The organism is Cyclobacterium roseum (genome assembly GCF_010119225.1).
Lineage (GTDB): Bacteria > Bacteroidota > Bacteroidia > Cytophagales > Cyclobacteriaceae > Cyclobacterium > Cyclobacterium roseum.
The window spans coordinates 519,043-634,385 of sequence record NZ_WNKF01000001.1 but is presented as its reverse complement, the minus strand read 5'-3'; the positions used below and the strand labels follow the sequence as shown (position 1 = coordinate 634,385).

Annotated in this window: 100 protein-coding genes and 3 tRNA genes (1 of these 103 running past the window's edge); 45 read left to right on the top strand and 58 right to left on the bottom strand. The window is 44.7% G+C overall.

Features of this window, described 5'->3' with window-relative positions; genetic code table 11:
- A protein-coding gene (locus GJQ68_RS23285; protein ID WP_162415709.1) for a malectin domain-containing carbohydrate-binding protein crosses the window boundary here: on the top strand, positions 1–674 show its end. 7,429 nt of this gene lie to the left of the window's left edge; 674 of the gene's 8,103 nt are visible here — the last part of the coding sequence; its start codon lies off the left edge, out of view; it ends in the stop codon at positions 672–674.
- A gap of 335 nt (positions 675–1,009) precedes the next feature.
- On the opposite strand, the gene GJQ68_RS02580 is transcribed toward GJQ68_RS23285, so the two are convergent.
- Together GJQ68_RS02580 and GJQ68_RS02575 are read right to left on the bottom strand one after the other, a co-directional pair.
- Positions 1,010–1,081: transfer RNA gene (locus GJQ68_RS02580), tRNA-Glu, on the bottom strand.
- A 31-nt stretch (positions 1,082–1,112) separates the two neighbouring features.
- Positions 1,113–1,184, bottom strand: a tRNA-Glu gene (locus tag GJQ68_RS02575).
- Between the two features lie 224 nt (positions 1,185–1,408).
- Between GJQ68_RS02575 and GJQ68_RS02570 the strand changes: the two genes are divergently transcribed.
- The 4 genes from GJQ68_RS02570 (at position 1,409) to GJQ68_RS02555 (ending at position 4,532) form a co-directional block, all read left to right on the top strand.
- Positions 1,409–2,044: a peroxiredoxin gene (locus GJQ68_RS02570; RefSeq protein WP_162339442.1), complete on the top strand. Its 636-nt coding sequence runs from the start codon at positions 1,409–1,411 to the stop codon at positions 2,042–2,044.
- A gap of 200 nt (positions 2,045–2,244) precedes the next feature.
- Positions 2,245–3,318, top strand: a complete 1,074-nt coding sequence (locus GJQ68_RS02565) for a 3-oxoacyl-ACP synthase III family protein (RefSeq protein ID WP_162415708.1) — start codon at positions 2,245–2,247, stop codon at positions 3,316–3,318.
- A 15-nt stretch (positions 3,319–3,333) separates the two neighbouring features.
- The gene (locus GJQ68_RS02560; protein WP_162415707.1) at positions 3,334–4,164 is read left to right on the top strand and encodes an amidohydrolase family protein; all 831 of its coding nucleotides are present in this window, start codon (positions 3,334–3,336) and stop codon (positions 4,162–4,164) included.
- An 11-nt stretch (positions 4,165–4,175) separates the two neighbouring features.
- Positions 4,176–4,532, top strand: a complete 357-nt coding sequence (locus GJQ68_RS02555; protein ID WP_162415706.1) for an L-rhamnose mutarotase — start codon at positions 4,176–4,178, stop codon at positions 4,530–4,532.
- Between the two features lie 72 nt (positions 4,533–4,604).
- On the opposite strand, the gene GJQ68_RS02550 is transcribed toward GJQ68_RS02555, so the two are convergent.
- The 3 genes from GJQ68_RS02550 to GJQ68_RS02540 are packed head-to-tail and all read right to left on the bottom strand — an operon-like array spanning position 4,605 to position 7,409.
- The gene (locus tag GJQ68_RS02550; RefSeq protein WP_162415705.1) at positions 4,605–5,972 is read right to left on the bottom strand and encodes an NAD(P)(+) transhydrogenase (Re/Si-specific) subunit beta; all 1,368 of its coding nucleotides are present in this window, start codon (positions 5,970–5,972) and stop codon (positions 4,605–4,607) included.
- Between the two features lie 5 nt (positions 5,973–5,977).
- On the bottom strand, positions 5,978–6,295 hold the full coding sequence (locus GJQ68_RS02545; RefSeq protein WP_162339447.1) for an NAD(P) transhydrogenase subunit alpha: 318 nt from the start codon (positions 6,293–6,295) through the stop codon (positions 5,978–5,980).
- Between the two features lies 1 nt (position 6,296).
- Positions 6,297–7,409 carry a Re/Si-specific NAD(P)(+) transhydrogenase subunit alpha gene (locus tag GJQ68_RS02540; protein WP_162415704.1) on the bottom strand — a complete coding sequence of 371 codons (1,113 nt, stop codon included), beginning with the start codon at positions 7,407–7,409 and terminating at the stop codon, positions 6,297–6,299.
- Between the two features lie 502 nt (positions 7,410–7,911).
- Between GJQ68_RS02540 and GJQ68_RS02535 the strand changes: the two genes are divergently transcribed.
- The 6 genes from GJQ68_RS02535 (at position 7,912) to GJQ68_RS02510 (ending at position 19,168) form a co-directional block, all read left to right on the top strand.
- On the top strand, positions 7,912–9,291 hold the full coding sequence (locus GJQ68_RS02535) for an AGE family epimerase/isomerase (protein ID WP_162415703.1): 1,380 nt from the start codon (positions 7,912–7,914) through the stop codon (positions 9,289–9,291).
- A 280-nt stretch (positions 9,292–9,571) separates the two neighbouring features.
- On the top strand, positions 9,572–12,856 hold the full coding sequence (locus GJQ68_RS02530) for a HEAT repeat domain-containing protein (protein WP_235941014.1): 3,285 nt from the start codon (positions 9,572–9,574) through the stop codon (positions 12,854–12,856).
- 127 nt (positions 12,857–12,983) lie between these two features.
- Positions 12,984–16,352, top strand: coding sequence for a HEAT repeat domain-containing protein (locus tag GJQ68_RS02525; RefSeq protein ID WP_235941013.1), 3,369 nt, complete (start codon positions 12,984–12,986; stop codon positions 16,350–16,352).
- A gap of 18 nt (positions 16,353–16,370) precedes the next feature.
- The gene (locus GJQ68_RS02520; RefSeq protein WP_162415700.1) at positions 16,371–16,763 is read left to right on the top strand and encodes a hypothetical protein; all 393 of its coding nucleotides are present in this window, start codon (positions 16,371–16,373) and stop codon (positions 16,761–16,763) included.
- 73 nt (positions 16,764–16,836) lie between these two features.
- On the top strand, positions 16,837–17,697 hold the full coding sequence (locus GJQ68_RS02515; protein WP_235941012.1) for an HAEPLYID family protein: 861 nt from the start codon (positions 16,837–16,839) through the stop codon (positions 17,695–17,697).
- Positions 17,698–17,845: 148 nt separating this feature from the next.
- On the top strand, positions 17,846–19,168 hold the full coding sequence (locus tag GJQ68_RS02510) for a hypothetical protein (protein WP_162415699.1): 1,323 nt from the start codon (positions 17,846–17,848) through the stop codon (positions 19,166–19,168).
- Positions 19,169–19,208: 40 nt separating this feature from the next.
- Here GJQ68_RS02510 and GJQ68_RS02505 read toward each other — a convergent pair whose 3' ends face one another.
- Genes GJQ68_RS02505 through moaD form a run of 5 tightly spaced genes read right to left on the bottom strand, consistent with a single transcriptional unit; the run spans position 19,209 to position 23,274 of the window.
- Positions 19,209–20,354, bottom strand: a complete 1,146-nt coding sequence (locus GJQ68_RS02505) for an XdhC family protein (protein WP_162415698.1) — start codon at positions 20,352–20,354, stop codon at positions 19,209–19,211.
- 4 nt (positions 20,355–20,358) lie between these two features.
- The gene (locus GJQ68_RS02500; RefSeq protein WP_162415697.1) at positions 20,359–21,555 is read right to left on the bottom strand and encodes a molybdopterin molybdotransferase MoeA; all 1,197 of its coding nucleotides are present in this window, start codon (positions 21,553–21,555) and stop codon (positions 20,359–20,361) included.
- Between the two features lie 41 nt (positions 21,556–21,596).
- Positions 21,597–22,586 carry a GTP 3',8-cyclase MoaA gene (gene moaA, locus GJQ68_RS02495; RefSeq protein WP_162415696.1) on the bottom strand — a complete coding sequence of 330 codons (990 nt, stop codon included), beginning with the start codon at positions 22,584–22,586 and terminating at the stop codon, positions 21,597–21,599.
- 33 nt (positions 22,587–22,619) lie between these two features.
- Positions 22,620–23,033 (bottom strand): molybdenum cofactor biosynthesis protein MoaE, encoded by a 414-nt coding sequence (locus tag GJQ68_RS02490; RefSeq protein ID WP_162415695.1) that lies wholly within the window; start codon positions 23,031–23,033, stop codon positions 22,620–22,622.
- 1 nt (position 23,034) lies between these two features.
- Positions 23,035–23,274 carry a molybdopterin converting factor subunit 1 gene (gene moaD / locus GJQ68_RS02485; protein ID WP_162415694.1) on the bottom strand — a complete coding sequence of 80 codons (240 nt, stop codon included), beginning with the start codon at positions 23,272–23,274 and terminating at the stop codon, positions 23,035–23,037.
- A 416-nt stretch (positions 23,275–23,690) separates the two neighbouring features.
- On the opposite strand from moaD, the gene GJQ68_RS02480 reads away from it, so the two are divergent.
- From GJQ68_RS02480 to GJQ68_RS02400, 17 genes are all read left to right on the top strand, one after another.
- Positions 23,691–24,284, top strand: a complete 594-nt coding sequence (locus GJQ68_RS02480) for an RNA polymerase sigma factor (RefSeq protein WP_162415693.1) — start codon at positions 23,691–23,693, stop codon at positions 24,282–24,284.
- Between the two features lie 129 nt (positions 24,285–24,413).
- A complete protein-coding gene (locus GJQ68_RS02475) occupies positions 24,414–25,439 on the top strand; it encodes a FecR family protein (RefSeq protein WP_162415692.1) in 1,026 nt (341 codons plus the stop codon).
- 47 nt (positions 25,440–25,486) lie between these two features.
- On the top strand, positions 25,487–28,951 hold the full coding sequence (locus GJQ68_RS02470; protein ID WP_162415691.1) for a SusC/RagA family TonB-linked outer membrane protein: 3,465 nt from the start codon (positions 25,487–25,489) through the stop codon (positions 28,949–28,951).
- Between the two features lie 42 nt (positions 28,952–28,993).
- Positions 28,994–30,526 (top strand): SusD/RagB family nutrient-binding outer membrane lipoprotein, encoded by a 1,533-nt coding sequence (locus GJQ68_RS02465; RefSeq protein ID WP_162415690.1) that lies wholly within the window; start codon positions 28,994–28,996, stop codon positions 30,524–30,526.
- A 62-nt stretch (positions 30,527–30,588) separates the two neighbouring features.
- Complete coding sequence (locus GJQ68_RS02460; RefSeq protein WP_162415689.1) at positions 30,589–31,362, top strand: HpcH/HpaI aldolase family protein; 774 nt, start codon at positions 30,589–30,591, stop codon at positions 31,360–31,362.
- Positions 31,362–32,792 (top strand): GntP family permease, encoded by a 1,431-nt coding sequence (locus GJQ68_RS02455; RefSeq protein WP_162415793.1) that lies wholly within the window; start codon positions 31,362–31,364, stop codon positions 32,790–32,792. Before GJQ68_RS02460 ends, GJQ68_RS02455 begins: the two co-directional genes overlap by 1 nt.
- Positions 32,793–32,819: 27 nt before the next feature.
- Complete coding sequence (locus tag GJQ68_RS02450; protein WP_162415688.1) at positions 32,820–33,980, top strand: mannonate dehydratase; 1,161 nt, start codon at positions 32,820–32,822, stop codon at positions 33,978–33,980.
- 55 nt (positions 33,981–34,035) lie between these two features.
- Positions 34,036–34,911 carry a 2-hydroxy-3-oxopropionate reductase gene (locus GJQ68_RS02445; protein WP_162415792.1) on the top strand — a complete coding sequence of 292 codons (876 nt, stop codon included), beginning with the start codon at positions 34,036–34,038 and terminating at the stop codon, positions 34,909–34,911.
- A 27-nt stretch (positions 34,912–34,938) separates the two neighbouring features.
- On the top strand, positions 34,939–36,252 hold the full coding sequence (locus GJQ68_RS02440; protein ID WP_162415687.1) for an enolase C-terminal domain-like protein: 1,314 nt from the start codon (positions 34,939–34,941) through the stop codon (positions 36,250–36,252).
- Between the two features lie 43 nt (positions 36,253–36,295).
- Positions 36,296–37,243: an RraA family protein gene (locus tag GJQ68_RS02435; RefSeq protein ID WP_162415686.1), complete on the top strand. Its 948-nt coding sequence runs from the start codon at positions 36,296–36,298 to the stop codon at positions 37,241–37,243.
- 80 nt (positions 37,244–37,323) lie between these two features.
- On the top strand, positions 37,324–38,601 hold the full coding sequence (locus GJQ68_RS02430; RefSeq protein WP_162415685.1) for a mandelate racemase/muconate lactonizing enzyme family protein: 1,278 nt from the start codon (positions 37,324–37,326) through the stop codon (positions 38,599–38,601).
- Between the two features lie 133 nt (positions 38,602–38,734).
- A complete protein-coding gene (locus GJQ68_RS02425) occupies positions 38,735–39,670 on the top strand; it encodes an RraA family protein (protein WP_162415684.1) in 936 nt (311 codons plus the stop codon).
- 205 nt (positions 39,671–39,875) lie between these two features.
- Positions 39,876–41,024 (top strand): YncE family protein, encoded by a 1,149-nt coding sequence (locus GJQ68_RS02420; RefSeq protein ID WP_235941011.1) that lies wholly within the window; start codon positions 39,876–39,878, stop codon positions 41,022–41,024.
- Positions 41,025–41,078: 54 nt separating this feature from the next.
- Complete coding sequence (locus GJQ68_RS02415) at positions 41,079–42,965, top strand: aldolase/citrate lyase/malate synthase family protein (protein ID WP_162415683.1); 1,887 nt, start codon at positions 41,079–41,081, stop codon at positions 42,963–42,965.
- Positions 42,966–42,980: 15 nt separating this feature from the next.
- Positions 42,981–44,699: an L-lactate permease gene (locus GJQ68_RS02410; RefSeq protein WP_235941010.1), complete on the top strand. Its 1,719-nt coding sequence runs from the start codon at positions 42,981–42,983 to the stop codon at positions 44,697–44,699.
- Between the two features lie 149 nt (positions 44,700–44,848).
- On the top strand, positions 44,849–45,463 hold the full coding sequence (locus GJQ68_RS02405; protein WP_162415682.1) for a hypothetical protein: 615 nt from the start codon (positions 44,849–44,851) through the stop codon (positions 45,461–45,463).
- Complete coding sequence (locus GJQ68_RS02400) at positions 45,460–46,170, top strand: DUF3307 domain-containing protein (protein WP_162415681.1); 711 nt, start codon at positions 45,460–45,462, stop codon at positions 46,168–46,170. The genes GJQ68_RS02405 and GJQ68_RS02400 overlap by 4 nt, the downstream gene beginning before the upstream one ends.
- A gap of 106 nt (positions 46,171–46,276) precedes the next feature.
- Here the strand turns inward: GJQ68_RS02400 and GJQ68_RS02395 are convergent, their stop codons facing one another.
- The 5 genes from GJQ68_RS02395 to GJQ68_RS02375 form a co-directional block, all read right to left on the bottom strand.
- Complete coding sequence (locus tag GJQ68_RS02395) at positions 46,277–48,769, bottom strand: zinc-dependent metalloprotease (protein ID WP_235941009.1); 2,493 nt, start codon at positions 48,767–48,769, stop codon at positions 46,277–46,279.
- A gap of 292 nt (positions 48,770–49,061) precedes the next feature.
- Positions 49,062–50,231: an FAD-dependent oxidoreductase gene (locus GJQ68_RS02390; protein ID WP_162415680.1), complete on the bottom strand. Its 1,170-nt coding sequence runs from the start codon at positions 50,229–50,231 to the stop codon at positions 49,062–49,064.
- Positions 50,232–50,459: 228 nt separating this feature from the next.
- Positions 50,460–51,320: a 5-oxoprolinase subunit C family protein gene (locus tag GJQ68_RS02385; RefSeq protein ID WP_162415679.1), complete on the bottom strand. Its 861-nt coding sequence runs from the start codon at positions 51,318–51,320 to the stop codon at positions 50,460–50,462.
- A complete protein-coding gene (locus tag GJQ68_RS02380) occupies positions 51,313–52,035 on the bottom strand; it encodes a 5-oxoprolinase subunit B family protein (protein WP_162415678.1) in 723 nt (240 codons plus the stop codon). Before GJQ68_RS02380 ends, GJQ68_RS02385 begins: the two co-directional genes overlap by 8 nt.
- The gene (locus GJQ68_RS02375; protein WP_162415677.1) at positions 52,032–52,763 is read right to left on the bottom strand and encodes a LamB/YcsF family protein; all 732 of its coding nucleotides are present in this window, start codon (positions 52,761–52,763) and stop codon (positions 52,032–52,034) included. Before GJQ68_RS02375 ends, GJQ68_RS02380 begins: the two co-directional genes overlap by 4 nt.
- A gap of 139 nt (positions 52,764–52,902) precedes the next feature.
- On the opposite strand from GJQ68_RS02375, the gene GJQ68_RS02370 reads away from it, so the two are divergent.
- Entirely contained in the window at positions 52,903–53,463 is a 561-nt protein-coding gene (locus GJQ68_RS02370; protein WP_162415676.1) for a DUF4136 domain-containing protein, read from the top strand.
- 15 nt (positions 53,464–53,478) lie between these two features.
- Here GJQ68_RS02370 and GJQ68_RS02365 read toward each other — a convergent pair whose 3' ends face one another.
- Positions 53,479–54,066 (bottom strand): Maf family nucleotide pyrophosphatase, encoded by a 588-nt coding sequence (locus tag GJQ68_RS02365; RefSeq protein ID WP_162415675.1) that lies wholly within the window; start codon positions 54,064–54,066, stop codon positions 53,479–53,481.
- A 247-nt stretch (positions 54,067–54,313) separates the two neighbouring features.
- Between GJQ68_RS02365 and GJQ68_RS02360 the strand changes: the two genes are divergently transcribed.
- Complete coding sequence (locus tag GJQ68_RS02360) at positions 54,314–55,564, top strand: aminotransferase class I/II-fold pyridoxal phosphate-dependent enzyme (RefSeq protein ID WP_162415674.1); 1,251 nt, start codon at positions 54,314–54,316, stop codon at positions 55,562–55,564.
- Positions 55,565–55,659: 95 nt separating this feature from the next.
- Positions 55,660–55,833, top strand: a complete 174-nt coding sequence (locus tag GJQ68_RS02355; protein ID WP_202927860.1) for a histone H1 — start codon at positions 55,660–55,662, stop codon at positions 55,831–55,833.
- Between the two features lie 58 nt (positions 55,834–55,891).
- Here GJQ68_RS02355 and dapA read toward each other — a convergent pair whose 3' ends face one another.
- The 10 genes from dapA to GJQ68_RS02305 all read right to left on the bottom strand — a co-directional run bounded on the left by dapA (position 55,892) and on the right by GJQ68_RS02305 (position 65,349).
- Positions 55,892–56,785, bottom strand: a complete 894-nt coding sequence (gene dapA, locus GJQ68_RS02350; RefSeq protein WP_162415673.1) for a 4-hydroxy-tetrahydrodipicolinate synthase — start codon at positions 56,783–56,785, stop codon at positions 55,892–55,894.
- Between the two features lie 4 nt (positions 56,786–56,789).
- On the bottom strand, positions 56,790–57,284 hold the full coding sequence (locus GJQ68_RS02345) for a DUF6913 domain-containing protein (protein ID WP_162415672.1): 495 nt from the start codon (positions 57,282–57,284) through the stop codon (positions 56,790–56,792).
- 17 nt (positions 57,285–57,301) lie between these two features.
- Positions 57,302–59,770 carry an NAD-dependent DNA ligase LigA gene (gene ligA / locus GJQ68_RS02340; protein ID WP_162415671.1) on the bottom strand — a complete coding sequence of 823 codons (2,469 nt, stop codon included), beginning with the start codon at positions 59,768–59,770 and terminating at the stop codon, positions 57,302–57,304.
- Positions 59,771–59,874: 104 nt separating this feature from the next.
- The gene (xseB, locus tag GJQ68_RS02335) at positions 59,875–60,090 is read right to left on the bottom strand and encodes an exodeoxyribonuclease VII small subunit (RefSeq protein ID WP_162415670.1); all 216 of its coding nucleotides are present in this window, start codon (positions 60,088–60,090) and stop codon (positions 59,875–59,877) included.
- Positions 60,083–61,396, bottom strand: a complete 1,314-nt coding sequence (gene xseA / locus GJQ68_RS02330) for an exodeoxyribonuclease VII large subunit (RefSeq protein ID WP_162415669.1) — start codon at positions 61,394–61,396, stop codon at positions 60,083–60,085. Before xseA ends, xseB begins: the two co-directional genes overlap by 8 nt.
- Before the next feature lie 122 nt (positions 61,397–61,518).
- Positions 61,519–61,968: a Spy/CpxP family protein refolding chaperone gene (locus GJQ68_RS02325; RefSeq protein WP_162415668.1), complete on the bottom strand. Its 450-nt coding sequence runs from the start codon at positions 61,966–61,968 to the stop codon at positions 61,519–61,521.
- Between the two features lie 125 nt (positions 61,969–62,093).
- The gene (locus GJQ68_RS02320) at positions 62,094–62,468 is read right to left on the bottom strand and encodes a hypothetical protein (RefSeq protein ID WP_162339488.1); all 375 of its coding nucleotides are present in this window, start codon (positions 62,466–62,468) and stop codon (positions 62,094–62,096) included.
- A 33-nt stretch (positions 62,469–62,501) separates the two neighbouring features.
- Positions 62,502–63,050, bottom strand: coding sequence for an RNA polymerase sigma factor (locus tag GJQ68_RS02315; RefSeq protein WP_162415667.1), 549 nt, complete (start codon positions 63,048–63,050; stop codon positions 62,502–62,504).
- A gap of 123 nt (positions 63,051–63,173) precedes the next feature.
- On the bottom strand, positions 63,174–64,127 hold the full coding sequence (fmt, locus tag GJQ68_RS02310; protein ID WP_162415666.1) for a methionyl-tRNA formyltransferase: 954 nt from the start codon (positions 64,125–64,127) through the stop codon (positions 63,174–63,176).
- A 7-nt stretch (positions 64,128–64,134) separates the two neighbouring features.
- Positions 64,135–65,349, bottom strand: a complete 1,215-nt coding sequence (locus GJQ68_RS02305) for an exo-beta-N-acetylmuramidase NamZ family protein (protein WP_162415665.1) — start codon at positions 65,347–65,349, stop codon at positions 64,135–64,137.
- A 38-nt stretch (positions 65,350–65,387) separates the two neighbouring features.
- Here GJQ68_RS02305 and GJQ68_RS02300 point away from each other — a divergent pair, with 38 nt between their 5' ends.
- A complete protein-coding gene (locus GJQ68_RS02300; protein ID WP_162415664.1) occupies positions 65,388–66,608 on the top strand; it encodes an ABC transporter permease in 1,221 nt (406 codons plus the stop codon).
- Here the strand turns inward: GJQ68_RS02300 and GJQ68_RS02295 are convergent.
- The 11 genes from GJQ68_RS02295 to GJQ68_RS02245 all read right to left on the bottom strand — a co-directional run bounded on the left by GJQ68_RS02295 (position 66,595) and on the right by GJQ68_RS02245 (position 77,945).
- Entirely contained in the window at positions 66,595–67,341 is a 747-nt protein-coding gene (locus GJQ68_RS02295) for a polyprenol monophosphomannose synthase (protein WP_162415663.1), read from the bottom strand. The two genes, GJQ68_RS02300 and GJQ68_RS02295, sit on opposite strands and share 14 nt — an antisense overlap.
- Before the next feature lie 117 nt (positions 67,342–67,458).
- The gene (locus GJQ68_RS02290) at positions 67,459–68,280 is read right to left on the bottom strand and encodes a tetratricopeptide repeat protein (protein WP_162415662.1); all 822 of its coding nucleotides are present in this window, start codon (positions 68,278–68,280) and stop codon (positions 67,459–67,461) included.
- A 236-nt stretch (positions 68,281–68,516) separates the two neighbouring features.
- Complete coding sequence (gene hisB / locus GJQ68_RS02285) at positions 68,517–69,617, bottom strand: bifunctional histidinol-phosphatase/imidazoleglycerol-phosphate dehydratase HisB (protein WP_162415661.1); 1,101 nt, start codon at positions 69,615–69,617, stop codon at positions 68,517–68,519.
- 4 nt (positions 69,618–69,621) lie between these two features.
- Positions 69,622–70,704: a histidinol-phosphate transaminase gene (gene hisC / locus GJQ68_RS02280; protein ID WP_162415660.1), complete on the bottom strand. Its 1,083-nt coding sequence runs from the start codon at positions 70,702–70,704 to the stop codon at positions 69,622–69,624.
- 1 nt (position 70,705) lies between these two features.
- Entirely contained in the window at positions 70,706–71,998 is a 1,293-nt protein-coding gene (gene hisD / locus GJQ68_RS02275) for a histidinol dehydrogenase (RefSeq protein ID WP_162415659.1), read from the bottom strand.
- 92 nt (positions 71,999–72,090) lie between these two features.
- Positions 72,091–72,951, bottom strand: coding sequence for an ATP phosphoribosyltransferase (gene hisG / locus GJQ68_RS02270; protein ID WP_162415658.1), 861 nt, complete (start codon positions 72,949–72,951; stop codon positions 72,091–72,093).
- Positions 72,952–73,270: 319 nt separating this feature from the next.
- Positions 73,271–74,515 (bottom strand): Rossmann-fold NAD(P)-binding domain-containing protein, encoded by a 1,245-nt coding sequence (locus GJQ68_RS02265; RefSeq protein ID WP_162415657.1) that lies wholly within the window; start codon positions 74,513–74,515, stop codon positions 73,271–73,273.
- A 281-nt stretch (positions 74,516–74,796) separates the two neighbouring features.
- Positions 74,797–75,816, bottom strand: coding sequence for an ACR3 family arsenite efflux transporter (gene arsB, locus GJQ68_RS02260; protein ID WP_202927859.1), 1,020 nt, complete (start codon positions 75,814–75,816; stop codon positions 74,797–74,799).
- 76 nt (positions 75,817–75,892) lie between these two features.
- Positions 75,893–76,660, bottom strand: coding sequence for an arsenate reductase/protein-tyrosine-phosphatase family protein (locus tag GJQ68_RS02255; protein ID WP_162415656.1), 768 nt, complete (start codon positions 76,658–76,660; stop codon positions 75,893–75,895).
- Between the two features lie 21 nt (positions 76,661–76,681).
- Positions 76,682–77,566: an arsenite methyltransferase gene (locus GJQ68_RS02250; protein ID WP_162415655.1), complete on the bottom strand. Its 885-nt coding sequence runs from the start codon at positions 77,564–77,566 to the stop codon at positions 76,682–76,684.
- 43 nt (positions 77,567–77,609) lie between these two features.
- Positions 77,610–77,945, bottom strand: coding sequence for an ArsR/SmtB family transcription factor (locus tag GJQ68_RS02245; protein WP_162339502.1), 336 nt, complete (start codon positions 77,943–77,945; stop codon positions 77,610–77,612).
- 495 nt (positions 77,946–78,440) lie between these two features.
- Here GJQ68_RS02245 and GJQ68_RS02240 point away from each other — a divergent pair, with 495 nt between their 5' ends.
- On the top strand, positions 78,441–79,454 hold the full coding sequence (locus tag GJQ68_RS02240) for an endonuclease/exonuclease/phosphatase family protein (protein ID WP_202927858.1): 1,014 nt from the start codon (positions 78,441–78,443) through the stop codon (positions 79,452–79,454).
- A 515-nt stretch (positions 79,455–79,969) separates the two neighbouring features.
- On the top strand, positions 79,970–80,449 hold the full coding sequence (locus GJQ68_RS02235) for a hemerythrin domain-containing protein (RefSeq protein WP_162415654.1): 480 nt from the start codon (positions 79,970–79,972) through the stop codon (positions 80,447–80,449).
- Positions 80,450–80,576: 127 nt separating this feature from the next.
- Here the strand turns inward: GJQ68_RS02235 and GJQ68_RS02230 are convergent, their stop codons facing one another.
- From GJQ68_RS02230 to GJQ68_RS02220, 3 genes are all read right to left on the bottom strand, one after another.
- Complete coding sequence (locus GJQ68_RS02230) at positions 80,577–81,497, bottom strand: hypothetical protein (RefSeq protein ID WP_162415653.1); 921 nt, start codon at positions 81,495–81,497, stop codon at positions 80,577–80,579.
- Positions 81,498–81,649: 152 nt separating this feature from the next.
- Positions 81,650–82,336 (bottom strand): potassium channel family protein, encoded by a 687-nt coding sequence (locus GJQ68_RS02225; protein ID WP_162415652.1) that lies wholly within the window; start codon positions 82,334–82,336, stop codon positions 81,650–81,652.
- 102 nt (positions 82,337–82,438) lie between these two features.
- Positions 82,439–84,181, bottom strand: coding sequence for a TrkH family potassium uptake protein (locus GJQ68_RS02220; protein ID WP_162415651.1), 1,743 nt, complete (start codon positions 84,179–84,181; stop codon positions 82,439–82,441).
- A 392-nt stretch (positions 84,182–84,573) separates the two neighbouring features.
- Between GJQ68_RS02220 and GJQ68_RS02215 the strand changes: the two genes are divergently transcribed.
- Positions 84,574–85,419, top strand: coding sequence for a bacteriorhodopsin (locus GJQ68_RS02215; protein ID WP_162415650.1), 846 nt, complete (start codon positions 84,574–84,576; stop codon positions 85,417–85,419).
- 59 nt (positions 85,420–85,478) lie between these two features.
- Here GJQ68_RS02215 and GJQ68_RS02210 read toward each other — a convergent pair whose 3' ends face one another.
- The 11 genes from GJQ68_RS02210 to argS all read right to left on the bottom strand — a co-directional run bounded on the left by GJQ68_RS02210 (position 85,479) and on the right by argS (position 97,377).
- A complete protein-coding gene (locus GJQ68_RS02210) occupies positions 85,479–86,102 on the bottom strand; it encodes an HmuY family protein (protein ID WP_162415649.1) in 624 nt (207 codons plus the stop codon).
- 12 nt (positions 86,103–86,114) lie between these two features.
- Positions 86,115–88,430 (bottom strand): TonB-dependent receptor plug domain-containing protein, encoded by a 2,316-nt coding sequence (locus GJQ68_RS02205; RefSeq protein ID WP_162415648.1) that lies wholly within the window; start codon positions 88,428–88,430, stop codon positions 86,115–86,117.
- 45 nt (positions 88,431–88,475) lie between these two features.
- Positions 88,476–89,522, bottom strand: a complete 1,047-nt coding sequence (locus GJQ68_RS02200; RefSeq protein WP_162415647.1) for a hemin-degrading factor — start codon at positions 89,520–89,522, stop codon at positions 88,476–88,478.
- Between the two features lie 2 nt (positions 89,523–89,524).
- The gene (locus tag GJQ68_RS02195; RefSeq protein WP_162415646.1) at positions 89,525–90,334 is read right to left on the bottom strand and encodes a heme ABC transporter ATP-binding protein; all 810 of its coding nucleotides are present in this window, start codon (positions 90,332–90,334) and stop codon (positions 89,525–89,527) included.
- Position 90,335: 1 nt separating this feature from the next.
- Positions 90,336–91,397: a FecCD family ABC transporter permease gene (locus GJQ68_RS02190; protein WP_162415645.1), complete on the bottom strand. Its 1,062-nt coding sequence runs from the start codon at positions 91,395–91,397 to the stop codon at positions 90,336–90,338.
- Positions 91,398–91,399: 2 nt separating this feature from the next.
- On the bottom strand, positions 91,400–92,251 hold the full coding sequence (locus tag GJQ68_RS02185) for a heme/hemin ABC transporter substrate-binding protein (RefSeq protein ID WP_162339514.1): 852 nt from the start codon (positions 92,249–92,251) through the stop codon (positions 91,400–91,402).
- A 425-nt stretch (positions 92,252–92,676) separates the two neighbouring features.
- Positions 92,677–93,033, bottom strand: coding sequence for a translation initiation factor (locus GJQ68_RS02180; RefSeq protein ID WP_162415644.1), 357 nt, complete (start codon positions 93,031–93,033; stop codon positions 92,677–92,679).
- A gap of 9 nt (positions 93,034–93,042) precedes the next feature.
- Positions 93,043–93,894, bottom strand: coding sequence for a universal stress protein (locus GJQ68_RS02175; RefSeq protein WP_162415643.1), 852 nt, complete (start codon positions 93,892–93,894; stop codon positions 93,043–93,045).
- A gap of 80 nt (positions 93,895–93,974) precedes the next feature.
- Positions 93,975–94,880 carry a 1,4-dihydroxy-2-naphthoate polyprenyltransferase gene (locus tag GJQ68_RS02170; protein WP_162415642.1) on the bottom strand — a complete coding sequence of 302 codons (906 nt, stop codon included), beginning with the start codon at positions 94,878–94,880 and terminating at the stop codon, positions 93,975–93,977.
- 98 nt (positions 94,881–94,978) lie between these two features.
- Complete coding sequence (locus GJQ68_RS02165) at positions 94,979–95,584, bottom strand: glutathione peroxidase (RefSeq protein WP_235941008.1); 606 nt, start codon at positions 95,582–95,584, stop codon at positions 94,979–94,981.
- A 2-nt stretch (positions 95,585–95,586) separates the two neighbouring features.
- A complete protein-coding gene (gene argS, locus GJQ68_RS02160; RefSeq protein ID WP_162415641.1) occupies positions 95,587–97,377 on the bottom strand; it encodes an arginine--tRNA ligase in 1,791 nt (596 codons plus the stop codon).
- A gap of 571 nt (positions 97,378–97,948) precedes the next feature.
- On the opposite strand from argS, the gene GJQ68_RS02155 reads away from it, so the two are divergent.
- A complete protein-coding gene (locus GJQ68_RS02155; RefSeq protein WP_162415640.1) occupies positions 97,949–98,281 on the top strand; it encodes a hypothetical protein in 333 nt (110 codons plus the stop codon).
- 90 nt (positions 98,282–98,371) lie between these two features.
- On the opposite strand, the gene GJQ68_RS02150 is transcribed toward GJQ68_RS02155, so the two are convergent.
- The 7 genes from GJQ68_RS02150 to surE form a co-directional block, all read right to left on the bottom strand.
- Positions 98,372–99,307, bottom strand: a complete 936-nt coding sequence (locus GJQ68_RS02150) for a DUF6807 family protein (protein WP_235941007.1) — start codon at positions 99,305–99,307, stop codon at positions 98,372–98,374.
- 120 nt (positions 99,308–99,427) lie between these two features.
- Entirely contained in the window at positions 99,428–100,396 is a 969-nt protein-coding gene (locus GJQ68_RS02145; protein WP_162415639.1) for a transketolase family protein, read from the bottom strand.
- Positions 100,397–100,432: 36 nt separating this feature from the next.
- Positions 100,433–101,284, bottom strand: a complete 852-nt coding sequence (locus tag GJQ68_RS02140; protein WP_162415638.1) for a transketolase — start codon at positions 101,282–101,284, stop codon at positions 100,433–100,435.
- Positions 101,285–101,294: 10 nt separating this feature from the next.
- On the bottom strand, positions 101,295–101,744 hold the full coding sequence (gene bcp, locus GJQ68_RS02135) for a thioredoxin-dependent thiol peroxidase (RefSeq protein ID WP_162415637.1): 450 nt from the start codon (positions 101,742–101,744) through the stop codon (positions 101,295–101,297).
- A 54-nt stretch (positions 101,745–101,798) separates the two neighbouring features.
- A complete protein-coding gene (locus tag GJQ68_RS02130; protein ID WP_162415636.1) occupies positions 101,799–103,667 on the bottom strand; it encodes a M23 family metallopeptidase in 1,869 nt (622 codons plus the stop codon).
- Entirely contained in the window at positions 103,654–104,265 is a 612-nt protein-coding gene (locus GJQ68_RS02125; protein ID WP_162415635.1) for a fumarylacetoacetate hydrolase family protein, read from the bottom strand. The genes GJQ68_RS02130 and GJQ68_RS02125 overlap by 14 nt, the downstream gene beginning before the upstream one ends.
- A gap of 155 nt (positions 104,266–104,420) precedes the next feature.
- A complete protein-coding gene (gene surE / locus GJQ68_RS02120; protein ID WP_162415634.1) occupies positions 104,421–105,167 on the bottom strand; it encodes a 5'/3'-nucleotidase SurE in 747 nt (248 codons plus the stop codon).
- A 75-nt stretch (positions 105,168–105,242) separates the two neighbouring features.
- On the opposite strand from surE, the gene GJQ68_RS02115 reads away from it, so the two are divergent.
- From GJQ68_RS02115 to GJQ68_RS02080, 9 genes are all read left to right on the top strand, one after another.
- A complete protein-coding gene (locus GJQ68_RS02115; protein ID WP_162415633.1) occupies positions 105,243–106,136 on the top strand; it encodes a diacylglycerol/lipid kinase family protein in 894 nt (297 codons plus the stop codon).
- 117 nt (positions 106,137–106,253) lie between these two features.
- Positions 106,254–106,342, top strand: a tRNA-Ser gene (locus GJQ68_RS02110).
- Positions 106,343–106,791: 449 nt separating this feature from the next.
- Entirely contained in the window at positions 106,792–106,878 is an 87-nt protein-coding gene (locus tag GJQ68_RS23635; RefSeq protein ID WP_394351267.1) for a multicopper oxidase domain-containing protein, read from the top strand.
- Between the two features lie 27 nt (positions 106,879–106,905).
- On the top strand, positions 106,906–107,145 hold the full coding sequence (locus GJQ68_RS23280; protein ID WP_235941006.1) for a hypothetical protein: 240 nt from the start codon (positions 106,906–106,908) through the stop codon (positions 107,143–107,145).
- Positions 107,146–107,154: 9 nt separating this feature from the next.
- On the top strand, positions 107,155–108,486 hold the full coding sequence (locus GJQ68_RS02100; RefSeq protein ID WP_162415632.1) for an APC family permease: 1,332 nt from the start codon (positions 107,155–107,157) through the stop codon (positions 108,484–108,486).
- Between the two features lie 791 nt (positions 108,487–109,277).
- Positions 109,278–109,892 carry a hypothetical protein gene (locus GJQ68_RS02095; RefSeq protein WP_162415631.1) on the top strand — a complete coding sequence of 205 codons (615 nt, stop codon included), beginning with the start codon at positions 109,278–109,280 and terminating at the stop codon, positions 109,890–109,892.
- Positions 109,893–110,775: 883 nt separating this feature from the next.
- Entirely contained in the window at positions 110,776–113,214 is a 2,439-nt protein-coding gene (locus tag GJQ68_RS02090; protein WP_162415630.1) for a zinc-dependent metalloprotease, read from the top strand.
- Between the two features lie 207 nt (positions 113,215–113,421).
- Positions 113,422–114,324 (top strand): helix-turn-helix domain-containing protein, encoded by a 903-nt coding sequence (locus tag GJQ68_RS02085; RefSeq protein ID WP_162415629.1) that lies wholly within the window; start codon positions 113,422–113,424, stop codon positions 114,322–114,324.
- Positions 114,325–114,415: 91 nt separating this feature from the next.
- Positions 114,416–115,195: an SDR family NAD(P)-dependent oxidoreductase gene (locus GJQ68_RS02080; RefSeq protein WP_162415628.1), complete on the top strand. Its 780-nt coding sequence runs from the start codon at positions 114,416–114,418 to the stop codon at positions 115,193–115,195.
- Positions 115,196–115,343: the final 148 nt, after the last annotated feature.

The following is a 115,343-nucleotide window of genomic DNA, read 5'->3' as shown; positions in this document are numbered from 1 at the left end:
ATATAGAGCTTTTCCAAACAGAGCGGTTTAGTCAAAATCTAAGCTACGACATACCGGTTGAAAACGGGACTTACAGAGTACGCACTTATCATAATGAATTATGGTATGGATTGGCAGGTCCTGAGGCTGGTCCAGGTAAACGTGTGTTTGATATCCTAATTGAAGGGCAGATGGTGAAAGATGATTTTGATATTTTCGTTGAAAGTAACAACATGCCTACGGAGCTGGTATTCGAAAATATAGAAGTTTCGGATGGTGTTTTAAATCTGAATTTCACGGCTTCAAAAAATAATGCCAATATCTCGGGTATCGTTATAGAGCGGGTTGACGCCAAAGAGCCTATTCAAGGTAGCTCATCGAGACTGATCGTTCATACCGATTCCGATAAGGAGATGGAGTCGTATTACCCCGAATCGTCCAGCTTGCCTACGGTAAAGCTGTATCCAAATCCAGCAAGTTCTGAGGCATTTGTTAGCATGGAAGGTGGTATTCCGCTGGACTGGATCGGAATTTATACCTTAAGCGGACAGCAAGTAATGTTGTTGAATGTACGGGATACTAATCAACCGGAATATGCACTGCCGGTAGGCCGATTGGAGCAGGGAGTTTATCTGATTCGCTTGATTTCCAGAGGCGGCGAAACGGTACAGGTAAGGTTGATTGTAAACCGGTAGTACGTTTTTGCCAAAATAACTTGGGATTACGGACTTCAAAAACTGACCACCCCCCAGCCCCCTCCTGTTTTCAGGAGGGGGAGTATGGGAACGTTTGGGATTACGGATTTTGAAAACCTTGCCGTTCATCAGCCCGATTAAAGGAGCAAAATTTCAGCATGAAATTGAAGCCCCCCTGTGTGTCCTCCTCCTGTAAAAAAACGGCATTGGTAGATTTTACTTTTATAGAAAGCAAAAAAAAACCTGGTCAAGAGACCAGGTTTTTTTATTCACTTTAACCACTAACAACCACAAATAACATTCACCTGTCTAGGACAGACAAACCCTATTTGTTGTAGTCCGTACGGGAATCGAACCCGTGTTTCATCCGTGAAAGGGATGCGTCCTAACCCCTAGACGAACGGACCCTTTTAAAGAAAAGAACCATTAATAAATTTGTAGTCCGTACGGGAATCGAACCCGTGTTTCATCCGTGAAAGGGATGCGTCCTAACCCCTAGACGAACGGACCATTTTATCAAAGATTTAGCTCTTTCCTAAAAGGTGTTGCAAATATAGGGCCTTTCAATAATAAACCAAAACCCACCAAAAAATTATTCGGTGAAGAACGGTCAATCCTTTGAAAATTAGCGATTAAATTTGAATTACTTTAAAAAAGGTACGATTCAATAAACTTTTTTTCACCAACTACCGTTTCCCTACTAAATCTATAGAATAATTTAAATTTATATAATTATGTCATTACGATTAGGAGATATTGCACCGGATTTTACCGCAGATTCCTCGGTTGGTAAAATCAATTTTCACGAGTACCTGGGCGATAGCTGGGGGATTCTTTTTTCCCATCCTGCTGACTACACGCCGGTTTGTACTACTGAACTTGGTGCAGCAGCCAAGTTAAAAGATGAATTTGACAAAAGGAATGTCAAAATGCTGGCATTAAGTGTAGATGGGGTCGAAAGTCATAAATCCTGGATAAATGACATCAATGAAACCCAGCATACAACCGTCAATTTCCCCATCATTGCCGACGAAGACAAGAAGGTATCCGAACTGTACGACATGATCCACCCAAATTCCAACGAGAATTTTACGGTACGTTCGGTTTTTATTATCGGGAATGATAAGAAAATTAAATTGATCATCACGTATCCTGCCAGCACGGGTAGAAATTTTGACGAATTGCTTCGGGTGATAGACTCGTTACAGCTTACAGCCAATTACAGTGTGGCCACTCCCGCCAACTGGAAGCATGGAGAGGATGTGGTCATTGCTCCGGCCATCAAAAATGAAGACATTCCAGCCAAATTTCCTAAAGGACACAAGGAAATCAAACCCTATCTGAGGACTACTCCTCAACCGAACCTCTAAACAGGCAAAAAAGGATGATCAATATCATCCTTTTTTTGTTTTCCCCCTATACGAAAGGATAATGCCATTTTTTGAAGTCCTTGCGCCATCATCGTATTAATGATATCAAATCAGTTTTAAATTTCTATCTCTGCTACGGGAAAAATTATTACTTTAGAACTTTTATTTTCCAACTGAATTGTTCACTGATACAATAGCACATGATTAGTAGTATTATCAAAGGGTCCGGAAGTTATTTGCCTGCTATTACCGTTCTGAATGAAGATTTTTTGTCTCGGGAGTTTTACGATACCAATGGAGAACGGCTGGTAAAACCGAATCCTGACATAGTAGCCACCCTTCAGAAAATAACGGAAATCAGCGAGAGAAGGTATCTCGAAGATCATCTGATGACTTCCGATATGGGCTACCTCGCAGCGAAAAGGGCGCTTGAAACCTCCTCTATTGATGGTGAATCGCTGGATTACATCATTGTGGCTCATAATTTTGGAGATATTCGAAGCGATAATATCCGTATCGATACCTGCCCGACCATTGCGGCCAGGGTCAAGCACAAGCTTGGTATCGCCAACCCCTACACGGTTGCTTACGATTTACCGTTTGGTTGTCCCGGATGGCTGCAGGGGATGATTCAAGCCAATTATTACCTTCAATCGGGAGATGCCAAACGGGTCATGGTAATTGGTGCCGAAAATCTTTCCCGAATATCCGACCCGCACGATATGGATAGCATGATTTTTTCGGATGGTGCGGGTGCGGTGATCCTTGAGGCTTCTGAAACCCCGCAAAAGACAGGGATTCTATCTCATTTAACCCGTTCAGATACCCTCGATCATGCCCATTTGCTCAGTATGGGGCCCTCTTATAATCGAGATTTTCCGGACAACACCTTGTTCCTAAAAATGAATGGGAGAAAACTGTACGAGTACGCAATCAAAACCGTTCCTCCTACATTAAAGGCATGTATCGATCGCTCAGGAGTTCCGCTGGAAAAGATCAAAAAAGTATTGATTCATCAGGCCAACGCCAAAATGGACCACAACATTCTGGAGCGTTTATTTAAGTTGTACCAACAGACAGAAATACCTGCGGACCTGATGCCAATGAGTATTCAGAAATTTGGAAACAATTCGGTGGCGACGGTGCCCATCTTGTACGATTTGGTGGCCAAAGGTGAAATGGAAAACCATCGGTTTGTTTCCGGAGAATATGCATTATTTGCTTCGGTAGGAGCCGGTATGAATATTAATGCGATGGTATATCGCCACCCCTAATTAAACGTGTAAGCTATGGAAAAAATCGATTCCCATCAGCATTTCTGGCACTACGAACCCATGCGGTACCCCTGGATAGGGGAGGATTTGGAGTCGTTAGCTAACGATTTTCTTCCCGATCAGTTGCATTCCCTTATGCAGGCAAATCAGGTAGTCGGCACCGTTGCAGTCCAGGCTGCAGCTGACGAAGCGGAAAACCAGTTTCTACTAGATCTGGCAGAAAAATCCCCCTTTATCTTAGGCGTGGTTGGTTGGATCGATTTGACTTCTGACCATTTGACAGATCGATTACATGCCTATCAGCCCTTTTCCAAATTGAAAGGCTTTCGGCACCTGCTGCAGGACGAGACCGATCCGAATTTTATCTTAAAACCAGCTTTTCAGCGGGGATTGGCAAAAATCTTTGAAGCTGGGTACAGTTACGACCTGCTGGTATTTCCGCATCAGCTGGACGGGGTCCTCCAAACGGTAAAAAATTTTTCGAAGGGAAGGTTTGTATTGGATCACCTGGCGAAGCCCTCCATTCAGAAGCAAGAACTAAGCAGCTGGAAAGATAAGATCATGGAACTCGGCCGGTATCCCCAGGTATCCTGCAAAGTTTCCGGCATGGTGACGGAAGCGGATTGGCAGAACTGGGAGAAATCCGACTTCTATCCCTATTTGGATGTAGTAATGGAAGCGTTTGGGGAGGACCGAATACTGTTCGGGTCCGACTGGCCGGTTTGTACGCTAGCTGCTTCCTATGGAGAGGTTTGCGGAATTTTGGAATCCTATTTACAGGGGAAACCGGAAAGCCTTCAACATAACGTTTGGTATGAAAATGCCCGGCGGTTTTACAGACTTTAACACAGAATCACATGAGACGCTATTGTTTGGCATTAGACCTGGAGGATAACCCCGAAACCATTGCCCGGTACAAGGCAAGTCATCAAGCGGTACCTCCGGTCATTGAGGAAAGTATTCGGGGCGCAGGTATACAAATCATGGAGATCTATCTGACCGGAAACCGGCTATTTATGATAATGGAGGTAGCGGATGATTTTTCCTTTGAAAAGAAAGCCCGTATGGATGCGGCAAATAAGAATGTAAAGGAATGGGAGGCAAAAATGGGAAGCCTTCAAAAATCCCTCCCCTGGGCCGCTCCGGGTGAGAAATGGGTCCTTATGGAACAGATTTTTTCGCTAGGAGAATCCCAATCCTCGAATGGGAAATAGCATCGAAACCAATTTGGCTTCACAGCAAAGAAAAAAGCCGCCCGGAAAAAAGGGCGGCTTTTTTAATGAATATTACATGTTTTTCACTTCGCTAACCAGCCCATTAAGGACCTTTTTTGCATCACCGAAAAGCATTCTGGTTTTCGGGTCGAAAAAGAGGGCATTCTGGATACCCGCATAGCCGGAACTCATGCTTCGCTTAATAACAATGACATTGGTTGCTCTGTTTACTTCCAGAATAGGCATGCCATAAATGGGACTGGAAGGATCGTCATTGGCTGCCGGGTTCACCACATCATTCGCTCCGATAACCATGACCACGTCCGTATTGGGCAGCTGTTCGTTCATGTCTTCCATTTCGATCAACTTGTCATAAGAAACATCCGATTCAGCGAGCAATACGTTCATATGCCCGGGCATCCGTCCAGCTACAGGGTGAATCCCATAGGTAACTTCTACGCCTTTCTCTTCCAGGATTTTTTCCAAATCATGCACCGCATGTTGCGCCTGAGCGACAGCCAACCCATAGCCAGGCACAACTACTACGCGTTTGGCATAGGCCAGTAGGATGGCACTGTCATAGGTATTGATCTCCTTGGCTACCTGATCTCCGTCTGCCCCAGCTGCGCTTACCCCGGAAGCGGATCCGAAGGAAGTAAAGAGAATGTTACTCACGGAACGATTCATAGCCTTCGCCATCAATAAGGTCAGCAGCAAACCGGCCGATCCAACCAGAATACCTCCCATCAGCATCACTTTGTTGTCGTACAATAAACCAGTAGTAGCGGCGGTCACCCCCGTTAGGGAGTTGAGCAAAGAAATCACCACCGGCATGTCCGCACCCCCAATCGGGTAGACGAATAGCAACCCATAAATTAAAGCCAACAAGACAAGGCCGTACACCAGCAAGGGCTGGGCTTCCCCTGCGTTCAGAACATAAACCGCCAGGGCGATGGAAAATCCAAGGACAATGAACGCGAGTATCTTGTTGACCCGAATGTCTTTGATCACTCCCTGAAGTTTTCCCATAGCAATCATGGAGCCGGAAAAAGACACGGAACCGATGATAAGGCTGGCCATCAACACGGCTCCTTTTCCCGTGTCACTGACAGGTAGGTCGCCGTACTCTACCAGTCCAATCAAAGCTGCGGCGGCGCCTCCCATGCCGTTGAAGAAAGAGACCAATTGGGGCATTGCTGTCATTTGCACGGTTTTGGCGGAATACAAACCACCTACCGTACCCAAAGCGATGGCAATAAGAATTAGCGCAATATTATTCAGACCAGGGGTAAGAAACGAGGCCACGATAGCCAAAATCATTCCTGCCAATGCAATGCTGTTGCCTTTTCTGGCTGACTCGGGATGACTCATCAGCTTTATTCCCAGAATAAAAAGCACCACCGCTACCAGATAGCATATATCGATTAGTTGTAAAATCATAATTATTATTTTTTACCGGGTTTCTTTTTAAACATTTCTAACATGCGATTGGTGACGGCAAAGCCTCCGACCACATTCAGCGTGGCAAGCAACACCGCTAAAAATCCCAGCACCAATCCCAGGTAGTTAGCAGGGTCGGTTTTTCCCAGGACGATAATGGATCCCACGATTACCACTCCGGAGAGGGCATTTGACCCGGACATCAGAGGGGTGTGTAACACCGTAGGAACTTTGGAAATCACCTCTATTCCGACAAATATGGCTAGAATGAATATGTAAAACTCTTGTTGATTAACAGAAATATAGTCTATGATCGCTTCCATTTTATTTTAATAAAGGTTCATAAATAACTTCACCATCGTGTGTGATGCAGGTTCCTTTGATAATCTCGTCTTCAAAGTTGAGGTTTATTTGGTCTTCTTTCAGCAACAACTTCAGTAAATTTTGCACGTTTTTGCTGTACATTTTGCTGGCATCTTCTGGCATGGTGGACGGCAAAGCCGAATTTCCTATGATGGTGACACCACTTAAGGTGACGGTTTTGTTGTTTTCCGTTCCTTCACAATTACCGCCATTGACAGCCGCCAGATCTACCACTACGGCACCAGCTCTCATCTTTTCCAACATGGTTTTCGTGATTAAAACAGGAGCTTTTTTGCCGGGGATCAGTGCAGTGGTAATGACCACATCTGATTTAACAATGGATTTTTCCAGCATTTCGGACTGCTTCTGTTTGTATTCTTCGGATTGCTCCACGGCATATCCACCGGCTCCTTTGTCCTCTACGGCTCCCGGAACCTCTACAAATTTGCCTCCGAGGCTCTCTACCTGCTCTTTTACAGAGGGTCGCGTATCAAAGGCTTCGACCACTGCCCCTAACCTTTTGGCTGTAGCGATGGCCTGAAGACCGGCCACACCAGCTCCGATGACCAGCACTTTGGCAGGAGCGATGGTTCCGGCTGCGGTCATCAGCATGGGGAAAAACCGGGGTAAATTGGCAGCAGCCAACAAAACGGCCTTGTAGCCCGAAACGGTACTCATGGAAGACAATACATCCATGCTTTGCGCCCGGGTAATTCGCGGAATGGAATCCATACTAAAGAGTGTTACTCCCGTTTCTGCCAATGTTTTCATCAGGTCCCTGGCTACTAGCGGCTGGTAGACTCCAATAAGGTACTTTCCTTTGGATAATTTTTTTTGATCTTCCGGTTCAAGCGGGTTGATTTGGAAAATCATTTCAGCGGCATCCAGCACTTCTGCTCTGGATTTTACGTTGGCACCTGCGTCCTTGAAAACCTCATCCGAAAGAAAGGAAGATGCTCCTGCTCCTTTTTCAATCAGGACCTGATTGCCCGATCCCGTGAGTACCTTCACTGCCTCCGGATGCAGGGAAATTCTGGTTTCCGGTGACGGTTCTTTTAAAATTCCTAAAATCATATTGGTGGTTAATTGATTACTTCAAAACAATTCCAATTCCAGCGGTTGCAAGTGGTTGTGGTTAGGCTGGCCATTTAACGTTGGCAGTGCAAAAAAAGCACTTTTTTAGAGATTTTACAGTAAAGTCTTTTAAAAGTTTACTAAAATAAAGTGCAAAACCATTTTTTTATTTAAATTTCAAAACATAATCGAAAATATAGTTAAATAGTTTTCTGATTGTAGTTAGAACATGGGATTGATTACATTGACACAACAAACATAATATAGAGCTATGCGAATGACACGTTTATTTTTGCCAATTCTACTTACAGTTCCTTCGCTGGTATTTTCCCAGAGTAATGCCAGTGAAGAAAGCCTGCCCTTTTTTGATTATTGGCCTGTAATTTTATTGCCCATTTTCGTTATTGTATTGTACCGGCTCTGGAAACGGCGTCGAAACAAATGAGCCGTTAGAAACCGGCCGCCGTGCTGCGAAAAGACCCGTAACCTATAACCCCAAATAATGATCCAACTAGCTCCAATCCTGGTAGCACTCCTTTTGCTCTCTCCTTTCAGTGCTTCCGCTCAAGAGGCTGTTCGTCAGACGATCGCTGACGAGATGGCCTATTCCATAAAGCAGGAAATGATTAATCATTGGTATCCCAAGGCCTATGACACCGAGTTTGGAGGCTATTTGAGTAGTTTTGAATATGATTTTTCGCTCTCTGAAAATCAGCATAAAATGATCGTCTCCCAGGCAAGGCATCTCTGGACCTTATCAAAAATCAGGGATAGGTTTCCTGAAGTGAGGCATTACGAGGCAGGAGCAAAAATGGGCTTTGAATTTCTTCGGGACAAATTTTGGGATGCTGAATACGGAGGGTTCCACACCCTGTTGACACGGGAAGGGGCTTTGCCCGAAGGCAGTGCCGGTGAGAAGACAGCCTATGGCAACGCTTTTGGTATCTATGGGTTGGCAGCCCATTACAAGGGGACTGGAGATCCGGAAGCTTTGAGTCTGGCAAAGAAAGCCTTTTATTGGTTGGAAGACCACAGTTATGATCCGGTGCATGGGGGGTATTTTCAAAACCTTTCCCGAGATGGTGCGCCCCTTGTGCGCTCAGCAGAAACCCCTTCTACCTCCACCATTGGGTATAAAGACCAAAATAGTTCCATTCATTTATTGGAGGCATTTACCGAATTGTATCAGGTTTGGGATGATCCACTGGTGAAAAAACGTACCGAAGCACTTTTAAAGTTGATTAGGGATACCATTGTCCAGGAGCAAGGCTACTTGCAGCTTTTTCTGGAAGCAGATTGGACTCCGGTAAGTTTCCGGGATCAAGGTAGGGAGGCCATCGAAAAGCACCATGCCATCGACCACGTTTCCTATGGCCACGATGTGGAGACAGCCTACCTGATGATGGAGGCTTCTCATGTTTTGGGTTTGGAAAATGATTATAAAACCTGGGAAATCGGAAAGAAAATGGTAGACCATGCCCTGACCTTTGGTTGGGACGAGGCCAGGGGTGGCTTTTTTGATGGGGGATATTATTTCCCCGGACGGGAAACTCCCGAAACGGTTAAGGATACGAAAAACTGGTGGGCGCAGGCTGAAGGACTGAATACCTTACTCATCATGGCGGATTTGTATCCGGATGATCCGCATCATTATTTTGAAAAATTCAGGAAACAATGGGATTACATACAGAAATACCTGATAGATCACGAATATGGAGAATGGTATTCGGGCGGACTGGACAAACAGCCCGATCTGAAATCGGGAAAAAAGGGTCATATCTGGAAAACAGCCTATCATAATTTCCGATCGCTGAATAATTGCGAATTGAAATTACGGGATCCATCGCATTTGAGCCTTACCATTAAAAAGAGCGATAACTAAAAAAAAGATGTGAAAGCTACGTTTATAAAATATTAGTTTTTCACTCTTTAACTTTTTCCTATATTGACGGGCAAATTTTAATCCAAAATTTGGCTTCCCAGGTAATGGAAGAAAAGCAAATTACACACTAATTTAGATGGTATCCATAAACCTAAAACCTGCTATTACTTCGAACGTTTTGCCTTTTGCAATCATCTTCGGGTTAACTTTTTTTTATTCCTGCAATCCACCCCAGGAAGAATTAAGAATCAAACGTATTACCAGTGAATCAGCTACCCAAATGGCGGCTGAACTTGAGAACCTGGTCCAACCCGAATTGGAGGAAGGGCTGGAGATTTCTCTTTGGGCATCGGATTCCTTGGTGTTTGATCCCATTTCCATTGATTTTGATGATGAGGGAGCGTTGTATTACAGCCGCACGAACCGCCAAAAAAGCTCCGAGTTTGATATCCGGGGACACCAGGACTGGGAAATCCGATCCATTGGGCTCCAATCGATTGAAGATAAAAGGACATTTCTCAGAGCGGAACTTTCGGAGCAGAATAGTGATAAGAACGAGTGGCTGAGGGATGTCAATGGCGATGGAATCCGTGATTGGCGGGACATGACCGTAGAAAAAGAGCATATTTACCGGCTAGAGGACACAGACGGAGACGGCTTGGCCGACCAATACCAATTGGTTTTTGAGGGATTAAATGAAGAGGTAACGGATGTAGCTGGTGCGGTCATGAAATACGGAGACGACCTTTTTGTAGGAGCAGGACCGGATATGTGGCGCATGCAGCTAGACGAACGAACGGGTCTGGTCGAAGAAAAAGAATCCATCGCTCACGGTTTTGGAGTGCATATTGGTTTTGGTGGACATGGGATGTCAGGAGCAGAAATAGGTCCTGATGGCAGGGTTTATTGGGGAATAGGAGATATTGGATTTAACGGAGTGGATCAGGATGGAAACCAGCACAAGTATCCCAATCGGGGAGTCATCGCCCGATCCAATCCGGATGGCAGTGATTTTGAAATTTTTGCCATGGGGGTACGGAACACCCACGAGTTTGTTTTTGATGATTATGGCAATCTGATCAGCGTGGACAATGATGGGGACCACCGCGGAGAAAGTGAGCGGCTTGTCTATCTGGTCGACGGCTCGGATACCGGTTGGAGGATAAACTGGCAGTTTGGAAAATACCGGGATCCCAAAAATAACTCCTATAAGGTTTGGATGGACGAAGGGATGTACTTGCCCAGACATGAGGAGCAGGCCGCTTATTTCATTCCACCCATAACCAATTACGTCAACGGCCCTACTGGTATGGTATATAACCCAGGTACCGCTCTGGGAGACAAGTGGAAAAACACGTTCTTCGTAGCGGAATTTGTCGGTAATCCGGCTCGTTCCGGTATTCATGCCTTTAAGCTGGAACCCGAAGGTGCAGGATTTGCCCTGCAAGAGACCCAAAAAATAATGGGAGGGATATTGGCTACTGGTATGGATTTCGGTCCGGATGGTGCTTTGTATTTCTCCGACTGGATTGATGGTTGGGGCACAAAGGATTATGGTAGGGTTTGGAAACTAGACGATGTGTCGGGGAAAAATGATCCGGTAAGAAAAGAAACGGAAAACCTGATGCGGGCTGATTTCAAAGCCAAGGACCTCTCGGAATTAGAATCTTTATTGGGTCATGCAGACAAACGCATCCGGCAAAAGGCACAATTTGAACTGATCACCCGGGGAGATAGCGGGTGGGAGGTATTTGAAAACCAACTGGATCAGGAGGCTAATCAACTGGCACGAGTCCATGCCATATGGGGAATTGCCCAGATGGGTAGGGCAGGAGATAAGGAACGCGCGGGCGAACTCCTGATGAATCATCTTAATGATGGTGATTCGGAAATCAGGGCTCAGGCCGCTCGCTGGATAGGGGATATGCGCTTTGAAGATGCGGGAGATGCCTTGATTCCCTTGCTTAAAGACAGCTATCCGCGGGCTCGTTTCTTTGCCGCCGAAGCCCTGGGAAGGATTCGTCACCATGCCGCCGTACAACCACTCATCAGCATGCTTGAAGTAAATAATGACGAAGATGTTTATTTACGGCATGCCGGAAGTCTGGCTTTGGCTAGAATTGGAGATCAGGAAGCAGTTCAGAACTTGCACAATCACTCCTCCCGAGCAGTTCGGATTGCCGCAGTAGTCGCCCTCAGGAGAATGCAGTCGCCTTCCATTGAGGTGTTTTTAGAAGATGAAGAGGAATACATTGTAGCGGAAGCAGCCCGCGCCATCAACGATGATTTTTCCATTGAGGAAGCCTTGCCTTCCCTTGGGAATGTTTTACAACGAACGGACCTCAGTTCCGAGCCACTCATTCGAAGGGCTATTAATGCCAACCTAAGAGTCGGCTCTGAATCGGCCCTAAGTAATCTCCTGAACTATATTACCAGGGAAGAGGCACCTGAGGAGATGCGAAAGGAGGCCATAGATGCCCTTGCTACCTGGGCATCTCCATCCCTATTGGATCGGGTGGATGGCAGGTATCGGGGAGAAATGAGTAGGGATTTGTCCCATTTGAAGGCTCAGGCATCCGATGTGATACAGGAAATGCTAACTCACCGATACGGCAGCCTTCGTTTGGCGGCCGTTCAGGCAGCTGGCAGATTAGCCTTAACCGAAGCTGCCGATCTTTTGTTTGCAACCCTTCAAAATGACGGTAACGAAGAAGTACGGGAAGCTGCATTGCGGGCATTGGCTGTTTTGGAATGGGATGGAATGGATCGCGCGCTGGAGCGTGCCACTCAGGATCCGGCAAAAATCGTCCGGATAGCGGGGCTGGATTTAATGGGGCAGATGGAATTCGATGGAAAATTGCTGGCGGGTTTATTGAAGGAGGTGATTGATAATCAGGAAATTGAAGAAAAACAAGCGGCCCTGCTCACCTTGGCTGATGTGGAAGAAGCACACGCGATACCTGTAATGGAAGATTTACTTGATAGATGGGAAAATGGAAACCTACATCCGGGACTGGTTTTAGAACTGGAAGAAGGGCTGGAAACACTTGGTAATGAGCGGTTATTGGAAAAATTTGCAACGATTCAGTCTTCATTGAGTACGGACGAATTATTGGCCTCTTACGCAGGCAGCTTGTACGGGGGAGATGAGCGTGCGGGAGGAAGAATCTTTTTTCAACACCAAAATGCGCAATGTATGCGTTGTCATGCATATAACGATTATGGCGGTATGGCAGGTCCCCGTTTGAATGGAATAGCGAAGGTGCTGAATAGGGAAGAACTGTTGGAGGCCTTGATCAACCCGGGTAAGCGAGTGGCTCCCGGATACGGGGTAGTCACACTTAAGTTAGGTGAGGGCGAAACGGTTTCCGGAATTTTGGTCTCTGAGGATGAAGAAGTGGTCAACCTTAAAATCGGAAATGATCCTGAAAAATCGGTACCTAAAAGTGAAATTGAGGAACGGACAGATGCGATGTCCTCCATGCCAGATATGAAAGGATTGCTATCAAAGCGTGAAATTCGCGATTTGGTCAGTTTTTTGGTCACCCTGACCGATGAATGGTAAGTGGGGGTACCCGATCGGATTTAATAAATGAACGGAGTAACAAGAAGGGAATAAAATTGGTTATTATCACATGTTAAAGAAAATTCAGTTGTCAAATAGACCCAGCCGTATTATAAACGTATTTTTTTTGATTACACTTACGGTGTTAATTTTTCGCTGTTCGGAAAAAACGCAAAAGCCGGCACCTATTGAATTGACTCCGGAGGAAGTAAATAAACAAGCAGAGGCGGTATTGAATTTGGTGAAGCCCGAAACACACGCTGACTTGAATTTAGATATTTGGGCTGTTGATTCACTGGTAGCGGATCCCATTTCCATGCAGATGGATGATTTAGGCCGCGTATATTACACTAAGACCAATCGAAGAAAAATTTCCGAATTTGATATCCGTAGCCACCAGGACTGGGAGATCTCTTCGATCAAAATGCAGCATGTAGAGGATAGAAGGGACTTTCTTCACAGGGAGTTGGCCCCCGAAAACAGTGCCGAAAACGAATGGTTGCCGGATATTAATCAAGATGGCTCACACGATTGGAAAGACCTGACAGTAGAGAAAGAAAACGTTTTTCTATTGGAGGACACGAATGCTGATGGAAGAGCCGATCGGTCGCAATTGATAGTAAGTGATTTTAATGAGGAAACCTCAGATGTAGCGGGTGCGGTTTTGTACCATGATGGGGAACTATTCGTGGGGGTTGCTCCGGATCTGTGGAAGTTGCGTGATAGCAATGGAGATGGCTTCATGGACGAGAAGGAATCTTTGGCGCATGGTTTTGGTGTTCACATAGGTTTTGGCGGACATAATATGTCTGGGTTAAAAATGGGTCCGGAAGGAAAGATTTACTGGGGTATCGGAGATATCGGGTTTAATGGGGTGGATAAGGAAGGGAATGAGCATGTTTACCCCAATTGCGGGGTAATTGCAAGGGCAAATCCGGATGGAACGGATTTTGAAATTTTTGCTTATGGTGTACGAAACACCCATGAGTTTGACTTTGACGAATACGGAAACCTGATCAGTGTAGACAATGATGGGGATCACCGGGGAGAGCGGGAACGAATCGTTTATCTGGTAGAGGGCTCGGATACGGGATGGCGGATCAACTGGCAATTCGGAAAATATCGGGATCCCAAGAACAATTCTTACAAGGTATGGATGGATGAGGACATGCATTTACCTCGATCCGAAGAGCAGGCTGCTTATTTTATTCCTACCATCGCCAATTACATCAATGGTCCAACCGGAATGGTTTATAATCCGGGCACAGCATTAGGGCAACAGTGGAAAAATAAGTTTTTCGTAGCAGAATTTGCTGGAAATCCCGCCAGGTCTGGTATTCATGCATTCGACCTGAAACCTAAGGGGGCAGGATTTGAAATGGGTGAAACGGAGCAGTTGGTAGGAGGGATTTTGGCCACCGGAATGGATTTTGGTCCGGATGGTTCCTTGTACTTTTCGGATTGGATTGATGGTTGGGTAAATAAGGGGTATGGCAGAATTTGGAAGTTAACCGACCAGACCGCTTCCGAAGATCCCATGAAACGGACCGCATCCTTTCTGGCAGCGGATTATACCGAATTGGAATTGGAAAAATTAGCTGAGTTGTTAGCATATGAAGACCAGCGCGTGCGTCAAAAGGCGCAATTTGAACTGGCCAAGCGCGGGGAATCCGGTTTACAGGTATTTCAGGAGAGGTTGACGAACGGCACTGATCAGCTGGCTCGGGTTCATTCCATTTGGGGGATTTCACAGTTTGCCCGAAAAGATGCTGAAAGGGGAGCCATGCTGTTGCCTTTTCTATCGGATACTGATTATGAAATCCGGGCCCAGGCAGCCAAATGGTTGGGAGATGTGCGGTATGCTCCGGCAGGAGAGAGCCTCGTTCCGCTATTAATGGACGAGCATCCCCGGGTTCGTTTTTTTGCAGCGGAAGCGATTGGTAGAATTGGATACGAAGCGGGCAAAGAAGCATTGGTCAACTTATTAGCTGAAAATGATGATGAAGATGTGTACATCCGGCATGCTGCCAGTCTGGCACTGTCCAGGGTGTCTAATCCTGGCTTTTTGATTTCCCTTGCTGACCATCCTTCCGATGCCATCCGTTTAGGAGCCGTACTGGCACTTCGGAGGCTTCGGCACGAAGGAATTAGCGAATTTTTGATGGATGAGAGTGAATACATAGTGGCCGAAGTGGCCCGGGCTATAAACGATGATTTCTCAATTCCAGCGGCAATACCCGCTCTTGGCAGGCTGCTGGTAAATGGAAATTTTGATTCAGAACCCTTGCTTAGAAGAGCCATCAATGCCAATCTCCGATGGGGTACCGATGAAGCACTTTCTAATCTGCTTAGGTATATCAATCGGGCTGATGCGCCGGAATCCATGCGAACGGAAGCGATTGCGACCGTAAGTACCTGGGCCTCCCCGTCCGTGTTGGATCGGGTAGATGGCTGGTACAGGGGAGAGGTGCAGAGAAGTGTAGCCGATCTCAAAGCCACAAGCGCCCAAACATTGATGGAAGTGGCGATCAGTGATTCTCCGACTATCCGGGAGGCAGCCGTGCAGGCATTGGGGAGCCTGGCGATCGGCCAGTCCTCCGAAATTCTGATACAGCGCCTATCGGCTGATCCGGTGGCAGCGGTGCGGGAGGCCAGTCTAAGAGCCTTGGCCAAAATGGAACAGGCACCTATTGATCAGGCCATTGAGCAAGCGTTGTCGGATCAGGAAAAAAGGGTGCGGGTCGCAGGCCTGGATTTAATTGCGCAGCTGGATATAGAAGATGAAACCAAGGCCAGCTTGCTGGAAGAAGTAATTCAAAAAAGAACGGTAGACGAACAACAAGCAGCTGTTTCTACTCTTACGAAATTGAATGAAAATGTGTCCCTGCCGGTTTTGGGAAGATTGCTTGACCAATTGGAAAACGGAACCCTCCCGCCTTCTATAGAATTGGAGTTTTTTGAAGCCATGGAAAATATGGAGGCAGGTACCTTGCTTAGTCGTTATGAAAAAATTAAATCCGAAATGTCGGAAGACGATCTGTTGGCCAGTTATAGCGGCAGTATGTATGGGGGAGATGTATCCAAAGGGAGACGAATATTTTTCCAACATGCCTCAGGTCAGTGCATTAAATGCCATGCTTACGACGACTTTGGTGGAAATGCAGGCCCTAAACTAAACGGTATCGGGAAAAAATTAAATAGAAAGCAACTGTTGGAAGCATTAATCGCACCCAGTGAAAGGTTGGCACCAGGCTTTGGTGTGGTTACCCTTACCTTGGAAACCGAAAAAACCCTGGCCGGTATCAAGGTGGATGAAGATGATTCCAGTATTACTGTAAAAATGGGAAACCAGCCGGATACCCTAATCCAAAAATCAGCTATTGTAGAAAGAAGGGACGCACCATCCAGTATGCCCGATATGAAAGAATTCCTGACACGAAGGGAAATCAGAGATTTAGTGAGTTTTCTGGCAACATTAGAAGAACCATTTAATTAATTTTGCATCTTTGCGCCCATGATCCGTCACCTTCGCAATACTGGTTTTTTGAAAGGCTTGTGGGCTTTTATGGCGGTGTACATGCTAAACTGTAGCGTGGATATCGCTGATGAGAGGGGGGATCATATCCCTGAAGATCTTACTATAAACGACCAGGAAAGTTTCATCGAATTGGTTGTGGAGTTGGGCTTTGGAATGGAGGATGCCATTCCGGAGAAAGAAGATGCAGATGGGGATCAGGAAACGTCTCAGAAAAAAGGCATTTCAACCGATCTGATGTTTTTTATTGATTGCCCCTATAATAGAGTAGGACGTTTTGCAGTGGATACTACTGATTTTTTACCAAGTACCCTTGGATGGGTTTCAGCTGGTTTTTTTGCCATTTCTACTCCTCCGCCGGATATTTCATAAACATCCGCTTTAATTGATTTATAGCTCCGCATCTCCTGCAGGGCCTGTTTTTTTATGTCTAATTTTATTACCAATGATGAATCAAATAATCAGGATCGGTATTATACTGATTGGAATTAATTACCAAGTACAAGCACAAACAGAAATAGAGGTCTCCAACGAATTATTAGATAGTATTTACATCTCTGATGTCGAAGAACGAAAAACTCCTACCAAAGTGTTGCATGCAGAACCCTTATACATTGATCTCATTCGGGATCTGGGTGCAAGAAAAGGGGAAAAGGAATGGAATGTTGGCCTGGGACTTACTGATAAGGAACGATATGACGAATACCTGGCCTTGGTGGAATACGAATGGGCTCCCATGGATAGATTAGGGCTGGAGGTGGAATTGCCGTTTTCTTTTTATTATCCCATAAACGGAAACGGAGCGGCTCCCGGAAATAAACTTAACAGTCTGAAACTGGCAGGACAATATACCTTCTTTGTCTCGGAGAAACACAAGACCTCTCTTGCCCTCGGATATATTCATGAATTCGAGATGAATCAATTCTCCAACTACAGGGAGGAGCGTATCTTTTCAGGTAATGCCTATAATCCCTTTTTTATTGCTGCCAAAAGGTGGGGATTCAATTACCATACACTCATTTACACCGGTCCGTTTATGCAGAATCATTACGGAGTTTCCGGATTGGAAGTAACCTGGCAAGTCAATACCAATTTCCATTACATGATTAGCGGAACCCGAAATTTTATCGGTATCGAATTCAATAAGGAAATCACAAGTGAAGATTTTGACATGATCATAAGGCCTCAGATGAGGCTGGGTATTGCAGAAAACCTGTTGATTGGGATTGTTACGGGGATTCCTGTAAGCAGAGAAAATGAACGGTTTAGTTCCTTTTTAAGGATAATTTACGAACCGGGTCATTGAGGCCCGGATCGTAAATTTCCACTTATATAATTTTTATTTTAAAGCTAGAATGAGTTAGATTCAATTTGCCTGAGAAATGTACCTTTGTATAGCTTCTTTGGGAATCCATTGATAAAACCTGTTTTTAAACGATAATCCATTATAGAATATGCCCAGATTTCCTGTCCGTATTTATTTTATTATCTTCTTTATTTTTCCGGTCAGCCTCTTCGCTCAGCAAAAAGAACGATCTGAATTGAAATATTCTTTAAATGAGGATGGGAGTCAGTACGTAAAATTGACATTCTTGAATCAAATTTGGGTACGCAATACCTGGAATAACCCTGGAACCACCGTGGATGGTTACCTGGAAGATCAAACCTTCGATATAGGCCTTCGCAGGACCCGAGTCCAGTTATTTGGTCAATTGACGGACAAAGTGTTTTTCTATACTCAATTTGGAACCAATAATTTAACCTATTTGGGAGAAAGAAAACAAGGTTTGTTTTTTCACGATGCGCTGGGAGAAATAGCCCTTTGGGATGAAAAGTTATCCATCGGTACCGGACTTACGGGTTGGAATGGGGTATCCAGGTATTCTTCTCCTTCTGTGGGCTCGATCTTATCATTGGATGCCCCCTTGTACCAGCAAACCACCAATGATGTCACCGACCAGTTTCTGAGAAAATACTCCATTTATGCCAAAGGAAAAATAAATCGCCTGGACTACCGCATGGCACTGAGCAAACCCATGGCGGTAAGTCAGTCTTCCGTTCAGGGAAACAGCCCTGGATTGGAGGCAACTTTTGCCGGATCACCTGCCGGGATGCAGGTACACGGATATTATATGTATCAGTTTTTGGATCAGGAGTCCAATACCACCCCCTATAATGCGGGTTCCTACTTGGGAAAAAAGCATGTCTTTAATATTGGAGCGGGGTTTCTTTACCAAAAAAAGGCCATGTGGTACCTGGAACAAGTAAACGGACCGACTGTCTATACGGACCTGGCCTTGCTGTCGGTCGATGTGTTTTATGATAAACCGCTCAATCCTAGCGAAAATACAGCCCTTACCCTTTATGGGGCTTTTCATTCCAATGACTATGGTAAGAATTACGTTCGAAATCTGGGTGTCATGAATCCTACCAATGGAACCACCGCCCAGGCTGGTTTTAATGGCCCAGGAAATGCGTTTCCTATGATGGGCACTGGAAATAGTTTTTACGGACAAGCAGGTTATTTGATGAAAAAAGATCTTTTAGGCACTTGGGGGACGCTTCAGCCCTTCATCACCAGCCAGATTTCGAAATTTGATTTGCTGCAAGACCGGGTAATCACCTATGAATATGGGTTCAATTGGTTGATCAATGCAAATCAGACAAAACTATCCCTAAACTACCAGAGTCGACCTGTCTTTCTGGATTCTCAGGAAGGCGTATTCTCATCCGATAGGAAAGGAATGCTGGTTTTTCAATTTCAGATTTCCATTTAAGGGAATAAGCATTGTCTTGATTAAAAAGGAGTTATGGGGTTTAAGCATTTTCGTTTTCATCGATATGGATAGGCCCCTGCCGGTCTCTTAAATGAGTAGGGTGTTTAGCAGCAAGTACCGTCATGATTTCCGAGATTACCGATAGAGCGATTTCTTCCGGGCTCTCAGCCCCAATGTTGAGCCCCATGGGTCCATAAATGTGCTTAACTTGGGCTTCGTCCAGTTGAATTCCCGCTGTTTCAAGGTTTTCAATCAATTTCTCCAGCTTTTTCTTGGGTCCCAAGACCCCCAAATAAGGAAAGGTATAGGGAAAAAGCCCTTTCATGATTTCCAAATCATAGTTGAAGTTATGGGTCATCAAAACCACGGCCGTTCGCTGATCGGGTGTTAATTGCGCAAGGACCTCCTGAGGTGTTCCGACCAGGTATTGGGAAACCATTGGAAAGCGGACGGGGTTTACATACTCCGATCTGCCATCCGCTAAGACCATTTCCCATCCCATCACATCTGCCAAACGGGTCAATGGGATAACATCGTTTCCGGCACCGATTAGCATCAATTTAATCGGAGCTGGAACAAATTCTATAAATGCTTGTAAAGGCGATTGAACGTCAATGGGTGTAATGATCGAGTGCTTTTTTCGCAAAACTTCTTTCGCCTTGTCCCTGGCAAAGGATTGTAAGGAATCGCTGAGCGGATCAGCACCGGAATTTTGAGCATTAATGGTCTCACTTAACAGCAAACAGGTACCTGTCTGAACAGACCGTTTTTCCCGGGTATTAAAAATGGTAATGATTACCTTTTCTTCTCTGTCTTCCAGGCAGCGTTTCAAAAGGGCAATCGGGTTGTTTTCCACTTCCGGTAGAATGGGTTCAATGAGAATGTGAATGATACCATTGCATCCGAGCCCAACTCCGAATTTGGCATCGTCATCATCCGTTGTATCGTAGGTGACCAACATGGACTTCTCACTGAAAATGACCATTTGAGCCTTTTTTAGGGCATCTCCTTCCAGGCAGCCTCCAGAAATGGCACCGGTTAGTTGCCCGTTTTCGGTAACCAGCATCCTGGCTCCCGGTCGTCTGTAAGACGAACCGTCCACTTTTACGACCGTGGCCAGGGCAGATGCTTCTCCGTTTTGGACCGCCACTTCATGAGCAGCTACTATGGATTTAATTTCTTTCATTTTTCTAGAAACCGTCCTTATGAAAATAATTTAATGGAAAGACATCGTTTTTTTTGAATGTTTCCTTGTCAGCTGGCAAACTTAAAAAAGCATCTGCCTCCGAAAGGTGTACCCAATCCCCGGATCCAGAGTTTTTTATCGGGTAAGCCATGATGGTGCCATCCCGGATTTCAGTTCTCACCAACAGGTGATAGGTTACCGGTTTTTTAAAAATCACCTCCTCCGCTAATATCCCGGAGGCCTGGGGCTCTTGCCTTCTTAACTGTTTTGACAGCCAGGGTTTAAAATAGTTGTGAAAACACACCAACGAGGAGCTGGGATTACCGGGAAATCCAAAAACGAAATTTTCATTTTTCCTTCCAAATAAAAAGGGCTTCCCTGGTTTCTGCTTAACTCCATGAATCAGAATTTCCAGTCCAAGTTCGTTTAATACTTCGGGAAGAAAATCAAATTTGCCCTTGGAAACGGCTCCGGAAAAAAGCAGAATGGCATGGCTTTCCAACGCTTTCTCGATTGCGCTGCGGAGTGCTTCCTTGTGATCCGGTAGGTGAGCTGTTTGCGCCGCTATGCCCAGGTTTTGTAATGCGGCCGCTAGCATGTACACGTTTGAAGTGCGGATTTGGTGGGGTAGGGGCTGCTGATCCACTTCCACCAGTTCATCACCAGTGGCGCATATAAGCACCTTTGGCGGCCTGACGACCGTTACTTTTTCCTGCCCAAGAGAGGCCAGCACACTCAAAATTCCAGGATGGATCCAGGAATCTTTTCGTAAAATCAGGTCGCCTTTCTTTGCATCGGTACCCTGGAGGTGGACGTTTTTGAATTTCTCAAATTCCAATTCATTTACTACAGCCATACCCTGGTTGATTTGGACCATTTCGTAGGGCACTACACAGTCTGTATTTTTCGGTAAGACCGCGCCGGTCATCACTTCCAGACAATTTTCGGAATTTTTCAGCGTCATCTGTTCCTGACCGGCTGCCTGAATCCCTTCAATTTCGAATTGCTTTTTTGTTTGTAGCACTGCGGACTGAATGGCAATCCCATCCATGGTAACCCGATGAAACGGCGGTGCATCCCGATCTGCATATACATCTGATGCAAGGGTGTGGTTCAGACTTTTTTGGAAGGGAATGAACTCCTCCGGTAAGGATAAGGGATTACTGAAAAGAATTTCTCTGGCTTGGGTTACACTAATCATGGGTAGTAGGTTATTGCGATAAGAAGCCCCTATGGGAGACCTTACCCGCCTAAGAAGGACATCGATTTTTTGGGGATTTTCTGACTTTGTGCTTCGGCCTCAAAGCCATCTTTTTCTTTTTTGGCTACCGCCTGAACTATTTCATCCATAAGGGCCATATCGCTCGCCCCACTTCTTAAGACATCCCTAAGATTGGTTACCGGGGGACCATACAGACAAGTTCTCAGTTCTCCGGTGGCCGAAAGCCGGATTCGGTTGCAGGTACCACAAAATGTTCTGCTATAAGCCGGAATGATCCCAAAGGTGCCTAGAAAGCCGGGGATCTGGTAATTGACAGAGGTACTGTTTTTTTCATCCAACACCTTCCGCATAGTTGGGAAAAATTTGTTGATGTATTCCAGGAGAGCGATATGGTTCCATCGAGGTGGGACAAACTTCCCGGTACCGTTAAAGGGCATTTCTTCCAGAAAACGTACGGACAAGGGGTAGCTTTCCGTTAATTTGACAAATGGAATAATATCTTCCGTGTTTTTATTACCATCGACCACGCAATTCAGCTTGACTATAAACCCCTGATCCATCAGGTTCAGAATGCATTGGTATACCTCTTCAAACCGGTCCCTTCGGGTGATCTCAAAAAAGCGTTGCTTATCGAGAGAATCAAGCGATATATTGATCTTCCGGATGCCCAGCGTTGCCAGGTCCTGAATTTGGGTATTCGTGATCGATCCGTTACTGGTAAGGGTAATTTCTTCAAGTTCAGGTTGTTGGGAAAGTTGGGTTAAAAAACCCATTATTCCTTTTCTAACGAAAGGTTCACCTCCTGTAATTCTGATTTTTTTTACCCCCAATTGAATAAATAACGAAGCCAGGTAATCGAGTTCTTCGTAGGAAAGCAGTTCTGTCCGGTTAACGAAATCCATACCTTCTTCTGGCATACAGTAATAACACCTGAAGTTGCATCGGTCTGTAACGGATAGCCTCAGGTAATCCAATTTTCTGCCGTACCGATCTATCAATTCTTTCTGCATGCTACTCTATTTTCCTTTTAGTCATAACGCATCCTATGGGTGTGCGTTTACCCAAACCGTCTGGTCGGCAAAATATTCCTTTTTCCAGATAGGAACCTTGTTTTTTAACTCATCTATCAAAAACCGGCTAGCCTCGAACGCATCTTTTCGATGGGCTGTTGCCGTACCGATGACGACAACCGGCTCGCCAATTTGTTTGCTTCCCAAGGCATGCACCATCAAGAGTTTTTTAATGGGCCATTTCTCCATGGCAGCAGCAGCCAATTTTTCCATTTCCCGCAGGGCCATGGGCTTATAGCCTTCAAACTCCAATTTCACAACAGCTTTTCCCTGAGCATGGTTTCTTACATTTCCGATAAACAGGTTTATGCCGCCAGCCGCGGGGTCTTGTAACCAGGAATAGACTTCGTTGAGATTGATTTGGTCGACAAGTGTTATTTTCTTCATATCAACCGCCGCTAACAGGTGGAATTAAAGCAATTTCCTGATTTCCGGAGACAGGGGTTTCATCGTCAGCATATTCCTGATCCACAGCAATGGCGAAACTGTTTAAATTCCCCATTTCCGGGTATTGATTTAATATCCATCGCTTTAGCTCCAATACGTTGGCAATTTTTGAATCTACTGGTAAGGATAGCACCTGCTGCCCCATCAGCTCCTTTGATATTCCGAATAAAAGCACTTCCATAGTTGCTTGAGATTTATGGCATGATGAGTCTAAATTTACGCAAACCGTTTCGATTAAGCACGAAAATAGATCGCTTATTGAAGGAAAATGGTAATTACACCAGTAGTTGGAGCTTTTGGATGAAACCACCGGCCCTATTCCCGATTTCATTTTAATATGGTATTAGTGTGTTAATTCAAAATAATATTATAATAGTGATTGATTATTATTTATTATGATTTATAAAAGGGGGTTATTTATTAAAAAATATAATTTTTATTTTTCACTTTCATTAAAAAATATTCAATATCAGCGAAGCTTTCGATAAAACAATTTAGTTAGAAATTTTATTTTATAAAAAATATAAAATAAAATAAAAAATTGTGATTTTATGTAAAAATACATTACTTGTATGTATGTAATGCTAAAAAATACCGATGTCAACTGAAAACAAATACTCGGTTCCCGAACTCGTAGGCTTTTTAAGGCAAGGAGACACCAGTGCATTCCAACAATTATACCAAAGGTTTGCCGCCAAAATTTTCAGAACCTGTAAAAAAATGTATTTGTGCCACGAAGATGCAGAAGAAGTGGTCCAGGAAGTTTTCTTAAAGGTTTGGGAAAAAAGGGAGCGGTTGGATGATTCGCTTTCCTTTAATGCCTATCTGCTCACCATCATGCGTTCTTCCATTTTTATCCGATCAAGAAAACAGGCCTTGGACCTTGCTTACAAGCAATATCAGTTAAATTTCAGTGCCCAAGTAACCCGTAATACCGAAGAAGAAATGGAATATCAGGAATTGAAATTGTTTTCAGAAAAAGCCATCGCATCGCTTCCGAAAGGGCAACAGGAAGTATTTAAACTCAAATTCGCCGAACACCTATCTGCGGAAGAAATAGCGCTTAGGCTGCATTTATCCAAACGAACAGTGGAGAACCAGCTTTACAAGGCAACAAAACGGTTAAAACAAGAATTTCAATCCAGTGAACTGATTCCTTCCGATTTATTCTTTCTGTTGTTGATTTTTTAAAGATTTGATAGTTTAGATTAATAATTCTTTAGGAATTACGTATTGCATTAAAATATATGGAAATAATTTCGGTTACATAAGTAAATATCCTTATTAAAGCATATATACCGTATAACCTACCAGGTGTGTATGAAAGGTTTTACTAAAAAATGGAACGATTTCCAGGAAGGCAAATTGTCAAGAAGTGGTGCGAAGGCATTTTTAGAATACCTGCATAGTCCTGATGGTAAAAAAGCGTATCAGCAATTACTGGAATCAATTTGGGAGACTGAAATCGACCCGGGCAGAACGGATGCTTATTTACCTTCCATACCGCAATATCCAAAGGAGGAGGAAGATCAAAAAAAAACGAATAGACAGGTTCGTGATTTTCCCGGAAATTCACCCCGTATCTATCGTTGGATTCGATATGCGGCCGCTGTGCTGATCGTTTTACTTATGTTCCGGGAATGGGGTTACCTGCCGCCCTATGAGGGAGAACCAATCGCTACGGAGTTGGATTCGGAATTGAACTGGATTACGAAATCGAATCCCAAGGGCGTAAAATCAAAAATCTTGTTACCGGACAGCTCCCGCGTTTTTTTAAATGCCAGTAGCGAAATCAATTATCCCCGAAATTTTACAAAAAACCGTCAGGTGAAATTAAAAGGAGAGGCCTTTTTTGAGGTAGAAAAGAGCGGAGAAAGGCCCTTTACAGTTCAGGCATCCCACGCAACCACCACCGTTTTGGGTACTTCTTTTAATGTAACGACCCATTCACCGGAATCCATAGAAATAGCCTTAGCCACTGGGAAACTACGAGTGAGAAATGAGCGAACCGGTATTAACATGCAACTGGCTCCGGGCGAAGGGAGTGTGGTTCCTTCTGGAAGTCAACCCATGCAAAAAATGGACATAGACCCGAGAAAAATTTCCTTGTGGAAGGAAGGAATTCTGCATTTTGATAAAGAGCCATTTCAATCGATACTTATAAAACTAGAAAACTGGTATGATGTCGAAATAGCGGTAAATGGAAATTTCCCTAACGACCGATGTTCCGGCACCTTCCGGAAAAACGCCTACCTGACTGATGTGCTAAACGTGTTGGGCCACTCCATGCGATTTGATTTTGAATTGACTGGAAAGAATGTGTCCATCTATCCATCCCCGAGTTGAATTGCTTGTGTCTTTTACGTAGAATTTAAACCAATACCCAAAATCCCATGAAGCATGTTTTATTAAAACCCATTAAAGATCTAAAAGTCAGGATGCTGGCTTTAGGAATGTTAAGCCTTCTGGTATTTCATACCGGTTATGCCTTTGACAGTGTCAAAAGTATTGAAGATGTGGTCATTAAGTTAGATATCAGGCAGGGGAGTCTGCAAGATATTCTTCAACACATTGAAAGTAAAACCGATTTTCGGTTTTTTTATCGCGATAGCGGCCTTGAAGATTCCGAAATCCTGCATTTGAGTCAAGTTAAGGGAAGCGTTGCAGATATATTGAGGGAGCTGGCTCAGGAAAAGAACCTTCATTTCAAACAGGTGAATAACGCCATCAGTGTGAGGGTTTTAAGCGAAAAGATCAATGTTGATCATCTGGAGGAAATTCGAATAGAGATAGCGGAGATCGAGGTGTCGGGCCAGGTGGTCGACCAGTCGGGCGAGCCCTTGCCCGGTGTGGCGGTTTCCGTGGCCGGGACCACCATTGGGACGATTACCAATATTGATGGAGAGTACTCGTTAAATGCTCCTGAAGAAGGCGAATTAATATTTTCCTTTATAGGCTTTGCGACTCAGCGGATCGGTATTAATTCCAGGTCAATTATCAATATCACCTTACAAGAGGATATTGCCGGTTTGGAAGAAGTGGTCGTTACAGCCTTGGGTATAAAACGAGAAGCAAAAAGCCTGGGGTATGCCACCTCTACGGTAGAATCCGAAGAGATGACGATAAACCGAACCCCTAATTTTATGAATTCCCTGCAGGGAAAGGTAGCCGGAGTGAACATCTCCTCTATGGGATCTGGGCCTCAGGGCAGCAGTAAAATCAGGATTAGAGGGGTTTCGTCTTTTGGTGGTAATAATTCCCCCTTGATTGTTGTCAATGGGGTTCCGATTGACAATACCAATTTCGGTGTAAGTGGAGATGTTTCGGAGGTAGGTAGCAATCGTAAATCGGATAGCGGCGATGGATTGAGCAGTATCAACCCGGATGATATTACCTCTATGTCGGTCTTAAAGGGGGCAGCTGCTTCGGCATTATATGGAGCCAGAGCAAAGGATGGGGTCATCATGATCACCACCAGAAACAGGGCCACCGGATCGGGAATCCAGGTGGAACTCAATTCCAATTACACACATGATACGCCATTGGATTTTACGGATTACCAATACGAATACGGGCAAGGCGAAGGGGGAGTACGGCCCAATTCCCCAAGGCCCGTATCGGGAGTTTGGAGTTTTGGTGAGAAATTCGAGCCTGGAATGACCCAAATTTTGTTTGATGGCATTGAAGTACCCTATGAACCCCAGCCTAATAAAGTCAGGGATTATTATCGGGATGGATCCACTTTCTCGAATACCATTACCCTCTCCTCGGGAGGGCCAAATGGTGGTTTTAGCCTATCAGTAGCCAATATGGACAGCAAGGCAATCCTTCCTGGCTCCAATTACAACCGAAAAACGATCAATCTGGGCTTTACCCAGAATATCAAAAAATTGACCGTTTCCGGTAATATCAACTATTCAAAGGAAGACCGGATCAATCCTCCGAATATTGCCGAGCAGGACTTTAGCCCTGTGGTAATATATACCCTTGCTACTTCCATGCCCATGGACCTATTAGAGCAATATGCCTTCGATGAAAACGGAGATGAATTTCCATATTCCCGGTTTACCAACCGTACCAATCCTTACTTTGCCCTTTCCCGTTTTGAAAATAATGTTCGGGACAGGGTTTATGGCAACATTACGGCGAGATATGACCTGACCGATTGGCTCTATGTTCAGGGGCGGTTTGGGCAAGACTTTTTCTCCAGGGATTCCGAATACAATTTGCCTACGGGCTCTCAACGACAATCCTCACCACCCCCCGGATTTGTAAACGGCCAGTTCGTTCAGGATTTGAGACGCTTTCGGGAAGTAAATGCCGATTTTTTACTGGGATTGGATAGAACCTTCGGAGACTTTGGTTTACGGGTCAATCTGGGGGGAAATCAGATGTATAGACGGCTGGATGTAAATACGCTTCTAGGCGAGAATTTCTATACCCGTGGCCTATACACGATCGGAAACTCCAGTAAAATCACTACGAATTACACCCTGTCGGAACGACAGGTAAATTCCTTGTACGCCAGTACGGAGTTGTCTCACAAGGGCTACCTATTCTTGAACGGTACCGTTAGAAACGATTGGTTTTCTACCCTTTCTCCGGCAAACAGGAGCATTCTCTATCCTTCCATTACCGGTAGCTTCGTTTTTTCACAGGCCTTTGCCAATCTTCCCAACTGGATTTCATTTGGCAAAGTCAGGGTAGCTTATGCGGAAGTAGGAAGCGATACCGATGTGCAACCCTATGCCAATAATCTTTTCTATAATATCAATCAGCAACAGTTTCCCAACTCCAATGGTATCGCTCAGCCGGTAGGGGCTATCAGCGGATCCGTCGTACCCAATGACGACTTGCGGCCCATGAGGGTAACTGAAAGAGAAATAGGACTGGAAATGACCCTTTTCGATAACCTCCGGTTTGAAGTTTCCTATTATGATAAGCTATCCTCGGATCAAATCCTTCAGGCGCAGATTTCAGACGGCTCTGGTTATTTGAATCAATTAATCAATGTGGGAGAAAGCGAAAACAAAGGAGTGGAAATGTTTGCCGCCATCTCACCAGTGATCAGCAATAATTTCAATTGGAATTTCAGTGCCAATGCGTCCTACAATCAATCCAAAGTGTTGAGTTTGGGAGACGACGTAGATGGAACGTTCATCACAGTAGGTACGGCTGAGTTCCACGGTGAAGTAAGGCAGGAGGTAGGCAAGCCCATGGCCCAATTGTATGGTTGGGGTTACCTCAGGGATGAGCAAGGACGTCAGATATTCGATCCGAATAATGGTCGACCCCTTCGATCTAACGAACAACTGAATTTTGGAACGGCCATTCCAATTTGGGTGGGAGGATTTACAAATAGTTTTTCCTATAAAAATTTAAGTTTTTCTTTTCTGATTGACTACAAACTAGGGCACAATATGATTTCGGGAACACATACCAATGCCTATCGGCATGGCCTGGACAAAGCCACGCTGGAAGGCAGGGAACAGGGTTTTGTGGTGGGGGACGGTGTGAATCCCAATGGAGAAATAAACACGGCCCAATCTCCGGTTCAAACCTATTACGAAACGATTCGCTCCGGTCGCATGTCAGAACAGTCGGTCTTTAATGCGGGTTCCTGGCAGCTCAGGCAGCTTACCCTGGGCTACGATTTTACATCACTGGTTTCGGAAAACAATTTTATCAGGGGGTTGCGGCTAAATCTGGTTTCCAACAACGTAGCCGTCCTTAAAAAATGGGTGCCTCATATCCATCCGGACCAAAATGGGATTATCTCCGACAACAATGCAGGATTGGAGGCGACCGGCTTGCCGGTTACCAGAAGTATCGGATTTAACCTTAATGTGAAATTTTAATCGTCCATTGAATCATTGATCACACCATTAAAATGAACTGAAATGAAAAATTCAATAAAAATATATCTGTTTATGGGGTTGATGGGAGCCTTTATCCTGACCTCCTGCGATGAAGGATTCGACGAAATGAATACCAATCCAGTGCGTCTTACCTCTATTGATCCGGTTTTTCAATTAAATCAAGCCATAATATCAAGTTCTCCCGGTTACAATAACCTTACTTACGAAACAACTATCGTAAAGCAGATGATAACTCCTTTTCAGGGAGTCGGTACCGGCGGTAACCTAAATCAGGACAACCGGTCTGCCACTCAGGGAAATTGGCAAAACGGTTACCGAACGATCGCTAAAAATTTAATTGACGGGTTGGAAAACCTTGGTGCGGACACGGAGCGGACGAACCTTTACAATATCATGCGCATATGGAAGGCCCATACGTTTATGATGTTAACCGATACCTATGGTGATGTACCCTATTCAGAGGCTGGATTGGGATATATAGAAGGAACGGTATTTCCCAAATACGATTCGCAGGAGTCTATTTATTCGAATATTTTAAATGATTTGGAGATGGCTGTTCAGGGTCTGGATGAAAACAAGGACCCCATCAATCAGGAGATTCTCTACAGCGGAAATATCGGCCAATGGAAGCGTCTGGGTAATTCCCTGCTGTTGCGGGCAGCCATGCGGCTGGTAAAAGTCAGTCCCTCCACAGCCCAGGAGTATGCTACTAAAGCCATCAATGGAGGGCTGATGCAATCCAATGAAGATAATGCCTTGGTCCGCCATAATGCAGATTACCGGAATAATGTGGGAACCAACCTGAATGGGGGACAGGCACCATTTTATTACCTGGATGAAGATTTTGTCAACTTTCTGCAAAGCAATAACGACCCCAGACTTGCTTCCATAGCCGTCCGGTACGTAGGAGCATTGAGTGGGGGAGAGCAAATCGAAGCCAATGCTAACCGGTCCCCGGGTGATCAAATTGGCATGCCTCAGGGATACGATAATACGACCATTATTCCGGTGGCGGAAGCGGCCGGATTGGCCAGTTTGTTTAGCTACAGCCAATTGGACCGAACCCGATTGGGCAATCCAGAAGCCCCGAATTTCCTGGTTACCTATTCGCAGACGCTGCTGCTTTGGGCGGAGGTAGTTGCCAGAGGCTGGGTTTCCGGCGATGCCGAACAATTGTATCAGGATGGGATCCGCGCGCACATGGAGCAAATGGCGCATTGGCCAAACGATACGGAGATCGCAGCGGAAGCCATTGAGGAATACCTTCAAAATCATCCGCTCGAAACGGGTAAAGAACTGGAGCTGATAAATACCCAATATTGGGTGTCTTCTTTCCTAATCGGCCCGGAAACCTGGGCGAATTTTAGAAGAAGTGGGTTCCCGATTGTGAATCCCAATCCCTACCCGGGAAGTGATTTGCAAAATGAGGACTTCATCAGAAGACTTACCTATCCCGATTCAGAGCTAACGGTGAATAGGGAAAATGTGGACCAGGCGACCAGCCGAATGGGACCGGATGTTTTGGATACCCGGGTTTGGTGGGATGTACCCTAGGATTTCATGTATAAAATTCTAACTTTAATACATCTTTCCAAATAACCAACCTTTCATATTAAATGAAACATTTAAAAAAGCGTTTAAAATCCGGAGAAACATTAATTGGTTGCTGGTTGAATTTAGGGAGTTCCATAACGGCTGAGATAGTCGGTTTATCGGGATTTGACTGGGTGCTGATAGATCTGGAGCATGGTGCAGGAGAACCAAAGGATCTGCTGCATCAGCTTCAGGCACTCGAACACACGGCGGCAGCTCCCATTGTACGGGTAGAAAGTTACCAGAAAGAACGGATTCACCGCGTCCTGGATTTGGGGGCAGAAGGGGTGATGTGTCCGAGGATTTTTACAGCAGAAGAGGCCCAAAAAGCCATAAAAGGGATTCACTACCCTCCGATAGGCATTCGGGGTGTGGCCAAAATGGTCCGCGCTACCGGGTTTGGGAAGGATTTTGATAAGTACAAATCCGGTACCAGCGACGCTTTGGTTGGGATCATCCAAATCGAAACGGCAGAGGCTTTGGAAGAACTCGATGAGATAGCCAACACCCCGGGCGTGGATGTGCTCTTTATCGGTCCGGCTGATCTTACCGTGGCCTTGGGAATAGATGGGGACCTGAACCATCCTTTATTTATAGAAGCGGTGGACCGGATTGTTACCGCTGCCAAAAACGCTTCCAAGGCGGTGGGCATTTTGATCTTTGATCCAAACGATTTCAAGAAGTATCAGGACCTGGGAATACAGTTAATAGCCTGTGGATCGGATGCCACCTTTGTTGCCTCAGGAGCCCGTGACCTGCAACGCAAATTAAGCCAATTTAAAACGTCCGATACATGATGCAGGATCCATTTATCATTTTACTGATAGGAATGCTGATCGTGGTTGGAGGGATTATTGGGGGAAAACTCAATCCGTTTATTGCCCTGCTGCTGGCAGCATTGGTGGTAGCCTGGATGACCCCTGCAGAGGCTATCCGGGAATTTGCCCTCAGTAAAGGCCAATCCGAATCTGCAGCCAATGCATTAGCCTTTACCTCTATTGGAGAAAGGATAGCGGATGCCTTTGGCAGTACCGTCGGTAAAATCGGGATATTGATCGCCATGGCTGCCATTATTGGAAAGTCCATGCTCATGAGTGGGGCAGCAGAGCGCATTGTGCGATCAATTCTAGGACTTACAGGTGAAAAAAATGCGCCGCTGGCCTTTTTGAGCGGTAGTTTCTTTCTGGGAATCCCGGTTTTTTTCGATACGGTTTTTTACCTCATGATTCCTCTGGCCAAAGCCATGGCCATGAGACTGAAGAAAAGTTACCTTCTGTTGGTCCTTTGCATTACGGCAGGGGCTGCCATGGCTAACTCCCTGGTTCCCCCAACCCCCGGGCCCCTGTTTCTCATTGCCGAAATGAACATTCCCATCGGTATGATGATGGTGGGAGGCTTTCTGGTTGGATTGGTGACCATTGCTGCGGGTTACGCTTTCGCCGTTTGGGCAAATAAAAGGAACGAGATACCCTTGCGGGACTCGCTGGATGCCCCCCTGAGTGAAATCAAATCCCTGGCGGATAGACCAAAATCCCAATTACCATCCTTGGGACTGGCGGCCTCACCGATTTTGGTTCCTTTGCTGCTCATTACCGGAAGTGCTTCTATCAGCACTTTCTGGGGAATCCATCCGGGACAAAGTGCCTCTGCTTTTGTGGATAGCATTCACTTTCTAGGAGAAAAGAACATGGCCTTAATCCTGGGGGCATTGGCCGCCTTGTTGACACTCTTTATTCGGCGTAGCAGAGAAGGTGGTGAAATGAAAGGAGCGGTTCAGGCAGCCTTGACCAGCGGTGGAGTGATTATTCTGATAACGGCTGCGGGAGGTGCCTTTGGAGCCATGCTTCAGCAAACCGGAATTAGTTTGAAAATTGCCAGCCTGACCCAGGGGTACCAGATGGCATTGATTCCGTTGGCTTTTTTTATCACCGCCTTGGTCAGAACCGCCCAGGGTTCGGCCACGGTGGCCATGATCACCGCTTCCGGGATTCTATCCGGAATGTCCACCGCGGGCCTGGACTACCATCACCTATACCTGGGACTTTCGATTGCCTGTGGATCCAAACTCATTCCCTGGATGAATGACAGTGGTTTCTGGATCGTGTGTAAGATGAGTAACTTAACTGAGAAGGAAGCTTTAAAAACCTTTTCTCCTTTGCTGACAATTATGGGACTGGTAGGCTTGATGACGATTATGGTTGCGGCCAGGCTCTTCCCATTGGTATAAAATATATGAAATAAACCCGATTGAGCTATGAAAAATATCCTGAGAAATCTACAAAGAAGAAATTTTGTAAAAGTTCTTGCTTCCGGAACAGCCGGTGCTTTTGCAAGTGCTTCGATGGCATTCGGATCACAGAATAAATCCGAACCGCAACTTAGAAATTCGGCCGCTCCGCGAAAGGAGGTATTGATGAAGGTAGGCTGTCAATCCGGAGGGACTTCCGAGGAAAACCTGGCTTTTAAGGCACGTCATGGAGTATACCATTTGGATGGCGGCATGCCGAAATTTATTGAGGGCAAGGGTTGGGACCTGGAAGATTCTTTAAAGAAACGGGAGGCCTGCGAAAAATACGGCATCCACCTCGATGCCTATCACCTTCCCTTAACATCTGCTGGAATCGACCGGGTAATCATTCCCCATATCATGATGGGAAAAAGCCCCGAAAGGGACCGGGAAATAGAGATGGTGCAGCAAATGATAGAAGTAGCCGCAAAAACAGGAGTGAAATTACTGAATTACAACACCACCATATTGCCCGTTTTGCGTACGGGAAGAACGATTGATCCCATGAGGGGAAATGCTTCCTACAGTACCTGGAATTATCAGGAAGCCTTACAGCGGGAACAGCAATTAACCAAAGCTGGCAGGGCAGATGCGGATGAAGTTTTCGAAAGAATTACGTATCTTTTGGATAGAATTATACCTGTAGCGGAGGAATATCAGGTTAAATTGGGGAATCACATCGCTGATCCACCCGTTCCGGATGCCTATAATGGCATCATGCGTTGGAACAGCCCCGAAGTTTTTGAGGGGATCAAACGATTTGCCCAGTTGTACGATAGTCCTTATCATGGCTTTAATTTCTGTATCGGTTCCATTGCAGAAGGGCTTCGGGATCCGAAAAATGAGATCTTCCCCATCATTGATTGGGTAGGAAAAAGAAAACAAATCTTCAATATCCACCTGAGGAATATTAAAGGAAATTTTAATAATTTTCAGGAAGTCTACCCAGATAACGGAGAAATGAATTTCTTTCACGTGATGCGGGCACTACGGGATGTGGAGTTTGACGGTATGGTGATGCCGGATCACGTTCCTCAGCACGAGGCAGAAGGAGCCGGTCTGCAAGCCTTCGCGTTTGCTTACGGCCATATTATCGGAATGCTACAAGCGTTGAAGGACGAAGCCTGATAGGGACTTATAGTTAAGATGAATAAATTTTAGGAATAATAAACCATTAATTATGATGAAGAAAGTAGGATTTATAGGTTTGGGAATTATGGGAAAACCCATGGCCATCAATTTGGTGAATGCTGGATATGAATTGTTGGTATTGGAATCCAACAAATCTGCTGGCGACCTGACTCAAAAAGGTGCCAAGGCCTATTCCACCTGTAAAGAACTGGCAGCAAATTCAGAAATAGTGATCACCATGCTCCCGGATTCACCTGAAGTGAATGAAGTTGTATTTGGAACGGACGGGGTGCTTGCAGGCATCCGGTCGGGGAGTGTTTTTGTGGATATGTCCACCATTGCGCCTTCCACGGCGAGAGAGGTGGCGGTTGCCATGGAGGAGAAGGGAGTAGCCGCGCTGGATGCGCCGGTCTCCGGAGGTCAGGTTGGTGCTGAATCAGGAAACCTTTCGATCATGGTGGGCGGTGCCCAGCAGGCCTTTGATCAGGTAAAACCCTTATTTGAAATCATGGGTAAAAGTGCCGTGCTGATAGGAGAAGCCGGAGCCGGACAAATGACAAAGGCCTGCAATCAGATGATTGTTGGGATCACCATCCAGGCCGTGGCCGAATCCTTTGCCCTGGCCAAAAAGGCAGGAGTGAACCTGGAAAAAATGAGAGAAGCTTTATTGGGTGGTTTTGCCCAAAGCCGGATACTAGACTTACATGGTCAGCGAATCATTGACCGGAACTTCGAACCTGGATTTAAAATCAAACTCCACCGAAAGGACATGAACATTGCCCTGATGGCTGGCAAGGAGTTTAAGGTGCCCCTTTATGGCTCAGCATTGGTGGCGAGCCAAATGGATGCGGTTTTGGCTGCTGGATGGGATGAAAAAGACCACAGTTCATTGGCATTGCTGATGGAAAAAATGAGTGGCATTGAGTGATCTTCCGCGACAAAAAGTAATACAGCCATGACGCATTCCATTTCAGGCAGCGGGCCGCGGATTCGGTCCATGCACATCACACCGATAGCCATCCAGGATCCACCCTTGCTCAATGCTGCCGGATTGCATGCCCCTTATGCCTTACGAACCATTGTGGAACTGGAGACGGAAGATGGCGTAACCGGGATCAGTGAAATTCCCGGTAATGAGGCTACCAATCAGGCCCTGGAGGAAGCTTCCAAATTAATCATTGGAAAAGACGTGTACCAATTGAATCAAATTCAACGCGAGTTAGAGGCGTATTTTGGAAAGGATTTCAGCGTCGATCGCGGAGACGCACCTTGGGACCAGCGAAAGCTGGTCCACGTATTTTCTTCTTTGGAAGTGGCTTGTTTGGACTGCATCGGCAAATTGGTAAACCGCCCGGTGGTGGACCTACTGGGCGGAAGAATGCGGGATTCGGTACCCTTTGCTGCCTATTTGTTCTTTAAGTACGAAGGAGCTGGAGGACCCTGGGGTTTTTCCAAAGACCCTACTGCCCGGAACTGGGATGCCGCGAGGCAAGAGGCGGCCATTGATCCGGAAGGAATCGTAGATCAGGCCATTGCCATGTGTCAGGAATTTGGATTCCAATCCATCAAGCTCAAAGGGGGAGCGTTTGAACCCGAGTTGGAAGTGGCTTGTATGCAGGCCCTTTATCAGGAATTTGGAAAATCAGCTCCTTTACGCTTTGATCCCAATGCCATTTGGAAGCTTGAAACCGCATTGAAATTCGGCAAGGAAATGGAGCCAATTTTAGAGTACCTGGAAGACCCGGTCAGAGGACAGGAAAACATGGCCTGGCTCAGAGGACAGATTAAAACACCTCTGGCCACCAATATGTGCACCACCTCCTTTGATGAAATCCCCTCGTCCATACAAATGGGTTCGGAGGATATCATCCTGAGTGACCATCATTTCTGGGGGGGATTAAAGGCTTCCATGGAACTTGCCAGGATTTGTACCGTTTTCGGCAGGGATTTGTCCATGCATTCGAATAGTCACCTGGGAATTTCTCTTGCGGCGATGGTGCATTTAGGGGCAGCACTCCCAAACCTACGGTACGCACTGGACACGCATTATCCCTGGCAATCCGAGGAAGTAATAAAAGGCGGGCGTTTGGATTTTGAAAATGGTGCTGTTGCCGTTCCTTCCGGCCCGGGATTGGGCGTGGAGTTGGACAGGGAGTCCCTGGAAAAACTGCATCAAAACTACCTGGACTGTGGTTTGAAACAACGAGACGACCAAACCGAAATGCAGAAGGTGCATCCCGGCTGGACCTTTCAAAAAGTCCGTTGGTAAAACCCGACTACCTGTTTTTTTTGAAACAATTGACGAAAAATAAATGAGAAAATTTTACTTATTCAGAGGGCTTGCTGCCCTTATTACACTTGCGTTGTTTTTGAGCCAGAGTCAGGCCCAGCAGATTAGCAAAGAGCAAATGTTGTTTTTAACGCCAGAATGGACCGGAGAGCGGTTTGAGGATGGGCGACCCAAGGTGCCTGATTCCATTTTAGAACGAATGAAAGAAGTAACTCATGAGGAAGCCTGGGCCGTAATGAAAAATGAAGGCTATAAATACCAATATGCGGAGGGCTGGGAGATGATCAATCCGGATTCTGTCCTGATTGGCAGGGCATTGACGGCTACTTTTATGCCTGGCAGACCGGATATTCACGGTGCCATCGATAAGAGGGGTAAAGCAGAAGGAAAGAAGGGTCAGAATGCCTGGCCTGTAGACCTGCTGGTGCCGGGAGATGTGTACGTAGCGGACCAATTTGGCCTACACGTTGGCGGACCTACCATCGGTGATAACGTAGGAAATGCAATTTTCGCCAATTCCGGTAATGGCATTGTATACGATGGTGCCGTACGCGATATCAATGGGTTGAAGGAAATTGGCGGCTTTACTTCTTACTTTACAAGTTACCACCCATCCCATCACAATCAATCCGGAGATTTGAATACCATGTTGGTAGGTATCAATACGCCTACTAAAATCAGGCAGGTTACGGTGATGGCGGGGGACGTGGTGTTGGGAAGGGATGGTGCGGTTTCCTTTATCCCGCCTCATCTGGCTGAAAAAGTCGTAGTGACCTCTGAGATCGTCCGGCTTCGGGACATGTTTGGTCATCAACGAATACGGGATGGCGTGTACACAGCAGGACAGATTGATACCCGGTGGGCAGATGAAATAGAAAAGGACTTTTCTCAATGGCTCAACGATCATATGGACGAATTGCCGGTTTCCAGGGAGCAAATTCAGGAAATTTTGAAAAACAGAACCTGGTAGAAAAAGGCAACATGTAGGCCTGAAATTTTGAGGGATTGCCAATCAACTAACAAAATAAACCAACCCAAAATAATTTATATATGAAAAAAAATGTTGACCGAAGGTCTTTTTTATCCAAAACGGCCCTGGCGGGCCTGACAGGCAGTGCCTTTTTTACCAATTTTGGATCTGGGCTGGCTGCTGCCGTTGAAACCATGACTCAGGCCTCCAACCCTTCCGATTTGAAAATTACGGATGTCAAATGTGGATTTGTCAGAGGGGCACTCTATGTAAAAGTGTATACCAATCAGGACGTTTGGGGATGCGGGGAAGCGGTGGATGCCATACACGGAACCTATCACCTGGTCAAGCGCCTGGGAAACCAGATCAAGGGGCAAAACCCACTAAACCCAAACCGCCTGGCCGAGCAACTCCGAAAGGGAGCCTTTTTTGGAGGAGCTCAATCCGGCGTGTTCGTGGCGGTGCTCACAGCCATTGAAACCGCTCTTTGGGACATTACAGGAAAGGTTTTCGGCGTTCCGGTTTACCAACTTTTGGGAGGTAAGTTTCGTGACAAAATACGGGTATACTGCGATACGGCCCTGTATACGGCTACTAATCCCAGCCCGGAAGATTACGCACAGGCAGCCAGAGGAGCGGTAGACAGGGGCTATACGGCCGTCAAATTTGATGTGGATGACGGCAGGGATCCCAATAAATACGACCGCTTCAACTGGACGGCCAGTCCCATGGAGATTGATCGCATGTATCAAGCCATAGCGGCAGTACGGGAGGAGGTAGGCCCCAACATTGATATTTGTGTGGACATGCATGGGCGGTATGATTTTATCACGGGTGTGAAAATGGCCAGAATGTACGAGGATCTGGATTTGATGTGGTTGGAGGAACCCATTCCGGCCGATAATCCGGATCTTTACCAGAACCTTACCCAGCAAACTTCCACACCTATTTGTACTGGTGAAAATATCTACCTGGCTTATGGTTTTGTGAATCTTCTCAGTCAGGGGGGAGTGGATATTATCATGCCGGATATCCAAAAAGCAGGAGGATTGGGAGAAGCTCAGCGAATCGCCAATTTATCCAACCTGTATTACGTGCCTTTCAGTCCGCATATGGTGGCCTCGTTTTTAGGAGCCATGGCTTCCTGCCATGTATGTGCTTCGGTTCCCAATTTTCAAATTATGGAATGGCAGATCTATATGGATACTGATCAGCTATGGCAAGATATAGTGACCTATGACGGTCCCAGAACGGAAAATGGATTCATCACCTTATCCGAAAAGCCAGGAATAGGAGTGGAGATCAATGAAGAAGGAATGAAAAAATACGCGGTGAAAGATGTTCCCTTTTTTGAATAACCGCTCAAACGATCGCTGGTGGAGCTGAAGAGCAGTGAGCATAGCCAACCTTTCCTGTAAAATAGCTAGTGGGCGGGTTGTTTTATTACGTTCTTTTCCACAACTTGAATTTAAAAAACCAATTAAATCGAAAATGATGAAGAAATTAGCACTTATTTGTTTCGTAGGCCTCCTGATTAGCAGCATTCAGGGATATTCGCAACAAGTTACACCTACACCGGAACAAATCCAGGCGTTAACCTCGGAATGGGATGGGGAGCGCTTTCCGGATGGAAGGCCTAGAATTTCCGATGAATTGCTCGAAAGGTTGAAAGCAATCTCCGTGGAAGAAGCATGGGGAATACTTCGAAATAAAGGGTATAACAACCAATTTGAAAACGATTGGATTATCTTGCACGAAGATGAAGTCATGACAGGGAGGGCAGTTACCGCCCAGTACATGCCCTTCCGTGAAGATGTAGATAACCTGGTAAAGGAAATCGGCAAGGAGGAAGGCCGTGCCCAATCAGGAGGGACCAATTCCTGGCCCATTGATGCCCTTGTAGACGGAGACGTTTATGTAGCGGACGGATATGGCAAAATTGTCGATGGAACATTGATCGGGGATAACCTGGGAAATGCCATATATGCCAACTCAAAGAATGGTGTGATTTTTAACGGGTCGGTCAGGGATATGGCAGGACTCAGTAAAATTGATGGGTTTAACCTTTGGGTCAAAGGCCATGATCCTTCTTATATTCAGGAAATGATGCTGAGCACCATCAATTACCCGATCCGTCTGGGTAGGGCTACTGTTTTGCCAGGAGATGCCGTCCTTGCCAACAAATGGGGAGTTATTTTTATACCTGCCCACCTGGTTTCTGAATTGGTGATCAACGCTGAATTTACAGGGTTAAGAGATCAGTTTGGCCATCAACGATTGCGGGAGCAGAAGTATACAGCCGGAGAAATTGACAGCCGATGGAGTGATACCATTAAGGAGGATTTCCTTGATTGGCTTCAGAATAAGCAGGACCTGCCCATGAGTAGGGAAGAATTGGATGCTTATTTGAAGGATAGAAACTGGTAACCTGATTTCGCAGACTTATTCCGGACTGCGGCAACTAATAGGTAAGATCAATCCGCAGCCTGCTACCAGGATAGGCTACAGGAAATAAATGTCAGGGCCAAATAGGCAAAACAGGGGTTTTCTTTGGTGAGAATCCCTGTTTTTTTATGGATACTTATTTCAATTTAATTATCTTGGATTTCTTTTTGATTAAAACAGACCCAAAATGCCCATGAACCGCCGAAAGCTATTCCTCCGCCTTACCCTGAGTTTGTTAGCTATTTTCTTCGGGCTGTCGCCATCTTTTTCCTTCACAATTTTGGGCGAGAAGAACGAAACGTTGGAAAAGCCCCGAAAATACTTGTATGTAGCGGTACCGGGAATAAGGAACTACCTGGGATATGGGGGGCATGGGATATTGGTTTTTGATATGGAAGCGGAGCACCGTTTTGTCAAAAGAATTCCCGTGCAGGGTTTTTCCTCCAATGGAAAGCCTTCCAATGTAAAGGGAATAGATGTCAGCATACCACTGAACAGTTTGTTTGTAAGCACCCTGGAAGGTGTACAGCGTTTAGACCTGAAAACCGAAAAAATCGTTTGGGAAATCGCTTATGAAGGCGGTGCCGACCGCATGTCCATTTCCCCGGATGGATTGACCATGTATTTGCCCTCCCTGGAGAAAGATTTTTGGAATGTAGTCGACTGTGAAACGGGTGAAATTATCACGACCATTCAGGTATATGACCGGGCGCACAATACCATTTATGGTCCCTCTGGTAAATTTGCCTATATGGCAGATATTAGTTCTCCCTTTCTTCATGTAGCCGATACCCGGACCCATACCATCACAAAAAAAATTGGCCCTTTCTCCCATGGCATCCGTCCATTTACGATTAACAGCGATGAAAACCTGGTTTTCGTCAACGTAAACGAGCTGCTAGGTTTTGAGGTGGGTGACCTGAATACAGGAGAGGTTAAGGCTGCCATCGAAGTGGAGGGCTGGGATAAGGGTCCGGTCAGGCGCCATGGCAATCCCAGCCATGGCATAGGCCTGACACCGGATGAGAAAGAAATATGGATCAGTGATGGGCACAACATGAGAATGCATGTTTTTCAGGCCTTTCCACCTTACCAGCAACTGACCACCATACCGCTTCAGGACATGCCGGGATGGGTTACTTTCAGTTTAGATGGCCGCTATGCGTATCCTTCCAGTGGGGAGGTAATCGATGTCGAAACCCGAAAAATCCTTCACTTGCTTCAAGACGAACACCACAATTTCGTGGCGAGTGAAAAAATGATCGAATTACATATACAGGATGGGAATGTAGTGGCTGCGGGTGATCAATTTGGAATAGGAAGAAAAAACCAATAAATAAAACCTTAATAGAAATCATACAACCTCAATCGACGCTTTTTAAAAACAATTATGAGCAACGCTGAAATTAGTATTCGGGATAACTTGCAAGAAACCTACGAAGATGTCTACACCAAAGAAGTATTGGAAGCATTACGTGTGCTGGCTCCTTTTAATCAGGACGTAAAAAAGCTAATGGACATCCGGCTACGCAGAAGAAATGAACGGGCCCAAAAAGGCAAACGAATTGATTTCTTAAATCCCGACACCAATATTCCTGGAACCGATTTAAAAGTGAAAGATGCCAGGGAAGGAAATTTCGAAGGGGCTGCTATACCAGACGACCTGCAGCGGCAATGGATACAGGGAACCGGACCCGGAGCCAAGCCCAATGCGCCGCTGGAAAGCAGCATTCGCAACGTGGCCTATGCGCTCTTATCGGGCGCAGACGGGTGGATGTTTGATGGGGAAGATGCCCTTGGGCAAGTGAGTACCATGTCCCTGGACAATCAGCGCAACCTTAAATTGGCCATTCACAATTCACCGGTTTTTTTGGAGGTTGCCGAAAGGGTAGCCTCTCAAATGAACAGTTGGAGCAAGGGTTTCTTTGGTGAAGAAAACATTTCGAATTGGAAAGAGCAGTTGAAATTTACCACTAAAATTTTTAGGGCAAGGGGCCTTCACCTCGATGACAGGCATTTGCGCCTTTCAGATGGAGCTTCTTTTTCAGCCTCCATCGCGGACCTGACCTTGTACGTGACCAATAACTACCGGGCCTTGATGGAAGCAGGATCTTCGGTGGTGCTTTACCTACCCAAGATTCAGACCGCCGAAGAGGCAGGGCTCTGGAATAAAATGATCAGTGCTCTTGAAACCCATTTGGGATTGCCTGTGGGGACCGTCAAAGCATACGTACTGGTAGAGCAATTGGAAGCAACGTACCAGTTGATGGAAATCAGGGCAGTACTCGGGAAACACTTTGTAGGGTATAATACCGGTCGCTGGGATTACATCAATAGCGTTTCGGATGCCCTTTTTTGGGACAAGGATTTTATCAACCCCAACATAGAGTCCATAGGCATGACCTATGGATATATGAGAAATTACGAAGACCGGGTGCGTCGGGCAGTAAACACGCCCGATAAAGTTGGCCATTTTGCACTATGGCAAGGAGGCATGGAGCCAAATATCCCGGTAGGATCGGAAGAGGGGGTTCGTTCCAGCATGGAAAAGGCACTGGCAGGAGCTGAACGAGAACAACGGGAAGGGGCCAGTGGAAAATGGGTGGCCCATTGGAAAATGGTTCCTATTGTCCGACCCGTTTGGGAAAAGACGGGTACCCCCAACCAAATGGGCAGGGAATTTCCAGCCCTGAGCTATGAACCCGAAGATGCTGCAGGACTGATCCTGCTGGAAGAAGCTCCCAGAACCATTCGGGGTGCAAGAAACCTACTGAGTGTAGGTTTGCAATATGGGAATGCTTTCGGTCAGGGAATGCAGGCCGCCGCACTAAAGCCCGCTGATTTTTTCGGGAATGACGATGTGTTATACCTCATGGAAGATATGGCTACCGGCGAAATTCGACTTAGCATACTCTGGGAGTGGCTGCACAAAAAGGCAGTGATCACCGAAGATGATCCCGGGTCAGGAGTTCAAAAAGGGGCCATTTTTACCCAGGAATTATTTTACAAATTACTTGAAGAAGAATATGATAAATTGCTGAAAGCCAAAGATAAAGACGTATATGAGTCATCCAAAACTTCTACCCTTCCCATAGCCAAAAGGATCGTGGAGGTTTACGTTTCGGAGACAACAAAAATCCCTTGGTTTATAGACCTTTTGAATATTAATCTCAATAATTTCAATCTCAAAGAAGCTGAAAAAAGGATCGGCCAATATGTCAAACAGCTAAAGGAAAAGGGTCAGCGAATTACCGAAAATATGGATTTTACAGTCTAACTTCCTTTATCAACTATGGCTGCGATGTCTTCCGATCTGATGTTTCTTCTTGCGATTTGCCCCATTTTGATAGCGGGTTTAATGCTGGTAGGTTTTAGACTCCCCGCCAGAACCACCCTGCCGCTGACGTTTTTTCTAACGGTGATCGTGGCCTTTGTTTTCTGGGAAATGACCTTTAGGACCATCCTGGCCTCCGTACTGCAGAGTTTCTTTATCACCTTTGACATTCTCTACATTGTTTTTGCAGCCATCCTGCTGCTTCACTTTCTCAAATACTCCGGGGGAGTGGATACGATCCGAAGCGGATTTCAGGGAATTAGTGGCGATAAGAGGGTACAGGTTATCATTATCGTCTGGCTATTTGGTTCCTTTATCGAAGGGTCAGCCGGATTCGGAACGCCAGCAGCCATTGTTGCCCCCTTGCTGGTGGCTTTAGGGTTTCCGGCTCTGGCCGCGGTGATTTTGGGAATGATGGTGCAAAGTACGGCCGTAACCTTCGGAGCCGTAGGAACGCCGATTCTTGTGGGAGTCCGAGGAGGACTTGAAAATCCGGATTTGATGGCAAGGTTGGATCTTCTGGGTTGGGAGTTTTCGGAAGTATTGCTTGCCGTGACGGCCAATGCCGCCATTATTCATGGATTGGTGGGGACACTGATGCCGTTTTTGATGGTTTTGATGCTCTGTAGGTTCTTTGGAAAAAACAGGTCCTGGAAAGAGGGGCTTCAGCTTTTCCCTTTTTCTTTGTTCGCGGGTTTGGCTTTTACCATACCGTATTTGCTAACCGGGCTCTATTTGGGCCCCGAATTCCCTTCCCTGATTGGTTCGCTACTTGGTTTGGCCGTGGTGGTGACGGCGGCAAAGCGGGGATTTCTGATTCCCAAAAAGTCCTGGGATATCGAACCAGAAGCTAATTGGCCGGAAGCTTGGAAAGGAAGTCTCAATATCTCAACCGGCAAGTTGGATTCTCCTTTGGCCGGAGAACGTATATCCTTCGTAAAGGCCTGGATGCCTTATCTTTTACTTGCCGGTTTGCTGGTCCTCAGTCGCTTGCCACAACTGCCCTTTAAAGAATGGCTGAATCGCTTTTCGATCGGAATTGAAGGGATTCTGGGAACCGGGATTGCTGCCAGTAGTACCCCGCTGTACCTACCGGGTACGCTTCTTCTCTTTGTTTGTCTCATCACTTACTTTCTTCATGCAATGAATGGATCCATGGTTCGATCGGCTTTTGCCGATAGTGGCCGGATGATAATTAAGGCAGGTGTTGTGTTGCTTTTTGCCGTAGCCATGGTTCGGGTGTATATTAATTCAGGAGAGAATATTTCCGGCCTTACCAGTATGCCTATTTTAATGGCTGCATGGACGGCTGACAAAGTCGGTATGATCTACCCTTTTTTCGCCCCTATGATTGGTGCTTTGGGTGCTTTTATTGCCGGAAGCAATACGGTGAGTAACTTGATGTTTAGCCTTTTTCAATACGGGGTGGCAGATAATTTGGGAATGGCACCTACCTGGATTTTGGCCTTGCAGGCGGTAGGTGCTGCCGCTGGCAATATGATCGCCATTCACAATGTAGTAGCGGCCTCTGCTACGGTAGGACTATTGGGAAAGGAGGGGAGTGTTCTTAGAAAAACCATTTTTCCAACCCTTTACTACCTGATATTTACTGGTTTAATTGGGCTGGTTCTTATTGGTCTCTTTGGGGTGGTAGATCGTTTTCTGATCAATGTTTGAATAATATCACCTTTTTTAATGATAAATTTGATTATCATCTAATTAGATGATATATTTAAATATCATTTAAATACATGATATTTTTACATATCACTTAAATACGTGATGTATTGAGTTTTCGTTTAAAGAATAAATACACGCAGCCCCATATGATGGCCATTATAACAGGAGATATACAGGGTTCCAGAAAAGTGTCGCCAGACCAGTGGATGAAGACCCTAAAAGAGGAACTGAATACCTGGGGCAAACCTGGAGAAGACTGGGAAATATACCGGGGAGACAGTTTTCAGCTAAAGATTAAAAAACCGGAGGACCTGCTCCTGGCCGCCATTCGGCTAAAGGCAGCAATCAAATCCATAGACCCTTTGGATTGCCGGATGGGAATGGGGATTGGAACAGAGGATTTTAAATCAAAACGCCTATTGGAAAATAACGGTACGGCCTACATTCATTCGGGGGATGCTTTTGGAAAATTACCTGACAACCATCAGAGTTTACTGCTGAAAACCTCCGATACAGCATTTGATGAAGAAATTAACCTGATGTTAAAAATGAGTCTGGCGGTGATGGACAACTGGACTTACAATTCTGCCAGAATGGTGTTCCTGGCATTGACCTATCCCGAAAAATCCCAAACTCAACTGGGAGGAATGGAAGGGATAAGCCAACATGCGGTAAGTGCCCGCTTATCCCGGGCGCATTTTGACCTGACCCAATCTTTTCTGGGGTATTTTCCAAAACGACTGAAACGAAGTTTGCTATGATCTTGCTGACAAAGCTAATTCTAGCCCATTTGATAGGTGATTTTATATTGCAACCAAGTTCTTGGGTGAAGGCAAAGGAAGCCAAAAAACTTCGGGCCATTCCGCTATACCTGCACCTATTGGTTCATGGCGTTCTTATTCTGTTGTTGGTAGCCAATCTTGAATTTTGGCCTTACTTGCTGGCTATTGTTTTGGCACACGGAATCATTGACTTGATAAAAATTCAGGCACAAAAGCCAGCTACCCGACGATATTGGTTTTTTGTTGATCAGGGAGCACACCTGTTTACCCTGGTATTGGCAGTCGGTTTGTACGACCCCTCCCTGATTCCGGAGGTCTCCTTTTCGGAAAAATACTGGTTATTGATTACCCTAGGTGTATTTTTAACCTTGCCATCTTCGGTGATTATCCAAACCATCATATCTAAATGGACCCCATTATCGGATGATTCCGAAAGTTCTTTAGATAAGGCCGGTCAGTATATCGGAATTATGGAACGCTTGTTTGTTTTTGCTTTTATATTATCCGGGAGGTGGGAAGCTATAGGCTTTTTAGTGGCGGCCAAATCGGTATTTCGGTTTGGGGACTTGCGTCAATCCAAAGATAGAAAGTTGACGGAATACATCCTGATCGGAACCTTGTTAAGTTTTGGTTTAGCCATTGTATGTGGCCTGTTGTACGATCAATGGCAATTGATTTACCCCTAAAATGATTTTATTGACAAAAAAAAGGAGGAGGTAACCTACCCCCTCTTTTCCTTTCCAACTTATTGTAGATAAAAAAATTAACCCTAGTTAATACCTGGAAACAGATTTAGTAATAGAAACAGGAGGACATTCCACTTGCCCCCATTTGCCCGATGGGTGCTCCCGCAGGAGCCGGTAAGGGTTCCAAAATCATAATTTTATCCTCCGGATTTAATTTAAATTTTTCCAATTGATCCAGGCAATAATCCAGATGGGCTTTTTGCGCAAAATCTCTGGTACGCTGCTCCAGTATCCAGGTCTTTAATTCCTCTGTTTTGGCTAAAGCAATCGCTCTCACCTGTGAGCTGCCTGATGGTTGTATGGCCAATTCCATTAAATGTTGAAGTATCAATTTGTCTACCGAACGTTTAATCTCTGCCTGATAGCTTGTTATGGTAGTAGTTTTCCAGGTTGCTTCCAATATAAGATCAAGATATTCCTCCAATCGGAGCTGATTATCATCCAGGGCGCTTTGACTTATCAGGCGGGAAGCTCTCTCCGGATGAAGGAGAAAGGACAAGGTGTGATGGGCAGCAATTTCAGCCGGGGCGATGGGATCGAATACCAAACCTGTATGCCTTTTAAAAACCTCCCTCGAATCCGGATTGTAGCCAAAGGGCCTGGGAGGAAGTTGTTCCAGAATAGTCGGCGGCAGGGTTAGGGTTGCGGGTTCCAATGTACGCAGCAACTGCTTCAGGGCCTCCAATTGCTTGTCGCGAGGGACTACCTGCTGGCCTTCCATGGCATCTCCTTTCAAAGCATACCCATACCTAACCCCTCCGATTACCTTAGCGGCAGCCTCTACCTGGTATCGGTGTAGAAGATAGAGGGGAACCAAAAGCTCCTCCATTTTGGCAAGGGGCGTTCCTGTAGGAATGTTTTTTGGTCCAAAATCTTTCAGTGCAATTTTTCGAATTTCCAAAGTGTTTTCTAGTTCCTCAACCGGGTCACTTCCATTGTCCCATAGGTGGGTTTCCGGATGGGCCGATCCTGCTGGCCTCGCATCCTGATCCGAGAGAAAATCCAACCCTTCTTCCCGATACTCCCGGACCCATAGGTCGAATGCTTCCTGCTCATCCATGCCGGAGGGAATGGATCGATAGGCCATTTTAATCGCAGTAATATCCCAGCTTCCGATGCCTTCGGCATAGGCATTGGAAAGATCAATGACACCGTTGTCTATTGACAGGGTAGGGTGCGGATAATCCATTACCGATGTCCTTCCTTTGGCACTGGCGATGTAGTTATGTGGCAATCCCAGCGTGTGACCTACTTCATGAGCTGCCAGCTGCCTCATCCGGGCCAATGCCAGATCCATCATCACTTCATTATCAGGGTTGGTGGTATCGAAATTTCCAGCCAATGCCTGGGCAATCAGGTAATCCTGACGCACCCTTAAGGATCCCAGGGTGACCTTTCCTTTTATAATTTCACCGGTTCGTGGATCGGTCACTCCGCCTCCATAGGACCACCCTCTGCTAGATCGGTGTACCCATTGCACCAGGTGGTACCGTACATCCATTGGATCGACATCTTCGGGGAGCAATTTAACCTGAAAAGCATCCTTGAATCCGGCAGCTTCAAAAGCCTCAGCCCACCAGGCCGTTCCGTCCATTAATGCGGTACGAATGGGCTCGGGTGTGCCGGGATCTATGTAGTAAACAATAGGTTGCTCTACCTCACTAATGGCTGCCTCCGGATTCTTTTTCACCAGACGATGTCTTCGCAGGATCTTTTTTTCAAGGTTCTGGTCCACAGGAGTAGAGTAATCGTGATAACTGAGGCCATTCACCCCAGCCCTGGGGTCAAATGTCCGGATTTCGAATCCAGGATCCGGCAAAGCCACAAAGGAATGGTGGATATGCAACTGGATGGCGTTGGGATCCGGCACGATTTGACGTATAAAATTTCCAGGTTGGTCTCCGGTAAAGGTAATGCTCGCCTCAATCTCTGTGTTTTTTGGAAAACTTTTGGTGTTTGCCTTGTAAAGAGCCGATCGGGAAGGATCGATTTTATAGGTTCCCTGTCCCGAGCGTTTGATGGCACCAGCTGCCTGTATAGCATCCTGTAAAAAGAAATCGGTGCCATCTACCAGTATCCGGTCATTATCCTTAGCTGTTATTTTGAATGCCCACAAAACGGAGGAGGCAAAGGATTCTTTTACAGCTTGTTTTTCCATGGGATTGGATGAAGATGCCCTGTACCTATAATTTTCGGCTTGCATCAGCAGTTTATCTCCCACAGGAACAAACCGGATGACATGGGCTCCGGATATCCGTCCTCTATCAAGCCCAATATCATTAGAGCCTAGTCCGGAAGCCAAAGACGGGTAATAAAGGAGTTCTTGTTCATCATTGGGAATGGCCATCCATACTTTACCTTTCTCCGAGTCCCAGAAAAGGTCAATTAAACCGGGCATTTCCTCCATCTCCCGGGTTATTTCGGAGAGGCTGGATTTGGTTTCGCCTTGGGGCTCCGTGCCCTGAGCAAGCACTTCCTGGTATGGCAATAGGAAGCAAAACAATAGTCCAACGAGTAGCGGATTTTTTAATACGATCATTTCATTTAGGGTTAGTTAGCTATAAAAATAAATGTTGTAATGCCAAAATAGCAATTACCCCGATGAAATTTCTGTGAAAGTGAATGCGTATTTAGCGCCGCTGGTATTCCGGAAGGACCGTACTCTTTTGATTAAAAATAAAAGGGAAAGTAATGGGTTCAGTATCCACACTCGCAGACTGAAAAAATGGTTTTTTAATAAATTTTTCATAGATTTGACATGAATTAGTTGTTAGTGGCTAAGTTCAATCTGAGGAAGCTCCGGGCCCCAACCTGGGGTTTCCTCTCTTTTTTTATCCTTTAAGTCTTTCCATCATGGCTTCAACGGTTGTTAGAAATTTATCTTTAACGGCCGGATCAGGACGGGTATCCCAGTTACCTTCGATGTGATTCCCACCTAACATGATGCCATCTCTTCTTGGAATAACATAAACGCCGGACATATTTGCCCTGTAGTTTAATTCCGGTTGTGGAATGAGAAAACACAGCTGACCTGAAACCGGAAGCATGTCTTCATCGCCAAATAGTTTCATGGATCCCAGTCCAGTGCAGTTTACGATGCATTTTTCTGGCAAGGAATCGACATCTTCCATTCGGTTAAATTCTTTTATTTCAAGCTTTCCTCCAGTTAATAAAAAATCATTGGTGAGCATTTTCAAGTAAGAAGGTATATTGAAAATGGTAGTAGGGTTTTTCGTGACATTTTTGAATTTAAATGGATTTTCTCTGCGGGATAGTGGTTCTCCTTTCGGGTAAAAATCCATTTCTTCAGTTATCAGGCCGTCTTTAAGTCGGGGAACTGCCGGTTTGGCCTGCGTTCTATCACCATTACCTGTTTTAATACTGTAATTATCCATCCAGTCTACCACCTGATTCAATCCCAACATTCGCTGATAGGTGTAATATGAATGGTAATAGGCCCTCTGAAATTTCTCTCGAAATTCTTCTGTTATTTTATCGTTGTCAATTAACTTATGCGAAGGAGACCAAGTGCCGGTTGCCATGGCAGAGGTCACGTTTGGGTAGACATCTTTGGTGTAAATGGTTACCTGATAGCCTTTTTTCTGTAGTGTCCTGGCAGTGGAGAGGCCCAATACCCCACAACCCATTACCCCGATTTTTTTTAAATTGGGATCGTTGGGGACCAATTCACAGGCAAGCATGGCGGAACCCCAGGATAAGGACCATCCGCTTCCACCATGACCATAATTGTGGATCAATAATTTATTACCCAGTTCCTGGGCTTCTATTCTGGGTCCAGATCGGCGAAAAGGCCTCAAACCGATGCTCTCTTTTATTACCCGCGAGGAAGAAACCTTGACCTCCGGCAATCGTACTTTCTTCAGGATTTCAAAGTTACCTTTATTGACCTGGGGGGCTGCCGCCATGCTACTGCTGAAACAGCCTGCTCCCAGGGCAGCAAGTCCCACTTTTCGAATAAAATCCCTTCTTGGCTCAATCATTTCAATGTGGTTAAAGTGGTAATCGGATTCGGTTGAAATGGGCTTATTGAAACGTTGTTGAGTTCGCTGGGTTTAATTTCATATCAATATTATCAAATAAATAAATCAAAATCAAAAATAAGGGTGATATTTTGATCATATTGGTGATTAATGTCATTAAATATTAGAAAAAAGGCTTTCAAAAACCCTGTGTTGACGAAGTATTCCTTTAATAGCAGTTGCAAAAACTCATTCAGGCAAGTCCATCAGCTGAAACCGGAATTTTTCACCAGGCCTTAATTGGGAAAGGGTTCCTATCGACCGCTGTGGTAGCTGTAATAGGCGGTGGTAACCACCCGTTACCTGAGCATCCAACATCAATACAATTAATTTTCCAGAGGAAGTTAATTGAACGGTACCTGGGTAAACAGGGGTCGTTATCATTTCCGGTAGTGAATGCGCAATTTTTTCTTCCAGATGGATCCCCATCCGGTTTTGCTCCCTGGAGAGGGTGAAGGTGCCGGATTTTAACCGGTGCTGTTGATCGGATGAAAGCAGGGAAAACGATGGGCCCCTATAGGCAGGTAGAGGGTCGGAATTTGAAACTACGCTTGATTTTACCTTTGCATGCAAAAGGGGTATGCTGTGTTCGGCAGCCTGATAATGAACTTCCTCTCCGGAATTTAACCTTCCCTTTTCGGTAATTCTCGGATAATAGCTTTGGCTACCCATAATGTTTTCGGAAAGAAAGGATCCATTGATAGCCAGGTAGGCCCATTGGCCATTTTTAAAACCGGAAAGGGTCAATTTTTCCGCTTTTTGCACCGGTATGATTTCATTGGTGAGATAGGACTTGCTTCCGCAGCTAATTTCTCCGGAGGCTCCGGTTAGAACCACCTGGCAGGTGCTGTCAAAGACCATTTCCAGGTTTCCCATATAGATTTCCAGGCAAGCATCAGCAGGGGACTTTCGCATTAAGTGATTGGCGAGCAAAAAAGATTGTTTGTCCATAGGTCCTGACAGGGGCACGCCTAATGCGGAATAGGCAGGCCTACCCAGATCCTGAATGGTGGTCAGAATACCTGATTTTTCTAATCTTAGCTTAGCCATTTTCCTCCCACTTTGTCCAGGAAAAATTTTCTTTTTGCTTTAACTGGTTAAAACGGGAAAGGGATATCGATTCGAATTGGATGGCATCTCCCGGACGAAACGGAACCCTTAACTCACCTTGACCAAAAAAGGGGATGGGCGTTTTGCCTACTTCGTACCATCCGCCTGGACTATCCATCGGATAAACGCCCGTTTGACTTCCGCCGATGGCCACCGAACCGCCAGGGATTTTTCGATCGGGAATGGCCTTCCTTGGAATATGAAGTCGCTCTTCCAGCCCCCCCAGGTACATAAATCCCGGTAAAAAACCGTAGAAATACAAGCGGTAGCTATTTTCTGTGTGCATTTCTACAAAATCCCCCCATTCAATAGACTTCTTATCAAGGTAGCGTTCGAGTGCCGGAACCAACTTTAAATCGTAGCAAACCGGAAGTTTCCATGTCCTGAATTCCGACGGATTATATCCGGGTTGAAAGTTTTCTTTCAGAATGGCATACACCTCGCTAATACGGGTTGCCAAATCCTGGCCTTCTATTAACACAATCCCCAGGACTTGATATCCATGATACATACGATGGATTTTACCGGTCCATTTTTCATGTAAAAATCGCTTAACGGCCAGGATCTCAAATAAAATAGGCTCACTGATTTTTTCCGGCCAGTGTATTTCCAGGATGTCGGGACTGATGGGAATTATCTGAACGGGATGATTCATAGCTTTTTGGTTTCGCCCATTTTTCGTGCTATTAAAGTTACGATTTCCACGGCCAAGGGATGGTCTCCATGGACACAGATCGTGTCTGCTTTGATGGGCAAGCAGGTTCCATCCACTGTCTTTACCTGCTGAGCTGCCAGAAAAAGGGAAACTTGTTGCTCTATTTCGAGTAACGTCATCAAAACAGCCTTCGGATCCTTCCTGCTCAACAATTGAACCGGGGATTGATAGCACCGGTCAGCAAAAACTTCGTAGGCAATCGGTACCTTTTTCCGATTGGCAGCCCTGGAAATGGCAGAGCCAAACGGTGCATAAATCATTTTACCTGGAAATTCCCGCTGTATGAATTGAGCCAATTTCTCCGCCAGAATGCCGTTGCTAAGGCTCTCCAGGTACAGGGCACCATGAAATTTAATGTGGTGCAAGGGTAGGTGCCATTCCTCTGCCGCTGATTTTACCGCATGAATCTGGGCCGAGAGGCTCTTTTCCAACCTTTCAAAATCAATTGCAAGGGGAACTCTGCCAAAATTTTCCCTGTCCGGATAGGAGGGGTGGGCACCCACGTTCACCAGGTGTTTTCTGGCCAATTTTACCGTTTTTCTTATACTCCCTTCGTCACCCGCATGGCCCCCACAAGCAATATTGCAACTCCCCAAAAAGGGCATGATTAATTCGTCGTTCTGCATGCCTTCACCCAAATCGCAGTTAATGTCCCAGGTTTTTACCATTACTCAAAAGGATTTTTGGATTATTTTATGGATTAATATTTCCATAGCCGTTGTGCTTTATAAAGGATCATTTTATCCGATTCTTCACAACATTTTTGATTTGATTTTCGTCTTGAAGGTAAAAATTAAGGTACAGATTATGAAATTTACGTTCAGCATAGTGATGGTATCCGCTTTGATATGGATTACTTCTTGTAGTCCGGTGCGGGTGTTTTTGGAGAAAAATGAAGTAGCTAGCATTGAAGATTATCAAACCTTTTTTGTAATCAATCAATATTATGACAAAGTAGCCTTTGAGTCCCCTGTATTGGAGGATAACCTTCAGTACAGGCTTACGGAAGGTATGAAATCATTTGGTTTTGAACAGGATATGGAAAAGCCGGATTTAATTGTACGGTATAATACCAACCTAACGGACCGACAGAAAGAGGTTAATTCCACACCCATGATGAGTCCATATTTCGGAATGGGCATGTACAATCCCTGGATGATGCCCTATGGATTCGGTAATAGCGGATTTAGAGTGGAAAATTACGATATGGGAGAGCTGGTGGTAGATTTTATTGACACCAGGCAGGATAAGGTGGTGATGCGGATCAGTGCCGTTGGGGAAATTACCAAACCCAAGCAAAAAAGCAAAAACCTCCAAACCTCTGTGGACAAAATTCTAAAGGAGTTTTCAAAAAAAATTCCCACCTAACCGCTATGCAAAGATTCAGTATTGTAAATCATAGGTAGCTTTGAGGTGTTGATAAACCTTGTGTACAGGGAGACCCATGACCGTATAATAGGAACCCTGGATGCTGCTGATTCCAATTAATCCGATCCAATCCTGGATTCCGTAGCCACCTGCTTTGTCAAATGGTTGATATTCTTTGATGTAGTAATCGATTTCAATGTCTTGAAGTGGAGCAATATCAACCCGGGTGCGGTCTGAAAAAACGATTTTATGTTGCAGGTCTCGGATGCACACACCGGTGATCACTTCGTGGGTTTTTCCCTGAAGAAGTTGGAGCATTTCCCGGGCCTCGCGCGCATTGGCTGGCTTATTGAAAATTCGGTTTTCATAGATAACAGTCGTGTCGGCGGTAATCAAAACTTCCTCATCATACAAGTATGGTAAGTAAGCGTCAGCCTTTTTTTCGGCAAGAAATTCAGCCACGACCATTGGATCAAGGTGTTCCGGAAAAGACTCATCCGCATTCAGGCTTCTGACGGTAAACGAAAGGCCCATTTCTTTCATTAACTGTTGTCTTCTCGGTGATTTTGATGCTAAGACGATTGTTTTGTTACTAATTTCCATAAGATATAATGATAAGCCGAAGGAACGCTTTCCCGTTATTTTATTATTTACAAAGCCGTTTTGACTCTTTCCGGGCAAGCCGGACAAAATTATTAAATCTTATTTGGAATAATTCAGTAAGTGGCTTCAAAAGAAAGAAGAAACCAAAAATCGGTGTAATTTTGCGGAAACCACTTAAAAATAGTAGTTTTGGAGGTTTGAATTCCAGAACAGAAGCTAATAGTTGAACATCAAAAGTATTTGCACATTGGATATATTTGAAAAATTGAACACCAACCTCGGTCCTTTGGGAAAGCATTCCGAGATATCAGAAGGGTACTTCACATTTCCAAAGCTAGAGGGAGAAATAGCTCCCCGAATGAAGTTTAAAGGAAAGGAAGTACTGACTTGGAGTTTGAATAATTATTTAGGGCTGGCCAACCATCCGGAGGTAAGAAAGGCAGATGAAGAGGCTGCCCGAAAATGGGGCGCCGCCTATCCCATGGGTGCTCGAATAATGTCTGGAAGTACGGACTTACACGAAAAGCTGGAAGATGAATTGGCTGAATTTGTAGGAAAGGAAAAGTCCTATTTGCTTAATTATGGCTATCAGGGAATCATGAGTGTGATCGATTCATTGATCGATCGCAAGGATGTGATCGTATATGATGGTGAATGCCATGCTTGCATCATCGATGCCCTTCGAATGCATATGGGCAAGCGTTTTGTGTTTCCACATAACGACATGGAAAGCCTGGATAAGCAATTGAAACGAGCGGAAAGGCTTACCAAAGAATCGGGCGGTGGCATTTTGGTCATTACTGAGGGAGTCTTTGGGATGACCGGGGATATGGGGAATCTCAAAGAAATTGTCCAATACAAGGAAAAATACCAATTTCGTTTATTGGTAGACGATGCACACGGCTTCGGAACCATGGGAAAGACGGGAGCCGGAAGCGGTGAAGAACAAGGCGTGCAAGAGCAGGTAGACCTTTATTTTTCTACTTTCGCCAAATCCATGGCAAGCATTGGCGCATTTATTGCTGGTGATGCTAAGGTAATTCATTATTTGAAATACAACATGCGTTCTCAAATATTTGCCAAAGCTTTGCCGTTAATAATGGTAGAGGGAGGATTGAAGCGACTGGAAATCCTCAGAACCCGACCTGAATTCAGGGAGAATTTGTGGAAAATTGTTCACGCTTTACAAGGTGGGCTGAAGGAAAAGGGCTTTAGTATCGGTTCGACCAATTCACCCGTAACTCCGGTAGTGCTCAATGGAACGGTAGGAGAGGCGGCAACGCTGAGTAAAGATTTAAGAGAGAACTACAATATTTTCTGCTCAGTAGTGATTTACCCTGTGGTTCCGAAAGGAATGATTATATTGCGGTTAATTCCTACAGCAGTGCATAGCCTGGAAGATGTGAAGGAAACGATCGCGGCATTTGAAGCCATAAAGGGTAAGTTAAGCAGTGGATTCTACAAGACCACCGAATTGGCAACTTCATTTGGTGAATAAAAGGAGAAAAAACCGCTTAAACTGTATATTTATAAACATTTTAACTATATTGAATCAAAAATTAATCTCATCATCAACCAAATTAACTTTTAATTATGAACAGATTTAGTGAAATCAAGGATCTTATCATGTCGCTGGAAGCTGATTTTGACAAATTTTACGATAAGAAAAATCAAGCAGCTGGTACAAGGGTAAGGAAAGGCATGCAGGATTTAAAAAATTTAGCTCAGGATATCCGTAAAGAGGTTCAAGACATCAAAAACTCTTAATCTGGTAAAAAAAAGGAACTCAATTTTGAGTTCCTTTTTTTTACCCTTTTAATGATTATTAATCCAGGTGGGGAGAATAGAAATGCCTGCTGTTGACATTGTTTGCAGCCAGATCAATTCTGCTTTTCAAATCTTCAGAAGCCCTAAGGAGTGGGAGTCTTACATAATCGCTACAAAGGCCCAGCTTTTCCATGAGACATTTTACACCTACAGGATTGCTTTCTTCGTACATCAGTGGATTTATCTCCAGTAAACTAAACGTCCCCTTCTTTGAGTAAGAAGCGTTTCCATGGATAATGGATCCAATTATCTCGGGATAGGCATTCGCTAGAACGGAAATCACCCCTTCAGCACCGATACTTCGCATAAAAATAGTGGTCATGTCATCACCGGATAATAATAAAAAGTCCTCCGGCTTGTTTTTCGCAATGCGCATGCATTGATCCAGATTTCCACTTGCTTCTTTGATACCTATTATATTAGGATGTTTCGCGAGACGAAGCGTAGTTTTGTAGTTTATGTTTGACATGGTCCTTCCCGGCACATTGTAGAGAATTACCGGAACAGGACAATGATCTGCAATGGCCTCGTAGTGAGCGGCGATCCCTTCTTGACTGGGTTTATTATAATACGGACTAACGGATAATATGGCATCAATTTCTGAGAAATCGATTGCATTCATGGTATCTAAAATGGCCTGCGTATTATTACCCCCTAATCCATAAACAATTGGAAGCCTTTGTCGGTTTATTTTTTTGATAAAGCGAAGGACTTCCGATTTTTCTGTTTCCGACAGCGTAGCCGATTCTCCTGTTGTGCCCTGAACGACCAGGTATTCTACGTTCCCGTGAATAACGTGTTCGATCACCCGCTCCAAAGCAGGATAATCAATGGAACCATCCTCCGTAAAAGGAGTTACCAACGCGACGCCGGTACCTTTAAACTTTTTCATTATGCTAGTTGATCTGCTTTAAATACTTAATCAATGATGCCGTACCCGATTGTATATCTTTTTTTTCTTCACTTAGCATCAGATCCAGATAAGGTTTCAATTCCTCGCTAAAAAAACCCATACTGTAAGATGCTGATTGTAATTGAAGCAGATAGAGGGTAAAGTAATTCAGCTTTTCAGAGGTAAAAATAATCAAATCTGGTCGAAGGGAAAGTAATTGGTTTAGTTTTTCTCCCGGTTTTCCAATTAGTGTGAAATCTTTGTAGGAAAATGCCTGTTGATCCTCCGATTTTTCATCGTAGTAATTACCCAGAATTTTAATATCCTTATTCAAGTCCCGGTGAATAACTTCCGATATCTGCTCAATTTCATCTTTATTATTCCCTAATATCGCGATCGTTTTAATATTTTCTATATGCAATAAGATGGACTTTTGGGCCTTCTTTTTCTTTGGCTTTTCCAAAGCATTCTTCACAAAATATTCCCTAATCCATTTCATTATTTTCTTTTAGACTTTTATGATGTTTTACAAATTTCAAGAAACGCTTCTTCTGTGATCAACGGAATTCCCAGCTTTAGCGCTTTTTCTTTTTTACTAGGTCCCATTTCTTCTCCCTCAACGATAAAATCCAAATTTTTGGATACCGATTTCACGTAACTGCCACCATGGGACTCGATAAAATCGATGATTTCATCCCTTTTAAAATGGATTAATCGTCCAGAGGCCAGGATTTTCTTTCCTTCCAATGCCCTGCTTACCAGACGCATTTCCGATTCTTCCAACTCAAACTGAAGTCCTTTTTCCTTCAATCGTCGGATAATTTCACCATTTTTTTCATTATTGAAAAACTCACGGATACTATTAACCAGGGTTTCTCCCACACCATTGATATCCAGAAGATCCTGATCAGAAGCATTCATTAGATGAGTGATGCTTTTGAAGTGCTTTGCCAATAAGACGGCTGTATTTTCCCCGATATTCCGAATACCCAGGGCGAATAATACTTTTGGAAAAGGTTGGCTTAGGGATACCCGGATGCCTTCCATCATATTAGTTACCACTCCTTCCTGAAAAGTATTCCCTTTAAGCTTATTGATTTGATCCTCCGCTGCCTCCGGAATTTCAAGTTTTCCCTGGATTAGCAGATCATGTAAACTGCTCCTGTTTTTTGATTGGGCGATGAGGTTCGTTAAGTTGGCTTTTCCTTCCGGTAGGATGCTTGCCAGGACAAAGGCAACAGGCACAAAATCCGGCACAGAATCAAAATCCTGATTTCTTACCAAATCAATCAGTTTTTGTAGCCTCAAGGCATTTTCTTTTCCTCTTCCAGGTTTGACTTTCTCCCTTTCGGCAAAATTCAAAAGCTTATCGAGCTGATTCAAGGAAGTATTCTGATCGAGAAATCCTTCAATATCTTTTAAGGTAACCTGTTGGACCAGGGCATACAGGGCTTTTTTTATGCTGACCAGCAAATACCCGTCGCTACTTTTCGAATACTGTTCCTCCGAAATTTCGAGACCAAGCAGTTCCCGTTTTTTATCGGGCAGGTCATAAATATCGGCGGGATTGGACACGTAGCCCTGCTGGATCAATGCACGTAAACGCTCGGTGCCTAAGGAATCAATATCCATGGCCCTTTTAGATACAAAGTGTTCGATTCTACCCAAAATTTGCGGGGGACATCCGTCTTCGTTGGGACAAAAATGTTTCGCTTCTCCTTCCTTTCTTTCCAATGACGTTCCACATTCGGGGCAGGTATCGATATAGCTGATGGGAATGCTGTCTTTAGACCTTCTTTCCTGTACAACGCCGGTGATTTTGGGTATTATTTCGCCTCCTTTTTCTACCAGCACCACGTCGCCTTCATGCAAATCCAATCGTAAAATTTCATTGGCATTGTGCAGGGAAGCTCTTTTGACAATGGTCCCTGCCAGCGAAACGGGAGAGAGATTAGCTACCGGCGTAATGGCTCCTGTTCTCCCAACCTGATAAGTGACCGAAAGCAAGGTAGCTTCTGCACTTTCGGCTTTGTATTTGAATGCAATAGCCCATCTGGGAATTTTAGCCGTAAAGCCCAGCTCTTCCTGTTGCCGGTAATCATTGACCTTGATGACCACTCCATCGGTTTCTACCGGTAGTTGCTGTCGCTTGTCTCGCCACTCTTCAATGTAGTCCATTACTTCCTCCAGGCCAGCGCATTTCCTAAACGTAGGGGAGACATTAAAGCCCCAGTTGATTAAGTTGGCAATGGCTTCTTCATGCTTTATCATGGGAAGTTCATCCGCTATCAACTGATAGAGGTAGCAGTTCAGCCTTCTCTTTGCTACAATGGACGAATCCTGCATTTTCAGGGTTCCGGAGGCAGCATTCCTGGGATTAGCCAGTGGGTTTTCTCCCCGGCTTATTCGCTCCTCATTGATCTTATCAAAAACGTTCCTGGAAAGAAAAATTTCACCCCGGACTTCAAAGTAGGGGGGAAGGGAATTCTTATTTTTTATTACCAAGGGGATGGAGCGAATGGTTTTGACGTTTTCCGTCACCACATCTCCTTTGTATCCATCTCCCCGGGTGACGGCTCGTACCAGAAGGCCATTTTCATAAACCAGACTGATGGCCACTCCGTCGAATTTCAACTCACACAGGTACTCAAAATTCCGATGTCCCAGCCCTTTCGCCACCCGCTCATCGAAGGCAACCAACTCTTCCTTGGAGTACGTGTTTCCCAATGACAACATGCGTACTGCATGTATGGCAGTTTCAAAGTTTTTTGTAATCGTACCTCCTACGCGCTGGGTAGGACTATCTGGTTGTTTTAACTCCGGATAAAGCGACTCCAAAAAAACAAGTTTTTCCAACAACTGATCAAACTCAAAATCACTGATTTCGGAACGGTCTTCCTGATAATACAAATGATTGTGATGATTGATCGTCTCCGCCAATGCGGCAATCTGTTTTTCTGCCTCTTCTTTGGGTGGTTTGTTCATGAAAAAAAGGTCCGATTATCTTCCGGCAAATGTACTATTTTTGGATTACATACCATGTACCGCAAACGTAATTCCAGGAAAGTTTAACTGATTTAATTCCTGCATTAATCTTCTGCCTGGTCTTCTTCCAGAAATGAATTTCTTATCTCCTCCTCGGTTACCTTCAATTTTTTCCGGCAGGTTTTGACCAGGGAACCAGCCTCCCGAACCAAACGGGTAAGCTCGTCCATGCCCAAATCCTGTTCCTCCAGTAGGGCCACGATTGTTTCCAGTCTTGAAAGTGCCTCGTCGTAGGAGAGGTTTTCCGTGGTATCACTCATTTTTCTCTATTTTTTTGATTTCAGATGCAATAATGTTTTGCTGACTAAATGTAACGATTTTATCTCCTGGTTTTAGATCGGTTCGATGTATGGGCACACCGTTTTTTTCCGTCCGGGTATAGCCTCTTGCCAGCAGGAACTCCGGGTTCGCACGCTGTATGGCTTTCTCATGTTGCTCCAACTTGCTTTGTTCTTTTTGAATACCCAAAAGGCTGGCTCTTTTTAAAGATTGCTGCCGGGTATCCACCTTTAAGGACATTTTTTCCAAAGCATGTAGTGAAAGCCGCTGGGTTTGCCGGGAAAAATGATCCAGGTTGTTTTTCTTTTCGGAAATTTTTCCCTGAAAGAGGCTTTTTAGCAAATGGACTTTTCCCAGCAGGCTGTCAGAACTCTTCTTCAAGGTCTTTTGGGCATATCTTTCGACGAAAAGCAGTTGGCGACGAAGCATGTCCTCGTATTCCTGAAATCCCGACAATATGAAGCTAGCAACAGCAGTAGGTGTTTTCAATCGCGTATGCGCTACCATATCGGCTATGGATTCATCTCTCTCGTGTCCGATTCCTGTGACAATGGGTAGGGCCGCGTTAGCGATGGCTTTCGCCAGTTCATAATCGTCAAAGCAGTCCAGATCGGTTTGAGCACCACCACCACGGATAAGGACTAGCAGGTCAAAAGGAGCTTTCATTTGCTGCGCTTCAACCTGCTGTATACACTGAATGATTTCTTTGGCGGCTTCCTTTCCCTGCATGGATGCCTGAAAAAAGCGATAGTGTACCTGGTATCCGTTAGCATTTTGTTCCAGCTGGTTCACAAAATCTCCGTAACCCGCCGCTGTCACGGAGCTTATTATGGCGATTTTCTGGCTTACTTTTGGAAGAACGAATTGCTTATTTAGATTCAATAGTCCTTCCGATTTCAACTGATCCAGTATTTCCTGCCTTCGCCGGGCCCGTTCCCCCAGGGAAAAATTTGGATCGATATCCTTTATCACCAGGCTTATTCCATAGAGCTCATGGAACTGAACCGTTACCAGTGCCAATATTTTCATACCGCTTTTTAAACGTGTATTCGTGGCCGCTTCAAATTTTCTTTTAATCGCCTGATAGGTGTAAGACCAGATATTTCCCCGAATTTTTGCCAAAATACCCCCTTCGGATTTTTCAATAAGGTCCAGGTAGGCATGCCCTTTCACAGCTTCCCTCAATTCGCCAATTTCGGCAATCACCCAATAAGTTGGAGAAAGGGTCGTGTCCAGGGTGTTTTTTATCAGCTCATTTAATGCTATTAATGATATTGCCTGCTGCATGGTACAAATAAACGAAAAATTACCGGGTATAAACCAAAAAAACCGGCTCATTGCCGGTTCTTAAGGTAGTTTACCATCCCTTGTAAAAAGGTGGTGTCGTTGGTTTATTACTTGTAGTTGGCTTATTCCCGTGGGTTTTTCTCCCTGTTCCTCCGCTGCATCCGATATATATGGCGCGTAAAATCTCGATTTGCCTCGTTTAACTGCAAAGCTTGTACCGGAGTTAAAGCTACCGACACTTTTTCCATAAATTCTTTTTCCTGATTCAGCAATTCTTGTTGCAAGGAAAAGCGCTGCTCAATCATTTGACTCGCTTCGGCATTACTGATCGACTCCTCTTCACCTTTTTTGGATATACCGCGCAAATCCCACATCAGTTCTTCCCTGCTTTCCTGATATTCATTAAACAGCGGCCAGAATCGCTCTGCTTGATCCGGAGTCAGCGAAAGTCGATTAGTAATAAAAGCTACTCTTGCGGCATCCAGCTTTTCTCTATCTATACTTCTTTCCCGCTGCCCGTATCCGTTTAGGCTAAACCCAACTAGAAGGACTATAATGATCCATTTTTTCATGTGTTTATAATTGTCTTTTAGTGGTCACATTGCCTGTCCCGATACCAAATCGGGAGAATCTTTGACGATTAAAATAATCATTGCCCTGTGTGTTTAATGATGATTTTAATCGTGTCGATTTCATATCAATACAAAATTTCATTCAACAACAATTCTTCCCCCTCTTCACCAAGTTGGTAATTCCATTCTTCTTCTGCAATTGCATCCAGCAAATCATTCGGATTTTCTGCCAATAGCAGCACATCTTCTTCGTTCCAAGCTCCCGTACTGATGTAATATTCCACATCTTCATTGATCTCAGCTTGATAATTTACCCATTCAATCTCAGTGGAACGAACCATCAGAAAGAAAAAACCAATGATGCAAACAGCCGCTGCTGCGACCCCACTAAGGTAGAATTGTTTGATCCGTTGTTTCCTTTTTGACAGGATTTTATCTGGAAGACTTTCAAAGTAGTTTTCCGGAACCTTATGTATTGTTTCTTTTGGAAATTTGCTCATACTACGTTTTAGACAGAATTATTATCCAAAGGTTTACTCCTCCTTCAGAATTTCTTCAAGTTTTTTTACAGCATGATGATAACTCGCTTTCAGGCCACCTACACTGGTTTGGGTCATCTTGCTGATTTCCTCATAAGGAAGTTCTTCGAAGTACCTCAAATTAAACACCAATCGTTGTTTCTCCGGTAAGCGAATAATGGCTTTCTGTAGTTTCCGCTGGATTTCATCGCCATCTACTAAAGGGGATTTGTCCAGGTAGCTCTCCATTACTTCGTGATGATCCTCCATTGAAAAAAAAGTCCATCTTTTTTTCTTTTCCAGGAAATTCAGACTCTCGTTTACGGCAATTCGATAAATCCAGGTAAACAAGGAGGATTTGTGATTGAATTTATGGATGTTTTTAAATGCTTTGATAAAGGTATTCTGAACCACATCATCGGCGTCTTCATGGATGATGACCATTTTTCGAACCAGGCCATAAACTCGTTTCTGATAGGTTTCGATAAGCACCCGATACCCTTTGTCCCGGGTTTCTGGGGTTTTTATCATCTCTAAAAGTTTTGCATCTATTAAGGGTACCATTCAGAAAGTTAGACCGCGTAAAGACAGGTAAGTTTAATGGCCTATGGAATATCCATCGATTTTTACGCTAGTAGTAGAAGTGCCCTCATTTATCCAGGCTATTTGGGTCTCCAGATCTTACTATTAGTCAGTTCCTCCTGAGTTGCCATCCCTTTTTGTCAGTGGATTTCCTCGCAAAAAATCTGCAATCCCCATTCGTTTCTTTCCTTCCAACTGCAGTTCATGAACGGCTACCATTCCCTTCCCCGTTTGAAAATGAAGGTAGGATTGGTTATCGGTAGCGTATTCCCCGGGGTTCAGATCCGAATCTTTTTGCAGGACCTCACTTTCGAAAATTTTGCATGTTTTGGAACCGATTTTGCACCAGGCAGCGGGATAGGGGGATAGGCCTCTGATCAGGTTGTGTATTTCGCCTGCGGGCTGCTTCCAGTTTATTTCACAGGTTTCACGGTAAATTTTTGGTGCGTGATGCAGGGATTTGGAGTGATCTTGACTTTTAGGATTCACCTTATCCAATGCGATGGCTTCTACCGTTTTCAGGACGAGTTTGGCCCCCGTTTGCATCAGTTTATCGTGCAGACTACCGGCATTGTCTTCCGGTATGATGGGTTCTTCTTCCTGAAAAAGAATGTTTCCGGTATCAATTTCTTGTTGCAAAAAGAAAGTGGTGACACCCGTTTTACTTTCCCCATTGATCAAGGCCCAATTGATCGGTGCGGCTCCTCTGTAATCCGGCAGCAGGGAAGCATGAAGATTAAACGTTCCCAGAGGAGGCATGGACCAAACTACCTCCGGGAGCATTCGAAATGCCACCACTACCTGAAGGTCGGCCCGGAATTGTTTCAACCTTTCCAGAAATTGCTCATTCTTTAAGTTGGGTGGCTGAAGTACGGGTATGTGGTGCTCCTCTGCCAGGAGCTTGACCGGTGAGGATTTAGGTTTTCTTCCTCTTCCCTGAGGCTTATCCAAGGCGGTGATGACCGCCACAATGTTCCACCCTTCCTTGATCAGTAGTTCCAGCGGGGCTACCGCAAAGTCGGGTGTGCCCATGTAGATAATGCGAAGCGCTTTTTTCATATCGGGTTTATTCGTAAATCAGGTAGTTGGCTCTCATTTGAAGGTATTGGTCCAGGTCTTCCTTCCAGTACTCCCGGATTTCAGATTCATTGTCCCCATTCAAAATAGCTTTTCTCAGGGCATCCGTACCTGCCAGTTTATCAAAAAAGTTATTGAAGAAAGCGGGCCCATTATCCGCTATACGATAGGCTTCCAGAAGGTATTTCAGGGTAAATTGATGGGTAAGAGGCTCCGATCGGAGATCCTTGCCGTAGCAAAGCTTGTCTTGCTGTGGGGGATTTTTTGACATGCCCTCTATACTTACCGGGGTGAAGGTAAAGTCACCGAATTTCGGATCGGGATAGCCATACACCTGAAATGGGAATAAGGTTCCCCTTCCCAAACTGATATTGGTGCCTTCAAAATAGCAAAGTGAGGGGTAAAGCCGGATGGAAAGGTCATTGGGAAGGTTGGGGGAGGGTTTTATAGGTAATGCATAAGGATCCGAATGCTTCCATTGATCAATTTCAATAATATCTATTTCTGCCTGGACCCCGTTTTTTAGCCAACCCTCTCCATTGATCATCTGGGCTAATTCACCCACCGTGAGCCCATGTACGACCGGAATGGGATGCATGCCAACAAAGCTTTCAAATCCCGGCTGTAATACAGGGCCGTCCACGTAGTCGCCGTTAGGGTTAGGACGATCCATGATCATCAATGGCTTTCCTTGCTCTGCGCAGGCTTCCATCAGGTAATGCAAGGTACTGATAAAGGTATAAAACCGCACCCCCACATCCTGAATATCAAATAGCACCACATCTACATCGGACAAGGCTTCGCGGGATGGTTTTTTAGAGTCGCCATATAAGGAGACTAAAGGCAAACCTGTTTGAGGGTCTACTTGATTTTCTACTTTTTCACCGGCATCGGCATCTCCCCGAAAGCCGTGTTCCGGTACAAAGACCTTCTGAACGGCAACACCTTCCTCTAACAAGAAATCAACCAGATGCTGGTGCTTTTTTTGAGTTAGGACGCTGGTCTGGTTTACGGCAAGTGCTACCCGTTTGTCTTTTAATTTCGGCAAATATACCTGGGGCCTGTCTGCACCGGGGAGGATAGGGTTGGCCGTATCCAGGGAATCCATCTTTTGCTCGTTTTCCTTGGAATCGGACCGGTTGGTACAAAAAGTCAGATTCCCGAACAAAAATGTCAATAGAAGTATTAATTTTATATCCTTCATGTTAATTTGCATTTTATCTAACAAAATAAACGACTTCATTGAACCTTTCCTACTTCATTGCAAAAAGAATCAGTTTTAAAAAGACGGGAGGTTTCACCGGTACCATTCATCGGATTGCCGTAGCCAGTATTGCGTTAGGGCTTTCGATCATGATTATTTCGTTTCTAATACTGGAAGGGTTTCAAACGGTTATTTCCGATAAGGTTTTTTCTTTTACGGGCCATTACCAGGTCAATAGGTTTGTCATGAGCCAGGCCCTGGATGAGTCTCCAACCAGTACCGAGAGCAATTTTTATACGAATTTTGAACAGCTAGACTATATACGACATGTGCAGGGTTATGCGAATAAGCCTGCCTTGATTAAGGGTGAAGAGGAGGTAGAAGGGGTGATGATGAAAGGGGTGGGGCCTGAGTTTGATAGTGTCTCGTTCAAGAATTCCCTGGTTGAAGGTCGGTTTATCCAATTTTCCGAAGGGCGTTCCGCCTCCAATGAAATCATTCTCAGTTCAAAGATCGCCCGGAAAATGCTTCTGGAACTCGGAGACCAGGTGACGATGTACTTTGTACAGGATCCCCCCCGGTTCCGAAGACTTACAGTAGTGGGGATTTACGAAACGTTTCTGGAGGATTTTGACGATAAAATTGTCCTCGGTGACATCCAACTCATTCGGATACTCAATGATTGGGACATGGATCAGGTAGGAGGTTTTGAGGTCTTTTTGAACGATCCGGCACAAATTGATCGTTTCGAAGCTGAATTGTATGATTATATTGACTACGACCTGCGACTGGTAAAGGTGACGGATAAATTCATTCAAATTTTTGATTGGCTGGAACTGTTGAATAACAATGTTTATGTGTTTTTGGCTTTGATTCTCTTTGTGGCTGCCTTTAATATGGTATCGATTTTATTTATCCTGATCATGGAAAGAACCTCGATGATTGGACTATTAAAAGCACTGGGAGCTAAGAACAAACAAATCCGAAATATCTTTATTTGGAATGGCATCCGCATCATTGGGAGGGGCCTGTTTTTAGGGAATTTAATAGGACTTGGGTTTGGGTTTATTCAGGAACAAACCCGTTGGGTAAGCCTCAATGCAGAAAATTACTACATGAGCTATGTTCCGGTATTCTGGGATTGGCCCACTATTATTGGCCTTAATGTGTTGGTATTAGGCGTGACAACCATTGTGTTGTTCTTACCTGCGATGATCATCAGTAATGTAAACCCGATCAAATCCATCAAGTTTGATTGACTGGCCGGTATTTTTTAAACATGCTCTTTAGCTTCATGTAGATCACGCCAAAAACGGCTTCTCTGAAAATGTGTTTGGACATTTTCGAGGTACCTCTGGTTCGGTCCGTAAAAATAATGGGCACCTCAAAAATATCGAACCCGAGTTTCCATGCCGTGAATTTCATTTCTATTTGGAAAGCATAACCGATAAACCGGATTTTTTCCAGATTGATGGCTTCCAATACCCGGCTTCGGTAACAAACGAAGCCAGCGGTAGTGTCTCTGATGGGAATACCGGTAATAAATTGCACGTATTTACTTGCGAAAAAGGACATCAACACCCTTCCCATGGGCCAGTTAACCACATTCACCCCTGATACGTACCGCGAGCCAATTACCATATCGTGCCCATCCCGGAAAGCCGCCTCGTATAATTTGCTCAGGTCCCGGGGGTTGTGGGAAAAATCGGCATCCATTTCAAAAATGTATTCGTACCCATTTTGCAGGGCATAGGTAAAGCCCTCCAGGTAGGCAGTCCCCAAACCTAGTTTCCCTTGTCGTTCTTTTAAAAATAAGTTGGAGGAATAAATGGTTTTCATTTCCCTTACCAACGCTGCCGTGCCATCCGGAGAGCCATCATCGATGACCAACACGTCAAAATGCTCCGGGAGCGCCAAAACTTCACTAATGATGTCCTGGATATTCTCCTTTTCATTGTAAGTAGGGATAATGACTAATTTATTGCTTTTCATATACCGGAAAACAAAAGTAAAATTAAAAACCGTATTTTCTTTGGGATACGGAAATTTTTAGCCTTTCAAAGAAGTTAAAAATTGTAAAAAAGATGGTTTTACCTCAGTTGCTAAGGGTTAGCGGCTTTCCGCGCATCGCGAAAGGTTTGATTTGGCCAGTAGATTACCGTTCCTGGCAGCGGTTTCCAGATCAAAACAGGCCTGACGTGGATTTTCTTCTATTAAGCACAGTGCCCTCCTGGCCAAGGCATCATAATGTTTAGGTTCTTCCTCCAATACCCAGTCAAAATCTTCCACAGCCCATTCTATGTAGCCTAGTTTCATCAGGGCAAACCCTCTGTTATAGTGAGCAGTAAGGTTATCCGGCTCGATCTCCAGGTATTTGTTAAAGGAAACAATTGTTCCCAGACCGTCTCCTGAGTAGGCCATGGCAATGCCCTTGTAAAAATAAGGCTCGGGCTCATTAGGTTGGAGCTGGCTGGCCTCTTCCAAAAACTCAACCGCACTTTTGTATCTACCGTTTTTGATCAGGGAGCGAGCCAATAACAACAGGATGTCATAGTCTTCGGGATCGTGCATGGCGGCCAGTAGAAGGTTTTTTTCTGCTGTTTTCAGATCCTCCTGCTCCCAGGCGATCTTTCCAATGCCGGCATAAGCTTGTGCATAGGTGGGTTCCAAGGCTAAAATTTTACGATAATCGGCCAATGCTTCCCGGTGTAGCCCTAGTTCTTCATAGGACCTTGCCCGCAGATGAAGCGCTTTAATATCCGTTCCGCTTATAAATAGGACCCTGTCAAATTCCTTTATGGCCCTTTCATAGTTGCCATTTAAATACAGGGATTCTGCATCTCTGTAGCTACCGATACAACTTATATTGAAAAACAACAGACACCAGCAGGTACCATAAAGACAGGTTAGGGGTAGTTTGGTTATTAACATGTTAGTTTAAATATAGTAAAAATAATTTTTGCAACAAAAAATACCAGGCATTCGATCCAATAATGAAGGGACTTCGTACATACTGGAAAACAAACTCTTGAGGTTTTAACCACCGAAAAATGCTTGGTAAACCTATATTAGGTCCAGGTAAGTAGAAACCGAAAGCGTGCAGCAATAAGAAAAAAGTGGTTATTTTTTAAAAGGGCTATCCAAACGACAGGATAGCCCTTTGTGTTTTACAAGGTGCCCTTGGTACTGGGAAGTTGATCCAGGGCTTGAAGGTCCTTTCGTACTGCCATTTTGATGGCTCGGGCCAGTCCTTTGAAAATAGCTTCAATTTTATGGTGTTCGTTATCCCCTTCGGCTTTGATATTCAGATTACACTTTGCCGTATCGCTGAAGGACTTAAAAAAGTGAAAAAACATTTCTGTTGGCATGTCTCCGATTTTTTCGCGCTTGAAATCGGCTTCCCATACCAACCAGGGCCGCCCTCCAAAATCCACTGCTACCTGCGCCAGACAGTCGTCCATGGGTAATAAAAATCCATAACGATAGATTCCCTTTTTGTCTCCCATCGCCTGAAGATAGGCCTCTCCCAGGGCCAGCGCCGTATCCTCTATGGTATGGTGCTCGTCTATATGCAAATCTCCATCGACCTTAATGCTAAGGTCTGTGCCGCCATGCTTGGCCAACTGGTCCAACATGTGATCAAAAAAGGGCAAACCGGTATGCACCTGGCTTTTTCCCGAACCATCCAGATTTAGATCAATTGCAATTTTAGTCTCTGATGTATTTCGGGTGATGTGGGCTTTTCTTGGCGGCAATTTTAAAAAAGCATACACTTCATCCCAGGAGTCAAAACACCGGTCCGCATTGGGTTCTTGCTCTTTACCGAAAAAGATAGATTGGCATCCCATATTTTTTGCCAACTGGACGTCCGTTTTTCGATCGCCGATCACATAGGAATTTTCCAGATCGTAATCGCCATTGAGGTAGGAGAGGAGCATACCGGTGCCGGGTTTCCGGGTAGCTGCCTTTTCATGCTCGAAGGTTTTATCAATATGTATGGCGGCAAATACCACCCCTTCCTGCTCCAACGTTTTTAACATTTTGTACTGGGCAGGCCAGAAATCCTCGTTGGGAAAAGACGGCGTACCCAATCCGTCCTGGTTGGTCACGAGTACCAACTCAAAATCTCCATCCTCGGCCAACTTACTCAAATTGGTAATGGATCGGGGGATAAACTCTAGTTTTTCGAGGCTATCCACCTGAAAATCCGTAGGAGGTTCTTTAATAATGGTGCCATCCCGATCGATAAATAATACCTTCTTCTTCATGATTTTACGAATTTACAACCTCGGAAATGAACGGCTCAGATAGGACAGTTTGCAACGCCTGAACAAATTGGTCGTTTTCCAATTGATTTCCTACCGTAATCCGCAGGCAATCTCCACAATGCTGTACGGCCGATCGGTCCCGCACGATTATCTTTTTTTCTACCAGGCGTTGGTACACTTTTTTCGCCTGGGGTACTTTGACGAGAAAAAAGTTCGCCTGAGAGGGATAGACCTTCTCTACTTGCGGTATTTTTTCCAGTTGCTTCCGAAGCGACTCTTTTTGGACGAGGATTTCCCGGACCATTTGCTCCAGTTTTTCAGCGTTTTCGAGCGCCACCACCACAGTTTCCTGGGTTAGACCGCTGATGTTATAGGGAGGTTTGATTTTATTGAGAATGGAAATGATATCCGGAGATGCAAAGGCCATCCCAAGTCGCAGCGCCGCCAAGCCCCAGGCTTTGGATAGGGTTTGCATGACGAGGAGGTTTGGAAATTGCTCCAGCATGGTTGAAAATCCCGGTTCTGCGCTAAAGTCTATGTAGGCTTCATCGATAACCACCAAGCCATGAAAACGCTCCACTACCTGAAGAATGGATTCCCGTTTCAGCGTATTGCCGCTGGGATTATTAGGGGAACAGATAAAGATTATTTTCGTGTGCGCGTCAACCGCCTCCAGCACCTTATCCGGTAGTATTTGAAAATCAGGGGTTAAGGGTACTTTTTTTACGGCAACGTCGTTGATTCCGGCACTGACTTCGTACATGCCATAGGTGGGGGGTAGGATGATGACATTGTCCCTCCCAGGCTGGCAAAAAGCTCTGAAAAGCAAGTCAATGGCCTCATCGCTTCCGTTGCCCAGAAAAATCTGCTCTTTGGGTACCTGTTTTATGTTAGAGAGCTTCTCTTTCAAAACATTCTGATAAGGATCCGGGTACCGGTTGAAATCCTGTTCGGTAATTGAGCCCAGGGGATTTTCATTGGCATCCAAAAAAACCCCTTCTTTACCACTGTACTCGTCTCTGGCGGAGGAATATGGTTTTAAGGCAGCAATATGTGGACGCAAAAGCGTTTGGAGATCGAATTCCATCTTACTTACTGTTTGAAAGGTGGTTTAAACGAACAGTTACAGCATTTTTATGGGCCTGCAGGTTTTCGTGTTGTGCCATGATTTCGATGGCAGGCCCCAGTAATTGAATCCCCGTGGGGGTGATTTTCTGATAGGTTATCTTTTTCACAAAACTGTCCAGTGATACTCCGGAATAGCTTCTGGCATAACCGTTTGTAGGCAGCGTATGATTGGTGCCTGAGGCATAATCGCCTGCCGACTCTGGGGTGAAATTCCCAATAAATACCGAACCGGCATTTACGATACCCTGAATGGCTGTTTCTTCATCATTGACAGCCAGAATCAGATGTTCCGGTGCGTAAGCGTTGATCAGGTCAAGAGCCTGATCCATCTTCTCCATAACAATGGCTACACTATTTTCCAGGGCTTTTTTGGCTATTTTTTGCCTGGGAAGTTCTTCTAGCTGCAGTTCTACAAATTTCAGGACCTTAGTCACGAACTTTTCTGAAGGACCGATTAATACCACCTGACTGTCTACTCCGTGTTCAGCCTGGGACAAAAGATCCGCAGCGACAAACTCAGGTACGGCACTTTCATCGGCATAAACCAAAACCTCCGAGGGTCCTGCAGGCATGTCGATGGCGACTCCCTGCCGGGTGGCAAGTTGTTTGGCTGCGGTGACGTATTGATTGCCGGGGCCAAAAATTTTATCTACCTGAGGGACGGAGTCCGTTCCATAGCACATGGCTGCAATGGCCTGCGCGCCCCCAGCCTTTACAATTTTTGTAATGCCTATTAAGGAAGCGGTATAAAGGATGGCCGGGTGAATTTCACCCTTTGGATCCGGGGGGGTACACAACACGATTTCCCTACATCCGGCCAATTTTGCCGGAACGCCCAACATTAGCACCGTTGAAAACAGGGGGGCGGTACCTCCCGGTATGTACAACCCTACTTTCTGGATGGCCACGCTTCGGCGCATGCAAGTGACCCCTTCCGAAATTTCAGAACTGATGGAAGGCATTTCCTGTAGTTTATGAAATTTCTCAATATTTCGTTTGGCTGTTTGGATTGCCTCCCGTAAATCAGGACTCAGTCGTTCGCCGGCAGCATCCAGGGTACCCTGGTCTACCAGTAAGGAATCGATTTCTGCATGGTCATATTCCAGAGCAAACTTTTTCAAGGCTTTATCTCCCTGGCGTTTGACCTTTTTCATGATCGGCTTGACGATCTTTTCGATTGCCTTCATTTTTTGAACGGGTCGGGCCAGTTCTTTATTCCATGTTTTGCTATCAGGGTTCACCAGAATTCTCATGTTGTGTCGATTATTAGTCCCTCAAATTAACGAAAAGCGATTTAAAATTTCTCAGGCCGGGGTGAGAAAAGCAAGCCTCGGTTGCTCTGGTTTTAAAGGACCATTTTTTCTATGGGCACGACTAAAATCCCCTGAGCCCCTGCCGTTCTCAATTCTTCAATGTTTTCCCAAAACTGGTCCTCACTAATCACTGAGTGCACGGACGACCATCCTTCCTCTGCCAGGGGTAGGATGGTCGGGCTTCTCATACCGGGAATCAGAGAAATGATTTTATCAATGGATGCATTGGGTGCATTTAAGAGTACGTATTTGTTTTTCTTGCCCTTTTGTACTGCGTCCATTCGAAACAGCAGTTTTTCTACGATCTGCTGCTTTTTAACCGGAAGCGCATTATTGCGAATCAAGACGGCTTCAGATTGGAAGATTTCTTCCACTTCTTTCAAGCCGTTCATCATTAGGGTGGAGCCGGAGCTTACGATATCGCAAATACCTTCAGCCAGGCCGATGCTGGGAGCAATTTCCACGGACCCACTGATCTCATGTATTTCAGCCTGTACCTGCTTCAATTTCAGGTAGTCACCTAGAATTTTCGGATAGGAGGTGGCGATATTTTTACCTTCAAAATAACCGACTCCGGAGTACTCTTCTCCCTTGGGAATGGCCAGAGATAGCCTGCATTTGGAAAACCCAAGCTTTTTAAGAACCGTTGCATCCTTATTTTTTTCGACCAATTCATTTTCTCCAACGATACCCAAATCGGCCACGCCGTCCGCCACGTATCCCGGAATGTCATCGTCTCTCAAAAATAAAAATTCCACTGGAAAGTTGGTGGCCGTGGACTTTAGTTTTCCGGTACCATTGTGAAATTTGATACCACATTCTTTGATAAGCTTTAGTGATTCCTCACTTAGCCGCCCACTTTTTTGAACGGCTATTCTGATATTGTTTTCCATGAATTATTAATACACTGGTGTCTATAAATTTTTTGAAGAAAATAAATGTTCCCTGCAAAGGGAAGGTCGGACAAATCCCGGGATCAGCAAGAACGGTGACCCGCATGATGCCAGCGAGCATTTGCTAAATGGAAAAATGATGCTGTATGGCAATTGTGCTCGGGGATCTTCATAATATCGCAAATTTAATGAGCTATTGCTAACATACAAAATAATGGGTGGATTACTGACCTAAAAAAAGAGGCCCCAATCGGAGCCTCTCTCACATTAAACCAACCAAACCAAAAAATAATTATACCTGTTATGCCATTCTGAAAAATCAATTGCGCATAAAAAATTCATTCACCAGGCGATCGTAATTCACCAAATCCTTGTACGGCGTGTTCATTTGTATTTTTTTAAGTGACTTCGCCAGAATACCTGCAAAAGACCTGGGAGATAAGGTTTCTTTTTTAACCGAAGGCTTAGCGATGGTTATTACCCTTGGAAAGCCGGTGTCTGCCTCACCGATTTCGATGAGTAATTGTTTAGCCGTCGCCAACAAGTCCTCTCCTTTTTTTTTATCCATCAACTGAAAAAAGTGTTTGTTTCGCTGAGCAAGCAGCGGTTTTACCTTTTTTAACCAGCGTTTATTTATCTCCATCTTTCCCTGAATCACCTGATAAATATCAGAAAGCTCGAAAAAGATCAGGTGAGAGTGGGTTTTAAGCAAATCAAATTTATTGCTTTTCACAGCCAGGTCGATCAACACTTTCATGGAAGAAAATTGAGTAGCTGAAAAATCCGGTATAGACACCTCTTCACTATCCTCTAAAGTCGAAATAAGGATATCGTTTTCCTGAATCACATTGCCCAACTGCGCCATGGGCTCATAAATGAATTGATTTAATTCATTCGTATTCAGTGCAGCAAATGGTTGTATGTTTTTTTCAACGATGACTATGTTTTTAAAACCTTTGCTTCTCAGCTTTTGAAACACCTTTTTTCCCAGAGCATTGAAGCCTATGATGGCAATTTTGGGCTGCTTGATTTTTTTTACCAATTCCGAAACCATGTCCGATACCGTAAAAGAAATGGAAAAATTGGGTGCCTGGTAACTTACCTCCCCAATTAAAAACTGGTTGGTGGTTTCCAAAAAGTTTTTCCACTCGGCTAACAAGGGTCCTGACGTTCCGACCTGCACGGAAACTTCAAGTGCATCCATAAACGCGGCATAGAGCGGAATACTTCCATAGGTGGTGGCCTGCACTCCGAAACATAATTCTGTTAGGTGCGAAAACGCACACTCTTCGTTACCATTCTGCTGAAAAAAACTTGATAAAGGCAACTGTTCACCCACTTTAATATTCCGAATGGCCTGGAAAATTTCATCTTCCTGACTTTTGGAACTATAATAAAGAATTTCGGTGCGTTCCGCATTAGAAAGCACCATGGCCTCTTCTAATGCTGGCCATTGTTTCATTTGCTGCAATAAAACCTTGCTTTCTTCCAGAGTTAACTGAAACCTGCTGTCCTGCTGTTTTTGTAAACCAGTACTGAAACTTAAAAGTCTAAACTGTCCCATTGTATGCTGTTTTTTCTTTGCTGTTAATTTTGGAAGGAGTTACGAAGCTCCAACCATTACCGGATTTACCGGCTTAAAAATTTATAGGTTAAAAGTAGCATTTGAATTTCTGTCAGCGGGATTTATTCGATGAACCGGACAGCGCGATCGGTAAATGAGGTAAAAATGGGGGTTAAAAAAGTGGCGAAGTATCTCCGGTAAATCCGGAACGGCAATCAAATTACGTTAGACCGATTTTTGAATAAACGGATTCGCAAGGCTGGAAAAGAAAGGAATACCCTTCAATACTTCCACCGTTTGGCTAGTTGAACCAATGAAAGCATCACTGGTACCTCAATAAGGACCCCCACAACGGTCGCCAAGGCGGCACCGGAACTCAACCCAAATAAAGCGATGGCCACTGCCACTGCCAGTTCGAAGAAATTACTCGCACCGATCATGGCCGCCGGTGCACAAACCCTGTACTGTAATTTGAGGTATTTTCCCGCAAACCAGCTTATAAAAAAGATAAGATAGGTTTGAAGGGTTAATGGAATGGCTATCAGTAATATATGTTGCGGCTGCGCAATGATTTGTTCCCCCTGAAAAGCGAAAAGCAGGACCAAAGTGGTCAACAAAGCAATCATCGAAAGGGGTTTTAACCTGGGAAGAAACCGTTCTCTCAACCATGCCTCTCCCTTCTGCCTGATGACGAAGCGATTGGTCAAATAACCTGCTATCAATGGAATCACCACAAAGACCAGTACCGAGGTGATGAGTACATCATAGGGTACCTGAAAGTCAGTTATTCCTAACAAAAATTGAACAATGGGAACAAAGGCGACCAACAGGATGAGATCGTTGACTGAAACCTGAACCAGGGTGTAATTCGGGTCTCCATTGCTCAAATATGACCAGACAAAAACCATGGCGGTACAGGGGGCTGCTCCCAGTAGAATAGCTCCGGCAATGTACTCATCCGCCTGTTCGGGAGTTAGCCAGGCACTGTAAAGGTGATCGAAAAATATCCAGGCAAAAAAGGCCATGGTAAATGGCTTGATCAGCCAGTTAACCACTACCGTTAATCCCAGTCCTTTGGAATTACGGCCAACTTCCCTTAAAGACCTGAAATCCACCTGTACCATCATTGGATAAATCATCAACCAAATAAGGATGGCGACAGGGATATTCACATGGGCTATTTCCAGAGAGGAAAGATAACCCATTTTTTCGCCAAAAAAAGAGCCGATTACGATGCCTGCAGCAATACAAAGCAATACCCATACCGTCAGGTATTTTTCAAAAAAACCTATTCCCTTCATATAATTTTAATTGTCTTATAATGGCCATTAAAGGAGTAAAACCAGGAAACGATGACCCCTTTCTACCCTATATGACTCAGGATTTCACCTGAGACATCAGGTAAAACATTTCGGTAGCAATTTGGCGGGTGCGTTCATCGTAAACGGCCGCCTCTTCTGTCGTTCCATCTGCTTCTTTTGGATCCACATAGGGGATGGGTAAGCGAAGGGAAGCTCCGGGAATAAACGGACAGTTCTTATCAGCATCGGAACAGGTCATAATGGCCGCAAAGTTTTCGGAGGCATTGAAGGGATCGTCGTATTTTTTGGAAAAACACTCGATTACCTGTCCCTCATCGGCAAAACGCACCTCGTAGTGGGGGTTGTCTCCCTTGGTGTGATTTACCCGGAAACCGGCGCGCTCAATGGCCGCCACGGCTCTGGGGTTAAATGCGGTAGTCTCGGTACCTCCGGAATAGGTATGAATACCATCATTCAGCCCGTAATAGGCAGCTGCTGTAGCTGCCCAAATCTGGCTGAGGTGACTTCTTCGGCTATTGTGCGTGCATATAAAGGTGAGGTTTGCCGGTTCATTGGATTGCTTTTTTTCCCGAACAAACAGGGCAACCTCTTGTAGCAGTTCCTTGCGGTTTTCGGGAATTTCCTCCATCGCAGGGACCAGGGATTGGATGTAATGTGCTAATTCGGGGTAAATGGCTTTTTTATCAGATTTAGTTTCGGTGGACATGGTAGCTTGGATTGGGGTGATTTCAGATACGTTGATGTTCCCGTTTTCCTTTGTATCCGGAGAACAGGAAAGGAAGCAGAGAATAAGAACGGAGAAAGGTAGGATAGATCTTTTCATGGCTTTTTTATGGACAAAGCGTTAACAACAGCCGGATCCTTCCTGGCAGGAAGTAGCTTGTAATGCTGATGATTCTATTTTTGGCTTTTTCTCGCTATTTCCAGGCTTTTCCCCGTACACAGTAATGCTGTAGATGCCTGTTCCGCCCTGATTGAAGGCCGTTACTTCCTCGGGTAGGAGGTATTTTCCTAAAATATCTTCCGGAATGCTTATGGATTTCTCTTTTTGTAAGGTGATATTTTGAAAACCTGCTTTCTTAATCTGTTCCAGATAGGCTTCTTTTTGAATGGCACCCGCTACGCAGCCGGCATACATTTCAGCATCTTCTTTCAGTGCTTGAGGAAGGTCTCCGACCAATACGATATCGGAAATGCTAAAATGGCCACCCGCTTTGAGCACACGGAAGATTTCTCCAATGACTTTTTCCTTGTCAGGAACCAGATTCAGCACACAATTGCTGACCACCACATCCGCCACTTCATCATTTACCGGCATGTCATCGATATCCCCTTCCCGAAACTCCACGTTATTGAAAGCCAGTTTTTCGGCATTAAGCCGGGCTTTTTGGATCATGGCAGGTGTGAAGTCGATACCGATTACTTTTCCCTCCGGACCTGTCTCGTGCCGGGCTACAAAACAGTCGTTTCCTGCGCCAGAGCCCAGATCTATGACGGTGTCGCTTTTTTTGATGTTGGCAAAATGGGTGGGCAATCCACATCCTAGCCCCAAATCCGCATCTTCCACGTATCCACTCGTTTCGGAGTAGTCATCCATCATGATGTTGTATACCTTGTTGGTTGGAGTAGTGGCTCCGCAACAGGATGCTGCGTTTTGGGCTTTTTCTTGATTGGCGATGCGTGCATAGCGCTCCTTCACCAGGTTTTTTAGATCCTTATCGGTTTTCATCGTATTTCCTTTTTTTGCAAGTGATCGTTTATTTTTCTATTGCTTAGCAGCATTCCCCTGGGATCGCAGTAGGGTATTGGTCAAACAATTCATTAAATTGATTTTTTATTTCAGTCCAGCGTACGGGGTTGATGCAATAGCTGATACGGGAGCCCTCTATGGTTCCCTGTATGATACCCACTGATTTTAGTTCTCGCAGGTGCTGGCTGATGGTCGCTTGAGCCAGGCCCAGTTCCTGTACCAAATCTCCATTGATGCAGGCATTACTTTTTAGTAAATGCTGAATGATCGCCACCCGAGCGGGATGCGCCAAGACTTTGGCTACCGTTGCCAGTTCATTTTGCATTTCATTGAATAAATCGCTTTTAGTTACCCCCATCTCGACCTCATTTAAGTTAATTGATAAGTACATTGCAATATTACGATGTATTTTCCTAAAAGAAAAGTGCTCCCGATAAAATTCACATTTTGATAACCTGGAATCATACTTTACTGTATTCAAAGTATCAGGCAATTCCCCTTAATAATTAATGGCTGCCTAATTCAGGGATAGGGCTCCTAAAGCCTGGAAATTACAAATACATATCCGGTAGCCCCCGAAGAAACGGTGACAACCCAAAGTTTTGAATTGGATTAAGCCATTATGGGTGGTAATACTTTCCATAACGAGGTCGTTATTTTCTTCTGAAGCGCGAATCATTAATTTCACTCCCATATTTTCCTTAAAAAGTAAATTATTTATAATTATTACTGTTTTTAAGTGACCTCTTCAAAAAAAGTTACAGATTGGAAAATAAATGATTGGTAGCACCCTCATTCCAAGCGATTGGTAATCCCTTTCTCCCCATTTTGTAAATTTAATAGCTACAAAAAAGTGAAAAATCAAAAATTCAAATCAATTCTTTACGCTTCTGTTTTCTATTTCATTATAGTATTGAGTTTTTTGTTGATATTTCTCAGTTTAATGTCCTTATTTTATGATTTTTCATATTGGTTTATAAAAATTCTGGATTTTCCTAGGATCCAATATTTTATCGTATGTCTTGTGCTTTTAGTCTTATTCTATTTTTTAAACAGGAAATGGGATTTTAGTTCCTTTTTACTAATTACCGGCATTTTAACTGCCTTGACTATTCATGGCACCAGGCTATTACCGTATATTGTAGGGAAAAAAACAGTTCCTGACGCTGCGTTTACGTCGGAAGAAAAGAGTTTGGGAATTCTCTTAGCCAATGTACTAATCAAAAATGAAGAAACTATCAGGATTAAAAAAATAATCAATGAGATCAATCCGGATTTAATTCTGGTGATGGAGGTAAATAAATGGTGGATTTCGGAACTTCAGGAGTTAAAAAATAAATACCCCTACTTTATTGAATACCCGCAAGATAATGCCTACGGGATAGCCCTGTATTCAAAATTGAAATTCGAAAAGCAGGAAATACAATTTCTTAATGGCGATGATGTCCCATCTATTCATACCAGGTTATTGATGCCGTCAGGAAAGGAAATACAATTACATTGGATGCATCCGGTTCCTCCCGTGCCAAGTAATAAATATCCGGATAATGTCGGTAATAAAGAGGTTGCTTTAATGAAAGTAGCGAAAATGGTGGCGAGGGATTCCTTACCCGCTATTGTTGCAGGAGATTTTAATGATGTATCGTGGTCCCAAACCACCCGGATGTTTGGGAGCAAAGCGAATTTAAATGATGTTCGAATAGGCCGTGGTTTTTTTAATTCATTTGATGCGGGCTCATTCTATTTGAGATGGCCTTTGGATCATATTTTCGTAACAGCGGAATTTTCGTTGGTGACCCTTGAGCGATTGCCGAAATTTGGTTCAGACCATTTTCCTATTTATACTGAATTGGTCCTGAAAAGGTAAGGAAAGTCAGGTTAAGGAAACCCCAACGATCATAACCGTTGAGGTCTTCGAGACCTCGACGGTTTTTTCTGTGTACGTTTCGCGAAAAGAACGGGGTTGGGGAAACCCAAACGTCAACCTAACCTTTGAGGTCTTCGAGACCTCGATGGTTTCACCCTAATGTAAATTGATGTTGAAAATACGAATATTATTATCGTAAAAGACCGTCGGGGTTAGGGAAACCCCAACGGTCATAACCGTTGAGGTCTTCGAGACCTCGGAGGTTTCACCCTGATGTATATTGATGTTGAAAATACAAATTTTGTTCTCGTAAAAGACCGCCGGGGTTGGGGAAACCCCAGCGGTCGTAGCCATTGAGCTCTTCGAGCGTTAAGCCCTGCAATTAAAGGATATAATTATCTTTTATTTGCAGCTTTATTTTTATACTTTAGCCTCAGAAAAAACGGATGGGAGTCAGTTTTAATTGCTGACCTAAACCGCTGCTACTTTTATAGCATTTCCAAATTTCATTCTGTATGACCAAGCCCTTAAAGCGACATTCCTCTTTAATTCCAATCTCCCGGGACCATCATTTTGGTTTACTATTGGTCTGGAAGATCCGCCAGGGAATAAAAAAACAAGTGGAAACCAAGCGGATGGTGGATTACCTGTATTATTTTGTTCAGCAACATCTAGAGCCGCATTTCCAATTGGAAGAAGAGGTGTTGTTTGGTTTTCTGGCCAAAAATGACCTGATGCGTAAAGAGGCGGAAGAACAGCATGCCTCCATTCGTTCCCATTATACCCGGATTTTTGAGGCCGGTGGAGATACGGAGCGGCTTTCCCAATTTGCAACGGAACTGAAGGCCCATATCCGGTTTGAAGAACGTAAACTCTTTCAATACATGCAGGTAGAGCTGCTGGAAGAGGACCTGGAGAAAATGGAAGCAGCCGTTAAGGAAATTCATCAGAAAGTCGAGGAAGACTGGGAAGACGCGTTTTGGGAAAGGGATTAAGAAACCGAATCCCCAGTTCGGGCAATCTACAACAAACCAACGCCCGGCCCTTTTGGCTCAGCACGCCCGGCCAAAGGTGGGATGTGGTTAGCGGATATTCCTCCATCGCCGTTTCAGAAACCAAGCCCTAATCTTCCGTTTTATCCAGGGGTTCGATATTTTCATAAAAATTGTGTATGAGCAGAATCAACACACCGAAGGAAATTGCGGAGACGACTAGCACATTGTTTAATAAACCTTCCGTCCCAAAGGAAAGCTTGATCAGGATAGTCGAAATGACAAAACCCGAATTCCTTATGACGGAGCGAAAGCTGGAGGTATGCGTATAAGAAATCAAAAGCAACAAGACATCGCTTAAAATCAGAATGGTGAAAAATTCGTCAAAGAAAATATTATTAATATCCTTAATGGAATCCACCTTGTGGGATACATCAAAAAACAGTTGGTTAAAATAGTTACCGAAACTGTATACGGCAAGAAAGAACAAAACCACAATCAAGACAATGGCAAGCTTCTTTTTCGTTTTTATAAAACGCTGGGTTTGCTCTTGCTGGGGTAATTTCCCCTGTTGCACCGCAGTCCGTTTGCTATTTAAGTAGTAAAAAATAAATATCAGGGTAAAAATAATCAGGGTGGCCCCGATATCATAGGTGAATTGCAAATCGTCCTGGCTACTGAACCAACTCTTTTGTAAATCCAACTGCGCCAGATCCTTAAACAGCCTGCGTATCAGGATTAGCAGGATTATTTCGTACTGCTTTCCAATGTAGAAGGTGATGGATTTTGGCAGAAAATAAACCAGTAAGTACACCTCATAGACGAGTATAAAGGAAAAAGGCGTATAAATGGAAGCGATTGGATTGTCCAGTAAGCCAGGGGCGTAATCCGATTCAAATATCCCAAGGATAGACAGGATAATGAGCGAAAGATGAATGATGAATCCTATCACGGCTATGGTGATAATGATTTTTTCGCTTCTTTCTTTCGTTTTTTCAGACAACAAGGCCTTGGAAGCGTTGTTCCAGAAAAGGGTGGATCTACCTGGCATTTGATTTATTTAAGGAATAAACTCCTTCCAAACCAGATCGTTTAAAAAAAAAACCTTACTAAGGTTACAGTTATTGTTATTGAAAAATGGAAATCAGATGTACCCTCTAAAAATCGAGTAGGAGTTCGTTTGCACTGTAGACGTTAGCCCATTTATCGTTGTTTCAAAAAATCCTGTAAATCCTTATTGGCACCATAGAGTACCAGAATATCCGATGCTTCAAGGTTTTGATCGGGGGTTGCGATGCCTTGAATTCTAAATTCCGTTCGGCTTTTACCCAGAACGCTTTTTACTTCCGTTTTTTTCATGATGGTGAGCACCAGCAAGTTGTACTTAAGTCTGAAGCCTACTTCCCGAATGGTATTGCCCACGCACTCTTTCGGTACGTTGGCTTCAATGATGCTGAAATCATCACTTAGTTCGAAGGAGTCAACCACATTGTTAAGGCAAAGCTTCTTGGCCCAGCGTTCGGCGGTTTCCTCTTCAGGGTGTACGATTTCATCAACGCCCAACGCTACCAGTACTTTTTCGTGAAGCGGATTGATGGCCCGACTGATCAAACGCTTCACTTGCATGTTTTTAAACAGGGCGGTGGTCATGATATTCGAACCCTGGTCTTCTCCAATAGCCACGATGACCACATCTGTGTCGTCAAGAGGTAAGCCAGAAACGGTAACATCCTCTGTGGCATCCATGCAGATGGTGTGCGATATTTTTTCCTTATACAAATCTACTTTCTCCATTCTGTTGTCTATGCCGATCACCTCATTGCCTTGGCGGGTGAGTTTTTGGGATAGAGAAGCGCCAAAATTGCCTAGTCCTACGATGATGAATTTCATATGTTTATAATTGTCTTTAAGCGGCCCTATGAAATCTCGCATGCTTTATAATCATCCCTCTGTGTGTCGCCTCCATCATGCTCGATTTCATGGATCAATTTTTTAGTTTATCGTTATTTCCTCAGTCGGGTATCGGTAGTTTTTTCGTTTTACTTTCTTGAAAACCGCTATAACAATGGTTAACATGCTTACCCTGCCCACAAACATGATGACAATAAATATCAGCTTACTTTCAGTCGCCAGGTCTGCTGTAATGCCCCGGCTCAAGCCAACGGTGCTGTAGGCAGAAAAGCACTCAAAACCAATGTCAATCAGGCTTTTATCACTTTCAAACATGGAAACCAACATGATTCCCGAGCCGATAACAATGAGTGATAGGGAAATTATGGCAAATGACCGTTGGACTGAAATACGGGCAATTTCCCTTCCGAAAACCTCAATTCTTTCCTTTCCCTTTGCCAAACTGAGGATATTCAGTGTCGCAATGGCAAATGTACTGGTCTTAATACCTCCACCCGTAGAGGCCGGTGATGCCCCAACCCACATTAGTAAAAAAACCATCATGGTCGTCGGGAAAAGCATAGATGCGGTATCGATGGAATTGAATCCGGCCGTGCGCGGCGTGGTGGCTCCAAAAAGTGCTGTAACCACTTTTCCTATACCCTCATGCTCCGATAAGGTATTATTAAATTCCAACAGGTAAAACGCTACAAATGCAATGGCGCTGATGGAAAAGGTTGTAATTAAGGTAATCCGGCTATTTAAATTCAATACCCAGGGCCGATAGCCTATTTTATTTCGGCCACTTGAAAACAATTTTCTTATCCGGTATTTCAAATAATTAACAATATTGGCCACGATCGGAAAACCCAAGCCCCCCATTACGAAGGTCAGGATGACGGTTAACTGTAGAAAGTAGTTGAATTTAAAATCACTTTCATACAAACTGTTGGATAAGGTAGAGAAACCGGCATTGCAAAAGGCAGAAATCGCATGGAAAACAGCGAAAAAGACCCGGTCATATTGCGACTGATGGTGCAAGGGTTCCAGACTGCTATAAATGAGCAGTCCCGAAACCAGTTCGATGCCAAAGGTGATCAGGATGATGTATTTAAGGGTGGAAAAGACATCTCCGATCTTTTTGGAACTTGTAATATCGGTCAGCGCGAGCTGATTTTCATAGGTGGAACCGCCTTTGAAAAAGTAACTAAAGTAACTGGCAAACGTCAAAATACCCAATCCGCCTATTTGGATAAGAAACATAATGATGATTTGACCAAACTCAGTGAAGTAGCTACCCGTATCGACTACGATGAGCCCTGTCACACAGACGGCACTGGTGGAAGTAAATAGGGCATCCACAAAGGTAATTCCCTCATAAGTCGCTTTGGGAAGCATCAATAAGAAGGTTCCGAATAGTATGATGAGCAAAAAACTGGCGACGAAAAGTTGCGCCGGATTTAATACCGTTCGTTTGTAGTTAAAACGTATTTCCGAAAACTCCCTGATAAAGGTAAAAAGTACGGCAATTCTAACCCATACGGGGTTTTCAAGCAACAAATCAGTTTCAAAGGGTACACCAACGAAAAGGAACAGGTAGAAAACCCATAGCGTAAAGCAAATGGACAAAACATCAAAAATAAAAACTTTTCGTTTGATGAGCTTGTCGTTTTCCAGGTACCGGAGCACCGTGGAGATTACTCCAATTCCCAGCACTACAAAGTAAAAACCGTCTAGAATTTGTTGGGACAGGTCGTTTTGGGCATACCCAAAATCAGAAATAATGGCGATTATTCCCAGAACGCTAATCCATAAGGCAATCTTATAGAGTAATTTTAAGTTCATGTGTCTGGAGTCCCCGTTCGGTTACACTTTTGATAAAGTCGGAAGCAAAGCTATAAAAATTCCTTTCTACAGAATTATTATAGGAAAATAAATTCAGGGTTTACTTTATCCTAGACATCGAGAAGCCTTGCGCTACACAGCTAGATTCCGGCCAAATATAGGCTCCTGATGCCATTATTGTGGCTATTCAGAAAAATCTACCAGGCAAAAAGCCATGTATTGAAGCGATCAACTGTTGCCAACCTGAATCGGGCAGACATCTTTCTTATTTTATATACAATAATAGACAGTTTATTCACATTTATTTGCTATTAAAAGGATACGACAATACAGGCATCCTCTTTTCGATTTATAATTTATTATATTCAATCTCAATATAAAGCAAAAAATTTATGGAAACGTTAGGGAATGCTACTTTTGAAAATTATGTTGGACTGGAAAACGGGTATTCAGAAATGGCCTACCAAATGGTAGCCCATATTCTCACGTTAGGCTATGCGGTGATGCTGGCAGCGTTACTCTATTTTGTGCTGACAATTAACTACGTAGCTCCCAGGTTTCGGATATCTTCTGTGCTATCGGTGGTAGTAATGGTTTCTGCATTTCTTTTGTTATACGCACAAGCAGGAAACTGGACTTCCTCTTTTATTTTCGATCAGGAGACAGGAAGGTACTTTTTGGGAGAAGGTCAGGACTTGTTTAATAATGGTTACCGGTATTTGAATTGGTTGATTGATGTTCCGATGTTGCTTTTTCAGATACTCTTCGTCGTATCACTTACCAAAAGTAAATTTTCCAGTATTCGAAATCAGTTTTGGTTTTCAGGTACGGGAATGATCATTACAGGATATATTGGACAGTTTTATGAGGTAACTAATTTTCTCACCTTTGCTATTTGGGGTGCTATTTCCACCGTCTTCTTCATCCACATATTATGGCTGATGAAGAAAGTAATCGATGAAGGCAAGGAAGGGATTCCGGAAGCCGCGCAAAATACGCTGAACACTATTTGGATTTTATTTCTCGTTTCATGGATGCTCTATCCCGGGGCCTATTTGATGCCCCATTTAGCAGGCATTGAAGGCGGTTTTTTTAATGAAACCGGGGTAGTGGCGAGACAAATTACCTATACCATCGCCGACGTGTGTTCCAAAGTTATCTATGGTGTATTGCTTACCGTAGTAGCCCAACATATTAGTAAAGCGGAAGGTTACGTCTACGGCGAGGCTAAATCATAAGCTAATTTTAATAAAAACCGAATCTGGCGATAGCTTCAGATTCGGTTTTTTAATAAATATCAGAAGGTTATCGTTCCATTAGGTTGAATCAGATACCGAAACGTAAAATAGGGGCTTGGAGTGGTCATTGGGTCCACCTCCGCTAACGGTGGATTGTCCTGGTAGTAAGATAGGATCTCCATTTTGGCATAGTTTCCTTCATTGGTCTGAATCAGCAATACCCGACCGGGAATCGGACTGATAATGTGGCTGCTGGGATTGTAATTGTACCATCCGTTTCCGGAACCGGTAGGAATGGCTAATCCGTTCTCCCCATCGCTCTTGAAATCCGCAGCAGATGGCACCGTAGATATTTCGTCAAAGGTACCCGTAACTACCGATGCCTGTGCCGTACCGGGTCCACTGCTACCGCTGTTCACGATAAGGGTCGTTCCTTTGAATCCAATGTCCCAGTCTCCTTCCCGGCTTTCCACCATTTTATTGTCTTCCAGGCTAAAGTACCGAAAAGGGCGGACTTCGGTGATTTCTCCGGTACTTCGGTCCATCAGGTCTCCCGGAGCGTGAAGATTTTCGACCGTTACCGCTTGTAACTCAATTTCCGGCTCATCCACGGTGTTTTCTTCACAACTTGTACTAAGGGCAAGCAATAGAATGCCTGCCTGAAACATGTTCCATTTGTTCATTGTAATAGGTGTTTATTTAGAATTTACTAATTGATGAAAAGGTACTTTTGCTCCCACAAACAGGGTTCTCCCCGGATTGCTGGGCTCGTATTGATTGAGTTGATTCAATAGATTAAATCCTCCGGTCTCTAGCAGTACGCCATTGCTAAAGGCCTTGCTGAGGCTAAGGTTCCAGCTGGTCATTGCCCGCGCGTATTCGGAAGGATCGTCGAGAATTAGATTCCCGTTTACGTCGCCAAACCCAAACTTCCCCCGGTGTATGGCGCGAAGGGCCAGGTTGATGCCGGAAAGGGGCTCCTGGTAGCTGATTTTCAGGTTGCCGCTGTGGCGACTTCGGTTGAATAAGCCTCCGTAATCGCTTCGACTCACTCGTTGGGTCCGGTTCTCCGAGTCCCTGCGAAATAACGCTCCGGAATCGATTTGCTCCAACACATCCAAATCGTTGGCATCCAAATACATGTATCCAGCGGATACCTGTAGCTTTGACGTCAGGCGCCAGGTCCAATCCAGCTCGATTCCCTGCGTACGAACGCGAGAAACGTTGAAGTAGGAGAAGGCATTTTGACCGGAGGTCAGTCTGGCGAAAGGAGCCGTCTCAATCAGGTTGAAAATGTTGTTTTGGAAGAAGTTTCCCTGAAAGAGCAGGTCGTTCGAGAGTTTCCAGCGAAAACCGGTGTTGATGGCCAGGGAACTTTCTGCCTTTAGTGCGCCAAATTGAGAAGGATCCAGCAGCAGCTGCTGTACCAGTCCCTGCGATTGAAGCCGTTCGATGCCTTCCTGCACCAAGTTGGCCCCAAAAACGTAATATCCTGCGGAGGCATTGTTGAAATTCAGCAATAGCTGCCGGAAATCGGGGGCTTTAAATCCGGCGCCCAGCGATGCTTGCCAGCTAAATTTTTCGCTGATTTGGTACATCCCGGAGATTTTCGGACTGATTCTTTCTCCGTATTGGCTGTGCAAGTCACCCCGAACACCGGTAACGATGTTCCATTTGTCCGTTGGATCCCATTGATGCTGAAGAAACAAATAGCCGGCATCAAAGCGGTTTAGGGCCTCGTAGCGCGTCGCGTCAACGGTCTCCAGAAGGTGCCCCATCCCCAGCGTTAGTAATTGACTGTTTCCCAGTTGCCGGTCCAATTGAAGCTCTGTACGGTGGTACCGCTGTTGGAAATCCTGTGCATCTACGACGAAACCGTCTTCCTGCATCTCCGTCAGCGAATGCGTTTCGAACAAGGAGGTCATGCTCCGAAGCGTCAATTGCCAGTGCTCGTTGGGCCGGTAGGTTACCGTGGGATTGAGGTTTACATCCCGACGTTCGGAGCTCATGTCCGCCAGTCGCCCCTTTCCGTTTTCAATGACTTGCAGGACATTATCCGAATCTTCCCGATACATGCGGGAATAGAGTCTGAACTCCCATTTACCGGACTTCTTTCCCAATTTAACCTGCCCGGTCGTGGCCTGAAATGGTGCCTGGGTATTTCCCGGGACATTGGGGTTCAGGTCAAATCCATCGGTACGGAAGCGATTGAGGTAGGCCTGAACCGACCAGTCGTTTTGGTTAAAGCTCGCCTCCCCGCTCAGATCCATGGTGGAAAAGGACCGGTACCTGGATTCCAGGGAGGCTGCAAACGGCTCGCGGCTGCTTTTGGTGATGATATTGATCACACCGGCCATGGCTTCGCTTCCATAGATGGCACTGGACGGGCCCCGGAGTACTTCTATCCGCTCGATGTTTGTAACCGAAATTCTATCCAAATCAAAGGTTCCGGCGGTTCGACCGATCAGGGGTTCCCCATCCAGGAGTATCAGGATGTAATCGGAAGATAGCCCCTGCATCTGTAGCCCGGCACCGTGGTCGCTGACTACCTGCAGGCCCGTTTGCTCCCGCAACACCTCCGAAAGGCGCATGCCACCGGTTTCTTGAATTTGTTCGCGGGAAATGACCGTTACCGGCATGGGCAAATCTTCCAGGCTGCGGTCGGTTCGCGTGGCAGCGACGACGACTTCACCCATTTGCCCAATCTTTTCTGTCAAGCGCAAACTACTCAATTCGCTTATTTCCCTGACCCGAATCTGCCGTGCATCAAATCCCATCGCAAAGACCTCGATCAACTGGTCCGCTTCCAGGTTATCTGGAAGGTCAAAAGAACCCGTACGATCCACGGGAACGACCTTGTCCGGTCCGATTTTTACATAGGCATGCGGAATGGGGTTGCCTGCCTGATCCCGGATGCAAATCGGATCGGAAGCATGGCTCAGTAAGGGAAAGAGAAAACATCCCAAAAGCCAGTAGGTGAATCTATTTTTATTAAGATTGATTCTACACATAGGGGTAAAATTTTTCCCGACGGCCGGTGGACCACCGGGAATGTGTTAAAGTTGGTCAATCAAATGTTTCCATTGTTCTTTCTGCGGAAGGCCTGGCTTCCGGAGCCCAAAAAACTGGGCAATCATCTCCCCGTCTGCATCAAATAGCTCCAGGGAAGACACCAACCCATCGTCGGTATTTTTATGCACCACCCAGGCCGAGTCAATGCAGGACTCGTCCAGGTGCATGTTGAAATCCGGATCCATTACGTTCAGCCAGTTTCCCATTTGCCGGATGGTACGTACTTTTCCCTGATGGATTTGAATGTTTCCTTTGTTTCCCACAAAAATCATGATGGGCAATTTTTCTGCGGAAGCCAGGTCCAAAATTTTCCTAACCGATAGGCGATCCACGGGGTAGGCCCATTTTTCACCAATCCATTTGATGGCGTCTAGCCGGTGAATATTGTATTTGCGGAGCATACCGAAGAAATCATGGGTATCTTTCATGTTTTCCCAGTCCCGGACAAAAGCTTCCTGATCCACGGAAGTAGCGTGGGTCTCTTTCTCGAAAGGTTGTACTTGAATCCCCTGCAAGGGTTCCTCGCTACGGTAGGCGCGAATCAGATTGTCGTAGGCATCCTGGTTGCTTTTTTCCTGGAGGTAAATTTTCATCACGGCCTCGCCGGACTGGTCAAAAAACTGAAGGCTGCGCATGATGCCCCTGGGCGTATCGGTGGCCACGGCAAAGCCGTATTTCCACTTGCCAAAAAACACCCGCTGCTCAATGGGTCCGATCACCGTGGCAATTTGGTGGGGAGCGGTGCCATGGATAGTGATTTTTTGAAAATTTCCTTTGTGCTCCAGGACACAGCCGTCGTTTCTGGTCAAGGCCATCACTTTTCCCAACTCCCTGCAGGAAAGGAGGATATTCGCCCAATCGGTTTTCAATCGGATGGGGGCCGGGTTATCCGTAGTCAGCAATAGCTCAAGTTCGGACACCTGAAGCATGCGTGCGGCGTCTCGTATTCTCGTTTTTGGCTGATTTGACTTTAGTTCCTCCCAGGCCTTTTTTAACGCGGTACCGGAGGGATATTTCAGAGTAGTTTCCATAATTAAGCGAGTTTATACGTATAATTGGTTGATGAAGTAGCAGATGAAGGAAGGCTGCTGATATAAATCGGTGCGCCGGGACCGTTCGATTGTACCGACAAGGGATAGTCAAATACCCCTTGCAGGTTTTCCGGAGTCATTGCGGCCCGTATCGCACCCTGGCGTAGTACCCGGCCTTGTTTGAGTAGCAGGGCCTTGTCGGCATAATTTGCCGCTAGGTTCAAGTCGTGGAGTATGGCTAAAATGCCAATATTCCGTTTTTTGAGTTGTCCGATGATTTGCATGATGTGGTGCTGCTGGGCAATATCCATACTGGAAGTCGGTTCATCCAGAAGCAAGTACCGGGGAGTGGCCTTGATTTCCCATATTTGTGCCAATACCCGTGCCAGCTGTACCCGCTGCTTTTCGCCTCCGGATAAGTTGCCATACAACTGCTCTTTCAGGTGCCAGGTTTGGGTAGCCGACATGACCTCTTTTACGATTGTTTTTGGGTATTTGGGCCGGCTGTACATCAGGCCAAGCGATACGACTTCCTTTGCCTGAAAGGGAAAGGTAAGCGTACTGTGCTGGGGCATAACCGCACGCAAGGAGGCCAGCTTTCTGGTTTTCATTCCTTTTATCGGCTGCCCATTATAGGTAATCCGACCCTGTTTGCAGGGTAATTCTCCGGATAGCAGCCGGAAAAGGGTCGATTTTCCGGCACCATTCGGGCCGAGAATGGCTGTCAGTTCTCCGGGAAGCACTTGAATGCTTGCCCGATTCACAATGGGCCGGTTTCCTATATAATACTGAATGTGTTGTGCGTCTAACATATCAACTGTTGAGTTTTTTTACATGTAGGATGAGCCAGATAAAGAACGGAGAGCCGAGGATTGCGGTAATGATCCCGATGGGCAATTCTGCGGGCATGACCACCGTTCGGGCGAGCAAATCGGCGCCATTGAGCAGGAAAGCGCCCAGAAGAAAGGCTCCGGGAAGCACCAGGCGGTGGTCGGCGCCAAAAGACAGCCGCAACAGATGGGGTACGATAAGCCCCACAAATCCAATGGTACCCGTCATCGACACGCCTACGCCCACCACCAGCGCACTCATAAATAACACGATGTATTTTACGCGCTGTACGTCCACTCCCATGTGAAAGGCCTCGTTTTCTCCGATAGCCAGGGCGTTTAGGTTTCGAAACTGCTTGATAATCAGTAGGGAGGGAAAAAAGATCAGGATAAAGGCTATTTTTACCTTGTCCCAATTCGCTCCCCCCACATCTCCCAGGCTCCAGAAGGTGAAATTTCGCAAGGCGGCCTCGTCTGCATAGAAAATGGCCAAACCAATCAGTGCGCCCGATAGTGCGGTCAAGGCAACGCCCGCCAATATGAGCAGGGAAATATCCGTTTTTCCTCCCTGATTGGCCATTTTGTATACCAGCATCACGTTTATCAAGCCGCCAATAAAAGCAACCAGGGGCAGGCTGAAGCTTCCAAATATCCGTCCAAGCCAGGGGAAAGAGGAGCCGAAAACGATAAAAATGACCGCAAACAAGGCACCCCCGCTGCTTACGCCGATGAGTCCCGGCTCAACCAGGGGGTTTCTAAAAAGGCCTTGCAAGGCCGCTCCGGACACCCCCAATCCACCACCTACCAGAATGGCCAGCAAGATTCTCGGTAAGCGGATTTGCCACAGCACGTTGGCCTCTTGTTCGGTGAAGGTTCCCGAATCAATGCCCAGCTGGCTCAATAAAATGGAAACGGCATGGCCAAAGGGGATGGGAAATGCACCAATGGTGATGGAAAGCAGCCCAAGCAATACAAGTCCGATTCCCAAAGCAGCCAGTACCAGGGACTGTTGAGCCGTCTTTGAATAACTCAGGTTTTGAAGCATGCTTAGTTGCGGTTTACACTTTTGGCCAGTTCCAATGCTGCTTTGGCTACCCGCGGACCAAATCCGGACAGGTAGAGCCCGTCAAAGGCTATAATTCCATTTTGGTTGTAGGCAATAGTTTGTTCGACGCCACGGATATTTTTTACGGCTTCCTTTCCACCAAGCGAGCGCAGACTGGACTCAAAGAACAGCAGGTATTCCGGATTCATGGACACCATTGCTTCCGGGGTAAGCGGGATGAAATCGCTGAAGCCCTTACCAACCGATTCGATGGCTGCCATTTGCAGCAGGGACTCGGCAAAGGTATCTTCTCCGGCTACAAAGACGTTTTCCCGGCCACGGGCCATGACAAAAGCCATTTTTGGCTTTTTTGAAAGGCCAGCTGTGTAGGCTTCCAAGGCTGCTATGTCCTGATCCAGCTGCTTGGTAAGCGCCTTTCCTTTTTCAGGAACCTTCAGAAAATTTGCCAATTCCCGAATGATGCGGTAGGTGCCGGAAACGTCGGTGGGTTTGTCAAACTCGTGTATTTCCAGTCCGGCTGATTTAAGCTGGGCGACCACGTCCGGATTGAGGTATCCGGTCTCTATCAAAAGCAGGTCCGGTCCCAGTGCCAAAATACCCTCGGCTTTGATTTGATTTCGGTAGCCGATGGAAGGCAGTTGCTGCATGGCAGCGGGGTAGGTGGAGGTGATATCTGTGGCGATGATCGCCGATCCGAAACCAAGTTCGTATACGATTTCTGTAATGGTACCTCCTGCGGTAATCATGGAGGTGTCGTTGGATTGAAATGCCTGCACATGGTTCGAAAGAAGCAGGGCAATCACCAGTAGGGGTAGCATCAGCGATTTCATCATTTATTTAGATCAATTTTAAATACAGGTACAAATATTACTCTATTTAGATTAAATCCAAATTAAATTTAATGGATAATTTCTATGAGGAAATAGATTTGATTGACAATCAATTAAATGTAAATCCGATAGATTTTAGCAATTAGCAACAGGAGAGATGTTGTTGGTTTTTAGGCTGCCATTTTGAGGCTCCAGCGAGGTGGGAGCCTGAGATTGCCTGAGAAAAAGCTGATTTATAGGCAGGGTAGGGTGAGCGGTAGGCGGATCGGGGAAAAAGGACCGGAGGCATGAAAAAAATGGTGCTTCAGTAGGGAACAGGCATGTTAACCCTCTAAAACGGACGATTTGTGAAAACGGAGGGCTTTTGGATGTTGGTGGAGATAATCGACTAAGCAGGGGAGAGGACCAAAGCAAAAAAATCCGGAGGATCAACCACCGGATTTTTTTGCCTTATAGCCTTCTTGCTTCAGGTACTCCAGGATTTTGTCCCGGTGATCCCCCTGAATCAGGATCTCACCCTCTTTGGTGTTGCCACCTACGCCACATTTGGTTTTCAGGGTTTTCCCCAATGCTTTCAAATCCTCCTCTTGCCCCACAAAGCCCGTTACCAGGGTTACCTGTTTGCCGCCTCTGGATTTTTTATCCAACATGATGCGCAGGTTTTGCTGGGGTGGGGGCAGGGTATCCTCAGGAGAGCCATTTTCTTCCTCATAATCAAATGAATCCGAAGTAGAATACACCACTCCGTCTCTTTTTTTCCAATCGTTGTCTTTCTTTCTACCCATAGAAACGGATTAATTTTTAAATTTCATGGTCCAGACCGGCCTTTTGGCGCTATTTACCACATCTTCGGCAATGCTTCCGCTAAGCAGGTGCATAAAGCCCGTCCTACCATGGGTGGCCATGGCGATGATATCGGCATCTACCTCTTCGGCAAACTCAATAATGCCTTCTTCTTCGGTATCTGCGTTGTAAATGTCTATTTGTACGTTTTTAAGATCATTGGTGTCGATAAAACCCTTGATTTTATCCATAGAGAGCTTTGACTTTTCAAAGGAATTGGGAGTGTTTACTTTTACCAATCTGATCTCAGCCTCCAGCAGTTCCTGCAGGTCCTTCAGATTTTTCATTACTTTCTTACTATCCTCCCCAAAATCGCTGGCAAAAACAATGGTCTTCAGTTGATCGGCTTTTACCGGGGCTTTTACGGTGATGACCGGACATTTGGAAAGCCGAACTACCTTTTCGGTGTTAGACCCAATCAACAATTCCTCTAATCCACTGGAACCTTTGGACCCCATAATCACCAAATCTGCCTTGATTTCAGTGATTTCACTGGATATTCCTGCGTAAGGGTTTCCATACGATATGGTAGTGCTGAAGTCGTAGGGCTTCACGGCATGTGCTTCTTCGAGTGCTTTAAATTGCTTTTTTCGCTTTTCTACTAAATCCACCATGTAGATTTTGTCGATAAAATTTTCTTCCATATTTACTTCCCCCATCGTATTGAAATGTTGGGCAGTAGGAATCTCGATCACATGAACCAATTTTAGTTTACAGGACGCTTTGGCTGCAATTTCCTGTGCCAATTGGAAGGCATTTTCTGCTTCTTCAGAAAAATCAAAGGGTACTAAGATGCTTTTCATAGGTATTTGCCGAATTAATAGTTTACACGCAGTTAAACTACAAAAAACTACAGAAATTAAATAAGGATTTGACCATTTGTTTAGAAAATCATCCATCCCAGCCCAAAGAGCAGGACGCATAAAAAAGTCCCTAAAGCCAATACTTTCAGGTAGGGGTCCAGTTTATCGGGTGCATTAAATGCCTTTACCGCCCAGGCTGTTTGAAGTATCATGGGGGCAGCCAACCAATATAATAACGCTCCATAGGCTTCCTTTTGCAATACAAAAACGAAAAGCATTACCAGCGCAACGGACAGCAAGCTCCAATGATATACGACGGCCGCCTTTTTGCCAATTCTAACAGGGATAGACTTTTTCCCGGCCGTCTTGTCTGATTCTATGTCCCGGATATTGTTGATATTTAAAACGGCTGTGCTTAAAAGCCCTACGGCGGAAGCAGGAAGCCACAGCGACGCATCAAAGGCAAGGGCATGCAGGAAATAGGTGCCCATAACGCCAATCCAGCCAAAGAATATAAATACGGCAAGGTCCCCCAATCCGGCATACCCGTAAGGTTTGTTACCAGAAGTATAGGTGATGGCTGCCAGTATGGCCAACAGACCCATTCCCAGGAAGCCTAGGAACAGTGCGGTATCGTCCAAAGCGACGGCCAAAAGCCACAAGCCACTTAACAGGGAAAGGATTGAAAAAAGAATCATAGCCTTCTTCATGGAAGCAGCACTGATGGCCCCGGATTGAACCGCACGGGAAGGGCCTTTTCTGTCTTCACTATCCGCGCCGTGGATGCTATCGCCATAGTCATTGGCCAAATTCGATAAAATCTGTAATAGGGTAGTGGTAAGGGCCGCTAAAATAAACACAATCCAACGAAACTCGGCGTTTTTGAACGCGATGATGGACCCCATGATGATGCTGGAAAGGGCTAGTGGTAAGGTTCTTAGCCGAAAGGCTTGTACCCAGGCTTTATTGGTGGAAATGACTGCCAATGCAAAAAAACGAAAATAGCGTTAAACAATAAATAAAACAAGCCTTCCACAGAGGTGGAAGGCATTTTTGTATTTCAATAGTTCCAATCAAAATAAATTTACGACTTGATTAGTTTGATAATTTCCTCGTCCATAGGTTTTACCGAGGAAGGAAAAAACTTGACCAACTCGCCTTTTTCATTAATAAAATATTTACAGAAGTTCCAGGAAGGCTCGGTATTATTCCAGCCGTTCAAGTTCTTGTCGGACAACCATCGGTAAAGGGGGTGTTTGTCAACTCCTTTCACCGATATTTTTTCAAACATGGGGAAGGTTACGCCATAGTTTTCGGTACAGAAGGTTTTGATATCTTCGTTCGTCCCCGGTTCCTGCCCTCCAAAATTATTGGCAGGAAAAGCCAAAATGGTTAGTTGCCCTTTGTAGGCATCGTACAATTCCTGTAATTCGGCATATTGGGGGGTGTAACCACATTTGGAAGCGACGTTTACGATCAGAAGTTTTTTTCCTTTAAAATTGGAAAAATCGACCGGATTTCCATCAATATCATTTAGGGTAAACTCGTAAAAATCATCGGCTCTATTCATTGGCGACTCGTTTTCACCCTCGATCGGGTTGGTTTTATCAGAAACAAAATTAAGGTGATTTGATAGCGGCATTTGAATGACAAATATGCCACTGATGATTAAGTAAATTAGCGTGTTCATAGTTACATTTTTTCGGGTACATCTATTCCCAATAACTTCATGCCGGACCTAATTGTTTTGGCTACCTGTGCAGATAAGGCAACACGAAAGGCCTGCACTTCAGCTTTGGTTTCACTAAAGATAGGAAGTTCCGCATAAAAGCGGTTATAATCTTTTGCTAAATCAAACAAATACTGAGCAATTACCGCCGGAGAAAGTTCTTCAGCGGCCATGCCGACCTTACTCCGATAATCGGTCAAATGAAATATCAATACTCGCTCGGTATCCTGCAGGTCGGTATAGGGTGCGCAGCTTTTGGCCGAAAAATCCAGCTCGATTTGACTTGCTTTTCGTAATATCGCTGCGATCCGGGCATGGGTATATTGTATAAACGGCCCGGTATTGCCCTGGAATTCTATGGATTCCTGAGGATTGAACAACATGCGTTTTTTTGGATCCACTTTCAACAGGAAATATTTCAATGCCCCCAATCCCAACATCTGGTACAATGCTTCTGCTTCTTCCTGAGTGAAGCCTTCTATTTTACCCAATTCCTGGGTATGATCCCTGGCAGTGTCTACCATTTCCTGGATCAGGTCGTCTGCATCCACTACCGTCCCTTCCCTGGATTTCATCTTACCGGAAGGCAGGTCCACCATGCCGTAGGAGAGGTGGTAGAGCCCCTCCCCATAGGGTCGCCCCAACAGGCGCATAATGGAAAACAGCACCTCAAAATGATAGTCTTGCTCATTTCCCACTACATAAACGGATTTTTCAATCCCGTGATCCTTGTACTTTAAATCTGCCGTGCCCATATCCTGGGTCATGTATACCGAGGTACCATCTGCCCTTAGTACCAGCTTTTCGTCCAGCCCCGCACTGCTAAGGTCGGCCCAGACCGAACCGTTTTCTTTTTTGAAAAAGACCCCTTTTTCCAACCCTTCATTGACGATGTCCTTACCCAGCAAATAGGTGTCCGATTCGTAATAATACTGGTCAAACGTGACACCCAGACTACGGTAGGTCTCATCAAAACCCTGATAGACCCAGTTGTTGAGTTTCTTCCAAAGATCCACGGTATGGGGATCACCCGCTTCCCATTTGACTAGCATCTCCTGAGCGGCTTTCATCCAGGGAGCTTCTTTTTTCGCCAGTTCTTCGCTCATTCCCTCCGCTATCAATTTCTTGATTTGGCTCTTGTATTCCTGATCGAAAAGGACGTAATACTTTCCTACCAGGTGATCTCCTTTCAATCCGGCGCTTTCGGGACTGGCATTTTCCCCCAATTTTTCATAAGCGACCATGGATTTGCAAATATGGATGCCCCGGTCATTGACCAGGTTGGCTTTAATTACCTCATAACCATAGGCTTCCAGAATATTGGCAACCGAAAAACCCAGGAAATTATTTCGAAGATGGCCCAGGTGAAGGGGTTTGTTGGTGTTAGGGGAGCTAAACTCCACCATTACCTTCCTACCCTTCGCCGGAAAGGAGCCAGGATCTTCCGCCTCGATAAGCTGTAGAAATACCTCTGTCCAATAGGCGGCCGAAAGGGAAATGTTTAAAAAGCCTTTTACTACATTAAAGGCAGCCACTTCGGGCAGCTTTTCCTGCAAGTAGGTACCGATTTTCGCCCCACTTGCTTCCGGGGCACTTTTCGTGATTTTTAAAAAAGGAAATAAGACGAACGTATAATCTCCACTGAATTCTTTTCTCGTCGCTTGGAGCGAAAGGGTCTTCGGATCTACCGTATGATCAAAAAGTTCCTGAAATGCGTTAGAAATGGTTTTTGAAAGTTGCTGCTGTATATCCATATGTGGGGAAGGCCTCGGTTTTACTGAGGCGCAAATATAAGGGTTTCGCTACAAAGTTGGTAGGAGGCCCTCAGTTTATCTTGGTACGTAAGTTTGCCTTACTGGTAAAATGCGACCAGAAGCTTTTGACCGATAGATAGTTGCCTGCCTAAAATCATCCAATTGTGGAAACCCTATCTAAATGCCCCGCTCCGGGGAACCTTGCTTTTAGATAAAACCTGCTTTAAAAGGAGTACTTCGCGAAAATCGGCTGAATGTAGAACAAAGCATTGATTCCATCTTTTAAAAAGGTATACCACCGGTCATAAAAAATTGATGGAATAGGTGAGTTTATTTACATGTTGGGGTTGATTATCCACAATTAGACTGTGAACTGAAACCTGCCATAACTAAACCTAGAGAGATTTCTTTTCTTAATTTCCTGGATTTTACCTTAAATAAGGGCTGTTTTTATAATATTAATACCTTTTAAAATTACTTGGAATGGCAGTTGAATAAGGATAATTGAAAATAATATTTAAATAATATTGTTTTCAACCAACTATTATTTAACACCATAAACTTAAAAATCATGAAAAAGTTAATGTTATCCCTTGCTGTAGTGAGTGTATTTGCCATCACCGGCATCCATGCCCAATCGCTTCCAAACGAAGCAACCGAACTGGTTCAGGAAACGACAAAAATCGATCCGGAAACCCTTCCTGAAAAAGTGAAGGAAACCATCCAGAATGATGCAACGGTGAAAGACCTGACCATCAGCGAAGCGCATCAGGTAATGAAAGACGGAGAAGTCGTTTACAAGATCAAATTTCAAGGTGCCAACGCTGGTGAAGAGCTGACAAAGAAGTTTGATGCCATGGGTAAGGAATTGGAAGACGAGAAGAAAGAAGAGCCCGTTAAATAAGTCGTTTAACCCAACTTTTTAGACAACTAACCAACTTAAGGCAATGGTCGCTGACCATTGCCTTTTTTGTGTAATAGCGAACGGTCATTATTATTGGTTTCGAAATATACGGTACTGGTCGACGATTTCCTGTTTTTTTAGCCCCTGGTGTACCAACAATTGATTTCTAAACACTAAAGGAGCATTTCTATCCAGTGTGATGGGGTTTTGGCCAGGAAAAGCCATGTTTTGCATGCTGTTTTTGTCTCGGAGAATCCATCCCTGGTAGGAGGGAAGCTTGTCCGGCTCGCCCATAATTACCAGTCCGGGGTCTTCCGGGTCTCCCTCGGTTAGGTTGATCCAGGCTCCTGCAGTTACCGGGATTTCCTGGGGAATTACCGCATCGTTTTCATCGTAAAAGGCTGCATTTTCGGTCAGTTTTACCCGGGGAGAAAAGCCACCATAACCCTTTGCATCTTCTGATCCCCCTAGTCGAAGTCCCTTAACCAGGGGTTTCAATTGAATCGCAAAGGATAATTTGTAGGAATAGGAAGATACGCGCTGGTAATCAATCCTAACCGTTTCTTCCAGCAGGTTTTTTTTGACAGTGCCCGTCCCTCTCCAGATAACTTTCGCCTCTAGGGTGGCGGATCCGTTGGGGTTGACGGCTGTTTTTACGTTTTTTACTTCCCAGCGGATTCCTTCACAGACCCAGGGATCGGCGACGCGTTGATCGTTTACCCATAACTGGTGCCAGGTCCAGAAAATACCCCGGTGATGCGGGTGGTCCTCCGGAAAATCCTCGGTAAGGATCTCTCCATTGGTGTGGTACAAGGGGTGAACGTAGTTTGCCCTTGGATAAAGACCGTCCAGGCTTTTTTCAGTAGCCTGGTAAAAATACCTGGGTTTGCCGTCCTCCGTAAGCAGCCAACCATCTTCCGTTTCTTCAAAAACAAGTTGCTGGGCCGTTAGCTGACAGGGGCTTGCCAGCAGGCAAAGCAAAACCAAAATCGCTTTTGGCATCATAAGGTGAGGAGCAGGCATCATCGGTTTAGGAATGGGTTGGAAATAAAAGTAATGGATTCTACGTAATTAACCTAGTGGTTTTGAAACCAAAAAAGCGGAAAAAAATGAATTTTTCCGCTCCTTTGCTGTCGTGTGAACCGCCTATTTTCTTGCGATAGCCTTTTTTGCTGCCTTGACGATATTCTCGGCATTCAATCCGTATTTTTCCAACAGTTCTTCCGGTTTTCCTGATTCCCCAAAGGAATCGTCCACACCAATAAATTCCTGAGGAACTGGCTGATTTCGAACCAGCGTCTGAGCGATGATGTCACCCAATCCACCATTGAACTGGTGTTCTTCGGCTGTGACTGCACAGCCTGTTTTGGCTACCGAAGCCAGTACGGCTGCGGTATCCAGTGGCTTAATGGTGTGTATATTAATGAGTTCTACGGAAATACCTTCTTCCCTGAGCATGGCTTCTGCCACTACGGCTTCCCAAACCAGGTGGCCGGTAGCGAAAATCGTTACGTCGGTTCCTTCGATCATTTTCCAGGCTTTTCCGATTTCAAAAGGCTGATCCGCAGGGGTGAAAATTGGCCATTTGGGCCTTCCAAAGCGTAAGTAAACCGGACCTTCGTGGTCGGCAATGGCGATGGTAGCTGCCTTGGTCTGGTTATAATCGCAAGGATTGATGACCGTCATGTTTGGCAACATCTTCATCATGCCTACATCTTCCAGAATCTGATGGGTGGCGCCGTCCTCCCCCAGGGTAAGACCGGCATGAGAGGCGCATATTTTTACGTTTTTCTCGGAGTAAGCAATAGACTGCCGGATTTGGTCATACACCCTTCCTGTAGAAAAGTTGGCAAAGGTCCCGGTATAGGGAATTTTACCGCCGATAGTCAGTCCGGCTGCCAGGCCCATCATGTTGGCCTCAGAGATGCCGACCTGAAAAAAGCGATCCGGAAATTCGTTTTGAAAGGCGCCCATTTTAAGCGAGCCAATCAAATCGGCACACAAGCCCACAACGTTTTTATTTTTCTTTCCTACTTCCAGAAATCCATCTCCAAAACCGGAACGGGTATCTTTTTTTTCAGTGTAGGTATATTTGGTATCGAGTATTTTTTCCATTATTCAAAATTTGTTTTAGATCAAAGCCGCGCGGGATCAATAATCGCCCAGTGTTTCTTCCAATTGCCCCAGGGCGTTTTCTAATTGCTCGTCATTTGGTGCTACTCCATGCCATTTGTGGGTGCCGACCATAAAGTCAACGCCATAACCCATATCTGTATGCAGCAAGTTGAGCACTGGTTTTCCATTTCCCAGCAGGGATTTAGCCTTTTCCAGGGATTTGATGACCTGAGCGATCTCGTTTCCATTTTCGGTAACGATCACTTCCCAGCCAAATGCTTCCCACTTGGCTTTCAGGTCAAGCAGGTTCATAATTTCCTTGGTTGGTCCGTCGATTTGCTGACCATTGACATCAATAGATGCGATGAGGTTGTCTACCTTGTGGTGAGGAGCACACATGGCGGCCTCCCAGATTTGGCCTTCTTGCTGCTCACCGTCTCCCATCAGGGCATAGACCAGCCGGTCATCGCCATTGATTTTTTTGGCCAGGGCAGCACCAATCGCAACGGATAAGCCTTGGCCCAGGGAGCCGGAAGCCACGCGAATTCCGGGAAGTCCCTCTTCTGTAGCCGGGTGACCCTGTAGCCTGCTATTGATCTTTCGGAACGTTTTTAATTCCTCCGTATCAAAATAGCCGCTTCTGGAAAGCACACTGTACCATACCGGCGAGATGTGTCCATTGGACAGAAAAAATAAGTCTTCACCTTTCCCGTCCGGATTAAAAGATGAATCGTGTTTCATTTGATCAAAATAAAGAGCTACAAAAAATTCGGTACATCCCAGCGAGGCACCCGGGTGACCGGATTGGCAGGCGTGCACCATGCGTAAAATATCTCTCCTTACCTGAGAGCATACAGCGTTTAATTGTTCGGTTGAGTGTTTTTCCATTGATTTGGAATTAGTTAAGTATTTGATTGGTATGTTCCTTGGTTTTTACTTTTGAGATAACCTCCTTGATGATACCTTCTTCATCGATCACAAAAGTAGTTCGGGCGGTGCCCATGTATTTTCTGCCGTACATGTTTTTTTCCACCCAGGTACCGTACGCTTCATGAACGCTCTTGTCCTCATCGGCAATGAGTGGAAAGGGAAGCTCGTGCTTCTCAATAAATTTTTGATGTGATTTCTCTGAATCGGAACTGATACCCAATACTACGTAACCGGCATTTTGAAGCGCTTCGTAATTGTCCCGTAGGTTACAGGCCTGGGTGGTACATCCGGGTGTATTGTCTTTGGGATAAAAATACAATACCACTTTTTTGCCTTTAAAATCGGAAAGCCGGATGGGGTTGCCATCCTGGTCTTTGGATTCAAAATCCGGTGCTTTTTGGCCTACTTCTAGTGACATAATACGTCTTTTTAGGTTGGTTATTTAATTTCAAGTCACAAATATCGGAATAAATTAAATTTTTCCCTTATAAATGGCTTCGTTATTTGCCTGGTCCCTGACTTTTAAAAGAACTTCCCCTTCCAACACCTTCCCCTCAGGCTTGTCAGACCAGATTACGGATTGCTTGTGTTCGTATCGCATTTGGATCCATTCCCCATCCACCCAGGCATTGAAATCCTGAATACCGGACAAATCATCCCGAATCACAAAGCGCAAACCCCTGCTGCTAACCCGTATGGGCCGGATAGAAGGAGCGAGGGAATCGGTGGCCAGCACAAACCTCCCGAAATTTCGGGTATGGAAACCAATTCGGTTACCCTCCCAGGCACCACCTTCAAAACTTCTGTAGCCGTTGTCATACAATCGGTACATATGGGTTTGGTTCTTATTACCTTGAAAGCCCGGAAAATGGGCATTTACTTCCATGGAATGCCATAAATAGGAGTAGGGGTCGTTAATGGCGATACCCGGAAGGCCTTCGTCTTCGAAAGCTTTTAAGCGAAGGTAGAGGTCATCCAGCAGGGTTTCTTTTTCAAAATGTATGCTTACCTGTCCGTCGTTATAATGGATTTCTTTACCCGCGGGAATAATGGCATTTACCTCAGGGATAAGCATTTCCGAACAAAGGTCCACGGAGTCCGGAACTCCAAGGCGCATGTCCCAAAGATAGGTGCGCTTGTTGGTGCCCTGATAGGCATAAGGGATTTCCATGCTGTAACCGTGCACGTAAAATCTCGCCAGACTTCCCTGATCACTGATAGGAGTATTGATGATTAACTGGTTTTCAACGTAATCCATGGATTGCCTACCAGAAGTGCCATTATAGCTTCGTAAAAGCGTGGGGGCATCTTCTCCCAGAAAGTTGAGGATCAAATCCGTTTCGTTTTGATAGGCATCTTCCAGCCGGACCCTGATGGCTTTGGTTTCCCCAGGTAAGGCTGAAATGGCCCCGCTGTATGCAGAATCAGGCTCGTAAAATTCAAATTTATTGGCGGGCAACTTATACAAGCGGGTGTAGCGATTGCGGTAGGTGTGAAGCAGAATATGTCGCCCCAGGAAAAAATCAACCCCATTGACCTCTGAACGGAACCGTCGCTGCTCCTCCTCATAAATCTCGAAAATAGGAAAGCCGTTTCGGTTGTACATTTCGTCCAATTGGTCGTATGCCCATATTTCGATCCCTACCTTCCCGGATATGCGAATGGTCCGGGGAACCCGAAAAGCTCCGCTGCTATAAATCAGGGAAAATTCCTGTCGCTGAAACTCCCCGTTTACCCGGCTGTCCCCGTCCAGGGGGGTAATGGCCACCCGCCGCACGATAGGAGAAGTACTGTCCTTTATTTCTGTAAAGCCCGCATGCAGCGGGTCAATGGCCCGGTCCAGCGAATCCCGGATCTCAAAATGCAAATGCGGACCTCCCGAGCTGCCGGTATTTCCGGAATAGGCGATGACCTCTCCCTGTTTGACCGGGAGCAGGCCGGGTTCCGGAAAATACTCATAATCATTTTGTTCGGCCTCGTACATCTTGGCCTGCATGGCACTGGCAATGGGCTCTTCCAGCTCCCGGAGGTGGGCGTACACGGTGGAACTGCCATTGGGATGTTTGATGTACACCACGTTTCCATATCCAAAGGAGGAGATTTTGATTCGTGACACGTACCCGTCGGCTGCTGCATACACCGGCAAGCCCTGACGCCCTTCGGTTTTGATATCCAAACCGGTATGGAAGTGATTGGGCCGGATCTCACTCATGTTGCCGGCAAGGAAATTTTGTTGGCCGGGTTTGATGGGAAATAGGTAGTAGTTTTTTGCCGTTTGCGAAAGCAAGGCAATACCGGAAGACAGCAGTAAAAGAAAAAGTAGGGGTTTATTTAACTTCAAAGTCTAGTAATTTTTCTTGCTCCACATAAGCCTCCAACCGATCCCCAATGGCTACTTTTCCCACACCGGCGGGGGTACCGGTAAAAATCAGATCTCCTGTTTTAAGCGTAAAAAACTGCGAGACATAAGCCAAAATCACATCAAAAGGAAAAATCAACAGGGAGGTATTGCCGGTTTGCCGGCGTTCTCCATTCACATCCAGGTGAAAATTAATATCGGCTACATTGGGAAAATTGGCAACCGGACGAAAATCACCGATAGGTGCCGAGCCGTTAAAGGCCTTGGCAATTTCCCAGGGAAGGCCCTTTTCCTTGCATTTTCGCTGCAGGTCCCGGGCAGTAAAATCAATGCCAATACCGATTTCATCGTAATAGGTATGCGCGAACTGTTGGTCGATGTATTTACCCTCTTTTTTAATTTTCAATACCAATTCCACTTCGTGGTGAATGTCCTCCGAAAACTCCGGATGGTAAAAAGGGGCGTTGTTTTTTAGCAAAGCTGTATCCGGTTTGAGAAAAACCACGGGTTCAGTAGGCTTTTCATTTTGGAGTTCTTCTATATGAGCGGCGTAGTTACGGCCGATGGCGATTATTTTCATTTCGATGCATTTAAAACAAAGTGCAAAGAAAATGATTTAAGCAGTATTTCAAAGGGAATTTAATTTAAGTGCTGGGATCTTTGCTTATACAGGTTTGTAGCGAATGATGTTATCCATCGAGATGGCAATGCTGGAATCATCGACCGAAAGTTTGTTCAGGTTTTTGGGCTCGGAAAGTAATGTTTTTGTAACATGCGCTCTAATTCCGTATTATTAGTAAGATCAAGGCTTAAAGGCGTCAGGGAAACAAGGCCGTGGTTTACCGCCCAACGATCGGTTCCTTCTTCTGTTTCTTCAATAGGTTCTACGGTAAACCAATAATGCTGTCTTCCCATGGGGTCTTCGGCAGGTTTGACTACACCATCGTAATGGCGGACAGATTGCCTGGCCCATACGATGCCACGTGGGTTAATTGGGAAGTTGACGTTGACAAGGGAAGGGCTTTCTTTTTCCTCGGTCAGAATTTTCAATACGTTTGAGGCGAATTTTTTTATGGCATGAAATTCGATTTCATCTTGGTGGCTCGGAGTGCTAAAGGCGATTCCTTTAATTCCCAAAAGGGCAGCTTGTTTGGCACCTGCCAGCGTACCTGAATGCCACATCGAATTACCGAGGTTGGAGCCTATGTTGATGCCAGACAATACCAGGTCCACCTTATCCCAGTGGAAGCAGCCGAGAGATACACAGTCTGCCGGTGTGCCGTTAACCCGAAAAGCTTCAAAATGGCCAATTTTGGTCTTTTTATAAGAAAGCGGGCGGGACGCGGTGATGGCGTGGCCCATGGATGATTGCTCAACGTCCGGAGCAACGATTCTGACATCGCCGAAATCAGCGGCTATTTCCGCTAGAGCTAAAATGCCAGGACTATATATGCCGTCGTCGTTTGTTATTAAAATTTTCATTTACTTAAATCTTGGTTTCAAACGTTACATTTAAGGTACAAAAATCGGGCGATAAAATGGAATAATTGGAAAAAGATGCATATCAACCTTATCTATAATGAAACGGCAGGTGATGGAAGTCATTCCATTGCAGGTATTGTGAAAAGGCTCAAAGACCACGGGGCCAATGTTCTAGCATTCAACAAAAAATCAGTTGATCTTAGCGATTTTCTTATGATAAAATGTGATTTTTTGCTGATTGCTGGGGGGGACGGTACGGTACAGGAAGTGTTAAAAAAAATCGTACAGAACCCTGTACCTTTTGCGATTTTGCCATTGGGAAACGCCAATAATATGGCAGAAAGCCTGAACCTTGATGATTATTTGGGCAAAATAGTAGGTAATTGGAAAAATAAGAAAACAACACCCCTTAGCATAGGCTATTTGGAGCAGGAGGGGAAAACCGACTATTTTTTTGAATCGGTAGGGTGGGGGTTGTTTGCCGATACACTAGCCAGGATAAAAAAAGAAAAAAAACGGTGGGCTAGAAGTCCCGATGACAAAGTGGCATTTGGACTGAAAAAATTAAAGGATTCCATAAATGACCTCAAATCATCCCACTACCAAATAGAAGTCGATGGAAGGGATTATTCAGGAGAATACGTATGGATAGAAGTGATGAATACGCCCTATATGGGTCCAAATCTCCATTTAGCACCAAATGCAGACCCTGAAGACCAGTATTTGGATGTCATTTTAGTAAAGAAAGCCGAGAAAGAAAAAATTGAACGGTTTATCGAACATCAGAAACAAAAGGATCAATATGGATTTGATTTGGCCCTAAAAGCGAGGGAGGTATTGATCAACTTTGAAGGGTCGATGCATGTTGATGATGAATTATTGGAAAGGGAATCAAAGAATCGATCCCGTCAAAACTGGCTAAAGATCTGTTTGTATCCAAAAAAGTTAAGCCTGGTACCCAGTTATTAATCCTAATGGCTCACAGAGCCTTAACGGAAAGAACGGTTTTTAAACCAAAAATCACCAATTATTTGGTCCGTTGATTTTGTTTAAATGGAAAATATTCGATTATATTTGCATCAAAATAGAGAGTTGGGTGAGTGGCTTAAACCAGCAGTTTGCTAAACTGTCGTACGCTTAACAGCGTACCGGGGGTTCGAATCCCCCACTCTCTACGCATAAAAACCCTAACCAATTGAATATCAATAAGTTAGGGTTTTTATTTTTTAATCAGGAGCGGAATATCATAAATTTTATCCTGCACGTTTACCCCAAATGCCGATTTCATATTTTTTTAACATATGCAGGACGTATAGCCAATAAATAAAACGTTTGCCCTGAGATCCATATTTTGGTCAACAGAAATTATTTTCATTACAGCAGAGGAGTGGGAGGGACCTGGAAACGGAAAAGGACGTTCCAGTCGAAGAAATATTGCTCAACCTGATAGGCAACATGAACCGCTATATCTGGAGCAGGAATATAATTCCGCGTTCTGAGAAAATTGAAAAAGGTCAGGTTACACGAATAACGCTTAAATAGCTGACGATGATGCTCCTGCATGGGCATTTCTTCCCTTTCATCAACGAAAACGGAGAATATTCGCCTTTAACGTACGGTGAATATGCCTCCCATGGAGAAAGTGACTATTGCGTTTTATGGCAATGAATATGGGGGTTGGTTCTTTCATTGCCTTATCCTTACCACTTGATGGGTGGAATGGCCAGGGTAATTAGTTATGACACAAAAGGAGACCCAAGAATGGATCCTTATTCATTTTCCAAAGTTGTCAGTCTTTGGATATTACGAATATCAAATTGATGCCGGATTGGTAAATAACCTGGAGTCAGGTCAAAATTTTGAAGAAGAAATTGTATGGAATTCAGGTGCAAAATACATGCTATCTAAGAATTTTTCACTTATTGCGAGTTATGACAACCGGTTTGGTGCTGGTGCGGGATTGTCAATCATGTTTTAATAAAAGGTTATGAAAGAAGATTACAAAAAAAATAGTTTAAGCCTATCAGGAACCGTTTCCCTAGGAACAGGGGTAATGATCGGTGCAGCCATTTTTGCCCTCCTGGGACAGGTGGCTGAACTTTCCGGTGCTTTATTCCCCCTTATATTCCTAGTTGGGGCAATTATCGTAGCATTTAGTGCTTATTCTTATATAAAGGTGGCCAACACATATCCATCGGCTGGCGGAATAGCCATGATATTGCAGAAAGCTTACGGGAAATCAACCATTACTGCAGGCTCAGCCCTTTTAATGGCCTTTGCCATGATTATTAATCAAAGTTTGGTAGCCCGGACTTTTGGCTCGTATACTATGCAGTTATTTGAGGTAGGAAATAGCAGCTTTTGGATACCCACCTTGGGCGTGTTGTTATTAATTGCTACTTTTCTTATTAACATTGCCGGCAACAAGGCCATCCAAAGTTCAGCACTTGTGATGGCTATTTTGAAAGTTGGTGGTATCACCATTTTCGCTGTAGGCGGATTATGGGCAGCCGGTTTTACCTTTAAGGAGGCTATTCCTACGGAAATTTCTGAAGAATATTCAATTGCCAGTTACCTCGGTGCACTGGCTCTGGCAATTTTGGCCTATGCGGGTTTTACTACCATTACCAACAGTGGAGCAGAAGTGAAAAATCCCCATAAAAACGTTGGGAGGGCCATTATCATCTCCTTGTTGATTTGTGCTGTGGTTTATGTATTTGTAGCAATTGCAGTAGCTGCCAATTTATCCGTACCCAAGATCATTGAGGCCAAAGATTACTCACTGGCAGAAGCCGCACGCCCTTTATTTGGCAATTATGGTTTATGGTTTACCGTCTGTATCGCTATTTTGGCCACAGTCTCAAGTGTAATTGCCAATGTATTTGCCATCTCCCGCATGACGGCCATGTTGACTAAAATGAAACTCATTCCACATAGCCATTTCGGTATGCCTGGGAGAATTCAAAAGCACATGTTGGTTTATACCGTTACTATTGCTATAATTCTCACTATCTTCTTTGATTTAACCCGGATTGCCTCCTTAGGTGCTGTTCTATACATTGTGATGGATATGGTGGTTCATTGGGGGGTGTTTAAGTATTTGAAAAAAGAGGTAAATGCCAATCCGGTAATTGTAATCACTGCCCTGGTAATTGACGGAATCGTATTGGCTGCATTTCTTTGGATTAAAGTCTCTTCAGATATTTTAGTTGTATGGTTATCAGTTGCTTTAATGTTTGTGATTTGTGCTGGTGAAAAGTGGTTTTTAAAAAGAAGAAATAAAATATCAGATCAAAATGAAAATAAGAACGATGAATAATGAAAAAGTAAATACATAATATGACCCTTTGAGCTGGTCCCATCAATAAGTTGAGAAAATTAAAGAGTTTCAATCACAAGGCGAATATGTTGTTATGACAATAGCCTTGATGCGAGAGGAGGTGTAAAAGTAAGATTTTTTGAATCATTTATTGAATGAATATGGGTGATCACTTGTGTGATAATTGTTACATCATTTTACTTATGTGTGATAATTGTTACATCTTTTTACTTACATAATCATTACATTTATTTTTTATCAAAAAAACAAAAGTAATACAACAAAAATAATATGAGAAAAATTGGCTTTGACTATTCGATTCAAAAAGCATCGAATTCCCTGGAATAAGATGGATTTAGTCTAATTGCCGAAATTAATTGTTCACGTCTGATAAAAAATATGTTATCGGTCTTCTAGTAGCACTTGTCGTCCTAGAAAATAATAAGCTAAAAAAGTTCGGATTAGGCCAGATTTATATGTAAACCAGTGATTCTTTCCGTAACTGGAGATTCATGGCAATTTATTAATCATAGAAATTTATAAAGTTATGATGTTTGGTTGGATTATTGGTTTAGTACTCGTGGTTGTTCTACTTATAGCATTAAACAGAGGGGGTATTTTTCAAAGGAATGCCGGAAATAATGCTGCCAATAACAATAGTAGTCCGGCGATCGAAACACAAAAAAACCACTATACCAAAGGCATAATAATATTTATAATAAAGACCATTCCTAATGGTTAACAAAATCAGGAAAGTAGTAAAACTAATTTTAAACTAAACATCTAACACAATGAGGACAATTTCAAATACATTACTGTTTATGGGTATAATGGTGGCGGCTGTAAGCTGCAAATCAACCTTTAATGCGACAGAGGCAATGGAACTTCAAAACAATCGGGAGGCGGTATATCATGAAATAATTTCAAATTCGGGCCAAGTGAAAGAATTTATTGAGTTGGCACAGCAAGATGAGGAAGCAAGCAAGGTTATGATGCAAAGCCATATGCAAGCGATGGAATCTGGAAAAATGAAGGAGATGATGAAAAATAATCCTGATATGAAGGAGAAGATGAAGTCACATATGCAGAAAATGATGGAGGAAAATCCTGACATGAAAGAGAAAATGCAATCAATGATGGCCGAAAAAATGTTGCAAAGTCCGGAAGGAAGAAAAATGCTTATGAGAAAAATGCATGAAAACACAGAAATGAAAAAGGAAATGATGGGAAAAATGAAAGAAAACCCGGAAATGATGGAGGAGATGATGGCCATGATGAAGGAGAATCCTAAAAATATGGAGACGATGATGGATAAGATGATGACAATGATGCATGAGAATCCTGAGATGATGGAAATGATGAAGAAAAAAATGAAAGAACATCAAGCAAAGATGGAGAAACAGTAGAGACTAGATAAAACTTCCTACAGTTGTAGGAAGTTTTAACTATTATGCTTGAAGGGAGAAACCGGTAAGGTTTCGAACCCTCGTCCAAGCTTAGACAGAGTTGAGATTACAGTCTCTTTATGATATTTTGTTTTTCAATAAAACATTATGGATACATATAATAATATTTGTAAAACCCTTCTATTTACAGGATAATATAGTGATTATTTCTCTTTCATTCAAATGTTTAATGGCTTATTATGTGATATTAATTCTTCAAGCTTTACCGCTTACTACAACAAATTGTGAGCACCAACTGCGCTGATTGGTCGTTTCCGTCCAAGGAACTCTTTAGCTACCGTCTTTAGGCAGGCGTTCCTGTTCCACTGGACCATAGGAATTTCCTGAAATGCCCCCTGACAAGAGCCGCGCTGAAAGGCCCATACAGACCCAGGCCTATTCTGGAAGGGTAACTGATACGGGCGATGAAACACCCTGTGGGTGCGGGATCATCGCTGGGCAACTTTAACTGACAAAACTCCCCGTCACGGCAGGAAGGGTGTTCCAGTTTGCTGAACCGGTTGGTCCAGTAATAAAATGTGATACGGACGATACCTTTTCACTGGCAAAATTACCCTCAAGTGGGAAAAAAAAGGGATTTTCAAAGTGTAAACCTGATACTCTAATGGCTGATAATGGATTGGAGAAACACTAGGCATACGGCCTCCAAAAGGTGCCATCGCTAAAGCTAATATCAGACTGAGCATGGAAAAAGGGACCATTTAGCCCCTTCTTTTTTATCAATTTCAGTGCATTTCGTTAAATCTTCTGTTTTCCATTTGGGCAATGCTTCTGTGCTCTCATTTATATTTTTATTTTTGCTACACCTTAACATCAAAATTTTATGAAAAATATTGTTTCAGTTATCGTCTTGATAGGGCTGTTTATGTCTGTTCAAACGGGGTATAGCCAAAAGAAAAAGAATAAAAATAAAAACACCCCTGTAACAGCCGAGAATTCAAGTAAAAAGGATTCCTCTTTTAAAGAATATTCGGAAGTAATTACATCATCGGCAATTTCTGACGAAGGTATTTTTACGGTCCATAAGGTAGGTTCGGAATATTATTATGAGATTCCCTTCACTCAGTTTGGGGATGATATGCTCTGGGTAACCCGGATTTCAAAAATCCCTGATGGATTCGGTGGTGGCTATGTGAATGCCGGGTCAAAAACAAATGAACAAGTGGTACAATGGTCCAGAGTGGATAACTCCATTTTACTTCGCTCCATTTCCTATGCCAATGTAGCCAATGACAGTTTGCCCATTCACCATTCCATCATCGCCAATAACAACCATCCGATAATAGCGTCGTTCAAAATTGAGGCTTTTAATCCCGATTCTTCAGCGGTAGTCATTTCGGTAAACAATCTATTTTTAGACGATAATAGGGCAATCAGTGGCGTATCTGAAAGCATGCGTCAGCAATACAAGGTAAAGGCCCTGGAAAAAAACAGGAGTTTTATAAATAGGATGGCAAGTTATCCGGAGAACGTTGAAGTCAGGCATGAAATGACCTATGCGGCATCTGAGCCACCTTCGAATAGTAAGACGGGTACCATTTCGTTGGAGGTCAGCCAATCTATGTATTTACTACCGGAAACACCTATGCAGCCCCGATTGTATGATAAAAGAGTCGGTTGGTTTACCCTCAGTCAGGTGGACTATGGGTCGAAAGCCCTTAAGGCGGACAAAAAGATCTATATAAGGCGTTGGCGATTGGAACCAAAAGATCCTGAAGCTTATGCCAGAGGGGAATTAGTGGAACCGGTAAAACCGATTACCTACTACCTTGACCCCGCTACACCCGACCGATGGAAGCCCTTTTTTATACAAGGCGTGGAAGATTGGCAAGCAGCCTTTGAAGTGGCCGGGTTTAAGAATGCCATCATTGCAAAAGAGGCGCCAACGCCAGAGGAAGATCCCGACTGGAGCCCGGAGGATGCACGCTTTTCAACGATACGTTACATTGCAACGACCACAAGAAACGCAATGGGTCCTAGTGTCAGTGATCCTCGATCTGGCGAAATTATCGAAAGTGACATTGTATGGTACCATAATCACATTCGTTCCTATAGAAATCGATACCTGCTCGAAACGGGAGCAGCTAACCCGCTTGCGAGAACATTGCATACACCCGAGGCAGAAATAGGTGAAATGATGAGAATGGTCATCGCTCATGAAGTGGGACACGCCCTTGGCCTACCGCATAATATGAAAGCGAGCTATTCCTATCCCACTGACTCGTTACGTTCGGCAACGTTTACCCAAAAATGGGGATTGGCAGCTTCCATAATGGACTATACGCGGTATAATTATGTCGCACAACCTGGGGATGAAGGGGTGCGTTGGGTGCGAATGCTCGGACCGTATGATACATATGCCATTAACTGGGGATACCGGGTAATCAGGGAAGCGGAGTCGGCAGGGGATGAGAAAGTTACGCTCAATAAATGGATACGTGAAAAGGAGGGCGATGCGCGCTATCTTTTCGGTAGCTATAACGCCTATGATCCAAGTTCACAGACTGAATCCGTAGGAGACGATCCCATTAAAGCCAGTAGCTATGGACTTTCTAACCTCAAAATTGTCGCAAAAAACCTCAAGGAATGGACGAGCACTCCTGGCGAGCCCTATGACGATCTTAACGAGCTTTATGGAGAACTTTTAGGCGTTTGGGCTCGATATGCCGGACATGTAAATATGCTGATTGGAGGCATTTATCAGGAATACAAAACCACCGACCAGTCGGGTGTTATCTATTCACACATAGCAAAAAGCCAGCAGCAAGAAGCACTAAGGTTCATTAACAAAAACGTATTTGTAACGCCGGACTGGCTTCTACAGGATGATATATTGCAAAACATTGAAGCTTCGGGTGCATTAGCCAAAGTGAGGAGCCTACAATCGGCACAATTAAGCAGGCTGCTGCAAGCGGACAAAATGAAGCGAATGATTGAAAATGAAGCATTAAATGGAAACGAGGCGTATACCCTTTCATCTATGCTTTCTGAATTGAGAAATGGAATATGGTCGGAACTTTCAGCGACTCAAAACATCGACGCTTTTAGGAGAAACTTACAGCGAGAGCATGTAGTAGGGCTGGAGAAATTAATGATAAATGATGCCAAAGACCGATCGGATATTAGTGCCTTGGTCAGAGTTGAATTAAAGGAAATCCAAAAGGCTGCCAGGTCTGCTGCACTCAGATATGGATCCGAGTTAATGAAAGCGCATTTGCAAGACATAGATGCCTTGGTTGATTCGATATTGGATGAAGAATAAATTGCAAGGCATCGATGAACGGAAGGTAATAGTAGCATTCACCAAATACCTCTAAAACCAGGTGGATCAATCCTCCGGATAAGGGTGAATACCTATCTTCACAGGTTAGCAATTCGTTTACTTCCTGCTAGGCATTCTGCGTTTTGTGTTAGTCAAAGCACGTTAAATTACAGATCTTTGTGATGGTTTTAAAAAGCGGGTAAAATAATGTCCTTTATTAAAGTAGCTTCTATCAGCCAATTACATCAGTTAATGGGTCTGCCAAAACCGCAACACCCCCTTATTTCATTGGTAGATGTGTCAAAAATACAGGTCACGGATGACCAGGTTAATGCCAAGGTGATTTTCGACTTTTACATGGTGTCGCTAAAGGATAAAAGTTGTGGTTCGGAATATGGCAGAAACACGTTCGACTTTGATGAAGGGGTGATGATTTTTACAGCACCCGGACAGGTGTACACTTTTACCAAACCTTTCAAACCCGGGGAAATAAGCGGCTGGATGCTGTTCTTCCACCCCGATTTGATTCGAAATACCCATCTTGGTAAACAAATAAATGAATACTCATTTTTTAACTATGAGGTGTTTGAAGCGCTGCATTTGTCGGCCGATGAAGAAAAAACCATGAATGGAACGGTTGCCAATATCAATGAAGAATATCAACAGCGTATAGACAATCACAGTCAGCGTGTAATTGTTTCGAATCTTGAACTGCTTTTAAATTATAGCCTGAGGTATTATGAGAGGCAGTTTAACACCAGGGCAAGTCAAAGTCGAGATATCATTTCGCAATTTGAAAAAGAGCTTAAAATTTACTTTAATACTGAAAAAAACCTTGATTTAGGGTTGCCGGGAATTCAATATTTTGCTGAGCTCGTCCATCTTTCTCCCCACTATTTTGGCGATTTGGTCAAGAAAGAAACCGGCAGGACTCCCAAGGACCATATCCATGATTTTGTAATAGACTTGGCTAAAAACCTATTGGTGGGCTCAGAGCAATCCGTGAGTGAGATCGCTTATCAATTGGGTTTCAACTACCCACATTATTTCACCCGTCTATTTAAATCAAAAGTGGGACATACGCCTGTAGCATATCGCAAGCTGAATTGATTCCGTATTTTGTGCTATTCTTCCTGCAATTCGTGCGATGGGAGCGAATGGATATTCATCACTTTTGCACGGTACAAACTGAAACAAGATTATGAAGAATACAGCATTAATCACCGGAGCAAGCAGTGGCATAGGCAAAGAGTTTGCCCACATACACGCAGAAAAAGGTGGCGACTTAATCATCGTGGCCAGAAGACTGGAAAAATTGGAAGAGCTCCAAAATGATCTTGAAGGAAAATATAAGGTTCGGGTACTACCAATTGTCAAAGACTTGGGTGCGCCGGATGCTGCCAAAGAACTTTTTAAAGCGGTAAAAAACAAAAGCATTCAGGTAGATTATCTGATCAATAACGCGGGTTTTGGGCTCAGAGGCAAATTCCACGAACTGCCCTGGGAGCGCCAGATAGAAATGATCAATCTCAATATGATTGCCTTAACAGAGCTGATGTATTTGTTTTTACCGGAAATGGTCAAGAGGAATAGCGGAAAGATCCTAAACATTTCTTCAACGGCTTCCTTTATGCCTGGTCCGCTGCAAGCCGTGTATTATGCGTCCAAATCCTATGTGACCTTTCTTAGCAATGCCGTGGCCGAAGAATTACACGATACGAATATTACTGTAACCGCTTTGATGCCGGGAGCTACCGAAACAGAGTTTGCTAAAACATCGGGTTTGGAAGGTACAGATTTGTTTAAAAATACGGCCAGTCCAAGGAGGGTAGCAGCGGAAGGATATAAAGCCATGATGAAAGGGAAACTGGATAGTGTCTCCGGTTTGCCCATTTCTCTAAGAATCTCGACTGCATTGCTTCCCTTCATACCTAAAAGAATAATGCTGAAACAAATCAGGAAGATGCAGGAGTTGAAGTAGTTTAGATTCGTTTAAGAGGAAGTAGTATGAAAGGCCTGCTTGGATACCTAGTTAATCAAGGCCTTTCAGCACTTACTTGATACCCAGTCTTGAGCCCCTGCCACCAATAGATTTTTTGGCGGGGCATTGGAGTTTTTTCCTGACCCTC

Coding starts and splice junctions, on each gene's coding strand:
- GJQ68_RS02570 (WP_162339442.1), top strand. CDS start 1,409: ATGTCATTACGATTAGGAGATATTGCACCGGATTTTACCGCAGATTCC.
- GJQ68_RS02565 (WP_162415708.1), top strand. CDS start 2,245: ATGATTAGTAGTATTATCAAAGGGTCCGGAAGTTATTTGCCTGCTATT.
- GJQ68_RS02560 (WP_162415707.1), top strand. CDS start 3,334: ATGGAAAAAATCGATTCCCATCAGCATTTCTGGCACTACGAACCCATG.
- GJQ68_RS02555 (WP_162415706.1), top strand. CDS start 4,176: ATGAGACGCTATTGTTTGGCATTAGACCTGGAGGATAACCCCGAAACC.
- GJQ68_RS02550 (WP_162415705.1), bottom strand. CDS start 5,972: ATGATTTTACAACTAATCGATATATGCTATCTGGTAGCGGTGGTGCTT.
- GJQ68_RS02545 (WP_162339447.1), bottom strand. CDS start 6,295: ATGGAAGCGATCATAGACTATATTTCTGTTAATCAACAAGAGTTTTAC.
- GJQ68_RS02540 (WP_162415704.1), bottom strand. CDS start 7,409: ATGATTTTAGGAATTTTAAAAGAACCGTCACCGGAAACCAGAATTTCC.
- GJQ68_RS02535 (WP_162415703.1), top strand. CDS start 7,912: ATGATCCAACTAGCTCCAATCCTGGTAGCACTCCTTTTGCTCTCTCCT.
- GJQ68_RS02530 (WP_235941014.1), top strand. CDS start 9,572: ATGGCGGCTGAACTTGAGAACCTGGTCCAACCCGAATTGGAGGAAGGG.
- GJQ68_RS02520 (WP_162415700.1), top strand. CDS start 16,371: ATGATCCGTCACCTTCGCAATACTGGTTTTTTGAAAGGCTTGTGGGCT.
- GJQ68_RS02515 (WP_235941012.1), top strand. CDS start 16,837: ATGATGAATCAAATAATCAGGATCGGTATTATACTGATTGGAATTAAT.
- GJQ68_RS02510 (WP_162415699.1), top strand. CDS start 17,846: ATGCCCAGATTTCCTGTCCGTATTTATTTTATTATCTTCTTTATTTTT.
- GJQ68_RS02505 (WP_162415698.1), bottom strand. CDS start 20,354: ATGAAAGAAATTAAATCCATAGTAGCTGCTCATGAAGTGGCGGTCCAA.
- GJQ68_RS02500 (WP_162415697.1), bottom strand. CDS start 21,555: ATGATTAGTGTAACCCAAGCCAGAGAAATTCTTTTCAGTAATCCCTTA.
- moaA (WP_162415696.1), bottom strand. CDS start 22,586: ATGCAGAAAGAATTGATAGATCGGTACGGCAGAAAATTGGATTACCTG.
- GJQ68_RS02490 (WP_162415695.1), bottom strand. CDS start 23,033: ATGAAGAAAATAACACTTGTCGACCAAATCAATCTCAACGAAGTCTAT.
- moaD (WP_162415694.1), bottom strand. CDS start 23,274: ATGGAAGTGCTTTTATTCGGAATATCAAAGGAGCTGATGGGGCAGCAG.
- GJQ68_RS02480 (WP_162415693.1), top strand. CDS start 23,691: ATGTCAACTGAAAACAAATACTCGGTTCCCGAACTCGTAGGCTTTTTA.
- GJQ68_RS02475 (WP_162415692.1), top strand. CDS start 24,414: ATGAAAGGTTTTACTAAAAAATGGAACGATTTCCAGGAAGGCAAATTG.
- GJQ68_RS02470 (WP_162415691.1), top strand. CDS start 25,487: ATGAAGCATGTTTTATTAAAACCCATTAAAGATCTAAAAGTCAGGATG.
- GJQ68_RS02465 (WP_162415690.1), top strand. CDS start 28,994: ATGAAAAATTCAATAAAAATATATCTGTTTATGGGGTTGATGGGAGCC.
- GJQ68_RS02460 (WP_162415689.1), top strand. CDS start 30,589: ATGAAACATTTAAAAAAGCGTTTAAAATCCGGAGAAACATTAATTGGT.
- GJQ68_RS02455 (WP_162415793.1), top strand. CDS start 31,362: ATGCAGGATCCATTTATCATTTTACTGATAGGAATGCTGATCGTGGTT.
- GJQ68_RS02450 (WP_162415688.1), top strand. CDS start 32,820: ATGAAAAATATCCTGAGAAATCTACAAAGAAGAAATTTTGTAAAAGTT.
- GJQ68_RS02445 (WP_162415792.1), top strand. CDS start 34,036: ATGAAGAAAGTAGGATTTATAGGTTTGGGAATTATGGGAAAACCCATG.
- GJQ68_RS02440 (WP_162415687.1), top strand. CDS start 34,939: ATGACGCATTCCATTTCAGGCAGCGGGCCGCGGATTCGGTCCATGCAC.
- GJQ68_RS02435 (WP_162415686.1), top strand. CDS start 36,296: ATGAGAAAATTTTACTTATTCAGAGGGCTTGCTGCCCTTATTACACTT.
- GJQ68_RS02430 (WP_162415685.1), top strand. CDS start 37,324: ATGAAAAAAAATGTTGACCGAAGGTCTTTTTTATCCAAAACGGCCCTG.
- GJQ68_RS02425 (WP_162415684.1), top strand. CDS start 38,735: ATGATGAAGAAATTAGCACTTATTTGTTTCGTAGGCCTCCTGATTAGC.
- GJQ68_RS02420 (WP_235941011.1), top strand. CDS start 39,876: ATGCCCATGAACCGCCGAAAGCTATTCCTCCGCCTTACCCTGAGTTTG.
- GJQ68_RS02415 (WP_162415683.1), top strand. CDS start 41,079: ATGAGCAACGCTGAAATTAGTATTCGGGATAACTTGCAAGAAACCTAC.
- GJQ68_RS02410 (WP_235941010.1), top strand. CDS start 42,981: ATGGCTGCGATGTCTTCCGATCTGATGTTTCTTCTTGCGATTTGCCCC.
- GJQ68_RS02405 (WP_162415682.1), top strand. CDS start 44,849: ATGATGGCCATTATAACAGGAGATATACAGGGTTCCAGAAAAGTGTCG.
- GJQ68_RS02400 (WP_162415681.1), top strand. CDS start 45,460: ATGATCTTGCTGACAAAGCTAATTCTAGCCCATTTGATAGGTGATTTT.
- GJQ68_RS02395 (WP_235941009.1), bottom strand. CDS start 48,769: ATGATCGTATTAAAAAATCCGCTACTCGTTGGACTATTGTTTTGCTTC.
- GJQ68_RS02390 (WP_162415680.1), bottom strand. CDS start 50,231: ATGATTGAGCCAAGAAGGGATTTTATTCGAAAAGTGGGACTTGCTGCC.
- GJQ68_RS02385 (WP_162415679.1), bottom strand. CDS start 51,320: ATGGCTAAGCTAAGATTAGAAAAATCAGGTATTCTGACCACCATTCAG.
- GJQ68_RS02380 (WP_162415678.1), bottom strand. CDS start 52,035: ATGAATCATCCCGTTCAGATAATTCCCATCAGTCCCGACATCCTGGAA.
- GJQ68_RS02375 (WP_162415677.1), bottom strand. CDS start 52,763: ATGGTAAAAACCTGGGACATTAACTGCGATTTGGGTGAAGGCATGCAG.
- GJQ68_RS02370 (WP_162415676.1), top strand. CDS start 52,903: ATGAAATTTACGTTCAGCATAGTGATGGTATCCGCTTTGATATGGATT.
- GJQ68_RS02365 (WP_162415675.1), bottom strand. CDS start 54,066: ATGGAAATTAGTAACAAAACAATCGTCTTAGCATCAAAATCACCGAGA.
- GJQ68_RS02355 (WP_202927860.1), top strand. CDS start 55,660: ATGAACAGATTTAGTGAAATCAAGGATCTTATCATGTCGCTGGAAGCT.
- dapA (WP_162415673.1), bottom strand. CDS start 56,785: ATGAAAAAGTTTAAAGGTACCGGCGTCGCGTTGGTAACTCCTTTTACG.
- GJQ68_RS02345 (WP_162415672.1), bottom strand. CDS start 57,284: ATGAAATGGATTAGGGAATATTTTGTGAAGAATGCTTTGGAAAAGCCA.
- ligA (WP_162415671.1), bottom strand. CDS start 59,770: ATGAACAAACCACCCAAAGAAGAGGCAGAAAAACAGATTGCCGCATTG.
- xseB (WP_162415670.1), bottom strand. CDS start 60,090: ATGAGTGATACCACGGAAAACCTCTCCTACGACGAGGCACTTTCAAGA.
- xseA (WP_162415669.1), bottom strand. CDS start 61,396: ATGCAGCAGGCAATATCATTAATAGCATTAAATGAGCTGATAAAAAAC.
- GJQ68_RS02325 (WP_162415668.1), bottom strand. CDS start 61,968: ATGAAAAAATGGATCATTATAGTCCTTCTAGTTGGGTTTAGCCTAAAC.
- GJQ68_RS02320 (WP_162339488.1), bottom strand. CDS start 62,468: ATGAGCAAATTTCCAAAAGAAACAATACATAAGGTTCCGGAAAACTAC.
- GJQ68_RS02315 (WP_162415667.1), bottom strand. CDS start 63,050: ATGGTACCCTTAATAGATGCAAAACTTTTAGAGATGATAAAAACCCCA.
- fmt (WP_162415666.1), bottom strand. CDS start 64,127: ATGAAAAAAGCGCTTCGCATTATCTACATGGGCACACCCGACTTTGCG.
- GJQ68_RS02305 (WP_162415665.1), bottom strand. CDS start 65,349: ATGAAGGATATAAAATTAATACTTCTATTGACATTTTTGTTCGGGAAT.
- GJQ68_RS02295 (WP_162415663.1), bottom strand. CDS start 67,341: ATGAAAAGCAATAAATTAGTCATTATCCCTACTTACAATGAAAAGGAG.
- GJQ68_RS02290 (WP_162415662.1), bottom strand. CDS start 68,280: ATGTTAATAACCAAACTACCCCTAACCTGTCTTTATGGTACCTGCTGG.
- hisB (WP_162415661.1), bottom strand. CDS start 69,617: ATGAAGAAGAAGGTATTATTTATCGATCGGGATGGCACCATTATTAAA.
- hisC (WP_162415660.1), bottom strand. CDS start 70,704: ATGGAATTCGATCTCCAAACGCTTTTGCGTCCACATATTGCTGCCTTA.
- hisD (WP_162415659.1), bottom strand. CDS start 71,998: ATGAGAATTCTGGTGAACCCTGATAGCAAAACATGGAATAAAGAACTG.
- hisG (WP_162415658.1), bottom strand. CDS start 72,951: ATGGAAAACAATATCAGAATAGCCGTTCAAAAAAGTGGGCGGCTAAGT.
- GJQ68_RS02265 (WP_162415657.1), bottom strand. CDS start 74,515: ATGGGACAGTTTAGACTTTTAAGTTTCAGTACTGGTTTACAAAAACAG.
- arsB (WP_202927859.1), bottom strand. CDS start 75,816: ATGAAGGGAATAGGTTTTTTTGAAAAATACCTGACGGTATGGGTATTG.
- GJQ68_RS02255 (WP_162415656.1), bottom strand. CDS start 76,660: ATGAAAAGATCTATCCTACCTTTCTCCGTTCTTATTCTCTGCTTCCTT.
- GJQ68_RS02250 (WP_162415655.1), bottom strand. CDS start 77,566: ATGAAAACCGATAAGGATCTAAAAAACCTGGTGAAGGAGCGCTATGCA.
- GJQ68_RS02245 (WP_162339502.1), bottom strand. CDS start 77,945: ATGGGGGTAACTAAAAGCGATTTATTCAATGAAATGCAAAATGAACTG.
- GJQ68_RS02235 (WP_162415654.1), top strand. CDS start 79,970: ATGACCAAGCCCTTAAAGCGACATTCCTCTTTAATTCCAATCTCCCGG.
- GJQ68_RS02230 (WP_162415653.1), bottom strand. CDS start 81,497: ATGCCAGGTAGATCCACCCTTTTCTGGAACAACGCTTCCAAGGCCTTG.
- GJQ68_RS02225 (WP_162415652.1), bottom strand. CDS start 82,336: ATGAAATTCATCATCGTAGGACTAGGCAATTTTGGCGCTTCTCTATCC.
- GJQ68_RS02220 (WP_162415651.1), bottom strand. CDS start 84,181: ATGAACTTAAAATTACTCTATAAGATTGCCTTATGGATTAGCGTTCTG.
- GJQ68_RS02215 (WP_162415650.1), top strand. CDS start 84,574: ATGGAAACGTTAGGGAATGCTACTTTTGAAAATTATGTTGGACTGGAA.
- GJQ68_RS02210 (WP_162415649.1), bottom strand. CDS start 86,102: ATGAACAAATGGAACATGTTTCAGGCAGGCATTCTATTGCTTGCCCTT.
- GJQ68_RS02205 (WP_162415648.1), bottom strand. CDS start 88,430: ATGTGTAGAATCAATCTTAATAAAAATAGATTCACCTACTGGCTTTTG.
- GJQ68_RS02200 (WP_162415647.1), bottom strand. CDS start 89,522: ATGGAAACTACTCTGAAATATCCCTCCGGTACCGCGTTAAAAAAGGCC.
- GJQ68_RS02195 (WP_162415646.1), bottom strand. CDS start 90,334: ATGTTAGACGCACAACACATTCAGTATTATATAGGAAACCGGCCCATT.
- GJQ68_RS02190 (WP_162415645.1), bottom strand. CDS start 91,397: ATGCTTCAAAACCTGAGTTATTCAAAGACGGCTCAACAGTCCCTGGTA.
- GJQ68_RS02185 (WP_162339514.1), bottom strand. CDS start 92,251: ATGATGAAATCGCTGATGCTACCCCTACTGGTGATTGCCCTGCTTCTT.
- GJQ68_RS02180 (WP_162415644.1), bottom strand. CDS start 93,033: ATGGGTAGAAAGAAAGACAACGATTGGAAAAAAAGAGACGGAGTGGTG.
- GJQ68_RS02175 (WP_162415643.1), bottom strand. CDS start 93,894: ATGAAAAGCATCTTAGTACCCTTTGATTTTTCTGAAGAAGCAGAAAAT.
- GJQ68_RS02165 (WP_235941008.1), bottom strand. CDS start 95,584: ATGAACACGCTAATTTACTTAATCATCAGTGGCATATTTGTCATTCAA.
- argS (WP_162415641.1), bottom strand. CDS start 97,377: ATGGATATACAGCAGCAACTTTCAAAAACCATTTCTAACGCATTTCAG.
- GJQ68_RS02155 (WP_162415640.1), top strand. CDS start 97,949: ATGAAAAAGTTAATGTTATCCCTTGCTGTAGTGAGTGTATTTGCCATC.
- GJQ68_RS02150 (WP_235941007.1), bottom strand. CDS start 99,307: ATGATGCCTGCTCCTCACCTTATGATGCCAAAAGCGATTTTGGTTTTG.
- GJQ68_RS02145 (WP_162415639.1), bottom strand. CDS start 100,396: ATGGAAAAAATACTCGATACCAAATATACCTACACTGAAAAAAAAGAT.
- GJQ68_RS02140 (WP_162415638.1), bottom strand. CDS start 101,284: ATGGAAAAACACTCAACCGAACAATTAAACGCTGTATGCTCTCAGGTA.
- bcp (WP_162415637.1), bottom strand. CDS start 101,744: ATGTCACTAGAAGTAGGCCAAAAAGCACCGGATTTTGAATCCAAAGAC.
- GJQ68_RS02125 (WP_162415635.1), bottom strand. CDS start 104,265: ATGAAAATAATCGCCATCGGCCGTAACTACGCCGCTCATATAGAAGAA.
- surE (WP_162415634.1), bottom strand. CDS start 105,167: ATGAAAATTTTAATAACAAACGACGACGGCATATATAGTCCTGGCATT.
- GJQ68_RS02115 (WP_162415633.1), top strand. CDS start 105,243: ATGCATATCAACCTTATCTATAATGAAACGGCAGGTGATGGAAGTCAT.
- GJQ68_RS23635 (WP_394351267.1), top strand. CDS start 106,792: ATGCCTCCCATGGAGAAAGTGACTATTGCGTTTTATGGCAATGAATAT.
- GJQ68_RS23280 (WP_235941006.1), top strand. CDS start 106,906: ATGACACAAAAGGAGACCCAAGAATGGATCCTTATTCATTTTCCAAAG.
- GJQ68_RS02100 (WP_162415632.1), top strand. CDS start 107,155: ATGAAAGAAGATTACAAAAAAAATAGTTTAAGCCTATCAGGAACCGTT.
- GJQ68_RS02095 (WP_162415631.1), top strand. CDS start 109,278: ATGAGGACAATTTCAAATACATTACTGTTTATGGGTATAATGGTGGCG.
- GJQ68_RS02090 (WP_162415630.1), top strand. CDS start 110,776: ATGAAAAATATTGTTTCAGTTATCGTCTTGATAGGGCTGTTTATGTCT.
- GJQ68_RS02085 (WP_162415629.1), top strand. CDS start 113,422: ATGTCCTTTATTAAAGTAGCTTCTATCAGCCAATTACATCAGTTAATG.
- GJQ68_RS02080 (WP_162415628.1), top strand. CDS start 114,416: ATGAAGAATACAGCATTAATCACCGGAGCAAGCAGTGGCATAGGCAAA.